109 protein-coding genes, 1 other RNA gene and 1 pseudogene (2 of these 111 cut by a window edge) are annotated in these 112,597 nt (G+C 58.2%); 66 read left to right on the top strand and 45 right to left on the bottom strand.

Translation table 11 applies throughout. The features are described 5' to 3' along the window. Positions 1-244 carry the 5' portion of a hypothetical protein gene (locus OQ460_RS24070; RefSeq protein ID WP_410019766.1) on the bottom strand. Its footprint begins 239 nt before the window's first position, so the window shows 244 of its 483 coding nt (coding positions 1-244); the start codon lies at positions 242-244; its stop codon lies off the left edge, out of view. Between the two features lie 716 nt (positions 245-960). Between OQ460_RS24070 and OQ460_RS24065 the strand changes: the two genes are divergently transcribed. Next, the gene (locus tag OQ460_RS24065) at positions 961-1,311 is read left to right on the top strand and encodes a helix-turn-helix domain-containing protein (protein WP_122762125.1); all 351 of its coding nucleotides are present in this window, start codon (positions 961-963) and stop codon (positions 1,309-1,311) included. 550 nt (positions 1,312-1,861) lie between these two features. Here OQ460_RS24065 and OQ460_RS24060 read toward each other — a convergent pair. The 5 genes and pseudogenes from OQ460_RS24060 to OQ460_RS24040 all read right to left on the bottom strand — a co-directional run bounded on the left by OQ460_RS24060 (position 1,862) and on the right by OQ460_RS24040 (position 7,011). Next, complete coding sequence (locus tag OQ460_RS24060; protein WP_410019765.1) at positions 1,862-2,563, bottom strand: DarT1-associated NADAR antitoxin family protein; 702 nt, start codon at positions 2,561-2,563, stop codon at positions 1,862-1,864. 2 nt (positions 2,564-2,565) lie between these two features. Continuing rightward, positions 2,566-3,171: a DarT ssDNA thymidine ADP-ribosyltransferase family protein gene (locus OQ460_RS24055; protein WP_410019764.1), complete on the bottom strand. Its 606-nt coding sequence runs from the start codon at positions 3,169-3,171 to the stop codon at positions 2,566-2,568. 196 nt (positions 3,172-3,367) lie between these two features. After that, entirely contained in the window at positions 3,368-5,695 is a 2,328-nt protein-coding gene (locus OQ460_RS24050; protein ID WP_410019763.1) for an AAA family ATPase, read from the bottom strand. 181 nt (positions 5,696-5,876) lie between these two features. Further along, a pseudogene (locus tag OQ460_RS24045) lies at positions 5,877-6,524 on the bottom strand (magnesium chelatase domain-containing protein); the annotation flags it as partial. Between the two features lie 226 nt (positions 6,525-6,750). Then, positions 6,751-7,011 carry an accessory factor UbiK family protein gene (locus tag OQ460_RS24040; RefSeq protein WP_410019762.1) on the bottom strand — a complete coding sequence of 87 codons (261 nt, stop codon included), beginning with the start codon at positions 7,009-7,011 and terminating at the stop codon, positions 6,751-6,753. Positions 7,012-7,431: 420 nt separating this feature from the next. On the opposite strand from OQ460_RS24040, the gene glnK reads away from it, so the two are divergent. From glnK to sutA, 4 genes are all read left to right on the top strand, one after another. Then, positions 7,432-7,770: a P-II family nitrogen regulator gene (gene glnK / locus OQ460_RS24035; protein WP_002555808.1), complete on the top strand. Its 339-nt coding sequence runs from the start codon at positions 7,432-7,434 to the stop codon at positions 7,768-7,770. Between the two features lie 34 nt (positions 7,771-7,804). Beyond that, the gene (locus OQ460_RS24030) at positions 7,805-9,142 is read left to right on the top strand and encodes an ammonium transporter (RefSeq protein WP_410019761.1); all 1,338 of its coding nucleotides are present in this window, start codon (positions 7,805-7,807) and stop codon (positions 9,140-9,142) included. A 210-nt stretch (positions 9,143-9,352) separates the two neighbouring features. Continuing rightward, positions 9,353-9,778 carry a secondary thiamine-phosphate synthase enzyme YjbQ gene (locus OQ460_RS24025; protein ID WP_410019760.1) on the top strand — a complete coding sequence of 142 codons (426 nt, stop codon included), beginning with the start codon at positions 9,353-9,355 and terminating at the stop codon, positions 9,776-9,778. A gap of 103 nt (positions 9,779-9,881) precedes the next feature. Continuing rightward, positions 9,882-10,208, top strand: a complete 327-nt coding sequence (sutA, locus tag OQ460_RS24020; protein WP_410019759.1) for a transcriptional regulator SutA — start codon at positions 9,882-9,884, stop codon at positions 10,206-10,208. 190 nt (positions 10,209-10,398) lie between these two features. Here the strand turns inward: sutA and OQ460_RS24015 are convergent, their stop codons facing one another. The 6 genes from OQ460_RS24015 to lptM are packed head-to-tail and all read right to left on the bottom strand — an operon-like array spanning position 10,399 to position 14,976. After that, on the bottom strand, positions 10,399-11,094 hold the full coding sequence (locus tag OQ460_RS24015; RefSeq protein WP_410019758.1) for an HAD family hydrolase: 696 nt from the start codon (positions 11,092-11,094) through the stop codon (positions 10,399-10,401). Further along, the gene (xerC, locus tag OQ460_RS24010; protein WP_410019757.1) at positions 11,091-11,990 is read right to left on the bottom strand and encodes a tyrosine recombinase XerC; all 900 of its coding nucleotides are present in this window, start codon (positions 11,988-11,990) and stop codon (positions 11,091-11,093) included. Before xerC ends, OQ460_RS24015 begins: the two co-directional genes overlap by 4 nt. A gap of 2 nt (positions 11,991-11,992) precedes the next feature. After that, positions 11,993-12,709 (bottom strand): DUF484 family protein, encoded by a 717-nt coding sequence (locus OQ460_RS24005; protein ID WP_410019756.1) that lies wholly within the window; start codon positions 12,707-12,709, stop codon positions 11,993-11,995. A gap of 13 nt (positions 12,710-12,722) precedes the next feature. Then, positions 12,723-13,553 carry a diaminopimelate epimerase gene (dapF, locus tag OQ460_RS24000; protein ID WP_410019755.1) on the bottom strand — a complete coding sequence of 277 codons (831 nt, stop codon included), beginning with the start codon at positions 13,551-13,553 and terminating at the stop codon, positions 12,723-12,725. 4 nt (positions 13,554-13,557) lie between these two features. After that, positions 13,558-14,805, bottom strand: coding sequence for a diaminopimelate decarboxylase (gene lysA, locus OQ460_RS23995; RefSeq protein ID WP_410019754.1), 1,248 nt, complete (start codon positions 14,803-14,805; stop codon positions 13,558-13,560). A gap of 9 nt (positions 14,806-14,814) precedes the next feature. Next, complete coding sequence (gene lptM, locus OQ460_RS23990) at positions 14,815-14,976, bottom strand: LPS translocon maturation chaperone LptM (protein ID WP_410019753.1); 162 nt, start codon at positions 14,974-14,976, stop codon at positions 14,815-14,817. Positions 14,977-15,216: 240 nt separating this feature from the next. Between lptM and cyaY the strand changes: the two genes are divergently transcribed. The 3 genes from cyaY (at position 15,217) to rnk (ending at position 16,323) form a co-directional block, all read left to right on the top strand. Continuing rightward, the gene (gene cyaY / locus OQ460_RS23985; RefSeq protein WP_410019752.1) at positions 15,217-15,549 is read left to right on the top strand and encodes an iron donor protein CyaY; all 333 of its coding nucleotides are present in this window, start codon (positions 15,217-15,219) and stop codon (positions 15,547-15,549) included. 2 nt (positions 15,550-15,551) lie between these two features. Beyond that, positions 15,552-15,770, top strand: coding sequence for a DUF1289 domain-containing protein (locus OQ460_RS23980; protein WP_410019751.1), 219 nt, complete (start codon positions 15,552-15,554; stop codon positions 15,768-15,770). A 142-nt stretch (positions 15,771-15,912) separates the two neighbouring features. Next, positions 15,913-16,323: a nucleoside diphosphate kinase regulator gene (gene rnk, locus OQ460_RS23975; RefSeq protein WP_410019750.1), complete on the top strand. Its 411-nt coding sequence runs from the start codon at positions 15,913-15,915 to the stop codon at positions 16,321-16,323. Here rnk and OQ460_RS23970 read toward each other — a convergent pair. From OQ460_RS23970 to OQ460_RS23960, 3 genes are all read right to left on the bottom strand, one after another. Then, entirely contained in the window at positions 16,320-19,160 is a 2,841-nt protein-coding gene (locus tag OQ460_RS23970) for a class I adenylate cyclase (protein ID WP_410019749.1), read from the bottom strand. The genes rnk and OQ460_RS23970 overlap by 4 nt on opposite strands. A 167-nt stretch (positions 19,161-19,327) precedes the next feature. Further along, complete coding sequence (locus tag OQ460_RS23965) at positions 19,328-19,582, bottom strand: TIGR02647 family protein (protein WP_410019748.1); 255 nt, start codon at positions 19,580-19,582, stop codon at positions 19,328-19,330. Positions 19,583-19,776: 194 nt separating this feature from the next. Further along, positions 19,777-20,061, bottom strand: coding sequence for a hypothetical protein (locus OQ460_RS23960; RefSeq protein ID WP_410019747.1), 285 nt, complete (start codon positions 20,059-20,061; stop codon positions 19,777-19,779). A 125-nt stretch (positions 20,062-20,186) separates the two neighbouring features. Here OQ460_RS23960 and OQ460_RS23955 point away from each other — a divergent pair, with 125 nt between their 5' ends. After that, positions 20,187-20,846: a glutathione S-transferase family protein gene (locus OQ460_RS23955; RefSeq protein ID WP_410019746.1), complete on the top strand. Its 660-nt coding sequence runs from the start codon at positions 20,187-20,189 to the stop codon at positions 20,844-20,846. Between the two features lie 61 nt (positions 20,847-20,907). Here OQ460_RS23955 and argH read toward each other — a convergent pair whose 3' ends face one another. Then, positions 20,908-22,302, bottom strand: coding sequence for an argininosuccinate lyase (gene argH / locus OQ460_RS23950; protein ID WP_410019745.1), 1,395 nt, complete (start codon positions 22,300-22,302; stop codon positions 20,908-20,910). 548 nt (positions 22,303-22,850) lie between these two features. Between argH and OQ460_RS23945 the strand changes: the two genes are divergently transcribed. The 7 genes from OQ460_RS23945 to rsd all read left to right on the top strand — a co-directional run bounded on the left by OQ460_RS23945 (position 22,851) and on the right by rsd (position 29,241). Continuing rightward, the gene (locus OQ460_RS23945) at positions 22,851-23,597 is read left to right on the top strand and encodes a LytR/AlgR family response regulator transcription factor (RefSeq protein WP_410019744.1); all 747 of its coding nucleotides are present in this window, start codon (positions 22,851-22,853) and stop codon (positions 23,595-23,597) included. A gap of 138 nt (positions 23,598-23,735) precedes the next feature. After that, complete coding sequence (gene hemC, locus OQ460_RS23940) at positions 23,736-24,677, top strand: hydroxymethylbilane synthase (protein WP_410019743.1); 942 nt, start codon at positions 23,736-23,738, stop codon at positions 24,675-24,677. Beyond that, entirely contained in the window at positions 24,674-25,441 is a 768-nt protein-coding gene (locus OQ460_RS23935) for a uroporphyrinogen-III synthase (protein WP_410019742.1), read from the top strand. Before hemC ends, OQ460_RS23935 begins: the two co-directional genes overlap by 4 nt. Before the next feature lie 19 nt (positions 25,442-25,460). Beyond that, positions 25,461-26,573, top strand: a complete 1,113-nt coding sequence (locus OQ460_RS23930) for a uroporphyrinogen-III C-methyltransferase (protein ID WP_410019741.1) — start codon at positions 25,461-25,463, stop codon at positions 26,571-26,573. Between the two features lie 5 nt (positions 26,574-26,578). Continuing rightward, the gene (locus OQ460_RS23925) at positions 26,579-27,820 is read left to right on the top strand and encodes a heme biosynthesis protein HemY (protein WP_410019740.1); all 1,242 of its coding nucleotides are present in this window, start codon (positions 26,579-26,581) and stop codon (positions 27,818-27,820) included. Between the two features lie 236 nt (positions 27,821-28,056). Then, positions 28,057-28,578, top strand: coding sequence for a disulfide bond formation protein B (locus tag OQ460_RS23920; RefSeq protein ID WP_410019739.1), 522 nt, complete (start codon positions 28,057-28,059; stop codon positions 28,576-28,578). 204 nt (positions 28,579-28,782) lie between these two features. Continuing rightward, positions 28,783-29,241, top strand: a complete 459-nt coding sequence (gene rsd / locus OQ460_RS23915) for a sigma D regulator (RefSeq protein WP_410019738.1) — start codon at positions 28,783-28,785, stop codon at positions 29,239-29,241. Between the two features lie 52 nt (positions 29,242-29,293). Here the strand turns inward: rsd and OQ460_RS23910 are convergent, their stop codons facing one another. Next, entirely contained in the window at positions 29,294-29,959 is a 666-nt protein-coding gene (locus OQ460_RS23910; protein WP_410019737.1) for an FKBP-type peptidyl-prolyl cis-trans isomerase, read from the bottom strand. A gap of 192 nt (positions 29,960-30,151) precedes the next feature. Between OQ460_RS23910 and OQ460_RS23905 the strand changes: the two genes are divergently transcribed. Next, the gene (locus OQ460_RS23905) at positions 30,152-31,297 is read left to right on the top strand and encodes an AlgP family protein (RefSeq protein ID WP_410019736.1); all 1,146 of its coding nucleotides are present in this window, start codon (positions 30,152-30,154) and stop codon (positions 31,295-31,297) included. Here the strand turns inward: OQ460_RS23905 and OQ460_RS23900 are convergent. Continuing rightward, a complete protein-coding gene (locus OQ460_RS23900; protein ID WP_410019735.1) occupies positions 31,294-31,758 on the bottom strand; it encodes a TIGR02444 family protein in 465 nt (154 codons plus the stop codon). The two genes, OQ460_RS23905 and OQ460_RS23900, sit on opposite strands and share 4 nt — an antisense overlap. 50 nt (positions 31,759-31,808) lie before the next feature. Between OQ460_RS23900 and OQ460_RS23895 the strand changes: the two genes are divergently transcribed. From OQ460_RS23895 to OQ460_RS23880, 4 genes are all read left to right on the top strand, one after another. Then, complete coding sequence (locus OQ460_RS23895) at positions 31,809-33,719, top strand: ATP-binding cassette domain-containing protein (RefSeq protein WP_410019734.1); 1,911 nt, start codon at positions 31,809-31,811, stop codon at positions 33,717-33,719. Further along, positions 33,719-34,291 (top strand): mechanosensitive ion channel domain-containing protein, encoded by a 573-nt coding sequence (locus tag OQ460_RS23890; protein ID WP_410019733.1) that lies wholly within the window; start codon positions 33,719-33,721, stop codon positions 34,289-34,291. Before OQ460_RS23895 ends, OQ460_RS23890 begins: the two co-directional genes overlap by 1 nt. Positions 34,292-34,380: 89 nt before the next feature. After that, complete coding sequence (locus OQ460_RS23885) at positions 34,381-35,013, top strand: LysE family transporter (protein WP_410019732.1); 633 nt, start codon at positions 34,381-34,383, stop codon at positions 35,011-35,013. A gap of 188 nt (positions 35,014-35,201) precedes the next feature. Beyond that, positions 35,202-37,100 carry an FTR1 family protein gene (locus OQ460_RS23880; protein WP_410019731.1) on the top strand — a complete coding sequence of 633 codons (1,899 nt, stop codon included), beginning with the start codon at positions 35,202-35,204 and terminating at the stop codon, positions 37,098-37,100. A gap of 146 nt (positions 37,101-37,246) precedes the next feature. Here OQ460_RS23880 and elbB read toward each other — a convergent pair whose 3' ends face one another. Then, a complete protein-coding gene (gene elbB, locus OQ460_RS23875) occupies positions 37,247-37,912 on the bottom strand; it encodes an isoprenoid biosynthesis glyoxalase ElbB (protein WP_410019730.1) in 666 nt (221 codons plus the stop codon). A 115-nt stretch (positions 37,913-38,027) separates the two neighbouring features. On the opposite strand from elbB, the gene OQ460_RS23870 reads away from it, so the two are divergent. After that, on the top strand, positions 38,028-39,263 hold the full coding sequence (locus OQ460_RS23870; RefSeq protein WP_410019729.1) for a sterol desaturase family protein: 1,236 nt from the start codon (positions 38,028-38,030) through the stop codon (positions 39,261-39,263). On the opposite strand, the gene OQ460_RS23865 is transcribed toward OQ460_RS23870, so the two are convergent. Continuing rightward, positions 39,214-39,873, bottom strand: a complete 660-nt coding sequence (locus tag OQ460_RS23865) for a DedA family protein (RefSeq protein ID WP_410019728.1) — start codon at positions 39,871-39,873, stop codon at positions 39,214-39,216. The genes OQ460_RS23870 and OQ460_RS23865 overlap by 50 nt on opposite strands. Positions 39,874-40,091: 218 nt before the next feature. Between OQ460_RS23865 and hemB the strand changes: the two genes are divergently transcribed. The 3 genes from hemB (at position 40,092) to OQ460_RS23850 (ending at position 43,793) form a co-directional block, all read left to right on the top strand. After that, positions 40,092-41,105, top strand: coding sequence for a porphobilinogen synthase (gene hemB / locus OQ460_RS23860; RefSeq protein ID WP_410019727.1), 1,014 nt, complete (start codon positions 40,092-40,094; stop codon positions 41,103-41,105). Positions 41,106-41,123: 18 nt separating this feature from the next. Beyond that, a complete protein-coding gene (ppk1, locus tag OQ460_RS23855; RefSeq protein WP_410019726.1) occupies positions 41,124-43,346 on the top strand; it encodes a polyphosphate kinase 1 in 2,223 nt (740 codons plus the stop codon). Between the two features lie 279 nt (positions 43,347-43,625). Beyond that, the gene (locus OQ460_RS23850) at positions 43,626-43,793 is read left to right on the top strand and encodes a hypothetical protein (RefSeq protein ID WP_410019725.1); all 168 of its coding nucleotides are present in this window, start codon (positions 43,626-43,628) and stop codon (positions 43,791-43,793) included. 49 nt (positions 43,794-43,842) lie between these two features. Here OQ460_RS23850 and ppx read toward each other — a convergent pair whose 3' ends face one another. Next, entirely contained in the window at positions 43,843-45,345 is a 1,503-nt protein-coding gene (gene ppx, locus OQ460_RS23845; protein WP_410019724.1) for an exopolyphosphatase, read from the bottom strand. Between the two features lie 477 nt (positions 45,346-45,822). On the opposite strand from ppx, the gene OQ460_RS23840 reads away from it, so the two are divergent. From OQ460_RS23840 to OQ460_RS23825, 4 genes are all read left to right on the top strand, one after another. After that, the gene (locus OQ460_RS23840) at positions 45,823-46,479 is read left to right on the top strand and encodes a DUF1120 domain-containing protein (protein WP_410019723.1); all 657 of its coding nucleotides are present in this window, start codon (positions 45,823-45,825) and stop codon (positions 46,477-46,479) included. A gap of 113 nt (positions 46,480-46,592) precedes the next feature. Further along, the gene (locus OQ460_RS23835) at positions 46,593-47,309 is read left to right on the top strand and encodes a fimbria/pilus chaperone family protein (RefSeq protein ID WP_410019722.1); all 717 of its coding nucleotides are present in this window, start codon (positions 46,593-46,595) and stop codon (positions 47,307-47,309) included. Positions 47,310-47,315: 6 nt separating this feature from the next. After that, positions 47,316-49,835 (top strand): fimbria/pilus outer membrane usher protein, encoded by a 2,520-nt coding sequence (locus OQ460_RS23830; protein ID WP_410019721.1) that lies wholly within the window; start codon positions 47,316-47,318, stop codon positions 49,833-49,835. Between the two features lie 61 nt (positions 49,836-49,896). Next, complete coding sequence (locus OQ460_RS23825; protein ID WP_410019720.1) at positions 49,897-50,370, top strand: hypothetical protein; 474 nt, start codon at positions 49,897-49,899, stop codon at positions 50,368-50,370. Positions 50,371-50,374: 4 nt separating this feature from the next. Here OQ460_RS23825 and OQ460_RS23820 read toward each other — a convergent pair whose 3' ends face one another. Genes OQ460_RS23820 through OQ460_RS23805 form a run of 4 tightly spaced genes read right to left on the bottom strand, consistent with a single transcriptional unit; the run spans position 50,375 to position 53,221 of the window. Continuing rightward, on the bottom strand, positions 50,375-51,112 hold the full coding sequence (locus OQ460_RS23820) for an amino acid ABC transporter ATP-binding protein (RefSeq protein WP_410019719.1): 738 nt from the start codon (positions 51,110-51,112) through the stop codon (positions 50,375-50,377). Next, positions 51,099-51,749 carry an amino acid ABC transporter permease gene (locus OQ460_RS23815; protein WP_410019718.1) on the bottom strand — a complete coding sequence of 217 codons (651 nt, stop codon included), beginning with the start codon at positions 51,747-51,749 and terminating at the stop codon, positions 51,099-51,101. The genes OQ460_RS23820 and OQ460_RS23815 overlap by 14 nt, the downstream gene beginning before the upstream one ends. Beyond that, positions 51,746-52,414, bottom strand: coding sequence for an amino acid ABC transporter permease (locus tag OQ460_RS23810; RefSeq protein ID WP_410019717.1), 669 nt, complete (start codon positions 52,412-52,414; stop codon positions 51,746-51,748). The genes OQ460_RS23815 and OQ460_RS23810 overlap by 4 nt, the downstream gene beginning before the upstream one ends. A 21-nt stretch (positions 52,415-52,435) precedes the next feature. Next, on the bottom strand, positions 52,436-53,221 hold the full coding sequence (locus OQ460_RS23805; protein ID WP_410019716.1) for a transporter substrate-binding domain-containing protein: 786 nt from the start codon (positions 53,219-53,221) through the stop codon (positions 52,436-52,438). Positions 53,222-53,476: 255 nt separating this feature from the next. Here OQ460_RS23805 and OQ460_RS23800 point away from each other — a divergent pair, with 255 nt between their 5' ends. The 6 genes from OQ460_RS23800 (at position 53,477) to OQ460_RS23775 (ending at position 60,788) form a co-directional block, all read left to right on the top strand. After that, positions 53,477-54,178, top strand: coding sequence for a FadR/GntR family transcriptional regulator (locus tag OQ460_RS23800; protein WP_410019715.1), 702 nt, complete (start codon positions 53,477-53,479; stop codon positions 54,176-54,178). Between the two features lie 120 nt (positions 54,179-54,298). After that, positions 54,299-54,628 carry a thioredoxin TrxA gene (gene trxA, locus OQ460_RS23795; protein ID WP_410019714.1) on the top strand — a complete coding sequence of 110 codons (330 nt, stop codon included), beginning with the start codon at positions 54,299-54,301 and terminating at the stop codon, positions 54,626-54,628. Between the two features lie 234 nt (positions 54,629-54,862). Continuing rightward, positions 54,863-56,122: a transcription termination factor Rho gene (gene rho / locus OQ460_RS23790; protein WP_003176825.1), complete on the top strand. Its 1,260-nt coding sequence runs from the start codon at positions 54,863-54,865 to the stop codon at positions 56,120-56,122. Positions 56,123-56,280: 158 nt separating this feature from the next. Further along, positions 56,281-58,263, top strand: coding sequence for an acyltransferase family protein (locus OQ460_RS23785; protein WP_410019713.1), 1,983 nt, complete (start codon positions 56,281-56,283; stop codon positions 58,261-58,263). Between the two features lie 90 nt (positions 58,264-58,353). After that, complete coding sequence (ubiD, locus tag OQ460_RS23780) at positions 58,354-59,820, top strand: 4-hydroxy-3-polyprenylbenzoate decarboxylase (protein ID WP_410019712.1); 1,467 nt, start codon at positions 58,354-58,356, stop codon at positions 59,818-59,820. Then, positions 59,820-60,788 (top strand): CDP-6-deoxy-delta-3,4-glucoseen reductase, encoded by a 969-nt coding sequence (locus tag OQ460_RS23775; protein ID WP_410019711.1) that lies wholly within the window; start codon positions 59,820-59,822, stop codon positions 60,786-60,788. The genes ubiD and OQ460_RS23775 overlap by 1 nt, the downstream gene beginning before the upstream one ends. Positions 60,789-60,802: 14 nt before the next feature. Here OQ460_RS23775 and OQ460_RS23770 read toward each other — a convergent pair whose 3' ends face one another. Continuing rightward, positions 60,803-61,276, bottom strand: a complete 474-nt coding sequence (locus OQ460_RS23770; protein WP_410019710.1) for a sn-glycerol-3-phosphate transporter — start codon at positions 61,274-61,276, stop codon at positions 60,803-60,805. Between the two features lie 230 nt (positions 61,277-61,506). Between OQ460_RS23770 and OQ460_RS23765 the strand changes: the two genes are divergently transcribed. Continuing rightward, positions 61,507-62,157, top strand: a complete 651-nt coding sequence (locus OQ460_RS23765) for a gamma-glutamylcyclotransferase (RefSeq protein WP_410019709.1) — start codon at positions 61,507-61,509, stop codon at positions 62,155-62,157. Here the strand turns inward: OQ460_RS23765 and glpT are convergent. Further along, the gene (gene glpT / locus OQ460_RS23760; RefSeq protein ID WP_410019708.1) at positions 62,154-63,491 is read right to left on the bottom strand and encodes a glycerol-3-phosphate transporter; all 1,338 of its coding nucleotides are present in this window, start codon (positions 63,489-63,491) and stop codon (positions 62,154-62,156) included. The two genes, OQ460_RS23765 and glpT, sit on opposite strands and share 4 nt — an antisense overlap. A gap of 233 nt (positions 63,492-63,724) precedes the next feature. Then, a complete protein-coding gene (locus tag OQ460_RS23755; protein WP_410019707.1) occupies positions 63,725-64,702 on the bottom strand; it encodes an NADPH:quinone oxidoreductase family protein in 978 nt (325 codons plus the stop codon). Positions 64,703-64,852: 150 nt separating this feature from the next. On the opposite strand from OQ460_RS23755, the gene OQ460_RS23750 reads away from it, so the two are divergent. After that, positions 64,853-65,260: a flagellar basal body-associated protein FliL gene (locus tag OQ460_RS23750; RefSeq protein WP_410019706.1), complete on the top strand. Its 408-nt coding sequence runs from the start codon at positions 64,853-64,855 to the stop codon at positions 65,258-65,260. Here OQ460_RS23750 and OQ460_RS23745 read toward each other — a convergent pair. Further along, positions 65,250-67,262: an acyltransferase family protein gene (locus OQ460_RS23745; RefSeq protein ID WP_410019705.1), complete on the bottom strand. Its 2,013-nt coding sequence runs from the start codon at positions 67,260-67,262 to the stop codon at positions 65,250-65,252. The genes OQ460_RS23750 and OQ460_RS23745 overlap by 11 nt on opposite strands. A gap of 192 nt (positions 67,263-67,454) precedes the next feature. Next, positions 67,455-67,904 (bottom strand): EVE domain-containing protein, encoded by a 450-nt coding sequence (locus OQ460_RS23740; protein ID WP_410019704.1) that lies wholly within the window; start codon positions 67,902-67,904, stop codon positions 67,455-67,457. Positions 67,905-68,098: 194 nt separating this feature from the next. On the opposite strand from OQ460_RS23740, the gene OQ460_RS23735 reads away from it, so the two are divergent. Beyond that, positions 68,099-68,248 (top strand): hypothetical protein, encoded by a 150-nt coding sequence (locus OQ460_RS23735; RefSeq protein WP_410019703.1) that lies wholly within the window; start codon positions 68,099-68,101, stop codon positions 68,246-68,248. On the opposite strand, the gene OQ460_RS23730 is transcribed toward OQ460_RS23735, so the two are convergent. The 4 genes from OQ460_RS23730 to OQ460_RS23715 form a co-directional block, all read right to left on the bottom strand. Beyond that, positions 68,245-68,886: a 5-formyltetrahydrofolate cyclo-ligase gene (locus OQ460_RS23730; protein WP_410019702.1), complete on the bottom strand. Its 642-nt coding sequence runs from the start codon at positions 68,884-68,886 to the stop codon at positions 68,245-68,247. The genes OQ460_RS23735 and OQ460_RS23730 overlap by 4 nt on opposite strands. A 65-nt stretch (positions 68,887-68,951) precedes the next feature. Continuing rightward, positions 68,952-69,130, bottom strand: a non-coding RNA gene (gene ssrS / locus OQ460_RS23725) — 6S RNA. 30 nt (positions 69,131-69,160) lie between these two features. Next, positions 69,161-69,478, bottom strand: a complete 318-nt coding sequence (locus tag OQ460_RS23720; RefSeq protein ID WP_215519435.1) for a cell division protein ZapA — start codon at positions 69,476-69,478, stop codon at positions 69,161-69,163. After that, a complete protein-coding gene (locus OQ460_RS23715) occupies positions 69,475-69,684 on the bottom strand; it encodes a TIGR02449 family protein (protein WP_003213954.1) in 210 nt (69 codons plus the stop codon). Before OQ460_RS23715 ends, OQ460_RS23720 begins: the two co-directional genes overlap by 4 nt. A 137-nt stretch (positions 69,685-69,821) precedes the next feature. Here OQ460_RS23715 and OQ460_RS23710 point away from each other — a divergent pair, with 137 nt between their 5' ends. The 9 genes from OQ460_RS23710 (at position 69,822) to gcvH (ending at position 79,209) form a co-directional block, all read left to right on the top strand. Beyond that, on the top strand, positions 69,822-70,379 hold the full coding sequence (locus OQ460_RS23710; protein WP_410019701.1) for a YecA family protein: 558 nt from the start codon (positions 69,822-69,824) through the stop codon (positions 70,377-70,379). 21 nt (positions 70,380-70,400) lie between these two features. Further along, a complete protein-coding gene (gene pepP, locus OQ460_RS23705; RefSeq protein ID WP_410019700.1) occupies positions 70,401-71,723 on the top strand; it encodes a Xaa-Pro aminopeptidase in 1,323 nt (440 codons plus the stop codon). Beyond that, the gene (ubiH, locus tag OQ460_RS23700; RefSeq protein ID WP_410019699.1) at positions 71,720-72,907 is read left to right on the top strand and encodes a 2-octaprenyl-6-methoxyphenyl hydroxylase; all 1,188 of its coding nucleotides are present in this window, start codon (positions 71,720-71,722) and stop codon (positions 72,905-72,907) included. The genes pepP and ubiH overlap by 4 nt, the downstream gene beginning before the upstream one ends. After that, a complete protein-coding gene (locus tag OQ460_RS23695; protein ID WP_410019698.1) occupies positions 72,900-73,385 on the top strand; it encodes a DUF4442 domain-containing protein in 486 nt (161 codons plus the stop codon). The genes ubiH and OQ460_RS23695 overlap by 8 nt, the downstream gene beginning before the upstream one ends. 9 nt (positions 73,386-73,394) lie before the next feature. After that, positions 73,395-74,612, top strand: coding sequence for a 2-octaprenyl-3-methyl-6-methoxy-1,4-benzoquinol hydroxylase (locus tag OQ460_RS23690; protein ID WP_410022092.1), 1,218 nt, complete (start codon positions 73,395-73,397; stop codon positions 74,610-74,612). 136 nt (positions 74,613-74,748) lie between these two features. Beyond that, positions 74,749-75,753, top strand: a complete 1,005-nt coding sequence (locus OQ460_RS23685; protein WP_410019697.1) for an extracellular solute-binding protein — start codon at positions 74,749-74,751, stop codon at positions 75,751-75,753. 165 nt (positions 75,754-75,918) lie between these two features. Beyond that, positions 75,919-77,535 (top strand): ABC transporter permease, encoded by a 1,617-nt coding sequence (locus OQ460_RS23680; RefSeq protein WP_410019696.1) that lies wholly within the window; start codon positions 75,919-75,921, stop codon positions 77,533-77,535. Positions 77,536-77,691: 156 nt separating this feature from the next. Continuing rightward, complete coding sequence (gene gcvT, locus OQ460_RS23675; RefSeq protein WP_410019695.1) at positions 77,692-78,774, top strand: glycine cleavage system aminomethyltransferase GcvT; 1,083 nt, start codon at positions 77,692-77,694, stop codon at positions 78,772-78,774. Positions 78,775-78,825: 51 nt separating this feature from the next. Further along, positions 78,826-79,209, top strand: coding sequence for a glycine cleavage system protein GcvH (gene gcvH, locus OQ460_RS23670; protein WP_410019694.1), 384 nt, complete (start codon positions 78,826-78,828; stop codon positions 79,207-79,209). 111 nt (positions 79,210-79,320) lie between these two features. Here the strand turns inward: gcvH and OQ460_RS23665 are convergent, their stop codons facing one another. The 6 genes from OQ460_RS23665 to OQ460_RS23640 all read right to left on the bottom strand — a co-directional run bounded on the left by OQ460_RS23665 (position 79,321) and on the right by OQ460_RS23640 (position 85,737). Next, positions 79,321-80,466: a DegT/DnrJ/EryC1/StrS family aminotransferase gene (locus OQ460_RS23665; protein ID WP_410019693.1), complete on the bottom strand. Its 1,146-nt coding sequence runs from the start codon at positions 80,464-80,466 to the stop codon at positions 79,321-79,323. 164 nt (positions 80,467-80,630) lie between these two features. After that, the gene (locus tag OQ460_RS23660; protein ID WP_410019692.1) at positions 80,631-80,948 is read right to left on the bottom strand and encodes a DUF2388 domain-containing protein; all 318 of its coding nucleotides are present in this window, start codon (positions 80,946-80,948) and stop codon (positions 80,631-80,633) included. Positions 80,949-81,017: 69 nt separating this feature from the next. Continuing rightward, entirely contained in the window at positions 81,018-81,464 is a 447-nt protein-coding gene (locus tag OQ460_RS23655; RefSeq protein WP_410019691.1) for an NfeD family protein, read from the bottom strand. A gap of 10 nt (positions 81,465-81,474) precedes the next feature. Further along, positions 81,475-82,395, bottom strand: a complete 921-nt coding sequence (locus OQ460_RS23650; RefSeq protein ID WP_410019690.1) for an SPFH domain-containing protein — start codon at positions 82,393-82,395, stop codon at positions 81,475-81,477. Positions 82,396-82,482: 87 nt separating this feature from the next. Then, the gene (locus OQ460_RS23645; RefSeq protein ID WP_410019689.1) at positions 82,483-84,237 is read right to left on the bottom strand and encodes a GspE/PulE family protein; all 1,755 of its coding nucleotides are present in this window, start codon (positions 84,235-84,237) and stop codon (positions 82,483-82,485) included. 132 nt (positions 84,238-84,369) lie between these two features. Next, positions 84,370-85,737 (bottom strand): inorganic triphosphatase, encoded by a 1,368-nt coding sequence (locus OQ460_RS23640; RefSeq protein ID WP_410019688.1) that lies wholly within the window; start codon positions 85,735-85,737, stop codon positions 84,370-84,372. Between the two features lie 159 nt (positions 85,738-85,896). Between OQ460_RS23640 and argE the strand changes: the two genes are divergently transcribed. The 10 genes from argE to OQ460_RS23590 all read left to right on the top strand — a co-directional run bounded on the left by argE (position 85,897) and on the right by OQ460_RS23590 (position 96,024). Then, positions 85,897-87,045, top strand: a complete 1,149-nt coding sequence (gene argE / locus OQ460_RS23635; protein WP_410019687.1) for an acetylornithine deacetylase — start codon at positions 85,897-85,899, stop codon at positions 87,043-87,045. A gap of 135 nt (positions 87,046-87,180) precedes the next feature. Next, positions 87,181-88,479 carry an amino-acid N-acetyltransferase gene (gene argA, locus OQ460_RS23630; RefSeq protein ID WP_410019686.1) on the top strand — a complete coding sequence of 433 codons (1,299 nt, stop codon included), beginning with the start codon at positions 87,181-87,183 and terminating at the stop codon, positions 88,477-88,479. 618 nt (positions 88,480-89,097) lie between these two features. Next, positions 89,098-90,423 carry an OprD family outer membrane porin gene (locus tag OQ460_RS23625; RefSeq protein ID WP_410019685.1) on the top strand — a complete coding sequence of 442 codons (1,326 nt, stop codon included), beginning with the start codon at positions 89,098-89,100 and terminating at the stop codon, positions 90,421-90,423. Between the two features lie 156 nt (positions 90,424-90,579). Then, a complete protein-coding gene (locus tag OQ460_RS23620; protein ID WP_410019684.1) occupies positions 90,580-91,218 on the top strand; it encodes a peroxiredoxin in 639 nt (212 codons plus the stop codon). A 58-nt stretch (positions 91,219-91,276) separates the two neighbouring features. Then, the gene (gene ssuE / locus OQ460_RS23615; RefSeq protein ID WP_410019683.1) at positions 91,277-91,870 is read left to right on the top strand and encodes an NADPH-dependent FMN reductase; all 594 of its coding nucleotides are present in this window, start codon (positions 91,277-91,279) and stop codon (positions 91,868-91,870) included. Positions 91,871-91,960: 90 nt separating this feature from the next. Then, positions 91,961-92,929: a sulfonate ABC transporter substrate-binding protein gene (locus tag OQ460_RS23610; protein ID WP_410019682.1), complete on the top strand. Its 969-nt coding sequence runs from the start codon at positions 91,961-91,963 to the stop codon at positions 92,927-92,929. Positions 92,930-92,954: 25 nt separating this feature from the next. Continuing rightward, entirely contained in the window at positions 92,955-94,103 is a 1,149-nt protein-coding gene (gene ssuD, locus OQ460_RS23605) for an FMNH2-dependent alkanesulfonate monooxygenase (protein WP_410019681.1), read from the top strand. Between the two features lie 7 nt (positions 94,104-94,110). Then, entirely contained in the window at positions 94,111-94,899 is a 789-nt protein-coding gene (gene ssuC, locus OQ460_RS23600) for an aliphatic sulfonate ABC transporter permease SsuC (RefSeq protein ID WP_410019680.1), read from the top strand. Continuing rightward, positions 94,896-95,702, top strand: a complete 807-nt coding sequence (ssuB, locus tag OQ460_RS23595) for an aliphatic sulfonates ABC transporter ATP-binding protein (RefSeq protein WP_410019679.1) — start codon at positions 94,896-94,898, stop codon at positions 95,700-95,702. The genes ssuC and ssuB overlap by 4 nt, the downstream gene beginning before the upstream one ends. 106 nt (positions 95,703-95,808) lie before the next feature. Beyond that, positions 95,809-96,024 carry a TOBE domain-containing protein gene (locus OQ460_RS23590; protein ID WP_003213899.1) on the top strand — a complete coding sequence of 72 codons (216 nt, stop codon included), beginning with the start codon at positions 95,809-95,811 and terminating at the stop codon, positions 96,022-96,024. Between the two features lie 115 nt (positions 96,025-96,139). Here the strand turns inward: OQ460_RS23590 and OQ460_RS23585 are convergent, their stop codons facing one another. Beyond that, positions 96,140-96,781, bottom strand: coding sequence for a TetR/AcrR family transcriptional regulator (locus OQ460_RS23585; RefSeq protein WP_410019678.1), 642 nt, complete (start codon positions 96,779-96,781; stop codon positions 96,140-96,142). Between the two features lie 154 nt (positions 96,782-96,935). Further along, positions 96,936-98,312, bottom strand: coding sequence for a glutamine synthetase family protein (locus OQ460_RS23580; protein WP_053258553.1), 1,377 nt, complete (start codon positions 98,310-98,312; stop codon positions 96,936-96,938). Positions 98,313-98,909: 597 nt separating this feature from the next. On the opposite strand from OQ460_RS23580, the gene OQ460_RS23575 reads away from it, so the two are divergent. The 7 genes from OQ460_RS23575 to OQ460_RS23545 all read left to right on the top strand — a co-directional run bounded on the left by OQ460_RS23575 (position 98,910) and on the right by OQ460_RS23545 (position 107,280). Then, positions 98,910-100,268: a glutamine synthetase family protein gene (locus OQ460_RS23575; protein WP_410019677.1), complete on the top strand. Its 1,359-nt coding sequence runs from the start codon at positions 98,910-98,912 to the stop codon at positions 100,266-100,268. A gap of 58 nt (positions 100,269-100,326) precedes the next feature. After that, on the top strand, positions 100,327-101,691 hold the full coding sequence (locus tag OQ460_RS23570) for an aspartate aminotransferase family protein (RefSeq protein WP_410019676.1): 1,365 nt from the start codon (positions 100,327-100,329) through the stop codon (positions 101,689-101,691). 212 nt (positions 101,692-101,903) lie between these two features. Then, complete coding sequence (locus OQ460_RS23565; protein ID WP_410022091.1) at positions 101,904-103,001, top strand: polyamine ABC transporter substrate-binding protein; 1,098 nt, start codon at positions 101,904-101,906, stop codon at positions 102,999-103,001. Between the two features lie 179 nt (positions 103,002-103,180). Further along, positions 103,181-104,275 carry a polyamine ABC transporter substrate-binding protein gene (locus OQ460_RS23560; RefSeq protein WP_410019675.1) on the top strand — a complete coding sequence of 365 codons (1,095 nt, stop codon included), beginning with the start codon at positions 103,181-103,183 and terminating at the stop codon, positions 104,273-104,275. A 64-nt stretch (positions 104,276-104,339) separates the two neighbouring features. Then, positions 104,340-105,482 carry an ABC transporter ATP-binding protein gene (locus OQ460_RS23555; protein WP_410019674.1) on the top strand — a complete coding sequence of 381 codons (1,143 nt, stop codon included), beginning with the start codon at positions 104,340-104,342 and terminating at the stop codon, positions 105,480-105,482. Beyond that, positions 105,479-106,399: an ABC transporter permease subunit gene (locus OQ460_RS23550; protein ID WP_410019673.1), complete on the top strand. Its 921-nt coding sequence runs from the start codon at positions 105,479-105,481 to the stop codon at positions 106,397-106,399. The genes OQ460_RS23555 and OQ460_RS23550 overlap by 4 nt, the downstream gene beginning before the upstream one ends. Further along, positions 106,396-107,280 carry an ABC transporter permease subunit gene (locus tag OQ460_RS23545; RefSeq protein WP_410019672.1) on the top strand — a complete coding sequence of 295 codons (885 nt, stop codon included), beginning with the start codon at positions 106,396-106,398 and terminating at the stop codon, positions 107,278-107,280. The genes OQ460_RS23550 and OQ460_RS23545 overlap by 4 nt, the downstream gene beginning before the upstream one ends. Before the next feature lie 122 nt (positions 107,281-107,402). Here the strand turns inward: OQ460_RS23545 and OQ460_RS23540 are convergent, their stop codons facing one another. Next, positions 107,403-109,787, bottom strand: a complete 2,385-nt coding sequence (locus OQ460_RS23540; protein WP_410019671.1) for a penicillin acylase family protein — start codon at positions 109,785-109,787, stop codon at positions 107,403-107,405. Between the two features lie 30 nt (positions 109,788-109,817). Then, entirely contained in the window at positions 109,818-110,393 is a 576-nt protein-coding gene (locus tag OQ460_RS23535) for a DUF6436 domain-containing protein (protein ID WP_410019670.1), read from the bottom strand. Positions 110,394-110,502: 109 nt separating this feature from the next. Here OQ460_RS23535 and OQ460_RS23530 point away from each other — a divergent pair, with 109 nt between their 5' ends. Next, positions 110,503-111,444, top strand: coding sequence for an alpha/beta hydrolase (locus tag OQ460_RS23530; protein ID WP_410019669.1), 942 nt, complete (start codon positions 110,503-110,505; stop codon positions 111,442-111,444). A 28-nt stretch (positions 111,445-111,472) separates the two neighbouring features. On the opposite strand, the gene OQ460_RS23525 is transcribed toward OQ460_RS23530, so the two are convergent. Then, on the bottom strand, positions 111,473-112,225 hold the full coding sequence (locus OQ460_RS23525) for a DUF2059 domain-containing protein (protein ID WP_410019668.1): 753 nt from the start codon (positions 112,223-112,225) through the stop codon (positions 111,473-111,475). A gap of 131 nt (positions 112,226-112,356) precedes the next feature. Here OQ460_RS23525 and OQ460_RS23520 point away from each other — a divergent pair, with 131 nt between their 5' ends. After that, positions 112,357-112,597, top strand: the beginning of a protein-coding gene (locus OQ460_RS23520; RefSeq protein WP_410022090.1) for a 2OG-Fe(II) oxygenase. The gene runs 392 nt beyond the window's last position; the window shows 241 of its 633 coding nt (coding positions 1-241); it begins with the start codon at positions 112,357-112,359; the stop codon falls past the right edge of the window.

Genomic DNA, 112,597 nt, shown 5'->3' with positions numbered 1-112,597 from the left:
CTTTTGCAGGGATGGCTTTCTGCATTGCGTATGAAAAATACTCTTTATTTCCGTAAAGCTCCTTTTTCCTTTCAATAATGAACCAGCATTTGCCACTGATATTTTGTTTTTCACAGCCTTCGTACACCCAAAAGCCCGCAAATCGGCCGAAGTCTAGATTGACCTCAGCTTGGGTTATTTCAGCTTTTGCTGAGGTAGCGAGCAGTAAGCAGCTCAGAACCATAGAATTGGCAATTATTTTCATCACTGCTACCTGTCAATGATCAAGATTGAATAAATTTTTGGTTGTCAGGTTTTCTATGTTGTGTGATTTATTTGAGTCTCATGTAAAGGATTAATAACAGAGTTGTTATTACGCTTACCAAGAAAAATAGCGTTCGGAACGTTTTTGGGATCCTTTGTACGAGTATCTCTAGTAGTAGAATAGGGATGAATAGAGCAAAAACCCCTATGAACCGCCACCAATGATGGTTGTATCCTAATATGCATAGCGCTAAGAACCATATTATGCTTAGTGCATATGTAATAAAGGATATATCGTTCTCATCTAGCAGATCGACAGCATTCCAAGGGTTGGAAATTTTTCCGTACTGCCTTTTCCGTTCAGCTAATCGCAGGTTTGCAGCAAATGCCTCAGAATAAGTATCGTGAGAGCTGCCGTCTTCACTTATATATTTTCCATTGATCAGTAGAGGAATGTTTGACACTGGATATTATCTCTATCGTTGGTCCAGTTGCCGCACTGTTAGGCCGCTATTCACTGCCGAGTTGCGCTAATACGCTACCCATGCGAGACAATAACCGATACCTACGCCTGCGGTGTTTGGCGGCAAGGGACGCTCGATCCCTTTGGCGATTAACTATACTGAATATGTCTATATTAGATCAATGGCTATACGAAAAATGATCTTCTTGACGTGACTCTAAGGTGCAAGTATCTGATTTTTATCAGGCTTTGCTATGACTCAAACAGCCGTAAAGGCGCTTGGAAAGCGTATCAAAGCTCTTCGCTTGGATAGGAAGCAGACTCAAGCCGGTCTCGCAGAGGCGTTAGGTTGTGAACCTATGACCGTTAGCCGCTACGAACGGGGAAGCTATGCGCCTAGCATCGAGGCACTAGAGCAAATCGCAGAGGCGCTAGGGTGCACTGTGGAGGCATTTTTCGCTTCGCCTCCCTCACCTCATGTAATGCAAGGATGCGATGATCTTCGACATGCGCTTTGCGATATCGCATATCACACCGCTGATGCTGCGCTGCTCAAAGAAATTGTAGAGAGCGCTCAGACAATTTTATCACGTAGTAATAGTTAGCCTTTCTTTGCGCTTGGTTGATCAATCTTCCAGTGGTCGAAAACTTTCCAGCCTCATGGCTATCTCAGATGCTTTTCAAATAAAATTTGACATATCTAATTTGTATGTAATATTTATAAGTAATAAGGTCTAAGTTGATTACTTGGATTTGCAAGGCTGTAGGTATCCCTTGCTGGTGACGTATCTGGTTGTGACTAGTTGGTACGAATCTTATTAAAACAAGCTGGGAAACGGGGGTTCTTTCTTACTCAGCGACTCGCAGGCCACGTGAAAACGTGTTGGACAGAGTGAAAGACAGTAGCGAATCATACTGTAAGTGTCCAAAGTCATAGCGTAGATTTAACGACTATGACGATAGCAAATGCTATCCAAGGCCTACCCTAGAGCTTGAGTAAAGTTTTTTTGCTTGAGGTCTAGGGTAGGCAAACTATGGATAGCATCCCTCTGGGAGCTGGCGTAGCCAGCTTTGTAGAAAGCTTTTAAAAGCTTTTAGTTATTCATATATAGATATAATATATAACTAAGATGAAAAAAATTCCAAGCCAAAATTTTATAAAAGCCTTCCGTTGTTCGCGATGTTGTCGTATGCGCCATCTATCTTGTAGCTGTTTATGATCTCTGTATAGCTCGACGGAGATTTCAAGGCTTCTTCAAGTAGACCTTTTTTTGATAGTGAGACGTAGAGTGCTGCTGAATATGCTTGGCAATTAATAGAGCGTTCATGGTTAAACTCTATATCCGTAAAGCATTCGTATTGAAGTATGCTGTCAGCAATAGTCTCGTTATTGCTAAGGGCGTTTATATATAGCCAGTCATAAAATAAAGTTTTCGGTTCAAGCGGCCAGATTTTTTGATAAAATCTAAATTCGCTAAGACGGCCGCTACTTTTTAAGCGCTCGTCTTTTTTGGCTTCTCTGGACGTTTTATCCAAAATATCAACAAATGGGCCGCCATGTTCGAAAACTTTACTTGCCTGAAATGCACATTCGACACTGAACTTTCGATTATATTTCTTTGTTTCAATCATTAGATTGAATGCGCTAGCTTTTACACCTACGTCAGTGAGCGACTTAGAGGATATCTCTAATATATTTTCAATGTTCAGTGTCTTTGAGATGTTTTGGTGCAGAGAAGTGATGCTTCTCTGCTTCTGTGCAACTGAAAACCCCGGGAACCAGTCAAAAGTTACAAAGGTGGTTTTGACGAGATATTCGGAATCCGTCACCGATATAAATGCGGGTCTTTCAGCCATAGTTACCTCGGATAGAAATACGATGCTCGAATTTTCCATGGAAACTGAGGAAAAGTTCTATTCATTGCCTGTAGTGCAACCAGATCTTTGATCTTATTTTGAGATGTAAAGTTCAAGTCAATAATGTAGTTTGGCGGGATTATACCAGAAACCATGACTTCCGCTTGAACGTCAGTAGTATCGTAACTGTTCAGTTGTAATTGTTTTCTGATCTCCTCTCCCGCGAATAACTTTTCAAGCGCTACGGCGCCTCGTAACTCGTGATCGGGCGTGTCTTTTATGTATCTTGTAGCAGCGTTTGTCTCAGTGAACAAGCAATCGAGTTCCCACATAATGTTTGGGCTTAACCTAATTACAGCCCAGTCATCTGCCGGATAGTTCAATCTCATAGGGTAAAACATTTTGTAATTTGGGAAGCTAATAGATAGGCAAGTCCTATCTTCACGATCATCAAATCTATGGTCATCGTTATGTAAAAACTGAATGCGATTGTTTTGCAGTGTGGAGCGTGGAATTATTCCATTCGTAAGGATGCTGGTTAGATTAGATACTCGGGTAAAATGGATTAAATGTTCTATTTGCCGCATTTGAGCCACTTTCTGAACCATAAAACTTTCCTTGTTGTATAAATGTGTCCAAGTTTCTACCAGCTTCGGAATCGAGTTTCCTAGGTCTCAACTTAATCCCGCCGAAGAGGAATGTCCATAGGCCACTACCAAGGTCTTATAAAAAATGGGTCCAATGCTAGCTTTAAAGAAGCAAATTAAACCAGCCCGTCACTAAAGAAATGGCAGGCTGATCTCGTCAAACCACCGCAGGTTTAGGTGGGGCGACAACCTCCACCATTTCGTTGTAGTGAACTAAATCAATTTCTTCAATCCATTTAAATATGTCTTCAATTACGCTATGGCTTTCCCCCGCCAAGTTTTCAGCCGACTCCTCGTTGATTTCAATTACGTCGCTGTGAGAGTACTTATTAATAAAGCGATAAATTTTTTCTTTTGTTTCGGCCGTAGTTACCGTGCAGTTCTTTAATCCGCTTTCCAATAGGGCGTTGACGTCTGAACGCCCTTTAGGAAATTTAAAAGTGAAAAACGACTCTACTAATTTTCTGGATAGGTTCGCTGTTAAAAAAGCTTCGTCTCTATCAAGGGTCTTGCGCTCTTTATACAGATATAATTTCGAAAAAATGTAATGGTACTCTGAGTTGTAGTCCGTCAAAGAAGAGTCAGCATTCATTAGTAGGGACTCTCTTGGCAGCGCTGCTGTAGTGTCAATTCTGAAAAAGAATGCTACCGGCGGCTTGGCCGGTGTTTTTTTACTTCTATTTTTATTAGTCCCGTTGAACCAGTCTCGAACCAGTTTGTAGTACGTAAAGTTGTGAGTGAGCACAAAAAGCTGCTTAGCATCGATACATCTGGTTTTTAGAAATGAGTATGCGTGGAACAGATGATTTGAGTCAAAGCTTGATACCGGATCATCCACTACGACAATCGTATCTTGTATTCGATTGTTATTTTCCTCCAGCTTAGTTATGAAGTATATAAATGCGATTGCAGTTTTTTCACCCTCGCTGAGATTGCCGTCATGCGTGCCAACATTGTTTCTTATTATCTCGTAACCTTTTCGAGCGCTGTTAAATTTTAAGCACAGTTCGCTACGGCCTATGAATTTATGCAGAGAGTCATTGAACTTGTCCGCACCTATTGTTTCGTTTGATAGAGATGCTTCGATGGTCTTTATTTCTTGCTTGGCTTTTTTTATTGTCTCATCTAAAGCGTTGAGTTCCGCTGTTTTGGTTTCGATAGTCTTTGCTTTACTTCCGAAGCCAAATGCTTTGATTTCACTTGCTGCGTAGTGAAGCTCTAACGCTTCCTTGCTTTTTTTTGTTTCTTTTCCAAAATTGTCGGTTTTATTATCATGTTGTTCGGTGATGTTTTGGACTTCAGTTAGAGTGCTATTGAATGCATCAATTGAAGTCGCAGCTATCTCTTCAATGTTGATTTCGACGTCAAAAGGATTCTCTATTTTTTTATCTAAAGCGATTTGCCACTTTTTGATTTGCTCATTGATTTCGTTCACCGCCGCAGAATTGCGTTGAGCCGCCGCATTTAGAGCCGTGGAGAACTCTTTATATAGTGTCTCTGGGGATGGCAGTATAGGTTGAGTGATGCTTTGATTAATAAGCCACTCGTGGGCTTTGGCTAACCTAGATTGGAAGTTTTTAAATTCTTCACTGAAGTGGCTTTCTATTTCCTTAGCTCTTTGTTCCGATACTTGGTTTCCACAAAACTCACAGCAGCTTGAATTGTGCCGGTGATGTATCTCTATACCATCCTGCACCCATTTCTGAATATCGCTGTTCTGACTTAACCTTTCCAAGGTTTTGCTAACTGCTGTAGTTTTTAGCAAGTCTCTTAGCCTAGTGGAAGCTTGTTTGTAATACTCGTTGTCAAGAACGGTTTTGACGAATCGTATAGCCGGAAGCTGTGCCGATTTAGCTGAGTTGGTAAGCTCAACTATCTTGTCTTTTTGTAATATAGAAGTCGGGTCGTCAATTTTTTCTTTATTTCGACCTATGAAACCCTCTAGTTTTCGCTTGTCATAATTTAAGTAGTAGCTATCACTCGTATCAATTGACTGTAATCCAGTCTTAACATGCCTTGCACTATCCGTCATGAATTTAGCTTGGTCAGTGACAAGTCGGCCGAGCGAAGTATTTTCAATAGTGTATTTTGCGTCTTTTTCTTTTACCTGCTTCTTAAGCTCTTCAAGTTTTTTAATTTCGTCTATCTTTTCTTTAGCCACTAGCAGTATGCTTTTAACGGAGCTGTTCCAATCTATGTTGTCTTGCACAAATTTCTGATTGAAAACTTGAATATTAAGGTTGCTGGTAGCTAGATTTTTTTCTGTTACTGTCGACCCAGCATCTGTTGTAATAGTGAACTCTGAGCCTGTAAAGCTCGGATTAGTAGTCCGCTTTTCAAGGGAGGAGAAAAGACCTGAAAGTGTTGATTTTCCTGTGCCATTCCAACCATATACAAGATTGTACCGCCCGAAGTTCTGGGTCGCCTTGTTATTATAGTTTTTGAATATCCCGAAGTTTTTGAGTTTTTGAATGTTACTTATCATTGCTGCGCTCCGTGCTGACAATTGCATTTTTTATATGTCGGTTGATACCCAGCCAGCATTATTTTGTAGTAGTGGCAGGATGATGGTAGACCAGAACGGAGGATTGCGTATTCACACGTGGCTTGAGCGCCACGATTAGTCCCCCGCCTTGACGAAAATATGAGGTCCAATGCTAGCTTTAAAGAAGCAGGTTGTGGGCGCCCGCCGCCGCAATCAACAGAGCCCTTTTTGCCGCCAGTTGGCCCTGGACTTCGCTGAGGTCGGGGTAGGGCTTGTTCAAGTACAGCAAACCGTCGGACTTGAAGGGTTCAATCGGCACTTGCCCATTCAGGTGCGCCACCACCTGCAGCAGGTGGTCTGCTGCAATTACCTTCAGGCCGGAAGCGAGGCATGCTTCCTCGGTATTGGCCCGAGGCACGATCAAGGTACGTCCCGCCTTGCGTGCCGCCAGGGCCGCGGGCAACACACCTTTTACCGCCCGTACTTCACCAGACAGGGCCAACTCACCGAGACATTCCACGTCATCGAGCATCAGCGCCGGCACCTGCATGCTGGCGGCCAGGATCCCCAGTGCAATGGCCAAATCAAAACGCCCGCCGTCCTTGGGCAGGTCGGCGGGCGCGAGATTGAGGGTGATCCGGCGAGCAGGGTATTGCAGCGCGCAGTTGAGAATGGCACTGCGCACCCGGTCCTTGCTTTCCTTGACCGCTGCTTCTGGCAACCCCACCAGCGTCAGAGACGGCAAGCCGTTGGCCATATGCACCTCGACGGTGACTGCGGGGGCTTCGACGCCAATCTGGGCACGGCTGTGGACGATGGCAAGAGACATGCTCGTTCCTTGAATTAGAGGGCCGCGTCCTGCGGTTTTTCAAGGGTAGACGAGAGAAAGGCGAGCGAAGTGCCGAGGTTTTACAGAACGTATCCCCAACTGAACGCAGAGCCAGTGTGGGAGCTGGCTTGCCAGCGATAGCAATCCGCCGGATATCTATTTCTTGTCTGACACACCGCTATCGCAGGCAAGCCAGCTCCCACATTTTGATATGAGTCGTATCAGGTTATTCCTGGGCAGGGCTCAACCGTGCTTCCAACTCCGCCACCTTCGTCTCCAGGCTCTCCAGCCGCGCACGGGTGCGGGCCAGGACCACCATTTGGCTATCGAACTCTTCCCGGCTTACCAGATCGAGCTTGCTGAAGCCGCTTTGCAACAGCGCCTTGAACTGGCTTTCGATTTCATTGCGGGGCAGTGGAGTGTCGCCGCTGAACAGGCGAGAGGCGTGGCCACTCAGGGCGTCGAGGAGGTCTTTGGGCGCGAGCATGGGAGATATTCCGGAAAACTGTTGGGCGCCAGTGTAACACGCAGCGTCCAGAGCCTTTTCACCGCCGCAGTCGCACGCTTTTCGCGCACAGGCCAGGGCTGTGACGCACTGTTTTTGTGCGTATCGGCATCGCCGCCACGCACCTTCATCCGGCATATGTGAGCAACGGATTGATTTCTATGATTTTTACGGAGCTGGCAAGGTTTCTGCTTAGACGATCATGACCCATGCACTGATGCAGTCGCTGTGACGAATGCAGTGCACTGACGGATCAGGGTACATGTTTCGTCCCCAGCGGTTAGCTGGCGTCGCAATGGCAATTGCCGAGGCGACGATGCGTTACAAAGCCAGGCACTGCGCTTAGACTTGAGACGGGTTTGTTTTCCTGGGGCAAGTCCACCAATTCGGGAGAGAGTTTTCATGAAGCTAGTCACTGCCATCATCAAGCCGTTCAAGTTGGACGATGTACGCGAGTCACTGTCCGAGATCGGCGTGCAGGGCATTACCGTCACTGAAGTCAAGGGCTTCGGTCGGCAGAAGGGTCATACCGAGCTGTATCGCGGCGCGGAATACGTAGTCGATTTCCTGCCGAAGGTGAAGATTGATGTCGCCATTGACGACAAGGATCTTGATCGGGTCATCGAGGCGATAACCAAGGCAGCCAACACCGGCAAGATCGGCGACGGCAAGATATTCGTGGTCAATCTGGAACAGGCTATTCGCATCCGTACCGGCGAAACCGATACCGACGCAATCTAAGCCGCCAAACCCCAACGCCCCAGGAGAAAACAATATGACTCTGCGTAAATTCGCAGGGCTAGGAGCCCTGTTGTCCATCGTAATGCCCAGCCTGGCCATGGCGGCAGACGAAGTGGCGGCTCCAGTCCTCAATTCCGGCGATACCGCCTGGATGCTGACAGCCACCGCGCTGGTGCTGTTCATGACTATTCCTGGCCTGGCGCTGTTCTACGGCGGCATGGTCCGTTCCAAAAATATCCTTTCCGTGATGATGCAGTGCTTCGCCATTACCGGCTTGATCAGCATTCTGTGGGTCGTCTATGGCTACAGTATCGCGTTCGACACCACGGGCATGGAGCAGGGCGTCGTCAATTTCAACTCGTTCTTCGGTGGCATGGGCAAGGCGTTCCTGGCGGGCGTGACCCCATCGAGCATCACCGGGCCTGCGGCACTGTTTCCGGAAGCGGTGTTCATCACCTTCCAGATGACCTTCGCGATCATTACTCCGGCGCTGATTGTCGGTGCGTTCGCTGAGCGCATGAAATTCTCTGCCATGCTGATCTTCATGGCTATCTGGTTCACCCTGGTTTATGCGCCAATCGCACACATGGTCTGGAGCGGCAACGGCGGCCTGATGTGGGACTGGGGCGTGCTGGACTTCGCTGGCGGCACCGTGGTGCATATCAACGCCGGTGTGGCTGGCCTGGTGGCGTGCATCGTGCTCGGCAAGCGCAAAGGCTACCCGACCACCCCGATGGCACCGCATAACCTGGGTTACACCCTGATCGGCGCGGCCATGCTGTGGATCGGCTGGTTTGGCTTCAACGCAGGCTCCGCTGCAGCGGCCAACGGCACGGCCGGGATGGCGATGCTGGTGACTCAAATCGCCACCGCTGCGGCTGCACTGGGCTGGATGTTTGCCGAGTGGCTCACCCACGGCAAGCCGAGCGCACTGGGCATCGCCTCGGGCGTGGTTGCCGGCCTGGTGGCGATTACTCCGGCGGCCGGTACGGTGGGCCCGATGGGTGCCATTGTGATTGGCCTGGCGTCGGGCGTGATCTGCTTCTTCTGCGCCACCAGCCTCAAGCGCAAGCTGGGCTACGACGACTCCCTGGATGCCTTCGGTGTACACGGTGTCGGCGGTATTGTCGGCGCTATCCTGACCGGCGTGTTTGCTGCACCGATCCTGGGCGGCTTCGGCACGGTGACCGACATCGCGGCACAGGTCTGGATCCAGGCCAAGGGCGTTGGGTTTACCGTGATCTACACGGGGATCGTCACCTATGTGATCCTCAAAGTGTTGGACATGGTGATCGGCCTGCGTGTGACCGAAGAGGAAGAGGCGGTTGGCCTCGATCTGGCGGAGCACAACGAGCGCGGTTACAACTTGTAAATACGCGTAAAAAAAATGCCCGGTTCGCCGGGCTTTTTTTTGTCTGGCGTTTGTCAGTCACCAGAGGTTGTGAGACTTTTTATTCAAGTTTGTGACGGGATCCACAAGGCACATTTCACTGTGCGAATGTCTTACAGGCATGTAGGCGTATTCGGCACTTTGTTTTTTCCCAGAGCGCGCTAGAATGCGCGCCGATGGGCGGAGAACTGTATGTGGCAACAGACGTTGATTACCCTGCGGGCAAAGCCCCGAGGCTTTCATCTGGTAACGGACGAGCTGCTCGCGAGCTTGCCTGAAGTGAAGGCTTGTCGAGTCGGCCTGCTGCATCTGTGGCTTCAGCACACCTCGGCTTCGTTGACGATCAACGAGAATGCCGACCCGGCAGTTCGCCGAGACTTCGAGCGTTTTTTCAATGCGCTGGTGCCGCAAGGTATGGCGGGATATGAACACAACGACGAAGGTCCGGATGATCTGCCGGCGCACTTCAAGGGCAGCCTGTTGGGCTGCCAGCTGAGTTTGCCGATCAAGTCCGGCCGCTTGGCAATAGGAACATGGCAAGGCGTTTATCTGGGCGAGCACCGTGATCATGGCGGTGCCCGTAAAGTCCTCGCCACCTTGCACGGTGATGGGGCATAAGCCACTGGTTATCCGGTGGACGTTGATTTTTTTCCGGCGGCCTTCGACAGATGGCGAAGCTGGGCTATAACTAATCTGCTTTTCGCAAGTCATGAGGTAGAACATGAGCGACGATGATCTGGAAAACGACGAACTCGAAGTAGGTGACGAAGACGACACCGAAGAGGGGCTTGAGGCGGCTGCCGAAGACGTGGCAGATGACGACGGTGGCGATGATGCGCCGGCTCCGGCTGCCAAGGGCAAGGCCAAGGCTGCAGTTTCTGTAGATGAACTGCCAAGCGTTGAAGCCAAGAACAAAGAGCGCGATGCGCTGGCCCGGGCGATGGAAGAATTCCTCGCCAAAGGCGGCAAGGTGGTCGAAGTCGAGGCCAACGTAGTGGCTGATCCGCCGAAGAAGCCGGATAACAAGTACGGCAGCCGCCCTATCTAAGGCCGCTGACGTGTTTGCTGAAAAAGCCCGCCGTCGCTGCGGGCTTTTTCATGCCTGCAAGTCGCCGCATATCAATGTGGGAGTTGGGCTTGTGTGGGAGCGGTGTGTCGGTCGGCACATGTGAGGCTGATCCACCGCTATCGCGAGCAAGCCCGCTCTCACATTTTGATTTTCAGTGTTGCTGCAACCGTTACTTCCAGTTGTTGAGCAGCGCTGGCAGCTCAGCCAGGCTGAGAATCTGTGCATCCGGGAGCTTGTCCCCTTCCCACTCCTTGCCCATCGGGTTGAACCACACTGCGCGAAGCCCGGCCTGCTGCGCACCGGCAATGTCATCGCCAGGGTGATCGCCAACGTGCACTGCCGCGCTGGCGTCTACGCCCCCGCGTTGGAGGGCTTCCTGAAACAATCGAGTATCCGGCTTGGCGATGCCGATATCTTCGGCGCGCAGGGCGAAGTGGAAGTAATTCGCCAGGCCAACGCGCTGCACATCCGCGTTGCCGTTGGTGATCACCCCCAACAGGAAATGCTGGCGCAGCGTTAGCAGCATCGGCTCGGCTTCAGGAAATATGGTGAGCTGATGGCGTGCATGTATGAATGCCTCGAAACACACGTCAGCCATTTCTGTAGCTTCAGGCTGAGGGTAGCCGGCTTCTTCAAAGGCGTGCCTCAGTACCTGGTGGCGCAAGAGACTGATGCGATTCTTGAGTTCGGGATGGTGCTGCAGCACTTGCTGGCGCAGGCTGGCGAAATGTTCCAGCGGCAAGTCGCCGACCTTGGAGGCGTTTATCGCCAGCCACTCGCGCATCGAGGCCTCGGCGTTGATGATGACGGGCACGTTGTCCCAAAGGGTGTCGTCCAAGTCGAACGTGATCAGCTTGATGCTCATGAGTCCCCGCCTTTTATACGTTTGGCCCGTGGATGGGCGCTGTCGTACACCGTCGCCAAGTGCTGGAAATCCAGGTGGGTGTAGATCTGGGTGGTCTTGATATCAGAGTGGCCGAGCAACTCCTGCACGGCGCGCAAGTCTTGTGAAGATTCCAGCATGTGGCTGGCAAAGGAGTGTCGAAGCATGTGCGGATGCAGGTTTTGCCCCAGCTCGCGCTCGCCGGCAGCCTTGACCCGCAACTGGATGGCTCGTGGCCCGAGGCGCCGGCCTTGCTGGCTGACAAACACAGCGTCATCCAGCGGATTGCTCATGGCCCGCAGTGGCAACCACACCTGCAAGGCTTCCCGAGCCTTTTTGCCAACCGGCAACACACGAGTCTTGCTGCCTTTGCCATGTACCTGCACCAGGCCATCCGCCAAGTCCAGTTGATCGAGGTTGAGGCTGGTCAGCTCCGAAAGGCGCAGGCCCGAGGAATAGAACAGTTCAAGGATCGCCTGGTCCCGATGGGCGAGGAAGTCTTCCTCGACCGCCCCATCGAGCAGTTGCAGGGTGCGGTCGGCGTCCAGGGTCTTGGGCAGGCGGCGCTCGCCCTTGGGCGGTGCCAGGCCGTTGGCCGGATCGTGATCGCACAGACCTTCGCGATTGAGGTAGTTATACAGGCCGCGCACCGCTGACAGCAGGCGGGCCAGACTGCGCGAGGACTGGCCCTGCTGGTGCAGGCGCGCGATCAGGCTGCGCAGGCTCTGGATATCGAGGGCCTTCCAGCTGCTGATCTGTTGTTTTTCGCAAAACGCCAGGACCTTGTTCAAGTCCCGTCGGTAGGCTTCCAGCGTATGGGCAGACACCTGGCGCTCGCTGCGCAGGTGAGCGCAGTAGGCGTCCAGTTGTCGCTCCATGGCTAGCGCACCGCGCGCATGGCGCTGGTGAAACGCGGCAGGACCCGGCCCAGTACTTCGGCGATGTAGGTCAGGAACAGCGTACCCACCGAGCTTTTATAGTGCTGGGGGTCACGGCTGGCGATGGCCAGTACGCCGTGCAACCCCTGGTGGCTGAGGGCGACCACGGCGGTGGAGCCGATCTGCTGGCGCTGTTCTTCGCCAAACAGGAAGTCCAACTCGTGCTCGCGCAAGGTGCCGCTGATGGTCTTGCCTTCCGACAGCAACCCGCCGATTGCGGTTTGCGCGTCGCTGCCCGTGACCCAGCGACCTACCGACATCGGGGTGTCGTTGAACAGGATCAGGCTGACAAATGGCACCTGGAAGTCCTGGCGCAGACTGTCTTCGACGGCGATGACTACCTCTTCCAGGCTGTTGGCGTCCATCAGGGTCAGGACCAGGCGTCGGGTCTTGTCGAACAGACGGTCGTTATCGCGGGCCACATCCATCAACTGCGAGAGCCGATGACGCATTTCGATATTGCGCTCGCGCAGAATCTTCATCTGCCGTTCCACCAGCGACACGGTGTCCCCACGCTGGTGCGGAATACGCAGGGCCGGCAACAGCTCTTCATGCTCGACGAAGAAATCCGCATTAGCCTCCAGGTAAGCGGCCACGGCCGCTGCTTCCAGACTCTCGCTAGGTGAATGTTTGGCGGGTACCCGGGGCTTATCGGTCATTGGATTGGCTCTCTCATAGACGCACCTGTCCTTCGTATACACGTGTGGCCGGACCAGTCATCTTCACCGGCTGGCCAGGGCCTGCCCATTCGATGGACAAGCGTCCGCCGGGCAAGTCGATCAACAGTGGTGAATCCATCCAGCCCTGGCTGATCGCGGCCACGGCTGCGGCGCAGGCGCCGGTACCGCAGGCCTGGGTCTCCCCCGCGCCACGTTCCCAGACGCGCAATTGCGCGCGTGAACGGTCGATGACTTGCAGGAAACCGACGTTGACCCGTGCCGGAAAGCGCGGATGATGCTCGATCTTCGGCCCCAATTCATGCACCGGCGCATTGTTGATGTCATGGACCCGCAGCACGGCATGGGGGTTGCCCATGGATACGGCGGCCAGTTCGACAACCTTGCCGTCGACGTCCAGCGAATAACTCAAGGCCTGCTCATCAGCCTGGAACGGGATATCCGCCGGCACCAGCCGCGGCGCGCCCATGTCGACACTGATCTGCCCGTCGTTGCGGATGTCCAGCTCGATGATGCCGCTTTTGGTCTCGACACGAATCTGCCGTTTGGCGGTCAGGCGCTTGTCCAGGACAAAGCGTGCAAAACAGCGAGCACCGTTGCCGCACTGTTCTACTTCGGAGCCATCGGAGTTGAAGATCCGATAACGGAAATCCACCTCCGGATTGCTCGGCGCCTCGACAATCAGCAGTTGATCGAAGCCAATGCCGGTGTGGCGGTCGCCCCACAGCTTGGCGTGCTTGGGCAGGATATGCGCGTGCTGGCTGACCAGGTCGAGGACCATGAAATCATTGCCCAGCCCGTGCATCTTGGTAAAACGCAGCAGCATGGTCTTACTCCGGCAGCAGGCTTTCGCCAGCAAACAACTCGGCTACCGTCTCGCGGCGACGCACTTCAAACGCTTGATCACCGTCCACCAGCACTTCAGCGGTACGTCCGCGGGTGTTGTAGTTGGAGCTCATGACAAACCCGTAGGCGCCGGCCGAATGCACAGCCAGCAGATCACCTTCTTCCAGGGCCAATTCACGTTCCTTGGCCAAAAAGTCGCCGGTTTCACAGATCGGGCCGACGATGTCATAGGCTCGGGCTTCGCTATCGCGTGGACGCACTGCTGTGACATTCATCCAGGCCTGGTACAGCGCTGGACGGATCAGGTCGTTCATCGCCGCGTCGACGATGGCGAAATCCTTGTGCTCGGTGTGCTTGAGGTACTCGACCCGGGTCAACAGCACGCCGGCATTGGCGACGATATAGCGGCCAGGTTCGAACATCAGCGTCAGGTCTCGGCCTTCGCAGCGCTCGCGCACGGCCTTGATGTAGTCGGCCGCCAGCGGCGGCTCTTCATCGCGATAACGCACCCCGACACCGCCACCCAGGTCGATATGGTGCAGGTAGATCCCGCATTCGCCAAGGCGGTCGATCAGTGCCAGCAGGCGGTCGAGGGCATCAAGGAAGGGAGGCAGGGTGGTCAGTTGCGAGCCGATATGGCAGTCCACGCCAAGCACTTCCAGGTTCGGCAGTTGGGCGGCGCGGATGTACACGTCCTCGGCGTCGGCGATGGCGATGCCGAACTTGTTTTCTTTGAGACCGGTGGAAATGTACGGGTGGGTACCGGCGTCGACGTCGGGGTTGACGCGCAGGGAGATCGGCGCGCGAACACCCATCTCGGCGGCCACCACTTGCAGGCGCTCCAGCTCGTCGGTGGATTCGACATTGAAGCAATGCACGCCGACTTCCAGGGCGCGACGCATGTCTTCGCGGCTTTTGCCGACGCCCGAGAACACGATTTTGTCAGCCTGGCCGCCAGCGGCCAGTACACGCTCAAGCTCTCCGCGGGACACGATGTCGAAACCGGCGCCCAGACGCGCCAGGACATTGAGTACGCCCAGATTGGAGTTGGCCTTGACCGCGTAGCACACCAGATGCGGTGTACCGTTCAGTGCATCGGCGTAGGCACGGTACTGCGCCTCGATGTGGGCACGGGAGTACACATAGGTCGGGGTGCCGAAGCGCTCGGCAATCGCGGACAACGCCACGCCTTCCGCGAACAGCTCGCCGTCCCGGTAGTTAAAAGCGTCCATGATGTTCCCTTAATTTGTGTCGTGCTTGTGCGCTTTGGATTGCGACGATTGCGCCTGTTCGTTCGGGTCTTGGCTGTCATCGGGCAGGTACAGCGGGCCTTTTTGACCACAGGCACTGACGAGGCAAGCGACCGCGACGAGCGCAGCAAGGGAAGAGATCAGGCGCTTCATGGCTAAATCCTTGAATATGCATTAATTGCGCCCGAGTATACCGACCACCCACGGGCTTGCCTATGCGCCGGGGCACCCGTCCGGCGGGGCTTTGCCGAGATAGTCGTGATTGCGACTACAGCAATCACGGATATTTCATACGGCTACCGAGGGTGAAATCGGTATTCTTTGCAATCATCATGGCTCGTCCGTATCGTGCGGCGCTCGAGCGTGAGTAGACACTTTTTTGAGGTTCCCACCATGAGTTTGACCGAAGCCCGCTTTCACGACCTGGTCGATGCGACCCAGCAAGCGCTGGAAGATATTTTCGACGAGAGTGGCCTGGATGTTGATCTGGAGAGTTCTGCAGGCGTGCTGACCGTCAAGTTCGAGAACGGCAGCCAACTGATCTTCAGTCGCCAGGAACCGTTGCGCCAGCTGTGGTTGGCCGCACGTTCCGGTGGTTTTCACTTTGACTATGACGAAGAAGAAAAACGCTGGTCGCACGACACCAGCGATGAACTTTTGAGTGAAATGCTCGTGCGCATCACTCTGGAACAAGCCGGCGTCGAGCTGGACTTCGACGAGATCTGATCGTGACCCAACCCGTTTCCCCCCGCCCGCCCAAGCCGCTGTTCAGTAATGTCAGCCCGGCGGTGCCGTCACCTTGTATCAGTTTGTGTCGGCTGGATGAGCAAAAAGTCTGCCTCGGCTGTTTCCGCCATGTGGAAGACATCCGGGAATGGCGATCTGCTGATGACCAGCGGCGCCGAGTGATCGTTGCCCGGGCCGAACAGCGCAAGGCTGGCGCCTGACCTTCAGGTCAGCCCATCTTGTTTATTTATTGTGCTGTGGTAGTGTCCGGGTACACCTCAACTCATCGAGGTCCGTGAGAACCCCGCCGTTTCCTGGCGGGGTTTTGCTTTTTTGTGCAGAAAAAAGGAGTCTGCCTGAATCATGACCGCACCTTCCATCATCCTCACCCGCCTTGACGTACAGCGTCTGGAGCAACTGATCGACCGCTTGGGCGACGAGTTTCCTGGTGTCGAAGCGTTGCAAGCCGAACTCGATCGCGCCGAAGACGTGGTTGGCCACGATGAAGTCCCGACGAGTGTCGTGACCATGAACTCCAGCGTGCATTGCCGTGAGCAAGGCAGCGGCAAGGACTATCACCTGACCCTGGTCTACCCCAAGCACGCCAACGCCGATGAAGGAAAAATCTCGATCCTGGCGCCGGTAGGCAGCGCCTTGCTGGGCCTGCAAGTCGGCCAACATATCGATTGGCCGGCTCCAGGCGGCAAGACCCTCAAGCTTGAGCTGCTCAGCGTTGAAGGGCAGCCCACAGACGGCGGCGCATTCCCGCTCTAAAGCTGCTCCAGCGCAGCATTTAGCGCCTGCTCCAGGTCTGCCTTGTAGCGCAGGTACAGATTGCTGGGGCTCTGAACATCGCCAAGCAGGCCGGACAGGTCCAGGTCGGTGATGTAGCAACGGTAGCGCTCGGTTTCCCGGCGCTGCCCGACGATGTCCCGGGCCACCACTGCAAACAATTGATCACCGAACTCCAGTTCGCAAAACTCCCGTTGGTTGCAGTACAGGGTAATGCCTACCTGGCCCGGTGCGCCTTTTCCGGTAATCGCTTGTACCTCGTAAAAGGGTTCATTCGCCGGCGTTTGCGGCGCAGGGCGCGGTTCTACCTGGCGTGCGCGGCCACTGCCTGACGGTAATAGCTGGTAGTACATGATCTGCACTCCAGCCAACGGCTGTTGCGGGTCCAGTGGTGAAAATGCCTCACGGCGATAGATGACGGCTTGCAGGAAGCGCTGCAAGGGCGCCAGCAGACTCTGCTCGTCGTGGAACGGCTGGCGCTGTTGCCAGAGTGCATTGAATTCGTCCAGCACATACAGCTGGGCAAAACCTTCATTGATGCGATAGAAAACCTGCACACAATCCGGCTGCCCCATGGGCAACAACAGCGCCAGGTCGTGGTCTTCCAGCGCCATTGCGTCCAAGTACAGTGGGCTGTAGCTGGCGAGCTCCTCACTGAGGTAATCGACCAGCGCCTGTTGGCTGGCCAATGGCACATGGTTGGCTTGGCCGGGCGACAACTCCATCACGTGATAATGCTGCTGCACCTGAATCAGGTAGCGATGGTTGAGGCGGCTGGACAGCAGGTTTTGCGCGGTGTCGAAAATCTCTTCCACCCGCTGTGCAATGAATTGCGCACGGTTGTGGCAGAAACAGCGCACGCGCAACCGGGGCAGGTGGTCGCCCGGCAGTTGATTGAGGTAGTCGCGTAAGCAGTCGAGCAAGGCGTGAGGCCCGTCGTAGCGGCTGACCATCACCTCGTTCCAGCTATTGAGGGTGACTTGATCCAGGGTCAGGACCAGGTTTTCGCGGACGCCGGCGTAACTCAGCGAGTCGGTGCGCTCGGTGGTCATCAGGATATTCAGGTCGCGATGATGCTTGAGTGGATCGACCCCGACGTTGACCAGCAACAGCACTTCTTCGGGTATCGCCGTTTGCAGCAGCCGAACCTCCTCGACACTGGTCAAGGGCAGGACAACGGTCTGTTGCAGGCTGCCCAGCAGGTTAAACAGTTCGAATTCGGTCAGGTCACTGGCACCAGGGTGCAAGGCCAGGCGGGTGCTGCTGTCGATGACGCCATTGCGATGGCACCACGTGAGCATCTCCAATAAGTCACGGCTGCGCTTGATCGGCGCGAAGTGCTCCCACTCCAGAGCGGTCAGGCTGCCGTTATACAGACCCCAGTGATGCTGGCCAGGCTCCTTACGGTTGGGTGTGTGGACCAGCGTGAGGGTGTCTTCGGCCAAGTCCGGGGCAATCCCTGGGTTGATGAACTCGACCTTGCCGGCCTTGCGTTCGAACGCTGCGTAAAGACGCCGACCCAGTACGTTGAGGTCTCGTTTATTGATCAGGCTGACAGTCTGTTCATTGCGGGCGAACTGGGTCAGGAAGCGATAGCTGTAATTGAGTTCATTGACCAGGGCCCGGCGTTCAGAGGCGACCTGACGGACTTTCCACTGGCTGCGGCTATCGAGTAGTGCCAATTGCCGTTGATCCCAGCCCCACTCAGTTGCCAGTCGTTCCAGCAACGAGCGTTGCCAGCCCGGTGTGCGCTGGCCGGCGCTGAGTTTGCGATTGACCTTCAGGTACAGGCTGCGCCGGACCAGTTCAAGGCGCTCCGGCTCGTCGCGGCCCAGCAGATACTCTTCGATGCGACGATAGACCACGATGTACGGGTCCAGCTCATCCAAGTCCACCCGATTGGCGAATACCGCACGCTTGAAGCGCAGGCTCAGGCACTGCACGTTGGGATGTTCGCTGGCGTAGACCTCAGTCAGCAAAAGCTTGAGCACGGATTTATACGGTGACTCGATGCCCTTGAACAACTGCCACAGGCCGGCGCCGATGAACTCTCCGGGTGGAATGCTGGCCAGGTGCCCGAGGTCGAGGGTTTCGTCCTCGCGAATGAAGCGTTTGGAAATCAATGCGTGGGTAAATTCGGTGTAACGGGTTTCTTCGTAGACAGGCACCAGCCACCAGATAGGTGTGCGACCTGCCAGCCAGATCGCGGTGCGATAGAACTCGTCCAGCAACAGGTAATGCTGGGTGGTGCCGCAATCATCGGAGCTGAGCCGGGTGTCTCGATCACCCAGGATAAAGCGGTTCGGTTCGATCAGGAACAAATGTACTTCCGCGCCCATGGTCAGCGCCCAGGCTTGCAGGAGCTGGCATTTCTTGCGCAGTTCGGCCAGTTCACCCTCGCCCAGGTCCCCGGCATGGCACACCCATACGTCCATATCACTTTGATCGGCCTGGGCCAGCGTACCGAGGCTGCCCATCAGGAACAGGCCGTGGATGGGCCGTGGCGAATTCCCGTGACGGGGCTTGTAGGAAAATGAACGAGCCAGGCGCTGAGCTTCGACCAGCGCCTGGGCATCCGGATCAAAGTTCGACAGGCCTGCTGGCGTACTGCCCGAGACATAGCCTGGCAACATCGGGTGATTTACGTGGAAAAACAGCGGCAGCAGCGTCAGTACGCTTTGTTGGCGCGGTGTCAGGCCCTCAACGGCCCGGGCCATGCGACCTGCGTTAAGCGTCAGGAAGCGCGCGCGAAGTTGGGCCAGTACCTTGCGGTCAATGCCTTCGTCCAGGTCGGGGCGGATTTCGTGGGTGCTGGTCATGTCGAACTCGGCGGCTCGCGAAGCCCGGCGTGGGCGGCCGTGTAGGAGTTTACAGACAGAAGCGTAGGAGGTTTAAGTCGATTTTGTTTTTGGCGTCAGGATTTCATCGAAGGCGCAGGTATGCCCGCGGAATCCGTAAAAGAGGATCCCGTGGGCGATATGGGGTATCAGGCGGCTTCTTTGGTGTTGGCGGTGGTCAGGATCGTCAGTAATGTTTGGGCTTGTTCTGCCGCATCCCGACCCAGGCTGGTCAGGTAGCCACCATCTGGCTGGTCGATCAGTTTTTTCTCGAACAGGCGCTTTGCGGCTGCAATGGCAGTGGGAGCAGCGGTCTGATGGACTTTCAGGCCTTCCTGGGAACTGCCCAGGTTGAAAAGTGCAAGGATTTCCAGTTCGGCAACCAACTCGGGGGTATACGACATAAGGACTCCGGACGTTCTAGGAATTGTTAGACGCTTGCAGCCATAAGGTGAACGCAGTTGAGCGAACTGTCCAGTGTGTAACGGCGAGCTTGCCTGCAAAGAGCATTAACGTTGACGCGGAGCAGTTTGATTAATGCTGTGTGCCCCGGTTTTTGCGACAAGAACGGGCGTTGGCGCGTTCCTGCCGGTACAGGTCACTGCTTTTCTGGCGGCAACTCGGGCAGCGCTCGCAGAGCGGTTTCATACCACTGGGTGTCGAATGCTCGATCCTCGTCCAGCATTGCATCGATTTCAAAGGCAAGTACATGGGCCATCAAATTGAGGATGTCTTCGCGCTCATAGCCCACCAGGGTCAACTTGTTGAATATGGCCTTGGCGGCAGGTGGGTTGTCGCTTTCGATCTGGTTTTCGATGGCTTGGATCAGGGTGGATTCGGCGAACTCTTCTTCGTCGTTATCGATATCGGTTGGCTCGCTCATGGGCAGGCTCCTCAAGGAAAGTGTTTCAGTCTACCGCCATTCAGCCATGTGATGCTGCTGGTCAAGCAATGCATCACGTTCTATAAACAACCCCAGCCAACCCCGCACGGCCTGGAGGCTTTGTCATGCTTAAGCTCTACGGATTCTCGGTAAGTAACTACTACAACATGGTCAAGCTGGCGCTTCTGGAAAAAGGCGTGCCTTTTGAAGAGGTGCCGTTTTACGCCGGGCAAACTGCCGAGGCCCTGGCGGTGAGCCCGCGCGGCAAGGTACCGGTGCTGAAGGTCGAACAAGGCTTTATCAACGAAACCAGCGTGATTCTCGAGTACATCGAACAGACACAACCGCGCCCGGCGCTGATGCCAGATAATGCGTTCCAGCGTGCCCAAGTGTTGGCGTTGTGCAGGGAAATCGAGTTGTACATCGAGCTGCCGGCCCGCAGCTGCTATGCCGAGGCGTTCTTTGGCATGTCGGTCCCGGAGGCGATCAAGGACAAGGCCAAGGCCGAGTTGTTGCTGGGGATTGCTTCGTTGGGGCGGCACGGCAAGTTTGCGCCGTATGTGGCCGGGGAGAGCTTCACAATTGCCGATTTGTACTTCCTGTACAGCGTGGACCTGGCGTGCGCGGTCGGTGGGAAGCTGTTTGGCCTGGATCTGCTGGCAGAATTGCCGAAGGCCAAGGCCCTGCTCAAAACATTGCAGGAAATGCCCAGCGCTCAGCGAGTGGCGGCGGACAAAGACGCGGCGATGCCAACCTTCATGGCGATGATCGCGGCGAAGAAATAATCCCGAACGCCTCAGATCACAAAATGTGGAAGCGGGCTTGCTCCCACATTTTGGCGAGTGGTCAGCGGCTGGCGAGCAACGCCTGGCCGCGAACGACAGCGGTCTTGACCTGTGCCGGTGCGGTCCCGCCGATGTGATTCCGGGCGTTCACCGAGCCTTCCAGGGTCAGCACCGCAAACACGTCCTGTTCGATCTGGTCACTGAACTGACGCAGTTCTTCCAGGCTCATTTCTGCCAGGTCCTTGCCGGTGTCCACGCCGTATTTCACCGCATGGCCGACGATTTCGTGGCAATCGCGGAACGGCAGGCCGCGGCGTACCAGGTAGTCTGCCAGGTCAGTGGCAGTGGAAAACCCGCGCAAGGCTGCCTCACGCATGATCGCGTGCTTGGGCTTGATCGCCGGAATCATGTCGGCAAAGGCCCGCAGGGAGTCGCGTAGCGTATCGGCGGCGTCAAACAGCGGTTCCTTGTCTTCCTGGTTATCCTTGTTGTAGGCCAGGGGTTGGCCTTTCATCAAAGTCAGCAGGCCCATCAACGCGCCAAACACGCGACCGCTCTTGCCGCGTACCAGCTCGGGAACGTCAGGGTTTTTCTTTTGCGGCATGATCGAGCTACCGGTGCAGAAGCGATCTGGCAGGTCGATAAACTGGAATTGCGCGCTGGTCCACAGCACCAGTTCTTCGGAGAAGCGTGACAGGTGCATCATCGCAATGCTGGCGGCAGCGCAGAATTCGATGGCGAAGTCACGGTCCGAAACACCATCCAGCGAGTTACCGCCCACGGCATCGAAGCCCAGCAATTGCGCAGTGTATTCACGATCGATCGGGTAGGTGGTACCGGCCAGCGCGGCGCTGCCAAGTGGCATGCGGTTGGCGCGCTTGCGGCAGTCCACCAGGCGCTCGTAGTCGCGACTGAGCATTTCGAACCAGGCCAGCATATGGTGCCCGAAGGTCACGGGCTGCGCGGTTTGCAAGTGGGTGAAGCCGGGCATGATGGTGTCCGACTCGCGCTCGGCCTGCTCCAGAAGGCCTTTTTGCAGGCGGGTGATCTCAGCCAGGATCAGGTCGATTTCGTCGCGCAACCACAGGCGGATATCGGTGGCCACCTGGTCATTACGGCTACGACCGGTGTGCAGCTTCTTGCCGGTCACGCCAATGCGATCAGTCAGGCGTGCCTCGATGTTCATGTGCACGTCTTCAAGATCAACGCGCCAGTCAAAGGTGCCGGCTTCGATTTCGCCACGGATGGTGGTCAGGCCGTCAATGATGCTGTCGCGCTCGGCGTCGGTCAGCACGCCGACCTTGGCCAGCATGGTGGCGTGGGCGATGGAGCCCATGATGTCGTGGCGATAGAGGCGCTGGTCGAAGTTGACGGAGGCGGTGAAGCGCGCGACGAAGGCGTCGACGGGTTCACTGAAGCGGCCGCCCCAGGACTGGTTGGTCTTGTCGGTGCTCATGGATTCGCTCGTGATCTGCTGGAAGAGGACATGAAAGTGTGCCGCCGATAATAACAGGGTTGTCCCTGGAGGCGTTGATACGGCGTATTGCCATTTTTATTTGGTTGCGAAGTGGCAAAGTGCCTTGCCGTCCAGCTCGTCCAGGACGAGACTGGAGGCAAGTGCGTGATGGGTTTAACGTGGCCGGTTTATGAGGTAAACAAGGAGGACTTATTGAAACGATATTTTACGATTGAGCAATATCGTCTTCATGAGCGTCTACAGTTGGACTGACAGAAGGTTCAATGACATCAATGTCAGGCAATGAAGTCGAACTCCAGGCGAATCATTAGAAGGGGGGTGTTCGTATTGTGTATCAGCAAACCCTACGACGATGCTGCTCTGCATCGGATTTTGGGCGGTATCGAACAGGTCCGGATAAATATTGCTGCCGCTCTCGGGGCACTTTTTACCGCTCACGCTAGTCTTAGCGTGGATCGCCGTGACGGAAGTCACCGCACCTGTCTACGCTATCCTTGTGCGAGACTCACGCAGGAATCCAGCGCAATATGAATGTCCTGATCGTTGATGACGAATCCCAAGCCCGCGAGCGACTGAGCCGTATGGTCAGCGAACTCGAGGGATACAATGTTCTTGAGCCGAGCGCCTCCAATGGCGACGAAGCATTGGCCCTGATTGACAGCCTGAAGCCGGATGTGGTGTTGCTTGATATCCGCATGCCTGGCCTTGATGGCCTGCAAGTGGCCGCCCGCTTGAGCGAGCGTGAATCTGCGCCTGAGTTGGTGCTGTGTGCCACGCAGGATGAATTTCCCTTGGAAGCTCTGGATGCCAGTGGCGTCAGCTTTCTGCTCAAGCCTGTGAGCGCCGATGCCTTGCTCAAGGCCCTCAAAGCTGCCGAACGTCCCAACCGTGTTCAGCTTGCAGCGCTGACGCAACCAGCGGCGCAAAGTGGCAATGGCCCGCGCAGTCATATCAGTGCCCGGACTCGCAAGGGCATCGAGCTGATCCCGGTGGGCCAGGTGATCTACTTTATTGCCGATCACAAGTACGTGACCTTGCGCCATGAGACGGGTGAAGTATTGCTTGATGAACCGCTCAAGGCTCTGGAAGACGAGTTTGGCGAGCGCTTCGTGCGTATCCACCGCAATGCGCTGGTCGCCCGTGAGCGTATCGAACGTCTGCAGCGCACGCCACTGGGGCACTTTCAGTTGTTTCTCAAAGGGTTGAACGGCGATGCGCTGATTGTCAGCCGGCGCCATGTAGCCGGCGTACGCAAGATGATGCAGCAGCTTTAAATCGGGCGCTGGCGCAGCGTACATTTCCGGGGTCGCGGTGCGATGAGGCCAGGGAGGCCCCGCACTTGCTGATTCAAATCAAGGCGAATCTTCCTGAGCTGTTATTATCTGCCGTATCTATTCAGTACGGATTGATCCATGTCCTCTCGCGAAATCCGCATCGCCACCCGTAAAAGCGCCTTGGCCTTGTGGCAGGCCGAATACGTCAAGGCCCGTCTTGAACAAGCCCATCCAGGCCTTGAAGTGACCCTGGTGCCCATGGTCAGTCGCGGCGACAAGCTGCTTGACTCACCGCTGTCGAAAATCGGCGGCAAGGGGTTGTTCGTCAAGGAGCTGGAAACCGCGCTGTTGGAGAATGAAGCCGATATCGCCGTGCACTCGATGAAAGACGTGCCGATGGACTTCCCTGAAGGCCTGGGCCTGTTCTGCATCTGCGAGCGTGAAGATCCACGCGATGCCTTTGTATCCAATACCTATGCCTCCCTTGCTGAATTGCCGCTGGGCAGTATCGTCGGCACTTCGAGCCTGCGTCGCCAGGCGCAGTTGCTGACTCGTCGTCCTGACCTGCAGATCCGCTTTCTGCGAGGCAACGTCAACACGCGTCTGGCCAAGCTGGATGCCGGCGAGTATGACGCGATTATCTTGGCAGCGGCCGGGCTGATCCGCCTGGGCTTCGAAGACCGTATTACCTCGGCCATCAGTGTTGAGGACAGCTTGCCAGCGGGCGGTCAGGGCGCTGTAGGCATTGAGTGCCGCACCGGTGACAGCGAAATCCAGGCACTGCTCAAACCCCTTGATCACCACGACACCAAAGTACGGGTCACTGCCGAGCGTGCGCTGAACAAGCACCTCAACGGTGGTTGCCAGGTGCCGATCGCTTGTTACGCCGTGCTCGAAGGTGAAAACCTTTGGCTGCGCGGCCTGGTGGGTGATCCTGATGGCGGCCTGTTGCTGGCTGCGGACATTCGTGGTCCGCAGAGCGAAGCCTCACGCCTGGGAATCCAGGTCGCCGAAAAGCTGCTGAAAAAGGGCGCCGGTGCCATCCTGGATAAAGTCTACGGTGAGGCCGGCCCGCAGTGACCGGTTGGCGTTTGCTGCTGACGCGGCCTGCCGAAGAGTCGGCGGCCCTGGCGGCGACGTTGTCCGAGAATGATATCTTCAGCAGCAGCTTGCCTTTGCTGCAAACCGACCCCTTGCCCGTTGGCGCCAACCATGAGGCGGTTTTTCGTCGCCTGGATTGCTATTGTGCGGTGATCGTCGTGAGCAAGCCGGCTGCACGCCTGGCCTTGCAGCTGCTGGATCAATTCTGGACGCAACCGCCGGCCGTGCCCTGGTTCAGTGTGGGGGCTGCGACGGCTCGGGTATTGGAGGGTCACGGTCTGGACGTCAGTTATCCCGAGCACGGTGATGACAGTGAAGCCTTGCTTGATTCACCCCGGCTGCGCGAGGCTATGGTTGCAGCGTCGCCGCGCGTGCTGATCCTGCGCGGCGAGGGCGGGCGAGAGCTGCTGGCTGAGCGTTTACGTGATCAAGGTGCTAGTGTCGATTATCTGGAGTTGTATCGCCGTTTTCTTCCGGCCTACGACGCAGGCATGCTCACACAGCGTATTGATGTGGAACGCTTGAACGGCCTGGTGGTCAGCAGTGGGCAGGGTTTTTTACATCTGCAGGCCCTGGCAGGTGCCAATTGGCCACGGGTAGCACAGTTGCCGCTGTTCGTGCCCAGCCCGCGAGTTGCCGAAATGGCACGCGCTGCGGGTGCAGTAAAAGTTGTGGATTGTCGTGGCGCCAGTGCCGCGGCTTTGCTAGTGGCGTTACGGAGCCAGCCCGTTCCCACTCTCTAATAACGCAAAGGATGGAAACGTGAGCGAAACAGCCTTGCCTAAAGATGAAGCTCAACCCGCGCTCGATGCGCCTGTTGAGACCCCGGTAACTGCGCCTCGCCGTGGCAACGGTTTGGCAGCTTTTGCCTTGTTGCTCGGTGCCGCAGGCTTAGCAGCGGGCGGTTGGGGGATCTGGCAGGTCCGCGCCCTGCAATCGACTAGCCAGCAGCAGTTGGGGCAGGTGCAAACCCTGGATGAGCAAACCCAGGGCCTCAAGCAGGCTCAGCAGCAGTTGGCTGCGCGGCTGGCCCAGCTGCCTGGCGCGGATGAGCTGGAAGAGCGCCGCCGGCTGGTTGCGCAGCTACAGGGTGATCAGCAGCGCCTGAACCAGCGCCTGGAAACCGTCCTGGGCGCCAGCCGCAAGGACTGGCGCCTGGCTGAGGCCGAGCACCTGCTGCGCCTGGCCAGCCTGCGTTTATCGGCGTTGCAAGATATCAACAGCGCGCAGGCGCTGGTCCAGGGCGCGGATGAAATCCTTCGCGAGCAGAGCGACCCTGGCTCGTACGCGGCCCGTGAGCAGTTGGCCAAGAGTCTTGCGGCGTTGCGCAGTATCGAGCAGCCAGATCGTACGGGACTGTTCCTGCAGTTGGCTGCGCTACGTGACCAAGTGGTGCAGCTGGCGGCTGTTTCTCCGCAGTATCAGCTTCAGGAAGCCCCGCAGGGTCGTCCGAGTACCGACACTGACAGTCGCTGGAGCCAATGGTGGGAGCAGATTTCCCGATACTTCCGTATTGACTTCAATCCTGATGACAATATCCGTCCATTGCTTGCCGGCCAAGGCTTGAACCAGGTGCGCCTGTCCCTGAGCCTGGCGCTGGAACAGGCGCAATGGGCCGCACTCAATGGTGAGGCGGCGGTGTATACCCGCTCCTTGAGCGAAGCCCGTAGCGTCCTGCAAGACAGTTTCAATCAGGACAACCCGCAAAGCCAGGCGATGCTGGCGCGTCTCGCCGAGCTTGAGCCCAAGGCGGTCTCCGTGGTCACGCCGGATCTGGCGGCGAGCCTGTCTGCGGTGCAGGCCTACCTTGAACGTCGCCATTTGTCTGCCGATGAAGCCAAGGCTTCGGCTGGCAAGCCGGCGACCGAGGAGTAAAGTCGATGAAGCGTTTCTATGTGGTCCTGGTGCTGGCGATTGCGATCGCTCTGGCACTGGCTGTGGGCATTTCGAAGCACACGGGCTATGTGCTGATTACCTATCCCCATGTGCTGCATTACGAGTCCGGGCTATGGTCGACGCTGGTGGCATTGTTCGTCGTGGGCCTGGCGATCTACCTGCTTCGAGTGCTGCTGAGCCTGGTGACGACCTCCGGTGGAGTAGTTAATCCCTGGTCGCGACGCAATCGCAGCCGCCGGGTTCAGGTGGCGATCGAACAAGGGCAGATGGACCTCGCGGAAGGACGCTGGGCCAGTGCCGAGCGTCATTTACACCGTGCCGCAGAAGCCGAGCGCCAGCCATTGCTGTACTACTTAGGCGCGGCGCGGGCGGCCAATGAGCTGGGTCGCTACGAAGAGTCGGACAGTTTGCTGGAGCGTGCTCTGGAGCGTCAGCCCCAGGCCGAGCTAGCTGTGGCGTTGAGTCATGCGCAATTGCAGGTGGATCGTGGAGACACTGAGGCGGCCCTGATCACCCTCAACGCCATGCATGAGCGCCACCCGCACAATGTCCAGGTGCTGCGCCAGTTGCAGCGGTTACACCAGCAGCGTGGTGACTGGTCGTCGGTGATTCGATTGTTGCCGGAGTTGCGCAAGGATAAAGTGTTGCCGCCTTCAGAGCTGGCGGACCTGGAGCGCCGGGCCTGGGGCGAGAACCTTACCCTGGCGGCCCAACGTGAGGAGCAGGGCGAGGCAGGCCTGCAATCCCTGGAGCGGGCCTGGCAGCAATTGACTTCTGCCCAGCGCCAAGAGCCGCAACTGGTGTTGGCTTACGCTGAACAGCTGCGTCAACTGGGTGCCGAGGCCCAGGCTGAAGAAGCGTTGCGCGGCGCCATTAAGCGCGGGTATGACAGTCACTTGATCAGGCTTTATGGGTTACTGCGCGGCAGTGATCCGGTGCGGCAGTTGAAGTTTGCCGAAGGTTGGCTCAAGGATCATCCGGGCGATGCAAGCTTGTTGCTGACGTTAGGTCGGCTTTGCCTGCAAAACAGTTTATGGGGCAAGGCGCGAGACTATCTCGAAAGTAGCCTGCAAGTGCAGCGTAACCCTGAGGCCTGTGCCGAGCTCGCACGGCTGCTTGCACAGTTAGGTGATACCGGGCGCAGCAATCAGCTGTTCCAGGAAGGCCTTGGCCTGTTGGACAGCCGTCTATTGGCTTCATCGCTGCCGGTGCCAGCCCAGGTTTGAAGTAGGAGGTATTGTGGGGCCGGCTCGGAAGTCTCTGACAGCCAGCCCTTTAAAACCGTCATCTGCGCAGGATTTAAGGGGGGCAAGGTAGAGTCTTACATCGCACTGGATGAAGTTACCTTGCCGCTGACGGGATATCCCTACGTTCTCGCGGAATTGTCTGCTCCACCGCGTATTGAAAGGGGTAAGGCCTTTCCTCTACCGTAACTACCTATCTCTTGCGTTGCGGATAAACAATGTCTTTGGTTCCCTCACGCTCCTTGTTCTTCCTGGCATTTATGGCCGGTGCGCTGACACTGAGCGCGTCTTTTTACCTGGAATACGGGGCGCTTCTGCGTCCTTGCTTCCTTTGCCTGATTCAGCGCAGTTTGTTGGCTGCCTTTACGTTGATCAATCTGGTGGCGACCATTCACGGTCCCAAGCGCTCGGGCGTCTATCTGTATTGGTCGGCGAGCATGGGATGTGCGCTGCTGGGGGCCGCCACTGCGGTGCGTCAGGTCTTGTTGCAAAACATCCCGCCCGAGCAGTTGCCCAACTGCTGGCCCAGCCTGCAATACATGATCGAACATCTGTCGCCGTGGCAAGCGTTGCAACTGGCCTTCAAGGGCACCGTCGACTGCGCGGAAATCAATTGGACCCTGTTCGATTTGAGCATTCCTGAATGGAGTCTGCTGTTCTTCATGGCGATGCTGATGTTAGGGGCAACACAGTTCTCACGGTTGTGGTTTGGTCAGGGCTTTCGATTGGCGAGGCACTGATTGGGTGTGCTGGGCCGTAGGATGGGATTAAACACTTGTATGAACTTTCTGTCCTGCGTACCTTGAAGCCATAGTCATGCGGGCATAATCTGGCCCGCACACGTTATTGAAACAGTTTGTTCGCTGCGGCTTTGTCCGGTGCCGCTTTTATCCTCGAAGCGTTGCGCGGGCAAACAACGGCACCGCCCATAAGGGAAGATCATCATGCTGGAAAGTTGTCAGAATGCTCAGGAACGCTGGGGTGGGGTGCACAAGCTGATCGACAGCTGGTTGAAGGCACGTCACGAACTGGTTCGGGCCTTTGATGCACTCGGCGCCAAGCCCGAGGCATTGGCTGAGAATCGCAAGCCGCTGCAAGAATTCTGCGAAGTGTTGGTGGACTACGTGTCTGCCGGTCATTTCGGCGTCTACGAGCAACTGACCAAGGAGGCGGAAGCCTTTGACGATCAACGTGGTCTGGACTTGGCTGAAACCCTCTATCCGCGTATCGATGTCATCACCGAAAAGCTGCTGGCGTTCACTGACCTGTGTGATGCCGGAAACTGTGTCGCAGAAAAGTTCAAGGAATTGGGCGCGCTGCTCCACGAGCGGTTCGAGTTGGAAGACTGCCTGATCGAGGTATTGCACAACGCCCACAAGGCAGAGTCTGCAACCCAGGCTTGATCCTCAATGGCGAGATACAAACGGTGCGCAGTGCGCGCCGTTTTTCGTTGGGTCAGGGGCGAGCATCGAGCAACTCGATCTCGAATACCAGGGGCGTATAAGGTGCAATCAGTTCGCCGGCCCCGTCCGCGCCATAGGCTTGTGCCGATGGAATCACCAGGCGCCATTTTGCGCCCACCGGCATCTGTTGCAGCGCGCTCCGCCAGCCGCTGATCACACTGTCCAGGCGAAACCATTGCGGTTGAGTGCTCTGGTCGAAAATCGTCCCATCGGGCAATCGCCCTACATACTTCACGCGAACCTGATCGTTGGCTTGGGATTTTTTTCCGCAGCCTGGCGCAAGCGCGGTCAGCAAGATGCCGTCGGTTAATTCGCGTACGCCAATCCGATTTTTTTCTGCGGACAAAAACTGCTGCTCGGCAGCGAGGGCTTTTTCGCTCTCTGGCATCTGTGCGCCTGTGGTGGCCAAGGCTTCATGCTGAGCGAGGATTTGCTCGATGCGCGCGTCATCCAGGATTAGCGGCTTGCCTTGGTAGGCTTGTTTGAGGCCCTCGAGCAAAGCTTGGATCTGTAGGTCTGGAACTTCCATACGCAAGCGCTCGCCGAGACTGGCACCCAAGCTGTAGGCCAGGTCATGGCTGTTCTTGGATGGAGATTGTTCGCTCGCGTCAGCCGCTGGAAGGGACAGAATCAGGATGAAAAAAAGGTAGCGCGACATGGGTATTCTCCAGCCGAAAGTGCGGTGGATTATGCCAGTGTGAATGAGCAAAAACCGAAGCGCTCGTTTGTTATATCGCTAAGAATTTTTGTGCTGTGCAACGCAACGCATTCGATACTGTCAACATGCCCTAGCGGCGGTAAGAGCAGAGGGCTAGTATGAGCCGCACCCACGTCAGCCAGGAGGTAAACCATGTCGGCCAAACAGAAGCCTGTAAATACCCCATTGCACTTGCTCCAACAACTCTCGGGCAGCCTGCTCGAACATTTGGAAAGCGCTTGCTCCCAAGCCCTGGCTGATGCAGAGAAGTTGCTCGCCAAGCTGGAAAAGCAACGCGGCAAGGCTCAAGAAAAACTGCATAAATCGCGTACTAAACTGCAAGACGCAGCGAGCGCCGGTAAATCCAAGGCACAAGCCAAAGCCAAAGGTGCAGTGAAAGAACTTGAGGAATTGCTCGACGCCCTCAAGGATCGTCAGTCCGAAACCCGCACTTATATTCTGCAGCTCAAGCGCGATGCTCAAGAGAGCCTGAAACTGGCTCAGGGCGTTGGTCGTGTGAAAGAAGCGGTGGCTAAGGCGCTGAGCACTCGTACTCCGGCTAAAGCCGTTCCAGTAAAAGCTGCCGCGAAACCTGCAGCCAAGCCAGCGGCTAAAACTGCTGCTGCGAAACCTGCGGCCAAGCCTGCAGCTAGAACTGCTGCTGCAAAAACTGCGGCCAAGCCAGCGGCTAAAACTGCTGCTGCGAAACCTGCGGCCAAGCCTGCAGCTAGAACTGCTGCTGCGAAACCTGCAGCCAAGCCAGCGGCTAAAGCTGCTGCCGCGAAACCTGCGGCCAAGCCTGCAGCTAGAACTGCTGCTGCAAAACCTGCAGCCAAGCCAGCGGCTAAAACTGCTGCTGCAAAACCTGCGGCCAAGCCTGCAGCTAGAACTGCTGCTGCAAAACCTGCAGCCAAGCCAGCGGCTAAAACTGCTGTTGCAAAACCTGCAACCAAGCCAGCGGCTAAAACTGCTGCTGCAAAACCTGCGGCCAAGCCAGCGGCTAAAACTGCTGCTGCAAAACCTGCGGCCAAGCCAGCGGTAAAACCTGCTGGTGCAAAGCCTGCGGCCAAGCCAGCGGCTAAAACTGCTGCTGCAAAACCTGCGGCCAAGCCAGCGGTAAAACCTGCTGCTGCAAAGCCAGTAGCCAAGCCAGCCGCTGCCAAACCTGCCGCAAAGCCGGCACCTGCCAAGCCGGCTACCACGCCAGCACCTGCCGCTACCCCGGCAGCATCCACCGCTCCAACCGCACCGGCTACCAGTGCTGCGGCACCAAGCACGGTCCCAACCAGCGCTTCCTAAGTGCTGATGGCCGCGACGCGCAGTTGATGCAGCGTGTCGCGGTCGAGGTTGGCGGCTTCTGCCGCCAGTTCTTCAAGCCAGAGTCCATGCCTGGCCACTTGCTCTTTCGGCCATGCCAGCGCTTGTGCTTGCAAGCGATACAGCAACTGCCGTTCGGCCTCTAGCTCCAGAGACTTGACCCGTTCACGCAATGCCCCCAGCTCGGTATCGTGCTGCGCCGTGGCGCGCCATTGTCTACGTAGCTGGCGCAAGGGGTCGATCACGTCTGCCTGCCAGGGCTGCGCAATCTGCTTGAGCGCCTGCAAGCGCATTGCATCAGCAGCGATGCCACGTTGTTCCAGCCACAAGCCACAGAGCAACAGACATACATCGGCCCCTTGCGTCTGCAGGCGCAGGCATGTGTCTTCTACACCCGGACGGGCGTAAGTCGAGAGGGCAAAGCTCCACAGGTCAGCGCACATATTCCTACCCAAGCCAGAGGCCAACGAAGCTGGTAGACTCCGCCGCCATTATGATCCGACTTCAAAGCCTAACATTACAGCGTGGCCCGCAACGTCTTCTTGAAGACGCCGAGCTGACCCTGCACGCCGGTCACAAAGCCGGCCTGATCGGTGCCAACGGCGCCGGCAAATCCACGCTGTTCGCCCTGTTGCTGGGTGAGCTGACCCCGGACTCGGGGGATTGCTTGCTGCCCGCCGACTGGCGCATTGCCCATATGCGCCAGGAGATCGACACCCTGGACCGCATCGCGATCGACTACGTGCTCGATGGCGACCTGCGCCTGCGCCAGGTGCAACACGACCTGGCCGAGGCCGAGAAAGCCCAGGACGGCGCCGCCCAGGCGCGCCTGCATTCGGAGCTGGACAGCGCCGACGGTTACACGGCTGATGCCCGGGCCCGAAAAATGCTGGCCGGTCTCGGGTTCACCAACGAGCAGATGGATCGCCCGGTCGCCGATTTTTCGGGTGGCTGGCGCATGCGCCTGAACCTGGCCCAGGCGCTGATGTGCCCCTCGGATCTATTGTTGCTCGATGAACCGACCAACCACTTGGACCTTGATGCGATCCTGTGGCTGGAAGACTTCCTGAAAAGTTACCCTGGCACCCTGTTGCTGATTTCCCACGACCGGGACTTCCTCGACGCGGTGGTCGATAACATCGCCCACGTCGAACAAAAGAAGATCACCCTCTATCGCGGTGGCTACACCGCGTTTGAGCGTGCCCGTGCAGAGCGCTTGGCCCAGCAACAGCAAGCGTTCGAGAAGCAGCAGGCGCAACGTGCGCACATGGAAAGCTACATCGCCCGATTCAAGGCCCAGGCCACCAAGGCCCGCCAGGCCCAAAGCCGTATCAAGGCCCTGGAACGCATGGAAGAGCTGTCGGCTGCCCATGTCGATTCGCCGTTCGATTTTGTGTTCCGTGAGTCGGTGAAAATCTCCAGTCCGTTGCTCGACCTCTCTGATGCGCGCCTGGGTTACGGCGACAAGACCGTCCTGGAAAAGGTCAAGCTGCAGCTCACGCCAGGCGCGCGGATCGGTTTGCTCGGCCCCAATGGTGCGGGCAAGTCGACCTTGATCAAAAACCTGTCCGGCGAACTGCAACCCCTGGCCGGGCGCCTGACCCGTGGCGAGAACCTGGTGGTGGGCTATTTCGCCCAGCATCAGTTGGATTCTCTCGATTCCAAGGCCAGCCCACTCCTGCATTTGCAACGTCTGGCGCCGACCGAGCGCGAACAGACCCTGCGCGATTTTCTCGGTGGGTTCGACTTCCGTGGCGCGCGCATTGATGAGCCGGTGCTGAACTTCTCCGGCGGCGAGAAAGCCCGCCTGGCCCTGGCGCTGATTGCCTGGGAGCGGCCCAACCTGTTGCTTCTCGACGAACCCACCAACCACCTGGACCTGGAGATGCGCCTGGCGCTGACCATGGCCCTGCAGGAGTTCAGCGGGGCAGTGCTGGTGGTGTCTCACGACCGGCACTTGCTCAAGAGCACCACCGATAATTTCCTGCTGGTGGCCGATGGCAAAGTCGAAGAGTTCGACGGTGACCTGGACGACTATGCCCGGTGGCTGACGGACTATCGTCTGCGTAACGCGCCGGCCAGCAACACGCCGGTCAACCCGGACAAGACTGACAAGAAAGCCCAGCGCCAGGCCGCAGCCGCCTTGCGTCAGCAACTGGCGCCGCACAAGCGCGAAGCCGACAAGCTGGAAGCCGAGCTGGGCAAGGTCCATGAGCGGTTGGTCAAAATTGAAGCCAGCCTGGGCGACAGTGCCGTGTACGAAGCGGCGCGCAAAGATGAGCTGCGCGACTTGCTGGCCGAGCAGGCCAAGCTCAAGGTTCGCGAAGCGCAACTGGAGGAGAGCTGGATGGAAGCCCTCGAGCTGCTGGAAAGCCTGCAAGCGGAGTTGGAGGCGCTGTCCTGATGGATTCCCTGCAATTGCCCTTGCCGGCACACTGGGTCGAGCCAGTGTGGATCGGCGTGCAAATCCTGCTGATCCTGCTGGCCGGTTACCTGACCCAGCGCTTCGTCGCCAAAGGCCTGACTCGCCTGGGCGAGCGCTACCCGTTCCCGCCGCAACTGCTGATGCCGCTGCGCGGTGGCTTGCGCTGGCTGATCATGGGCAGTGCACTGATTTTTGTGCTCGGACGCCTGGGCGTTTCGGCCACGGTGTTATGGACCGCGTTATCGGGCTTTGTCGCCGTGGCGGCCGTGGCGTTCTTTGCCATGTGGTCGGTGCTGTCCAACCTGCTTTGCGCGATTCTGATCTTTACCGTAGGGCCGTTTCGCCTGGGGGATCTGGTCGAGTTGGTGGACACTGTCGACAAACCCGGCGTCAAAGGTCGTGTGGTTGCGATCAACTTGCTCTACACCACGCTGATCGAAGTGGAAGAAGCGGGTACCGACAGCGCCATGGTGCAAGTGCCTAATAGCATGTTTTTCCAGCGCTCGGTCCGGCGCTGGCCAGGCACCCATGTATTTCCGGGTGACCGTTGATATTCACATCTTGTAAAAAAATATAGCCAGCCTTCTGTCGGCAGAGTTAGCTTAAGGCACAACAGCAAATTCTCCCGTTGAGGTGTGTAATGGCGCTCGAAACATGGCTGGCCTTTTTTGCGGCCAGCTGGATCATCAGTCTCTCTCCTGGCGCGGGCGCTATTGCCTCGATGTCCAGCGGCCTGCAATACGGCTTTCTGCGCGGTTACTGGAATGCCCTGGGCCTGCAACTGGGCCTGGCGATGCAGATTGCGGTGGTAGCCGGTGGTCTGGGGGCGGTTCTGGCGGCGTCTTCCACGGCGTTCTACGTGATCAAATGGTTCGGTGTGGCCTATCTGGTGTACCTGGCCGTCAAGCAATGGCGTGCGTTGCCAGCAGACTTGACCGATGACGCCGCCGTGCGCCCCATTGGCAAACCGCTGGCGATGATGTTCCGTGGTTTTCTGGTAAACGCCAGCAATCCCAAGGCGCTGGTGTTCATGCTGGCGGTGCTGCCGCAATTCGTGAACCCGCAGGCGCCGCTGCTGATCCAGTATGTGATCCTGGGCGCGACGATGATTTGTGTCGATATGATTGTCATGGCGGGCTATACGGGCCTGGCTTCAAAAGTATTGCGCCTGTTGCGCACGCCGAAACAGCAGAAGCGTGTGAACCGTACGTTTGCAGGGTTATTTGTCGGTGCAGCGGCGTTCCTGGCCAGTTTGCATCGCGCAACAGTGTGACTGCGTTTCCCCTGAAAGCCTTGGGTTTTGTCTCTTCCGGCAAGGTCGACGCGCCATCGACCTTGCCGCTGGCCAATGATTGATCGAAAAAACTCCCGCCATTTCACCCCGCAAACCACTAACGCCTTGAGTCAAACCTATTAACACTCGACAATGTGTTACTTCTTGTTTCCATTTGAGAGCCATTCATGACTGCCCCCTCGCGTTTTTTAGCCTGGCTGCTGCTGCCGGCGTTGGTGTCGTGCAGCTTCAATCTACTGGCGGCCACTGCCGAAGGTGCGCCCCAGGCTTTGCATTTGCTGGACTATATCGGAGCTGACTATCCATCGACGGTAGAGGCGGGCAAGGTTATCGACGAGCCTGAATACCTTGAGCAGGTGGAGTTTCTGGGGGTTTTACAGGGGCTGGTGGCGCAGTTGCCGGAGAAACCCGAACGCGCCGGGTTGGTAGAAGGCGTCGACCAACTGTTGACGGCCGTGAGTGCTCATGAAGATGGTGCTGCGGTCGCTCGTCAGGCGCGCCAGCTGGGCGCCAAGCTGGCAGTGGCTTATGAAGTCAGCCAGGCACCGGTCATCACGCCGGATCCGACGCGGGGTGCGCCGCTTTACGCCCAGCATTGTTCGGTGTGCCACGGCGAGATCGGGGCCGGCGACGGTCCGGCTGGGGTTGGTCTGGTGCCGCCACCGGCCAATCTGCGCGATACCGCGCGGTTGGATCGCTTGAGCCTCTACGGGATCTACAACACCCTGGGTCTGGGTGTTGAAGGCACTGACATGCCATCTTTCGCCGATCAATTGGATGACCGCCAGCGTTGGGACCTGGCGACCTACATTGCAGGATTTACGGCTGACCCGGCGGCGGCAAACAGCGAAAAAACCTTCAACCTGGCCGATCTGGCGCGCCAGACGCCCGAGGAAGTGCTGGCTGCCGATGGCCCGGACGCGGCCCGGGTCTTTCGTGCGCAGCGGGCACAGCCGCCGCAGGTCCAGCGTGGCCCGGCGCAGTTGCTCGATTACACCGCGACGACCCTGGACAAAAGCCTGGCAGCCTTTCGCAACGGTGAGCACGAGCAGGCCTACGACCTTTCGGTCGCGGCCTATCTTGAAGGCTTCGAACTGGTTGAAAGCTCACTGGACAACGTCGACGCAAACGTGCGCAAGGACACCGAAAAGGCCCTGATGGCCTATCGGCAGTCGTTGCAGGACGGATTGCCGATCGAGCAGGTCCAGCAGCGTCTGGATGTAGCCAAGGGCAAGCTTACCGAGGCTGCCGGCTTGCTGGGTGGCGATGGCTTGAGTTGGTCGTTGAGCTACATCTCCGGCCTGTTGATTCTATTGCGCGAAGGCCTGGAAGCGATTCTGGTGCTGGCGGCGATCCTCGCATTCCTGCGTAACACCGGGCAGCAATCGGCGGTGCGCAGCGTCAACGTTGGCTGGGCCCTGGCACTGGTGGCCGGACTGGCGACCTGGGCGCTGGCGGCGTATGTGATTGATGTGAGCGGCGCCCAGCGTGAGTTGCTGGAAGGCTGCACGGCGCTGTTTGCCAGCGTCATGGTGCTATGGCTTGGCGTTTGGATGCATGACCGACGCCATGCGGCGGCCTGGCAGGACTACATCAAGAGCAGCCTGGTGGGCGGCGGCGGACGTTTCGGTTTTGCCGTGCTGGCGTTTTTCTCGGTGTACCGCGAGTTGTTTGAAGTAATCCTGTTCTACGAAACCCTGTGGCTGCAGGCAGGTCCTGCCGGGCATAATGCGGTTCTGGCGGGCGGCGCCACGGCGCTTGTGCTGCTGATGGGCCTGGCATGGATCATCCTGAGGGGGTCGGCGAAGTTACCGCTGGCGCTGTTCTTTGGCATCAATGCGGCGCTGTTGTGTGCCTTGTCGGTGGTATTCGCCGGGCATGGCGTCAAGGCGCTGCAGGAGGCCGGCATCTTCGGTACACGACCAGTGGCGTTCTTTGAATTCGACTGGCTGGGCATTCACGCCGACGCCTATTCGTTAAGCGCCCAGGCGGTGGCGATCATCGCGATCGTGGTGTTGTACAGCCGCAGTCGAATGGCCGAGAAGCGCCGGTTAGCGGCGTCTTGAACACACCTTGATCAAAATGTGGGAGCGGGCTTGCTCGCGATAGCGGTAGACCAGTCACCAGATTTATCGGCTGATCCACTGCCATCACGAGCAAGCCCGCTCCCACACAAACCCGCCCACATTGGTTTGTGAGCAGGCAAAGATGCTTAGTCGTTTTCGTGGGTCAGCTCTAATACCCGGTCCACCAGTTTGTTGATCCCGGACGCCACTTCGCTGATGTTCCCGGCCAGCATATAGGCTGGGGTGCTGACCAGTCTGCGAGCCTTGTCCTCGATGATATCCTCGACTGCGCAGTCCTCATGGGTGGCGCCCATTTTTGTCAGGGCTTGCGCGGTGTCGGTGTCATTGCCGATGGTGCATGTCACGCCGGGGCCGTAGATCTTTGCTGCCAGCGCCGGCGAGATGCAGATCAGCCCCACGGGCTTGCGCGCTTCGGCAAAGGCTTCAGTCAGCGCCAATACATCCGGATTCACGCTGCACCCCGCACCTTCGACAGCAAAGTTCGACAGGTTTTTTGCGGCACCAAAACCACCCGGCACGATCAGCGCGTCGAAGTCTTCTACGCTGGCCTCGCGAATATCTTTGACCTGGCCCCGGGCGATGCGCGCCGACTCCACCAGCACGTTGCGCGACTCGGGCATCTCTTCGCCCGTGAGGTGATTGATCACGTGCATCTGCGCAATATCGGGGGCAAAGCACTGGACCTGAGCGCCGCGCTGATCCAGGCGCAGCAACGTGATCACGCTTTCATGGATTTCTGCGCCGTCGTACACGCCACAGCCGGAAAGGATCACTGCAATCTTTTTGCTCATGGGCATTTCTCCTGATGTATGGCGTTAAATGTCTACTTATTTGTCACTCATTGCCAATGGGATATCTCGCAAGTACACCTAATCTTGATCTAACAATAATTGACCGGACTTGCCCATGGACTTCGTCCCTTACGCGGTACCGTTTTTCATTGCCTTGATTGTGGTCGAGCTGCTGGCTGACCGTTGGCGCGGCGAGCGCAACTATCGGGTGGCAGACGCCATCAACAGCCTGAGCACCGGCGTGCTTTCCACCACCACCGGCCTGCTGACCAAAGGGGTGGGGCTGTTGACCTACGCATTCGCCCTTGAGCACCTGGCTTTGCTCGAGCTCTCGACCCAGAGCATCTGGACCTGGGTCTTCGCCTTCGTCTTCTACGACTTCTGCTACTACTGGCTGCACCGCTGCGGTCACGAACGCAACATTCTGTGGGCCGCGCATTCTGTGCATCACCAAAGCGAGGACTACAACCTCACCACAGCTTTGCGCCAGACCAGTACGGGCTTCCTGTTGAGTTGGATCTTTTACCTGCCTCTGGCTGTGCTTGGCGTGCCGTTGCTGGTGTTTATCAGTGTGGCGTCCCTCAACTTGCTCTACCAATTCTGGGTCCATACCCGCCATGTGCCCAAGCTGGGCTGGTTCGAATGGTTCTTCGTCACGCCTTCCAATCACCGGGCCCACCATGCACAGAACGCTCTCTACATGGATCGCAACTACGGCGGAGTGTTCATTATTTGGGACCGGCTGTTTGGTTCTTTCCAGGAAGAAGACGAAAACGAACCAGTGATTTTTGGCGTGACCACACCGCTGGCGAGTTGGAACCCGCTGTGGGCCAACCTGCAGTTTTATGCGCAGTTATTGAGCGATGCCCGGCGAACCGAGCGCTGGTGGGACAAGCTGCGTATCTGGTTTATGCGCACGGGCTGGCGTCCGGCGGACGTAAAGGCCAAATACCCGTTGGCCAAGCCGGACCTGAGCCAGTTCCGCAAGTTTGAAATACCGCTGGATACTCGCCAGCAGGTTTACATTGCCTTGCAGTTTGCCGTCTATGTGGGCTTTGGCAGCTACTTGATGAATGCCGGTGAGGGCATGTCGACTGCGGCCCTGGTGCTGGGCTGGAGTGTAATGGCGCTGGGGTTGTTTACCCTGGGCGTGGCCTTAGAGAACCGGCCGTGGGCGTTGAAGGCCGAACTGCTGCGCCTGGCACTGAACGTACCGGTGGTGTGGCTGGCGCCGCTGGTCGGGTTGTGGCCAGCCAGCGCGCTGGGCTGGTTGGGGCTGGCCAGTTACAGCATGCTGAGCCTTATCGGTCTCTATTGTTGTCGGGCGCGGGTTGCGCGGCTGGCGTCGTAGGTTCGCTCGGTAGCTCTTGCTCCAGGCGGGCCTTCTCCACAGCGCAGGCTTGCCGAGCCAGGCGCGCGTTCTTGATGCGGCGCCGCAGCCACAAGCCCAGGCCCAGCACCAGCAGGGCACCCAATACCCACAGCTCGTATTTCTTGACGCTGCCCAGCAGGCCTTCGAGTACGGCTCCGAAATGGTACGCCGCTGCCCCCAATGCCGCAGCCCATATGGCTGCGCCGATGCCATTGAGCAGCAGGTAACGTCCCGGTGGGTAGCCCGACAGGCCGATCGCTACTGGCATGACCGTGCGTAAGCCATAGACAAAACGGAAGCTCAGTACCCAGATGTCCGGATGCCGGCGGATGTGCTCCAGCGCGCGGTCCCCCAGCAGTTGCCAGCGGGGTTTGCGCGCCAGCAATTTGCGTCCGTGCTTGCGCCCCAGGAAGTACCACAGTTGGTCGCCGGCGTAGCTGCCGCAGAACGCAACCACGACCACAAGGTTGATATCCATGTATCCACGGAACGCCAGGAAGCCTGCGAGGACCAGGATGGTTTCGCCTTCGAAGAACGTGCCCACGAGGAGCGCAAAGTAGCCAAAGTCATTCAGAAATTGTTGGAGCATTGTCTGGGTGCTGGCGAAATGAACGCGCAGCCTACGCCTTCGTGGACATTCATGAAAGTATCGAGATGTGTCGTGAAGTGAACTTTTCCTACAGAAACCGTGCGCGCGACTACAGGTCGCGCGCCAGTCGCATGAGTAAGCACAACTGTAATTCCTTCGTCATAATGACCGCTTATAACTGTCACGCTCGCCCGTCACCCCGGGCTCAGGAGTCTGCCGTGAGCTTTACCCCCGCCCATCGTCTGTTTCCCGCTACTCGCCTGCGCCGCAACCGTCGTGATGATTTTTCTCGCCGCCTGGTTCGTGAAAACGTACTGACGGTCGACGATCTGATCCTGCCGGTATTTGTGCTGGACGGTGAGAACCGCCGGGAAGCGGTGGCTTCCATGCCGGGTGTCGAGCGACTGAGCATTGATCTGCTGCTCGAAGAGGCTGCGCATTGGGTTGAGTTGGGGATTCCGGCCCTGGCGGTGTTCCCGGTGACGCCGGTAGAGCTCAAGTCGCTGGACGCCGCACAGGCCTGGAACCCTGAAGGCATTGCCCAGCGCGCCACCCGCGCCCTGCGCGAGCGATTCCCGCAGTTGGGGGTGATTACCGACGTGGCGCTGGACCCATTCACTACCCATGGGCAGGATGGCATTCTGGATGCAGACGGTTATGTGCAGAACGACATCACCGTCGACGCATTGGTCAAGCAAGCCTTGTCCCATGCGGCTGCGGGCGCCCAGGTAGTTGCTCCATCGGACATGATGGACGGTCGCGTCCAGGCGATCCGTGAAGCGCTTGAACTGGCCGGTCATGTCAACGTCCGCATCATGGCCTACTCGGCCAAGTATGCCAGTACCTACTACGGCCCGTTCCGCGAGGCGGTCGGCTCGGCGTCGAACCTGGGCAAGGCCAACAAGGCCTCGTACCAGATGGACCCGGCCAACAGCCACGAGGCCTTGCACGAAGTGGCGGCGGACCTGGCAGAAGGCGCCGACATGGTCATGGTCAAGCCCGGCATGCCCTATCTGGACATCCTTTATCGGGTCAAAGATGAATTCAAGGTGCCGACCTTTGTCTATCAGGTCAGTGGTGAGTACGCCATGCACATGGCTGCGATTCAAAATGGCTGGTTGAGTGAAGGGGTCATTCTTGAGTCCCTCGTGGCCTTTAAACGTGCGGGTGCCGATGGCATCCTGACTTACTTTGCCGTCCGTGCCGCCCAATTGCTTAGAGAGCAACACTAGCCCTCACAGGAACACTCCATGAATACCGAAGGACTCACAGAAGTGGCTGTAAAAGATGCGCTCCCGGTGGTTGAACACGTCACCGAAACCCCGCCGGAACTGGAGCCTGAGCAGTCTGCGGTGATCGCTGAACCGGCGGTCGCGGCACCGGCTATCGTGATCCCGAACCTGGATGACAGTAGCCTTTATATCCATCGTGAACTGTCGCAACTGCAATTCAACATCCGCGTGCTGGAACAGGCACTGGATGAGTCCTATCCGCTGTTGGAGCGGCTGAAGTTCCTGCTGATCTTCTCCAGCAACCTGGATGAGTTCTTTGAAATCCGTGTCGCCGGCCTCAAGAAGCAGATCACCTTCGCCCGTGAGCAGGCCGGTGCCGACGGCCTGCAGCCGCACCAGGCCCTGGCGCGCATCAGCGAGCTGGTACATGGTCATGTAGATCGCCAATACGCCATCCTCAACGACATCCTGTTGCCGGAACTGGAAAAGCATCAGGTCCGCTTCATCCGCCGCCGCAACTGGACCGTCAAGATCAAGACCTGGGTACGTCGTTATTTCCGTGACGAGATCGCGCCGATCATCACCCCGATTGGCCTGGACCCGACGCACCCGTTTCCGTTGCTGGTGAACAAGAGCCTGAACTTCATCGTCGAGCTGGAAGGTATCGACGCCTTCGGTCGTGACTCGGGGCTGGCGATCATCCCCGCGCCGCGCCTGTTGCCACGGGTGATCAAGGTACCGGAAGAGGTCGGGGGGACTGGCGATAACTATGTATTCCTGTCGTCGATGATCCATGCCCACGCCGATGATTTGTTCCAGGGTATGAAGGTCAAGGGTTGCTACCAGTTCCGCCTGACCCGTAACGCCGATCTGGCGGTGGACACCGAAGACGTCGAAGACTTGGCTCGCGCCCTGCGCGGCGAGCTGTTCTCGCGTCGCTACGGTGATGCGGTGCGTCTGGAGGTGGCAGATACCTGTCCGAAACATCTTTCGGACTACCTGCTCAAACAGTTCAACCTGTCCGAGACCGAGTTGTATCAGGTCAATGGCCCGGTGAACCTGACGCGCCTGTTCAGCATCACTGGCCTGGACAGCCATCCGGAGCTGCAATACACGCCGTTCACCCCGCAGATCCCGAAACTGCTGCAAAACAGCGAGAACATTTTCAGTGTGGTCAGCAAGCAGGATATCTTGCTGCTGCACCCCTTCGAGTCGTTCACACCGGTAGTCGACCTGCTGCGCCAGGCTGCCAAGGACCCTCACGTCCTGGCCGTGCGCCAGACCCTGTACCGCAGCGGCGCCAACTCGGAAATCGTCGATGCCCTGGTGGATGCGGCGCGCAACGGCAAGGAAGTCACCGCGGTGATCGAACTGCGCGCGCGTTTTGACGAAGAGTCCAACCTGCAATTGGCCAGCCGCCTGCAAGCGGCCGGTGCGGTGGTGATCTACGGCGTGGTGGGCTTCAAGACCCACGCCAAGATGATGTTGATCCTGCGCCGTGAGGCCGGGGAGATTGTGCGTTACGCGCACTTGGGTACCGGCAACTACCACGCTGGCAACGCCAAGCTCTATACCGACTACAGCTTGCTGACTTCTGATGATGCGCTGTGTGAAGACGTGGGCAAACTGTTCAGCCAGTTGATCGGCATGGGCAAGACCTTGCGCATGAAGAAGCTACTGCATGCGCCGTTCACCCTGAAAAAGGGCATGCTCGACATGATTGCCCGGGAAACCCAGTTCGCGATCGACGGCAAGCCGGCGCACATCATTGCCAAGTTCAACTCGCTGACCGATCCGAAGATCATTCGCGCACTGTACAAGGCCAGCCAGTCCGGCGTGCGTATCGACCTGGTGGTGCGTGGCATGTGCTGCCTGCGGCCGGGAATTGCCGGGGTCTCGCACAATATTCACGTGCGCTCGATCATCGGCCGTTTCCTGGAGCACACGCGGGTGTTCTACTTCCTTAACGGTGGCGAGGAGCAGATGTTCTTGTCCAGCGCCGACTGGATGGAGCGCAACCTCGACAAGCGCGTGGAGACCTGCTTCCCGGTGGAAGGCAAGAAACTGATCATGCGGGTCAAGAAAGAGCTGGAAAGCTATCTCACCGATAACACCCACAGCTGGAGCCTGCAGTCGGATGGCCGCTACGTGCGCAACACGCCAACCGGCAACCAGAACCCGCGAAGTGCACAGGCGACGTTGCTGGAGCGCCTGGGTCTGCCGCTGCTCAGCGTGCGCTGAAGCCTGGCCCTGTGGAAGCAGATACGTCTGCTTCCACTGTCGCCACCTAGCCTACATCCGCAACGGAGTTGTCAGGCAAGGCAACCAGATCTTCCAGCTGGGGCACCCATGAAGCTCCTTCCTAGACTGAACTGACGCCGGGTTATTAACCAATAGCCTTCACGTGTCAGTTGAGGAGTTCTCTATGTTTGGAGCTGGTGTGGGAACCGCTGGGCTTTTCGGAGCATTAGCTTCTTTGCCGCAGGGGCAGGCTTCCCGAGTATCTCGGTGCCATCGGGTATGGATAATGAAGGTATGCCAACCGCGCTCGTCTTTGCTGGCACGCAGAATAGCGAGGCGACGCTGCTGTCGGTCGCGCATGGCTATGAGCAGGCTTCACATGCCATCAGGGAACCGGCATTTGCCTTCGGGGCGCCATTCTCGCCTGCCACACCACTGAACGCTTGAGCCCAATGCCAGGCGCCGCACTTGCTGCGGCGCCTGGCAGAGAGCCATCTCAGCGCACGTTCAGGCTGAATCCGACCCGAGTCAGCCACTCCGCCTCCTGGGCGAAGTCGGCTTGGGTCAGTTGGTTTTCGTCCAGCCAGCCGTCGGGGAATACCACATCCAGGCTGTCGCCATCGGCACGCAGGCTCACCTGTGGCATTTGCTGGGTACCACGGATGTGATGGAACAGAATCGCAAAACGCAGCAACGCGCACAGGCGAATCAGCTTGATTCCGTCGGCACCGAACTCTGCAAACTTGTCCTTGGGGATGTTGCGGCGATGACCGCGTACCAGCAGTGCGAGCATCTGCTGGTCTTCCCGGGAGAAGCCTGCCAGGTCAGAGTGCTCGATCAAGTACGCGCCGTGCTTGTGGTAATGGTAATGGGCGATATCCAGGCCCACCTCATGGACTTTGGCTGCCCAGCCCAACAGTTCACGCCAGACCCCGTCTTCCAGGTCCCAATCCTCTGCCACCTGATCGAAAGCATGCAAGGCCTTGCGCTCGACTCGCGCCGCTTGCTCCAGGTCGACATGGTAGCGCTCCATCAATGAGCCCAGGGTGCGCTCACGCACGTCTTCGTGATGATGGCGCCCCAGCAGGTCATAGAGCACGCCTTCACGCAGGGCTCCATCGCAGTGGTCCATACGCTGTAGCTCAAGGGCGTCGAAAATGGCTTCAAGGATGGCCAGGCCTGCCGGGAAGATCGTCCGGCGGTCAGGTTTGATCCCGTCGAAGTCGATTTTCTCCGCATCCCCGAGCTTGAACAGCTTGCGCTTGAGCCACGCCAGGCCTTCAGCGTTGACCTCGCCAGTGCCGTGGCCGCCGGCCTTCAGGGCCAGGCCAATGGCGCGAATGGTACCGGATGAGCCGATGGCTTCATCCCAGGTCAGGCGGTGCAGGGCGTGTTCGATACTCATGATCTCCAACCGCGCTGCGGTGTACGCCTGGGCGTAGCGGGCCGGGGTGATCTTGCCATCCTTGAAGTAACGCTGGGTGTAGCTGACGCAGCCCATTTGCAGGCTTTCGCGCAACAGGGGTTCGAAGCGTTGGCCGATGATGAACTCGGTACTGCCGCCGCCGATATCCGCTACCAGACGTTTTCCGGGAGTGTCGGCCAGGGTGTGAGACACGCCCAGGTAGATCAGGCGTGCTTCTTCACGCCCGGAAATGACTTCCACCGGATGGCCGAGGATTTCCTCGGCGCGGTGGATGAATTCGCCACGGTTACGCGCTTCGCGCAGCGCGTTGGTTCCGACAATTCGCACGGCGCCCAGGGGCATGCCATTGATCAATTGGGAAAAACGCTTGAGGCAATCAAGCCCGCGCTGCATGGATTCTTCGTTGAGCTGACGCTCATCGTCGATCCCGGCAGCCAGTTGTACCTTTTCACCGAGCCGCTCAAGGATGCGAATTTCACCGTTCTGGGCCTTGGCCACGACCATGTGAAAACTGTTGGAGCCCAGGTCGATGGCGGCGATCAGGGACAGATTCTTGGCTTGGGATTGCGGCATGGGTAGGTGATCTCGGTCGATAACCTCGCCATCGTGCCACGATCAAACGCTGACGCCAACGCGTAGTGCGCAGGGGAATTCTCCTAGAGGGGGTTGGGATGGCGGTTTGTAGGAAATGTAGGGCGTTTCCATCGGTTCTTGGTGATTAGTCCGTAATGTCTGTGAGAAACAGTAAAATTTCAAAAATTAGAAACTTCTCTTGATTTAACCTACATCGGGATAACAGTTATACCCAATGATAATTGAGTTGGTACTACTCTTTAAACGGGTTAAGGCGACAGTGGTTTTTTATCGATCCGACAATAATCAGGGTTTAATCTTATTCTTTTGCAGGGTGTATGCGAGAGAGACTGTCACTGGCAATATTGCCTTGGTGTTATTTATTTACAGCTCATTAGCCAAGGATGGAGGATGTTGGGTATGCAATTGCCCGAGTGAAGATAAAGACACCTGATAACTTCTAGTGATAGGTTTGACATGAAAAAAGTATCTGGTTTGGTTATGGGTGTTGTTTGTTTGGCTGCAAGTGTGGTGGTGCATGCCGATACGAGTGGGTCGGGAAACTTGAGGGTTATTGGTACTATCACGCCTGCTTCATGCACAGTCAGTATCAGCACCGGCGTCATTGACTATGGTCAGATCAGTGCATCCACCATATTGCCCAATGCGTTCAACCCCCTGCACGAGAAAACACTGCCCCTGACCGTAAATTGCGGCACTACAGCAACGCAGATGGCACTGTCGGTGACTGATACGCAGGCGGGCAGTACCGTGCCGGGCATCCTGGGAACGGGCTACACCGAATCCCAGAACTTTGGCCTGGGGGCCCAGAACGGTCGACATACTGGTGGCTATTCGGTCAGGCTTTCGAACCTGACCAGTGGCGGGGCCAGCCTGCATCCGCTTAAAAGGTCAAGCTCTGGCGCAGCCTGGACCTATAGCTCCAATGGTCGGGTCGACAAGTTCCCGTACCAACACTCCTGGAGCCGTACTACCAGCCCGGTTCCAGCCCTGGTCAATACCGTCAGCGGTACTATCTACGTGAGGGCCGTTATCAACAAGGGTAGCGCCTTGGACCTGAGCAAGGATGTTCCCTTGAATGGGCTTGCTACCTTAGTCGTTACTCGTATCTAAGCATGTAATAAAACCAGCACTGTAGTCGTAACTAACTGTTGCGGCTACAGTGCTGGCTGTTTGTAGTCATGTATGTATTGGTAGTCGCTATATTATTGCATGGGTAGAACTTGATGAATTTTCTTTTCAATACGGTCGCCGCTTTGCTGGGTGGCGCAAGTCTTTCTCTGTTTTTAGGTGGGGAAGTACTGGTCGATGGTATGGAGCCTGAAACATCTGTCGTAATTCTTTATGAAGAAAACGGCGAAGCAACCATTAATGTCAAGAACACCGATGCCGGTCCTGCGTTATTACATTCGGTCATTCAAAACCTTGCGGAAGACCCGGAACCACTATTGATTGTTACGCCGCCGATTGCGCGCGTGGAGCCTGGTGAAACACAACTAGTACGTTTTATCGCAACTCTCAAGGAACCGCTCAAGACCCAGCGCCTGAAACGGGTCACCTTTGAAGGTATCCCCCAGGCGCGTGCCGAGGGACGTGCGACCATTGGTATCACCATTCGCCAGGACTTGCCGCTGATCCTGCATCCCAAGGGCCTGCCGCGGCTTGAAGAGCCCTGGAAGTTGCTGAAATGGAAACTGCAAGGCAATCGCCTGACCGTTCATAACGACAGTGCCTACGTGGTACGGCTGGGGTTGCAAGTGCAACTGCTACCCGCAAAAAGCCAGGCAATACTGCCACGGACCTATGTCCTGCCAGGCGAAACGCTGTCGACCACTGTCGAGCGGGGTGTGGTGGGGATCAATGCCATTGAGATTCAACCGGCGACGGTCTACGGCTATTCGGCTGCCCTCTACCAGGCTCCCGTCGTTATCGAGGCGGGTTGATCAGTTATGAAAAGTCTGCCCAAAGCCGGCTGCCTGAATCAGCCCGCTTCGATCCTTCCTGCTTCGACTTCCTTGTCGTGTGGTTCAACAATCTTCATCGGGCTTGCGACGCTGTGCAGCCTTCCTGCCCACGGTCTGGAGTTGGGGGAAGGCTTTGATCTCGCCGTTCTTTCCGCGAATGGCATTGACCCCAAGGTTGCCCATTATTTTCGCAGTGCGGCGCGTTTTCGCGAGGGCGTCCATGTGGTCGGGCTGCGGGTCAACGGTAACCCACTGGGATTGGTGGAGGCGCGTTTCGACTATGAGGGGCAGCTGTGTTTCACCTCGAAATTACTGGAAAAGGCCGGGCTGCGCGTTCCGTCTGCGGTCATTCGCCAAGGCATTGCGCCAGATCAAGCGTGCCACGACTTTGTCGGTGAATATCCGGCGACGATTGTCCGGCTGAGTCCTGGCAGCGATGAGGTCACGCTGGTGGTGCCTACCCAGTCGATGCGCGAGCTTGAATGGGGGGCGGGCAGCGCCTCCCAAGGTGGCATGGCGGCCTTGTTCAACTACGATGTGCAGGGTTTCGAGGATCGCTTCGACAGTGGCTCTTCGCGCTCCGTTTCCGCCTATACCGAGGCGGGATTCAACCTGGGGAACTGGATTGTGCGCAGTCGCCAGTTCTATATTTCCGACAATGGCAAGGCCAGCAGCGAGCATGTGAACGCCTACGCCCAGCGCGATTTTCCAGGGCTTCGCTCGACCTTCCAGGTGGGTCAGATCTCCAGCAACAGCCCGGTGTTCGGCGGGCTCCAGCTCTCCGGCCTGCAGATGTTTCCTGATGGGCAGTCGCGCGCCTCGGGCGGCAGCGCTGTGGTGGTCGAAGGCCTGGCCCGCAGCGCGTCCAGGGTAGAAGTGCGCCAGTCAGGGGTGTTGATCCATACCACCCTGGTGCCGGAAGGCCCTTTTTCCCTGAGCGGGTTCTCGCTGCTCAATGGCACCAGCGATCTGGACGTAAACGTGATCGGCACTCGTGGCGGCGGGCACAGTTTCAGGGTGCCGGCGGCGTCCTTTGGCGCAGGTGTGCCGGTGGTGCCGGGTTACTTCTTTTCCATGGGCAAGGTGCGGGGGGCGACGCTCGATGACCAGGAGCCGCCGGTGGTGGCGATGGCCAGTGGTACCTGGGGTCTTGGGCGAAGTTCGTCCTTGGGCTTTGGCCTGTTGAGCACCGAGGAGTACCAGGCTGCGGGCGGGACATTGAGCAGCGTGTTTTTCCAGCGGATGACGGTGGGTGGGCGCCAAAATCTGTCGCGCGATGACTTGGGGAATGTCAGCGGGGTTCGCAGCTCTATCTCATTGAGTGGTCCGCTATCTACCCGCCTGGAGGCGAATCTCAGCGCTACGCGCCAGACGCGTGGCTATCGCGAGGTTACGGAAGCTGGGCTGTCAAGCGGTCGCGACGACCTGGACGCGCGCTTGAAGAACCAATACACCCTGGGCCTGAGCTGGGCTGACCCGTTCCTTGGGGGCTTCTCCATCAGCTACTCGCGCAGCGCGCAATTTGACGGGCAATCGGCCGAACACGTATTTGCCTCATGGGACCGCGAGTTCAGCGGCACCCAAGTGTCGTTGATCGCTGACTCGCGGGTGGGGGGCTCTCGACCGCGAAAAGAGCGAAATACTCGGCGCGACGAGCGCAATGCCCCCTCCGAAACAGGGCTATCGCTGCGGTTGCAGGTCTCTATACCGTTTGGAGGGGACCGTCGTGTCACGTCCTATGCCAGCCGTCGCGGGGACGAGTTGGAGTTTGGCACCGCGTTCAGTGACCGGGTGAATGACTATGTGAATTATGAGGTGGGTGTGGCTCGGGAGCAGACAAGTGGTGATCAGTCGGTTCAAGCCTGGGTGAATGCCGTGCCGCGCTATGCTCAGGTTGGGCTGGGCATGCGGCGGGACTCCTTCAGCACCAACTACACCGGGCAACTGCAGGGCGGTGTGGTGGCCCATGAGCGTGGCTTGACGTTCTCGCCCTATGCCGTCCAGGACACCTTTGGCATCGTCTCGGTGGGCGACGTTGGCTCGGTCAAGGTCGCAACCCCCCAGGGTCCGGTATGGACTGATTACTGGGGCCAGGCGGTGATCGCCGGCCTCCCGGCCTACCTCAACAGCAATGTTGAGGTGCAAACCCATTCTCTGCCCAAGCGTATCGATCTGAAAAACGGCACCAAGGCGCTCACCGCTGGCCGTGGATCCTTCAATACCGTTGATTTCGAGGTGGTGAAGGTACGCCGCCTGTTGCTTGAAGTGCGCGACGAGCAAGGACGGCCGTTGCCTCAAGGGGCCTCGGTATTCGGCTCGGGCAATGCCTTCCTGACCAGTGTGGTGGGCGAGGGCATGGTGTTCCTGAGCAATCTGGACGAGCCGCAAACCTTGAGCGTCTTCCTGCCGGATTCAACATCCTGTGTACTGCAACTGAACCCTGAGCCGGAAACCGATGACGACAAACTCTACGAAACCAGTTCGGCAGTCTGCCGTGCGCAATAAATTCCTAAGCAGAATTCGCCCTGGCGTTGTTATAGGCGGCGTGTTGCTGTGGGCGGGGCTGATGTCGGATGAAGCCCTGGCGGGAAATTGCCGTTTGTCCTTGAGCCAGCCCAGGGTCGATTACGGTTTGATCCGCAGCGCCGAAGTGGTCGACAGGCAATTGATCTTGGGCAAACGCACGCTGCAACTGAGCATTGTCTGTGCCGAGGCGGCGCCCATGAGCCTGCGTTTCACCGGGGTATCCGCCGGGACGAAGGGCTTTCGGTTTGGCCGCCAAGGCTATTTCACCCTGAGTTTGCAACACCCTCAGGTTGATGGGCTGGCGGTGGAGTTGCGTGTATCGGGGGAGCCGGCAAGTGGGCAGTTGCTGCCAGGCCAGACGCTGGTTGCACGCGCAGGCGGCGCGCCAATGCAGGGGCACCGCTTTACCGCGCTGGTCAATATCGAGACCTTTGTGCCTGTGCTCGGGCTTGCGGTGCGTGACGAAACGACTCTGGAGGGGCAGGGCAGCTTCGAATGGGTGCCTGGCGCCTGAAACCTCAGCCCGACTGTTCCACCGAGCCAATAAAGTTGGCCAGTTCTGCAGTGCGCGGTTGGGCAAACAGGGTTTTCGGGTCGCCCACTTCATGCACCTTGCCCTGATGCATGAACACCAATTTGTCGCCTACTTCCCGGGCAAAACGCATCTCGTGGGTCACCATGATCAGGGTCATACCGTCCTTGGCCAACTGGCGGACCACGCTGAGCACCTCATTGACCAGCTCCGGGTCCAGCGCCGAGGTGATTTCGTCGCACAGCAATACCCTGGGTGACATCGCCAATGCGCGAGCAATGGCTACCCGTTGCTGTTGTCCGCCTGACAGGCGATCAGGAAATGCGTCGAATTTTTCCCCCAGCCCGACCCTCTCCAGCATTTGCCGCGCCAGTTGCGCCGCCTTGGCCTTGTGGACTTTTTGTACGACTTGGGGCGCAAGCATGACGTTCTCGCCCACTGTCAGATGAGGAAACAGATTGAACTGCTGAAATACCATGCCGACTTTTTGTCGCAGGCTGCGCAGGTCGGCGCGGGCGGCGTCGAGGTACTCACCGTCGACTTCAATCACCCCGTCGTTGATCGACTCCAGGCCATTGAGGGTACGTAGCAGAGTGGATTTCCCCGAGCCGCTGCGGCCGATGATCGCGACTACCTGGCCCTCTTCGACGGTCAGGTCGATGCCCTTGAGCACATGGTGATCGCCGTAATACTTATGCAGCGCGGATATTCTAAGCAGAGGCATGCAGTCTCCTTTCCAGGTAGCGGGCACTGAGTGACAAGGGGTAGCAGAGCAGGAAGTAACCGAGTGCAACCAGGCCATAGACCATGAAGGGTTCAAAGGTGGCGTTGGCAAGCATTGCACCGGTCTTGGTCAGCTCGGTGAAGCCGATGATCGAGGTTACGGCGGTGCCCTTGACCACCTGCACCGAAAATCCCACGGTGGGCGCCACGGCGATACGCAGGGCCTGGGGCAAAATTACGTGGCGCAGTTGTTCATAAGGGCTGAGGGCCAGGCTGGCCGAGGCTTCCCATTGTCCGTGGGCGATGGACTCGACGCAGCCACGCCAGATTTCAGCCAGGTAGGCGCTAGTAAACAAAGTCAGGGCAATCGCGGCCGCCAGCCAGGGCGAAATGTCGATCCCCAACAACGCAACGCCAAAGAATACGAGGAACAATTGCATCAACAACGGGGTGCCCTGAAACAGCTCGATATAAGTGCGCGCGACATTTCGCGGTAAAGAAAGGGTGCTGATACGCATGGCCATCACCAGCAAGCCGATCAGGCCACCACCAATGAATGCCACGACTGATAACAACAAGGTCCAGTGCAGACCGGTGAGCAGGTTGCGCACGATATCCCAGAAGGAGAAATCACTCATTGGCTGTTCCTCGCCACATAACGGCGGCCGATCCAGTTGAGCAACTGGCGGATCATCAACGCCATGCACAAATACACCAGGGTAGTCAGGGCGTAGGTTTCAAAGGCGCGAAAATTGCGCGACTGGATGAAGTTGGCAGCAAAGCTCAACTCTTCAGTCGCAATCTGCGAGCAGACGGCCGAGCCGAGCATCACGATGATGATCTGGCTGCTCAGGGCCGGCCAGACCTTGCCCAGTGCCGGTAGCAGCACCACGTGGCGGAATGCCTCGAAACGGTTCATCGCCAGGGCCGCCGCGGCTTCCAGTTGCCCGCGCGGAATCGCCTGGATGCCGGCGCGGATGATTTCCGTGGAGTAAGCGCCCAGGTTGATCACCATCGCCAACACTGCCGCCTGCCACTCGGAAATCTGCAGGCCGAGAGACGGCAAGCCGAAGAAAATAAAAAACAACTGCACCAGGAACGGCGTGTTGCGGATTAACTCGACATACACCCCGAAGATCCAGCAGAGCGGCTGGATTTTCCAGGCCCTTGCAACCGCGCCGACGATGCCCAGGGCGACGCCCAGCACCGCACCGATGGCCGTCAGTTCCAGGGTAAACAGTGCGCCACGCAACAGCAGGTCGGTATTGGCCAGGACGGGCACAAAATCGAATTGATAGGCCATGGATCAGCTCCGTTGCCGTGCTCAGAGGTCTGCAGGCAGCGGCTGCTTGAGCCACAGTTGCGCGTTCTTTTCCAGGCTGCCGTCGGCCTTGGCCGTGACCAGGATCTGATTGACCTTGTCCAGCAGCGCCGACTCGTTCTTGTTCACGCCGACATACACCGGTGAGTCCTTGAGCTTCACCTTCAGTGCCGGAACGCGTTTGGGGTTGCGCTCACTGATCGCCACCATCACCACGTTTCCGCTGGCGATCAGGTCAACCTGACCTGCGAGGTAGGCGGCGATGGTCGAGTTGTTGTCTTCGAAACGTTTGATCGTGGCTTCCTTGGGGGCGACGGCCGTCAACTCGATGTCTTCGATGGCGCCACGGGTCACGCTGATGGTTTTGCCCTTGAGATCGTCAAGGGTGGTAATAGCCGCGTCAGGTGGGCCGAACACCGCGAGATAGAAAGGTGCGTAAGCTCTGGAGAAGTCGATGACCTTTTCCCGCTCCGGATTTTTGCCCAGACTGGAAATCACCAGGTCGACCTTGCCGGTGGTCAGGAATGGAATGCGGTTGGTGCTATTGACTGGAGTCAGCTCAAGCTTGACCTTGAGCTGGTCGGCCAGCAGCTTTGCGGTGTCGATGTCCAGTCCACGTGGTTGCATGTCCGGCCCCACTGAACCGAATGGAGGGAAATCCTGGGGGACGGCGACTTTGAGGGTGCCACGGGCAACGATATCGTCCAGGGCATTGGCTTGGGCGGGAGCCTGGGTCAGCATCAGGCTGGCAAACAGGGCAGTGAGCAAGGCGCTGCAACGCATGGTCATGACAACTCTCCGAAAAGGGCGAAGGGGATTTCTGATCTGGGTTAGTGCATAGCCCATGCCATCAACGTTTGAATTGCTTGCGAGGCCGATTTTTGTTGAGTTGTGGCGGTCTTACTGGTCTGAACAGTCGTTGCCCTTTCCGCACTCTTTTCGAGCGTTGGCAAAACCTTGCGAGCCCCTTTGGGGCGTGACTTGCCGGCGTGTGCGAATAGCTTTACAACTAGCCGCACCGTTGACTGGAACCATGAGTTTTCTATGAATTCCATTGCCCAAGCCGTACCGGAAGCGGCGCTGCAAGCCATCCGCAAACTGATCAAGGACCAGGGCTTCGGCCCAGGCGATGTGCTGCCTTCGCAACGTGACCTGGCATTGCAGTTGGGGGTGAGTCGCGCCTCTTTGCGTGAGGCGTTGTCGTCCCTGAGTGCGTTGGGGCTGGTCAATGTGCAACCGGGCAAAGGGGTGTTTGTGCAGGAGCCGCCAGCGGTGGGGGCCGCGGGCCTGATATGGCCATTTACCGCGCAGGCTTCGCCGCTGGATATTTTCCAGTTGCGCTATGCGCTGGAAGGCTTTGCGGCAGGGTTGGCGGCAGTGATGTTGACCACGGATGACCTGGATGAGCTCGAAGACAATGTCGACGCGATGCGTCGGGAGCTCAAGGCGGGTGATTTTGAAGGCGCCGCCCGGCTGGACTTTGCTTTTCATCAGCGTATTTTGTTGGCGAGCGGCAATCAGGCGATGCTGAACATTCTCAGTGCCAGTGCCGAGGTGTTCCTGGAGAGTCAGAAGCTACCGTTCATCCGGCCGGAACGGGCTATGGAAACATGGCATGAGCATCGCAAGATCCTTCGCACCCTTGCACGTCGCGCCAGTGCCGCGGCACAGAAAGCCATGCAGGAGCACGTACGTAATGCCGCCTTGCGCACCGGTATCGCTTTTGTCACGCCGGCGACGTCCTGACCGAGTCATAACCAAACACATGGAGCGCGATAGCAAGAGTCAATCAGCTGCGGCTTCCTGAACGTGGGAAGGGCGGCTATGATGGGCAACGTTTTTTTTGCTTACAACCCGGAGACATCCATGAGCAACGAACTTATCAAGCACGTCACCGACGCGAACTTTGATGCCGAAGTCCTCAAGGCTGAAGGCCCGGTGCTGGTGGACTACTGGGCTGAGTGGTGTGGTCCTTGCAAAATGATCGCTCCGGTCCTGGACGAGATTGCTACCACTTACGAAGGCAAATTGACCATTGCCAAGCTGAACATCGACGAAAACCAGGAAACCCCGGCCAAGCATGGCGTGCGTGGTATTCCGACCCTGATGCTGTTCAAGGACGGCAATGTCGAAGCGACCAAGGTCGGGGCGCTGTCGAAGTCGCAACTGGCTGCATTTCTCGACGCCAACATCTAAGCGTCGCCAAAAAAGCCTCGCGAATCGCGGGGCTTTTTCGTGAAACAGGGCTAGACGCTCTGAAAACCAAGTGGTACATTCGGCCCCGCACTGGTTTCTCCACTGCCCCCTGCAAGCCGTCGCCGACGCATTCCTTTTCGATTAGTACGCGATCCTGTCGCCTTCTCTGCGGCGCGGCCTCATTAAGCCAAAAGCTTAATTTCCCCCCTCCATAAATGATTACGTCATTCCTATATGAATCTGACTGAACTCAAGCAAAAGCCGATTACCGACCTGCTCCAACTGGCCGAAGAAATGGGCATAGAAAATATGGCCCGTTCGCGCAAGCAGGACGTGATTTTCTCCCTGCTCAAAAAGCACGCGAAAAGCGGCGAGGAAATCTCCGGTGATGGCGTGCTGGAGATTCTCCAGGACGGCTTCGGCTTCCTCCGCTCTGCAGACGCCTCCTATCTCGCGGGCCCAGACGATATCTACGTCTCGCCGAGCCAGATCCGTCGCTTCAACTTGCGCACCGGTGACACCATCGTTGGCAAGATCCGACCGCCAAAGGAAGGCGAGCGTTATTTCGCCCTGCTCAAGGTCGACACGATCAACTTCGATCGTCCCGAGAACGCGAAAAACAAGATTCTCTTCGAGAACCTGACGCCGTTGTTCCCGACCGTGCGCATGAAGATGGAGGCCGGTAACGGCTCCACTGAAGACTTGACCGGTCGTGTAATCGACCTGTGCGCCCCGATCGGCAAGGGCCAGCGTGGCCTGATCGTCGCTCCGCCGAAAGCCGGCAAGACCATCATGCTGCAGAACATCGCAGCCAACATTGCCCGCAATAACCCTGAAGTTCATCTGATCGTGCTGCTGATCGATGAGCGTCCGGAAGAAGTGACCGAAATGCAGCGCACCGTGCGCGGCGAAGTGGTTGCCTCGACATTCGATGAGCCGCCAACCCGCCACGTGCAGGTTGCCGAAATGGTCATCGAAAAGGCCAAGCGTCTGGTCGAGCACAAGAAAGACGTGGTGATCCTGCTGGACTCCATCACGCGTCTGGCTCGTGCCTACAACACCGTGATCCCGAGCTCCGGCAAGGTCTTGACCGGTGGTGTCGATGCTCACGCCCTGGAGAAACCGAAACGTTTCTTTGGTGCTGCGCGCAACATCGAAGAGGGCGGCTCGCTGACCATCATTGCTACCGCGCTGGTTGAAACCGGCTCGAAGATGGATGAAGTGATCTACGAAGAGTTCAAGGGTACCGGTAACATGGAGCTGCCTTTGGACCGTCGTATCGCTGAAAAGCGTGTGTTCCCGGCCATCAATATCAACCGTTCCGGCACTCGCCGCGAAGAGTTGCTGACTGCCGACGACGAACTGCAGCGTATGTGGATCCTGCGCAAACTGTTGCACCCGATGGATGAAGTAGCCGCCATCGAGTTCCTGATCGACAAGCTGAAAACCACCAAAACCAACGACGAGTTCTTCTTGTCGATGAAGCGCAAGTAACACCGCTTTATAGGTCGAAAAATGGCGCCCCGCGAGAGGCGCCATTTTTTTTGTGTCGGAAATGGGAGGTTTTCCAGCTGAACTTGTCAGTTCAGATACGTTAAGGTAGGCCCCCGGCTACGCTTGCCTACTTCCCGCTCCTACAGACAATAAGATTTATGACCACACTTGCTTATCGAAGGGATATCGACGGCCTGCGCGCAGTTGCTGTGATCGCTGTAGTCCTGTTCCATTTTGGGGTTCCCGGTTTTACTGGTGGCTTTGTCGGCGTCGACGTGTTTTTCGTGATCTCCGGCTTCCTGATTACCTCCATCATCTGGCGCGAGCGTCAGGCCAAGCGCTTCAGCTTTGTGGATTTCTGGGCGCGTCGTGCTCGCCGTATCCTGCCTGCGCTGTTTGTGATGATCGCGGCCACGCTGGCGGTGGGCTGGTTTCTGCTGGCGCCCAAGGACTATGAGGAACTGGGCCGCTCGGCTCGTTACCAGGTGCTGTTCACCTCCAACCTGCTGTTTATGCGCCAGGATGGATACTTTGATGTGGCTTCGGACCTCAAGCCGTTGCTGCATACATGGTCGCTGGCGGTAGAAGAGCAGTTTTATATTTTCTTCCCGTTGCTGCTGACCGTGTTGTCCGCCCGCCTTAAATATTGGCGCACGGCGCTGTTCGGGGTGTTGCTGGTATCGTTCGGCCTCAGTGTCTGGGCCGTGGCCAATCATCCGGAAAAAGCTTTTTTCCTGCTGCCGATGCGGGCCTGGGAGTTACTGGCTGGCGCTATGCTGGCGGTCATGCCCCGGAGCGAGTGGCGTGCTTCGCCTGCGCTGGCCCAAGGGGTCAGCCTGGCGTCCATGGGGCTGATCCTGGTGGCCGTGTTCGGTTTTGATCCTAAAACGCCATTCCCTGGTGTCGCCGCATTGTTGCCGGTGCTGGGCGTGGTTGGTTTGATCTGGGCCAACGGGCATCAGCAGACATGGATGGGGCGCTTGCTGAGCACCCGGGTCTTGGTAGGCCTGGGGTTGATATCCTATTCCTGGTACCTGTGGCATTGGCCGGTGTTCGTGTTTGGCACCTACGCCAGTGTTGAGGCCCTTGGGCCGTGGGAGCTGGCCGGGTTGATGCTGCTGACGCTGGTGCTGGGTTACTTGTCCTGGTGGCTGGTGGAAAGCCCGTTCCGCGAGAAACGTCTGCTGCCGGGGCGCAAAGCGATATTGGCCGCTGCGGGGCTCGGTATCCTTTGTATTGGCCTGGCTGGCCAAGCCTTGCGCTGGACGGATGGTTTGCCTTGGCGATTGCCCGAGCAGGCCCTGCGTTATGCCCAGGCTAAGGAGTGGAGCCCGGAATTGCTGGCCTGCCTGGCCGAAAAAGACACGCCCGATGACCGGTTGTTTTGCCACTTTGGCCCTAAAAGTAGCTCCGTGTCTGCGCTGGTATGGGGTGATAGCCACGCGACAGCGTTGATCCCGGCGTTGGAGAAGGGCGCCAAAGAGCACGATATCAGTCTGGTTCAGGGCAGCTTTGCCGGTTGTGTGCCGATTGATGGCCTGGAGAATATTCCCCGCTGTGCGCAATTCAACCAGCGCGTGGAAAAAGCCCTGGCTCAACAGTCGTTCAGCGACGTGGCGCTGGTTGCGCGCTGGAGCCTGTATCTCTATGGACAGATGTCCGGCGACACCGAGCACGCTATCAAGGACCCCGCTACGGGTCTTTACGTGCGGGCCACCGCCGAGCGCCGATTCGCTGAAGGGTTGCGCCAGCGTATTGCCGGGCTGCGTGCTGCCGGCCATCGGGTGTGGCTGGTCAAAGAGGTGCCCCTGCAGGAGTTCATTGTGCCGTACCGGCTGAGCCGGCTGGCGATGTTGCATCGACCCGTGGAGGGCCAGGGCTTGCTGTTCGCACATCACCTCAAGCGCCAGCAATTCATCAGCCAGCTGTTCAACGAGATCGCCAGCGCCGATCCCGGAGTCAACGTGTTGGATCCTGCCCCCCAGCTATGCGATTCCGATGGGTTGTGCCGGGTCGAACTCAATGGCCGTGCGTTGTACACCGACGATAACCACATCTCTGACATCGGTGCGCTGCACATCGAGCAGTTCCTGGAGCCCTTGTTCCAGTCGTTGCAATCGCGGGGGCTGACGGCCAATTAAGTCTGTGTGGTGCTCAATTGCACCGCGATAAGCTGCCAGCCGCCCTCAGAGCAGGTAGGATGTACGCCTATTTTACGGGTGGCATGGTTAATGAAATTCAAGGATCTTCGGGATTTCGTGCAGCAACTTGAGCAGCGCGGAGAGTTGAAACGTATCCAGGTGCCGATTTCGCCGGTCCTGGAAATGACTGAGATTTGCGACCGTACCTTGCGCAACAAGGGCCCGGCGCTGCTGTTCGAAAAACCTACAGGCTTTGATATCCCAGTGCTGGGCAACCTGTTCGGGACCCCCGAACGTGTCGCCTTTGGCATGGGGGCCGAGTCGGTCAGCGAGTTGCGCGAGATCGGCAAGTTGCTTGCCTTCCTCAAGGAGCCCGAGCCACCCAAGGGCCTGAAAGACGCCTGGTCGAAGCTGCCGATCTTCCGCAAGATCATTGCCATGGCCCCCAAAGTGGTCAAGGACGCGGTGTGTCAGGAAGTGGTCATCGAAGGCGATGACGTCGACCTGGCAATGCTTCCGGTGCAGACCTGCTGGCCCGGCGACGTCGGCCCGCTGATTACATGGGGCCTGACCGTTACCAAGGGGCCGAATAAGGAGCGCCAGAACCTCGGCATCTATCGCCAGCAAGTGATTGGCCGCAACAAGGTCATTATGCGTTGGTTGAGCCACCGTGGCGGCGCGCTGGATTACCGCGAGTGGTGCGAAAAGCATCCTGGCACCCCCTTTCCTGTCTCTGTGGCACTGGGTGCAGACCCGGCTACTATCCTTGGCGCGGTCACGCCGGTGCCCGACAGCCTTTCCGAATACGCCTTTGCCGGTCTGTTGCGCGGTAACCGTACCGAGTTGGTGAAATGCCGTGGCAACGACCTGCAGGTGCCGGCCACCGCTGAAATCATCCTTGAAGGTGTGATTCATCCGGGCGAGATGGCTGACGAAGGTCCCTACGGCGATCACACCGGCTACTACAACGAAGTCGACAGCTTCCCGGTGTTCACTGTCGAGCGCATCACCCACCGCATCAAGCCGATCTACCACAGTACCTACACCGGTCGTCCGCCAGATGAGCCGGCGATCCTCGGTGTGGCGCTCAATGAGGTGTTCGTGCCGATCCTGCAGAAGCAGTTCCCGGAGATCACCGACTTCTACCTGCCACCCGAAGGCTGCTCGTACCGCATGGCCATCGTGACCATGAAGAAGTCGTATCCGGGCCACGCCAAGCGCGTCATGCTGGGTGTCTGGTCGTTTTTGCGACAGTTCATGTACACCAAGTTCGTTATTGTCACTGACGACGATATCAATGCCCGGGACTGGAACGACGTGATCTGGGCCATCACCACGCGCATGGACCCCAAGCGCGATACGGTGATGATCGACAACACGCCGATCGACTACCTCGATTTCGCCTCGCCGGTATCGGGGCTGGGGTCGAAGATGGGCCTGGACGCCACTCATAAATGGCCGGGTGAAACTACGCGGGAGTGGGGTCGGGTGATCGTCAAGGATGAAGCGGTGACTGCCCGAATCGATGCGCTCTGGAATGAATTAGGAATAGATTGATGCGTGTAACCCTGCAGCCTTCCGGTGCGGTACTCGACTTGCAGCCCGGTGAGCGGATTCTCGATGGCGCACGGCGCCTGGGTTACGAATGCCCACAGGCCTGTCGCAATGGCGTGTGCCACGTGTGTGCGGCCCTGCTGGTGGAGGGCCGGGTAGAGCAGTCCGGTGAGGTGCGTGATCATGGCGAGTTCTATACCTGCATTGCCGAGCCGCTGGAAGATTGCATCGTCCTGTGGGATAGCGTGCTGGCGCCGGGGGAGTTGCCGATGCGCGCACTCGCGTGTCAGTTGAGCGAGTGCATCGACATCGGCGGCGATGTCTGGCGTGTTCGCTTGCGTGCGCCAGCTGGTAAGGCTGTGCGCTACCACGCTGGCCAATACTTGATGATCGAGCGCGACAATGGCGAGAAATCCGCATTCTCCCTGGCCTCGGCGCCCCATACCGGGCGTGAACTGGAACTGCACGTCCTGGCGCGCGAAGACAGTGCCCGCAACTTGATCGAACAGCTGCAACGCAACCAGATGGCCCGGGTCGAGTTGCCGTTTGGCGATACGCACTTGGCCGAGCTGCCCGACGGGCCGTTGGTGTTGATCGCAGCCGGCACCGGCATGGCGCAGATGCATAGCCTGATCGAGCATTGCCGGGCTAGTGGTTTCAAGCATCCCGTCCACCTGTACTGGGGTGTGCGTCGCCCGGAAGACTTCTACCAGATCGAGCATTGGGAGCAGTGGCAGCAATTACCCAACCTGTTCCTGCACAAAGTGGTCAGCGATCTTTGCGGTTGGGAAGGGCGCTGTGGCCTATTGCACGAAGCTGTGTGCGAAGACATCGGCGACCTCAAGAACCTGCACGTCTATGCCAGCGGTTCTCCGGCGATGATCTACGGTACTCTGGATGCGCTGGTGAATGCCGGGATGGACGCGCACCAGATGCGTGCCGATGTATTCGCCTACGCGCCAAGGCCTTGATGGGGTGCGGTTTATCAGAACCGCGCGCCGGTCGTCACCATTGCAGCATTGAATCCCAATAACACCAGCTCCGCGGCCACCGGGCCATAGTAAGTCCCGACTGACGGAATGATCACCGGCGCGACGCCATAACGGTTCAGGGGGATCTTGTCGCGGTACTTGCCGCGATAACCCTGGATCGCCCCGCCGGTCAGCTTCAGGTATACCGGGTAGGCACTCATGTCGAAACGTTTGCCGGCATAAGCGTAATACGAACGCTGGCGGAACGAGTTGCGAAACGTGGCGCCGCCATACACCCGCCCCGATGCTTCATTGCGTTCCAGGCCGATCAGGTCTTGATGATTATTGTGTTCAGGGTCTGGGGCAAAGTGCCGGGTGTACGCGCTGGTCTGGGCGTACCAGAAGCTTTTGTCGACCGTGACGGGGTCGGCTGCCAAGGCAGTGGCGGCCTGCGCCAATAGCAGCAGGCCTGAAAGACGGTATTTCATGGTGCGACCTCGATAGTCGGTTACGGCTAAGTGGGTCGTGACATCCGCCTATTTTGACGGCTCCAGACCCGCATAGGCTGAACGGGCGCTGAAGGCATCGGGATTTGCGCGGTCATTCCTGATAAGCGCATCGCTTGTGCACTTTTCCACCGTACGGTTACAGAGCTGCACTGTGTTGCGGTACAGTCGCTTGCATCTGGTAATACAACGGGAGTCGAACGTCATTCGCCATGACCGCCATTGAATCCGAATGTTTGAACAGGGTTTACCCTCCGCAGCTCGATCTGGGGCCGCAGCTGACTCACGCACAGTTGATGAGCTCCATGCAGGCCACCATGGGTCTGCACAAAGGCGGGCCGGTTTGGCTATTTGCATACGGTTCATTGATCTGGCGTCCCGAGTGCTCGGCTACAGAGCGCGTGCGCGGGCGAGTCCATGGTTATCATCGGGGCCTGTACCTATGGTCTCACGAGCACAGAGGAACGCCGGAGTTGCCTGGATTGGTATTTGGCCTGGATCGCGGCGGCTCATGCAGCGGCTTTGCTTACCGCCTGCCGGAAGAGCAACTGGAAGCTTCGCTTTACGCTTTGTGGCAACGCGAAATGCCTTATCCCTCATACCGTCCGCACTGGCTCAGTTGCCGTCTTGAAGATGGCAGCCAGGTACAAGCGTTGGGATTTGTTCTGGAGCGACACCTGCCCAGCTATGCTGGCAATTTGCCGGATAGCGTGCTGAACCAGGTGTTCGCGAGCGCTTGCGGGCGTTACGGTACTACGCGCGATTATGTCGAGCAGACCGTAAACGCCCTGCGCAGCCACGCCATGCCAGACAAGAATCTGGAGGCGCGGCTCAAGCGGTGTTTCAGTGGTGCAGCCGATTAGCGGGAGGCGCTGACGGCATTGGTGTGCCACAGGGTTGGGATCAGGAACGCAATCGCCAACAGGCACGCGCCGATCAATAGCACAAAGCCGCCATCCCAGCCGAAATGGTCCACGGTATAGCCCATGGCCGCACTGGCCGCGACCGACCCACCGAGGTAGCCGAACAGGCCGGTAAAGCCAGCCGCTGTACCTGCGGCTTTTTTCGGTGCCAGTTCCAGCGCTTGCAGGCCGATGAGCATCACCGGGCCGTAGATCAAAAAGCCGATCGAGACCAGCGCGATCATGTCGACCACCGGATTGCCGGGCGGGTTAAGCCAGTAAACCAGGGTCGCAACCGTCACCAGGGCCATGAACACAATGCCGGTCAGGCCGCGGTTGCCACGGAAAATCTTGTCTGACATCCAGCCGCACAGCAATGTGCCTGGAATGCCTGCCCACTCGTAGAAGAAGTACGCCCAGGACGATTTGTCGACGGTGAAATGCTTGGCTTCCTTGAGGTAGGTCGGCGCCCAGTCCAGTACGCCGTAGCGCAGCAGGTAAACGAAGACGTTCGCAAGGGCGATGTACCAGAGCATTTTGTTGCGCAGCACGTACTTGACGAAAATTTCCTTGGCGCTGAATTCTTCTTCGTGGCTGGCGTCGTAGCCTTGCGGGTAGTCATTCTTGTATTGCTCGATGGGCGGCAGGCCCACCGATTGCGGGGTGTCGCGCATGGTGATGAAGGCAAAGGCGGCCACTAGCAGGGCCACGGTGGCCGGAACGTAGAATGCCGCGTGCCAGTCGTTGAACAGGGCCATGCCCAGCAGAAACAGCGGGCCGATCAAGCCGCCGCCGACGTTATGCGCCACGTTCCATACCGACACCACGCCGCCGCGCTCTTTCTGCGACCACCAGTGAACCATGGTGCGTCCACTTGGCGGCCAGCCCATGCCTTGCGCCCAGCCGTTGATGAACAACAAAATGAACATCATGGTCACGCTGGAGGTGGCCCAAGGTGCGAAACCGAAAATGAACATCACCCCGGCGGACACCAGTAAGCCAAAGGGCAGGAAATAACGTGGATTGGAGCGGTCGGACACCAGGCCCATGAGGAACTTGGACAGCCCGTAGGAAATCGCGATCGCTGACATTGCCAGGCCCAGCTGACCGCGGGTGTAGCCCTCGTCGATCAGGTATGGCATGGCCAGGGAGAAGTTTTTGCGCAGCAGGTAGTAGCCAGCGTAACCGATGAAAATACCCGCGAAGATCTGCCAGCGCAGGCGTCGGTAGGTACTGTCTATTTTTTCTTCAGGCAAGGCAGCCTGGTGTGCGGCAGGACGAAAGAAAGCAAACATTCAAGAGCTCCAAATTTCTTGTTTTGACTGCGGATGCGAATGTTACAGTTTCGTTACCGAAAATAGCATCGCCTCTTATCTGGGAGCGCAGGAAATTTGAACCATTGGATGTTCTTTTTTGAACATGTCGCTAATAGACAAGTCCTGGTCGTAATGAGCCTTTGATAACACCGAAGATCAAAAAAAGTGGGAGCGGGCTTGCCCGCTCCCACATTGACTGCATTTCGAATTATTTAGCGCACTTGTACGACGACCTTGCCTACGGCCTTGCGCTGCCCCAGGTCATTGATCGCCTGGGCGGCGTTCTCAAGCGGGTACACCTGGGAAACCAGCGGCTTGAGTTTGCCCTCGGTATACCAACTGAATAGCTGCGAGAAATTCGCCGCATTGTCCTGCGGCTGACGTTGGGCAAACGAACCCCAGAACACCCCGACCACTGCCGCACCTTTAAGCAGCGCCAGGTTCACCGGCAATTGCGGAATACGCCCGCTGGCAAACCCGACCACCAGCAGGCGGCCGTTCCAGGCAATGGAGCGAATGGCCTGGTCAAACAGATCACCACCCACCGGGTCGTAGATCACATCGACACCTTTGCCGTCGGTCAGTCGCTTGATTTCATCCTTGAGGCTGGCCTCGCTGTAGTTGATCAGCTCATCGGCACCCGCTGCGTTGGCCACGACGAGTTTTTCGTTGCTGCTGGCCGCTGCGATTACCCGGGCTCCCATGGCCTTGCCGATTTCCACGGCGGCAAGGCCCACGCCACCGGATGCACCCAATACCAGCAACGTTTCTCCAGGAGCCAGATGAGCACGTTGCTTGAGGGCATGCATGGATGTGCCATAGGTCATGCTGAAAGCGGCTGCGGTGTTAAAATCCATGCTTGGCGGGATCGGCAGGACGTTATAGCCCGGCACCGCGACTTGTTCGGCAAAACTGCCCCAGCCGGTCAGCGCCATGACCCGGTCACCGATCTTCAGGTGGTCGACCTTTTCCCCTACCTTGCTGATCACGCCTGCCGCTTCGCCGCCTGGCGAAAACGGGAAAGGGGGCTTGAACTGGTACTTGCCTTCGATAATCAGCGTGTCCGGAAAATTCACCCCGGCGGCATGTACCTCCAGCAGGATTTCGTTTTTCTTGAGTTCCGGGCCGGCGACCTCTTCCAGTACCAGGGTTTCGGCGGGGCCGAAGGCTTTGCACAGCACAGCTTTCATCGGACTCTTCCTTTTGGCGTATTGGCCGATAAGTGTAGGTGGGTAAGTAAGCGGGTCAACGAGCATGGCCTGGCCTGATAAGTCGCCATAAGCTTGTGCCCAGCTTTGCTAGCGTTATGCTACTGAGCAACTGATATAGAGGAATGAATTGTGAAAGCGCGGATCCTGTTGATGCTGGCCCTGACGCTGCCGATGGCAGCCCATGCCGAAGAAACCAAGGAAGGCGAGGCGCCGAAGGTCAGCTACATCAGCCTGACTCCGCCCTTCGTTGGCAACTATGCCCTGGATGGAGGCCCTAAACTGCGGGTCTACAAAGCTGATGTCGCCCTTCGGGTGACAGGTGAGGAGGCTGCCAAAGCGGTCAAGGCCAATGACCCGTTGATTCGGAATCAATTGGTAGCGCTGTTTACCCAGCAGACTGCCGAGACCATGAGCAGTGTCGAAGGCAAGGAAAGGCTGCGTCAAGAAGCCTTGAAGCAGACCCAGCAAGTGATGAATGACGAGACGGGAAAGCCGGTGGTTGAAGACCTGTTGTTCAATAACCTGATCATTCAGTAGTGGTCTGTCGCGGTGCGGGCGTGTTGCGCCAGATCGTCAGCAGTGTTTGGGTCAGTGAGGGTTCCAGGACACGGTTGCCGTGGCCGCTGAGATGGTTTGAGTCAAAAAACAGTGGCGCACCACTGCTGTCGTAGGCCGAGCAGACCGGACCGGGGCAGAGCAGTGGCATTGGGTCCCAAACGTTAAGGTCCGGATGTTCACGCGACAACTCGTCCAAAAGGCTCATCTGTGCAGCGCGCAGTCGCTCAAGCTGCGCACGCTCGATGCGCAAGCCTGGCGCACACACCGGGTTCATCCGGTTGAACCAGTCCGAGCAACGATTGGCTGGCGCCTTGAATATAGGTTTTGGTGCATCAATCAGAACCTGTGCTCCGATGGCCTTCAGCCTCCCCAGAACGGCTTGTGCGGATGTCCGGGCAGCCTGGATATTTTCGGCACTGAGCTCAGCCATTGCCTCGCTGAATGCGGCATCGGCGCCGCTGTTCCAGTTGCGACCGGCAAGTTCCGGCATCCGCAGCGAGGCGAGAAACACGATATCTCCCGGTTTGGCCCGCGCTTCAATGTCCCGCAGGTCGGTTTCCCTGGCCTCGGCGCATCGAGCGGGGTCGGCGGCGATGAGACTGACGACCCCGCAGCCCCCGCGCTCATACTCCACGATGGTGACACCCAGTTTGATCGAGACGATTTTCAGCAGGGTACGGTAGGCCGCGGTATGGGAATCGCCAACGACAAAGAGCTGGCGCCCCTCCAGTCGTGGATCCTCGATGGGCTCGATTTCCTCCCTGGGATAATGCTTGTAGGCATACCAGGTATAGGTGTCGCTTGTCTGGCTGAGCGAAAGGCGCTCGGGGTTATTGGAGACCCACGTCGCTCCCCACCAGAGCAGCCCGATGGCACCAAATCCGCAGAAGCACGCAACCCAGGCCCGGCGCTGCAGTGCCGTTCTGCCCATGCGCACAGGCGTTTCTATCCAGTGGTAGGACGCGGCGGCGAGGGCAAAAACCAGGAAAGGGTAGATCAACTGTACAGCAAGCAACTCCAACCCCGTGGTCCAGCGCAGGAACACAGCGACAGGCCAATGCCAGAGGTAAAGAGAATAGGACAGCCGGCCCACGTAGGTTGCCAACCCCGACTGCAACAAGCGTTGCGCGAGCGGTGGTGAATTGTCTTGCAGTACCAGCGCCGCGATCAGCAGCAGCGTACCGAGAACTGTTGCCAACGCCCAAGGGAAGGGGAATTGAGTGCGTTGGGCGAATAGAAAACCTGCCAGTACCAGCGTAAAGCCGCTTGCCAGCATCAAGGGCCCGATGCGTTTCCAGGCCGCTGAAAAGTGTCGGGTACCAATGAGCTGGAACAACAGCGCGCCAGCGGCCAGTTCCCAGAATCGACTTGGGAGCAGGTAGAACGCCGAAAGCGGCTCGGCGTAGGTTTGCCAGGCGCTGATCACCAGCGATGCGAATGCCAGCAGCGGCAGAACGGCCCGTACCATCAGGCTGTGCTGACGGTAGCGAAGCCACAGAAAGTAAATGGCCGGAAAGATAATGTAGAACTGTTCTTCGACGCCCAATGACCAGGTATGCAGGTACGGATTGAGTTCGGCACCTGGAGAAAAGTAAGTGTCGGTGTTCCAGGCCAGCACGATGTTGCTCAAGCCAAAGAACGCGGCCAGTCCGGTGCGATTGATCAGCTCGCTGAGCCAGAACTGCGGCATGAACATCGCCGAGACAATGAAGCTGACACACAAGACAACCAGCAGTGCAGGCAAAATACGCAGCAAGCGGCGGCGATAAAAGTCTGCCAGATAGGCACCCAAACCCAAATCGCTGCGCGCGCTCAGGGACTGGCTGATCACATACCCGGAAATCACGAAGAACATGTCGACCCCGGTGAAGCCGCCGGGCAGCATTCCCAGAATGTCGAAATGAAAAATGATCACGCTGATAACGGCGATGGCGCGCAAACCATCGATCGCTGGAACGTAGGCAGAGTTTGTTCGATGCACGGGGCCTGTCCTAGTGGTGCTCGCCGGTGGTCGCGACAAAAGGCCGCGCATCAGGAAGTGAGCCATTCTGCCTAGGTTGGCAGCGAAGGACGACTGACCATTCGGATAGGTGTATGTGTGATTATTACCCGGTCATGCTGGTTGGCTTGGCGCACAAGGGCCCCTGATATGTAGGAGCGAGCAAGCTCGCTCCTACGCCAGGGCACAGATGGCGGCCCATTGTTCGGCGCTCACCGGCATGACCGACAGCCGACTGCCTTTTTGTACCAGGGGCAGCTCGGCCAGGGCGGTTTGTTGTTTCAGGTAACCGAGCCCGAGAACCTTGGGAAAGGTTTCTACGTGGGCCACAGTGATTGCGCTCCACGGATTTTTCCCGGGTGTGGCCTTGGCATCAAAGTAATGGCTCTCGGGCTCCAGTGCAGTCGGGTCCGGGAAGGCTGCCTCGATAATTTTTCCCACGCCAGCGATTCCCGGCTCCGGGCAGCTGGAGTGATAGAAGAAGAACTCATCGCCCACGGCCATCGTCCGCAGAAAATTGCGGGCCTGATAGTTACGCACGCCGTCCCAGCGCGCTTCGCCAAGCTGCTCCAGACCCTTGATGGACAGTTCATCAGGCTCGGATTTCATCAGCCAATAAGCCATGTTTTTGCTCCTCAAATGGGAAGTGGGCAAGTTGTCCGGCAATTTCATGACAAACCGACGGTCGGTTGACGTCAAGGTTTGCGTGTTGGTCCACGTTAACGCAGAATGCCGGGATTTTAAGCTTGGTACAGCTGGAACGGACTAATTTGGAACGTTGCTGTCATCGTGCGTGATATGCCTGAGGGGGGCAATCGATGAAACGCAAACCGGATCTACTATGGATATTGGTTGTTTTGTTTGGTCTGGGCGTCGTGACCACCGGTTATGCACAAAGCTTGTGGTCGAACAAGACCGAAGCGCCGATTGAGCTTGCACAGCAGCAACCACAACTCTTCAAGCGTTAATGCGATTTCAGCGTCGTTGATTCCAGCGGCGTCTCTTGTGCGACATACCATTGCTTGTTCGTGACCGTACCTTGCAGCGGCACATCCCAACTCGCTTGCGTCAACTGTCCGACCTTCTGGCATTCATGGGCCAGGCCTAACAGTGTCGGTTTGCGCCAGGTTTTTCGCCGCGACAGATAGGACAGGCTGCGGTCGTAAAAACCGCCGCCCATGCCCAGTCGTCCACCCGCATCATCGAAGCCCACCAGCGGCAACAGCACCAGATCCAATGCCCAGGCTTGGCGTTGTCGGCTGGCGCTGATGCGTGGTTCAAGAATACCGAAACGATTGGGGCTCAGTTTTTCCCCCGCGCGTACTCGTTGAAACACCATTTTGGTGCGCGGCCAGGCGCTGAGCACCGGCAGGTAAGTGGCTTTGCCACGACGCTGCGCGGCACGCAGCAACAAGCGCGGATCGATTTCACCATCGGTCGGTAGATACAGGGAAATGTGTTTGGCCCGGCGAAACAGCGGGTGCTGTGCCAGTTGCCGATACAGGCCGTGAGCGGCCTGGCGCTGCTCGCCTGGCGTCAGGTCACGGCGGGCTTTGCGCAACATGCGTCGAAGTTGCGGGCGGGAAAGCGGCGCAGGTTCGGTCATGGGGGTCGGCTTTATTCAGGTGATAAAACAATGCCAGTCATAAGACTGGCATTGAATTGGGAATCAGGCTCCCCGACAGAACCGCTGTCGACTTAGCCCTTGAACCCGAAAGTTCAAGGTGGAAGAAGCAGTAGGCTTTAAGGCTTTCCGTCTAGCGGACATGCACACCAGCCCAACGTGCAACTTCCAGGGTAGTGCGAATCGGCTCAGGGACATCGCCGACTGGCAAGTACGCCAGGGAGTAGAGCGAGTATACCCGAAACAGACGCTGCAATCAGCCCTTGGGTTGCTCCTGATCGTTGGAAAGTGCCAGATCAACGCGCTCCAGCAGGTCTCGTACCTGCTCGCGCGTCGAGCCGCTGGCCTGTACGTCAGGGCGTTCCTGCTTGTGCAGCAAATCGTGGGTAATGTTCAGTGCCGCCATCACGGCGATGCGATCGGCGCCAATGACTTTGCCGCTGCTGCGGATTTCGCGCATCTTGCCATCCAGGTAGCGGGCGGCGCTCACCAGATTGCTGCGTTCTTCCTGGGGGCAGATGATCGAATATTCTTTGTCGAGAATCTGCACGGTGACGCTATTGCTTGAACTCATGAGTCTTGCTCCAGGGCCTTCAGGCGCGAAATCATCGATTCGACCTTACGCCGGGCGATTTCGTTTTTTTCAATGAGGTGAGCGCGTTCCTCGCGCCAGGTCTTTTCCTGAGCTAATAAGAGTCCATTTTGACTCTTTAGTTGCTCGACCCGGTTAATTAGCAATTCGAGTCTGGCCATCAGCGCTTGCAAGTCGGTGTCTTCCATTGGGTTCCACTGGATTTGTCTGATGAATGGCAACTGCAGGGTAAACGATCTGACGCCCTCGATAGTCTGGTGCGTCTGCCGGTGCTAGGATACATCGCTTCATTCTAGACATTGCGCCGCCTGGCGCCTAGCTCACCATGCCTATTCAGAATTCCCCGTACGATGCTTTTTCCAAACTGCTGAGCACCAGCGGTCATCCTTGTTCGCCTGCAGAGCTGCACGGCGTGCTGCTGGGCCGCAGTTGCACCGGGGTCGGCTTTGACGCCGACAACTGGTTGGCTGATGTTGCCGAGCTGCTGGAAACCGAGCCGCAAGAGAATGTGCGCAACGCCTTGATCGGCCTGCAAGAAATGGTCAAGGGCGAGTTGACCGGTGATGACGTCACCGTTGTCCTGCTGCTACCCAGCGATGATGCACCTTTGGCCGAACGCGCTGCTGCGCTGGGCCAATGGTGCCAAGGATTTCTCCACGGCTTTGGCGTAAACGCCGGTGGCCTGGAGCTGAGCACTGAAGCTCAGGAAGTGTTGCAAGACCTTGCAGCCATTTCCCAGGTACAAGATGCCCTCGAAGAGTCCGAAGACGGCGAAAGCGACTATATGGAAGTGATGGAATACCTGCGCGTCGCGCCGCTGCTGCTATTCACCGAGACCAAGAAGCCCGCTGAGCCGGCTGCACCCAAGCCTTCGCTGCACTGAAATAAGGAAGCCCGTCTGCCCATGATCCATATCCCCAAAGCGGAATACACCCGCCGCCGCAAGGCGCTCATGGCGCAGATGGAACCCAACAGCATTGCAATCCTGCCGGCCGCCGCCGTGGCGATCCGCAACCGCGACGTCGAGCATGTCTATCGCCAGGACAGCGACTTCCAGTACCTGAGCGGCTTTCCCGAGCCAGAAGCCGTCATCGTGCTGATGCCGGGTCGTGCCCATGGCGAATATGTGTTGTTCTGCCGGGAACGTAACGCCGAACGTGAACTATGGGACGGCGTGCGTGCGGGTACCGAAGGCGCTATTCGTGAATATGGCGCTGACGATGCGTTTCCGATTACCGATATCGATGACATTCTTCCGGGCCTGATCGAAGGCCGCGACCGAGTGTATTCGGCCATGGGCAGCAATGCCGAATTCGACCGGCACCTGATGGAGTGGATCAATGTGATCCGTTCCAAGGCTCACCTGGGCGCCCAGCCGCCGAACGAATTTGTTGCCCTGGATCATCTGCTGCACGACATGCGCCTGTATAAATCTGCCGCAGAAGTGAAAGTGATGCGCGAGGCCGCACGGATTTCCTGCGCCGCCCATGTGCGGGCAATGCAAGCCAGCCGTGCCGGATTGCACGAGTTCAGCCTGGAGGCCGAACTTGATTACGAGTTTCGCAGGGGCGGGGCAAAGATGCCGGCGTATGGCTCCATCGTCGCGGCGGGGCGTAACGCCTGCATCCTGCATTACCAACAGAATGACGCCGTGCTCAAGGACGGTGAGCTGGTGCTGATCGATGCCGGTTGCGAAATCGATTGTTATGCCAGTGACATCACTCGCACCTGGCCGGTCAACGGCAAGTTTTCGCCGGAACAGAAAGCAATCTACGAAATAGTGCTGGCGTCCCAGGAAGCTGCTTTTGCCGAGATCGCGCCGAACAAGCACTGGAACCAGGCTCATGAGGCCACGGTCCAGGTAATAACCGCAGGCTTGGTGAGACTTGGATTGCTGCAGGGTGACGTCGGCGAGTTGATTGCCAGCGAAGCCTACAAGGCTTTTTACATGCACCGTGCCGGGCATTGGCTGGGCATGGATGTGCATGATGTGGGTGAATACAAGGTCGGCGGTGAGTGGCGGGTGCTGGAAGTCGGCATGGCCCTGACCGTGGAGCCGGGAATCTACATTGCCCCGGACAACCGGAACGTGGCAAAGAAATGGCGTGGCATAGGCGTGCGCATCGAGGACGACGTGGTGGTGACCAGACAGGGCTGTGAGATTCTGACCGGCGGTGCACCCAAGACCGTCGCTGCGATTGAAGCGTTGATGGCGGTCCCCCGATGAGCCGGGTCAATCTGGCCATTATCGGCGGCGGCCTGGTCGGCGCCAGCCTGGCACTGGCGTTGCAGGCCGGGGCCAAGGCCCTGGGTTGGAAGATCGTGTTGATCGAACCTTTTGCTCCCGGCGACAGCTACCAGCCAAGCTACGATGCCCGCTCGTCGGCGTTGTCGTTCGGTGCCCGGCAGATCTACCAGCGCCTTGGCGTATGGCAGGACATCTCCCGGCGCGCCGAGCCGATCAAGCAAATCCATGTCTCGGACCGAGGACGTTTCTCCACCGCGCGGCTATTGGCGATGGAAGAAGGCGTTCCCGCCCTGGGTTATGTGGTGGAAAACGCCTGGCTCGGGCAATGTCTGTGGCAGGGCCTGGACAAGGACGTGATCAGTTGGCGCTGCCCGGCCGAAGTCATCGGCATGGAGCCTTTGGCTGATGGTTATCGCCTGACCCTCAACGATGAAACCGTCCTGGAGTGCGACCTTGCGGTGCTGGCCGATGGCGGCCGTTCCGGGTTGCGTGAGCAGTTGGGGATCAGGGTCAGGCGGCGTCCTTACAATCAGAGCGCCTTGATCGCCAATATCACCCCCAGCGAAGCGCATAACGGCGAGGCGTTCGAGCGCTTTACCGATGATGGCCCGATGGCTTTGTTGCCTCTGCCGGATAACCGTTGTGCGCTGGTCTGGACCCGTGTCGGTATGGACGCCCAGCGCCTGGCAGCGCTTGATGAGCGCAGTTTTCTCAGTGAGTTGCAGGGTGTGTTCGGCTATCGCCTTGGCACCCTGAAGCAGGTCGGTGCCCGCCATTTGTATCCGTTGACCCTGGTGGAGGCCGAAGAGCAGGTGCGCTCTCACCTGGTGATACTGGGCAATGCCGCCCACAGCCTGCATCCGATTGCCGGGCAGGGCTTCAACCTGTCGCTGCGCGACGCCTACGCTCTGGCCGAGGCTTTGCTGGCCGGGCCGACGGTGCCGGGCGACCTGGCGACATTGCAGGCATACCGCGAGCGCCAGCGGCTGGACCAAAAATTGACCGTAGGCTTCTCCGATCAGGTCACTCGCTTGTTTGGCAGCGGCCAGCCGCTGGTCGCCATGGGCCGTAACCTGGGCCTGCTAGGCCTGGACTTGCTACCGCCGGCTAAACGGTGGTTCGCTCGTCAGGCCATGGGCCTGGGCACGCGTCCTGATGCGTAAATGGTTGATCGAGCGGTTGGGCAAGGCGCGGCTGCTGCGCTGGGTCATGACCCTTTATCCGCCTTATCTCGGCGCAGGTGTCCGGGTGTTGTACATCAGTGACGACTTTCGCCAGGTCAAGGTGCGCATGGGGCTTGGTTGGTACAACCGTAATTATGTCGGTACGCAGTTTGGTGGCAGCCTGTACTCGATGGTCGACCCGTTCTTCATGCTGATGCTGATGGAAAACCTGGGGCGTGACTACATCGTCTGGGACAAGGCAGCGGCTATCGACTTCATCTCGCCGGGCAAAGGTCCGGTGTTTGCCGAATTTTCCATCGATCAAGCCTTGCTCGATGAGGTGCGTCGGCAGACCGAGGGCGGCGAGAAATATTTGCCCCAACTCAAGGTCCAGATTCATGACGGTTCCGGCACATTGGTGGCGCGAGTCGACAAAACCCTTTACGTGCGGCGCAAGTCGCCAGTGAAACAGGCTTAACACATGGATATGCGCGCAGATGTGCTGATTGTCGGGGCCGGAATGGTCGGAAGCGCCCTGGCTCTGGCGTTGCAAGGCAGTGGCCTGCAAGTGCTGCTGCTCGATGGCAGCCCGCTGGACGTCAAGCCGTTCGACGCTACTGCGCCTTTCGAGCCGCGGGTGAGCGCCCTGTCGGCCGCCAGCCAGCGCATCCTCGAACGGCTGGGTGCCTGGGACGGCATTGCCAGCCGTCGTGCCAGCCCATACAGCGAGATGCAGGTGTGGGATGGCAGTGGCACCGGGCAGATCCACTTTTCGGCCGCCAGCGTGCATGCCGAGGTGCTGGGGCATATCGTCGAGAATCGCGTGGTCCAGGACGCCCTGCTCGAACGTCTGCATGACTGCGACCTGGGCCTGCTCGCCAATGCGCGCCTGGAGCAAATGCGTCGCTCCGGCGATGACTGGTTGCTGACGCTGGCGGATGGCCGTACTTTGCGGGCGCCGCTGGTGATCGCAGCCGATGGCGCCAACTCAGCGGTGCGGCGCCTGACCGGTACCGCCACTCGTGAGTGGGATTACCTGCACCATGCCATCGTGACCAGTGTGCGCAGCAGCCAGCCACATCAGCGTACGGCCTGGCAGCGCTTTACCGATCAGGGGCCACTGGCGTTCCTGCCGCTCTCACGCGACGGCCAGGACGATTGGTGCTCCATCGTCTGGTCAATCACGCCGAGTGAATCCGAACGCCTGATGGCGCTGGACGACGACAGCTTCTGCCAAGAACTGGAGCGTGCCTTCGAAGGACGCCTGGGCACGGTGCTCAGCGCCGATCCACGCCTGTGTGTGCCGTTGCGCCAACGTCATGCTAAACGCTATGTGGCCGAAGGCCTGGCGTTGATCGGCGATGCCGCGCATGTCATCCATCCATTGGCGGGGCAGGGCGTCAACCTGGGCTTTCTGGATGCGGCGGTACTGGCGCAGGTGCTGTTGCAAGCGTCAGAGCGCGGCGAGCGGCTGGCGGATACGAAGGTGCTCAGCCGCTATGAGCGTCGACGCATGCCGCATAACCTGGCGCTGATGGCTGCGATGGAGGGGTTCGAGCGACTGTTCCAGGCTGATCAGTTGCCGCTGCGCTGGTTACGCAACGCAGGGTTGAAAGTGGTCGACCGGATGCCCGAAGCCAAGGCGCTGTTTGTGCATCAGGCGTTGGGGTTGACCGGAGATTTACCGGAATTGGCCAAGGTTTGAGAGTACCGAAGGCTATTTGCCGCAGGGTAAGTGTTAATTGTGCAACATCTGGTAACGCCTCAACCGAGTGTTCGGTTGAGATGCTAAATGTGAGTCCTTATCATTTGCACTCCTTCGATTACGAGAGACCGCACCCATGTTGGCACCCAAGCGCCTCCTGACTGCCCTGGCACTCACCCTTATCGGCAGCACCACCGTCCATGCGGCTGACGAAGTGGTGGTCTATTCCTCTCGTATCGACGAGCTGATCAAGCCGGTGTTCGACGCCTATACCCAGAAAACCGGCGTGCAGGTGAAGTTCATCACCGACAAGGAAGCGCCACTGATGCAGCGCATCAAGGCCGAAGGCGAGAACGCCACCGCCGACCTGCTGCTGACCGTTGATGCCGGCAACCTTTGGCAAGCCGAGCAGATGGGCATCCTGCAACCATTCACCTCCAAGGTGATCGACGCCAACATCCCTCTGCAATACCGTTCCTCAAACCATGCCTGGACCGGTTTGAGCCTGCGGGCGCGGACCATCGCCTATTCCACCGCGCGGGTAAAGCCGGGCGAGCTCACTACCTACGAAGCCCTTGCTGACAAGCAATGGGAAGGCCGCCTGTGCCTGCGTACCTCGAAAAAGGTCTACAACCAGTCGCTGACTGCCACCCTGATCGAAACCCATGGCGCGGCCAAGACGGAAGAAATCATCAAGGGCTGGGTCAACAACCTGTCCACTGATGTGTTCTCCGATGATACCGCCCTGCTGGAAGCCATCAACGCCGGGCAGTGTGATGTCGGCATCGTCAACACTTACTACTATGGCCGCCTGCACAAGCAGAAGCCGGACCTGGGCGTGAAGCTGTTCTGGCCCAACCAGGGCGACCGTGGCGTACACATCAACCTTTCGGGCATTGGCCTGACCAAGCATGCACCGCATCCGCAAGCCGCCAAGGCCTTGGTGGAATGGATGACTACACCTGAAGCGCAGAAGATCTTCGCTGATGTGAACCAGGAGTTCCCGGCCAACCCGGCGGTGCAGCCGTCGACCGAAGTGGCTGCCTGGGGCAAGTTCGTTGCGGACACGCTGCCGGTGGAAGTCGCAGGCAAACGCCAGGCCGAAGCAATTCGCCTGATGGATCGTGCCGGCTGGAACTGAGTACAATTTGTAAGTCGCAGCAAAGCTGATGTGGGAGCGGGCTTGCTTGCGATAGCGGAGTGTCAGTCGATGTATCTTTGACTGGTATACCGTTATCGCGAGCAAGCCCGCTCCCACACTGTTTTGTGTATGTCTCAAAATCACCTATTTCCTGAGAATGTGCTCTTGGCCCACCCCGCCCAACGCCGTTGGTACCTGCCGGTCTTCAGCGTCGCCGCCCTGGTACTGCTGCCGCTGAGCGTCCTGCTGCTGTCCTGGCAAAGCATCGACGTGCAAATCTGGTCCCATCTATGGGAAACCCAGATGCCGCGCCTGCTGGGCAATACCCTGACGCTGGTGCTGGGCGTCGGCGTGGGTGTGACTTTGCTGGGCGTCAGCCTGGCCTGGCTGACCAGCCTCTGCGAATTCCCGGGGCGACGTTGGCTGGATTGGGCGCTGATGCTGCCGTTTGCCATTCCCGCCTATGTGCTGGCATTTGTCTTTGTCGGCCTGCTGGACTTTGCAGGCCCGGTGCAAACGCTGTTGCGTGAATGGTTCGGCAGCGGCCTGCGTTTGCCGCGCGTGCGTTCCACCAGCGGCGTGATTATCGTGCTGGTGTTGGTGTTTTACCCCTATGTCTATCTGCTGGCTCGCACGGCGTTCCTTTCCCAGGGCAAAGGGTTGATGGAGGCGGCACGAGTGTTGGGCCAGTCGCCATGGCAGGCCTTCTGGCGCGTAGCCTTGCCCATGGCGCGGCCGGCCATCGGTGCGGGCGTGGCATTGGCATTGATGGAGACGCTGGCGGACTTCGGGGCAGTATCGGTGTTCAATTTCGATACCTTTACCACCGCGATCTACAAGACCTGGTACGGCTTTTTCAGTCTTTCCAGCGCGACGCAACTGGCGAGCCTGTTGCTGTTGGTGGTGATGCTGGTGCTGTACGGCGAGCGCCGTGCCCGAGGCGCCAGTCGACCGAGCAACGAGCGACCGCGTGGCAAGGCGCTCTATCACCTGCGCGGGCTCAAGGCCGCCGCGGCCAGTGGCTGGTGCGGACTGGTGTTTGCCTGCGCGTTTGTTATCCCCATGGTGCAATTGGTGGCCTGGTTCTGGCAGCGCGGTCGGTTCGACCTCGATGAGCGATACGCCGGGCTGATCGTCCACACGTTGTATCTGGGGGGGATGGCGGCATTGATTACCGTCAGTGTCGCGATGGTTCTGGCGTTCGCCAATCGCTTGGCCCCGACCCGGGCGATTCGCTCCGGGATCAGCCTGGGTAACCTGGGTTACGCATTGCCGGGCTCGGTGCTGGCAGTATCGATCATGCTGGCGTTCAGTTATCTGGACCGTGAACTGGTCATTCCACTCTCCAGTTGGTTGGGCGGTGCTGGCAAGCCCTTGCTGTTGGGCAGCCTGTCGGCGTTGGTACTGGCTTATCTTGTGCGATTCATGGCCGTGGCCTATGGCCCATTGGAAAGTAGCCTGGCGCGAATTCGCCCGTCCTTGCCGGAAGCTGCGCGCAGTCTGGGGGTGAGCGGACCACGACTGTTTTGCAAGGTGTATCTGCCGCTGTTGCTGCCAGGCACCTTGAGCGCGGCGCTGCTGGTGTTCGTCGACGTGCTCAAGGAAATGCCGGCTACCTTGCTGATGCGCCCGTTTGGCTGGGACACGCTGGCGGTACGCATCTTTGAAATGACCAGCGAAGGAGAATGGGCGAGGGCTTCGTTGCCGGCGCTGACACTGGTGTTGGTAGGGCTGTTACCGGTTATCGGGCTGATTCGACGCTCGGCGCGACGAATCGGTTAGGTGTCAGTCCTACGGCTTGAGGCTACAATGCGCGGCATTCGGTGCGGTCCATCTTCCAGATCGGATGGCTGAGCGTGGTTACAGAGCTTGTATTACAAGGCATGTAGCCCGAACGGTACCCGTCCGCACCTTCGCCAAGCCCGGAAGGAGAAACCCATGGGACAGCGCACGCCTCTGTATGACCTGCATCTCGCCCTAGGCGCGAAAATGGTCGATTTTGGCGGTTGGGATATGCCTTTGCATTACGGCTCGCAGGTCGAGGAGCACCATCAGGTGCGACGTGACTGCGGGGTGTTTGATGTGTCCCACATGACCGTGATCGATGTCACAGGCCTCCAGGCCAAGGAATGGCTCCAGCATTTGCTGGCCAACGACGTTGATCGTCTGCACCGCTGCGGCCGCGCGTTGTACAGCGCCATGCTCAACGAACAGGGCGGGGTGGTGGACGATATGATCGTCTACCGCATCGAAGACGGGTACCGGCTGGTCGTCAACGCCGCTACCCGCGACCAGGACCTTGCCTGGATGCAGGCGCAACTCGGTAGCTATCTGGTGCAACTCCACGAGCGGTCCGAACTGGCCATGCTCGCTATTCAGGGCCCGCATGCCCGGCAAAAGATCGCTGAATTGGTGACCCAAGCCCGCGCTACCTTGATTCATCAGCTCAAACCCTTTGAAGGCCACGCTGACGGCGACTGGTTTATCGCTCGCACGGGCTACACCGGCGAGGATGGTCTGGAAATTGTCCTGCCTGCGAGCCAGGCCCCGGCATTCTTCAACGATCTGGTCGGGGCTGGCATCTCGCCGATCGGCCTTGGCGCACGTGACACCCTGCGTCTTGAGGCTGGGATGAACCTCTACGGTCAGGATATTCATCAGAAAGTGTCACCACTCGCCGCCAACATGGGCTGGAGCATTGCCTGGGAACCTGCAAGCCGTGACTTCATTGGTCGTGCTGCCCTGGAAGCCGAGCGGGCGGCGGGTGTGAGGCTCAAGCTGGTAGGTCTGGTACTGGAAGAACGTGGAGTTTTACGTGCTCATCAAGTGGTTCGTATCGCCAATGTTGGCGAAGGAGAGATCACCAGTGGTAGTTTCTCTCCTACGCTGAGCAAATCCATTGCCCTGGCGCGTGTACCGATGGCGACTGCCGACCGCGCCGAGGTGGAAATCCGCGGTAAATGGTACCCGGTGCGAGTGGTCAAGCCGACCTTCGTGCGCCATGGCAAAACCTTGATCTAACCTTTTTGGCAGGCCAATGGCCGCTGACATTTCTTTTTGAGGACACAGACTATGAGCGATATCCCTGCCGAACTGCGTTTTGCCGAAAGCCACGAGTGGGCACGTCTGGAAACCGACGGTACCGTGACTGTCGGTATCTCCGATTATGCTCAGGAAGCGCTGGGCGACGTGGTGTACGTTGAGTTGACCGAAGTCGGCACCGCGTTTGGCGCAGCCGATCAGGCTGGGGTGGTTGAGTCAGTAAAGGCCGCTTCGGATATCTACTCACCGATTGCTGGCGAAGTAGTCGCAGTCAATAACGCCTTGACCGACAACCCTGAGTTGCTGAACTCCGACCCTTATGGCGCCTGGATCTTCAAGCTCAAGCCAAGCAACCTGGCTGACCTAGACAAACTGCTGGATGCCGCCGGCTACAGAGCCGCCATCGGCGCGTAAACGCAAATCCCACTGGGAGCGGGCTTGCTCGCGATTGCGCTGTGTCAGCCAATACATCCGGCGACTGACCCGCCGCAATCGCGAGCAAGCCCGCTCCCACACTGAACTGTATCAACCATGGGTTTTCAGTACCGCTTTGACCGTCGCTACAACCCGTTCCACATCCCCCTTGGTCATTGCCGTGAAAATTGGCAGCGACACAATCAAGCGCCCGACTTTTTCCGCCACCTTGAACATGCCTTCCGTGAATCCCTGCTCCCGATACAGGCTCAGCAGATGGATGGGAGGGTAGTGATAGCCAATGCCTACGCCGTGGGCCTGCATCTGTTCCATGAACGTGGCGCGTGCGGGCAGGTCGTCCTGACGCTCAGGCAGCACCAGTTGGAACAGGTGCCAGTTGCTGTTTTCAAAATCTGCCGGCGGTAATTGCGCGCCGTAGGTTTGCTCAAAGCCACTACCAAAGCACTTGAAGTAATGACGAGCCAGTTCGCGGCGATGGGCCGTGACCTCCTCGATATGGGCAAACTGCCCCAAACCAATGGCTGCAGCGATATCGGTCATATTGAACTTGCCGCCCAGTACGTCCACATCCAGGCCGTCGAAGCCACTGCGCGTCACGCCTTGCAGGCGGTATTTTTCCGCAAGCCGTGCTTCATCGCAGTTATTCAATACCAGGCAACCACCTTCGGAGCAGGTGATGTTCTTGTTGGCCTGGAAGCTGAACGACACCAGGTCGCCGGTGGCGCCAATACGCTGGCCGTTCCAGCTGGCCCCCAGCGCTTGGGCGGCATCCTCCACGATACGTAAACCGTACTTGTCGGCCAGTGTGTAGAGCTTCGGCATATCCAGCGGCAGCCCAGCCAGGTAGACCGGAATAATTGCCTTGGTACGTGGCGTGATCGCAGCTTCAACTTGAGCGAGGTCAATATTGCGAGTGACCGGATCGATGTCGGCAAATACCACAGTGGCGCCTACCTCAAGAATCACGTTGGCTGTTGCCACCCAGGAAACAGGCGTGGTGATGACCTCATCACCAGGCCCTACACCGGCAATGCGCAGGGCAATTTCCATGGTGCAAGTGCCAGAGTTGAAGGTGCGTACTGGCCTGCCGCCGAAATATTCCGACAATTGCGCTTCAAACGCCTGCACCTTCGGCCCGCTGGTTATCCAGCCAGAGCGCAACACATCACCGACCGCCGCAATCGTGGCTTCATCGATGGTGGGTTTGGAAAAAGGTAGAAAGGGCAATTGGCTCATGACGAGAAAGGCATCCGTTTCAAAAGGACCAGGGTTGAAAGCTGCTTTTACCCCGGCATGTTTACACGGAGTGACTGAATATAGCCTGTCGTCTGTGAACGCGCTGTCGACTGACAGGCGAAAAAAAGCCGCTATATTAAAAGCGGCTTTTTCATCCAGCGGTGTTACTCGGCAGCGATGGCGTTTTTGGCCAGGATAGCGTTGGCCAGTTCCATATCCGTGGCTTTCAGGCCTGGGTTGTCTGCGCGTACTTTCTGCATCGCAGCTTCCAGGTAAGGGCCCCGGATGCTGCCGTCGCTGGCGACGAAACTGCCAGCATCGTCCTGGGCGGCGACTACCAGCTTGTGGTCCTTGAACGTCAAGTACGTCGAGCCAGTGGTGGCGCCAGACGAGATGACATTACGCCAGAAGCTGTCGGCCATTGCCGAACCGACGGGAAGGGACAGCACGGCAAGGGTAGCGACAGCATATTTAAGACGCATGATGGGTGACTCCGACTAGGTTATCTGAACGGTTTGATTGTAAATAACCCAGCCTAGTTCCGTGACTGACTAAACAGTTTCGATCTGTAAAGTCACGCCGTCCTGGCCAACCACCCGCACTTGGGCCCCTCTGGGTGCATCCGGGCCGGTGACCATCCAGACACCGTCGCCCACCTTGATTTTGCCTCGGCCGTCGACAATCGCCTCATGTACTACAAAAGTGCGGCCAAGCAGCTGCGATCCACGCATGTTAAGCCCCGGCTGGTCACTGACCTTGGCGGCGCTGCGCTGGCGTTTCCACCAATACACCGCCGTCAGGATCGACAGCACGGCAAACAGCAGTAGTTGCAGTTCCAGCCCCAGCCCCGGGATCAGGAACTTGAGCACGCCCACGGCGGCGGCCGCGATCCCCATCCACAACAGGTAACCGCCGGTCCCGAAGACCTCAAGGATCAACAGGACCGTGCCCAGCGCCAGCCAATCCCAAAACGACAGGTGTTGCAAGAACTCCCACATGACGCTTGCCTCAGGCTTTCTTGTTGTCGAACGTGGCCTTGACGATTTCGCCGATGCCGCCCACCGCGCCGATGACCTGACTGGCTTCCAGCGGCATCAGGATCACTTTGCTGTTATTGGCCGAGGCGAGTTTGCCCAAGGCATCGATGTATTTCTGGGCGACAAAGTAGTTAACCGCCTGCACGTTACCCGAGGCGATAGCCTCCGATACCACCTGCGTCGCCCGGGCTTCGGCTTCGGCCTGACGCTCGCGGGCCTCTGACTCCAGGAACGCCGCCTGGCGACTACCTTCAGCTTCAAGAATCTGCGCTTGTTTTTTGCCTTCCGCGGTCAAGATTGCCGATGCCCGCAGGCCTTCGGCTTCGAGGATCTGTGCACGCTTGATCCGCTCGGCTTTCATCTGTCCGGACATGGCTGCCATCAGGTCCGCAGGCGGGCTGATGTCCTTTATCTCGATACGGGTGATCTTGATGCCCCACGGCGCGGTGGCTTCGTCGACGGTGCGCAGCAGTTTTTCGTTGATTCCATCCCGTTGGCTGAGCATGGCGTCCAGCTCCATGGAGCCGAGCACCGTACGGATGTTGGTCTGCAGCAGGTTGCGGATGGCGTGTTCCAGGTTATTCACCTCATAGGCGGCCTGGGCCGTGTTGACTACCTGGAAGAAACACACCGCGTCGATCTGCACCGTGGCGTTGTCGGCGGTGATGACCTCCTGGGGCGGAATATCCAGCACGCTTTCCATCACGTTGATCTTGCGACCGATACGATCCATCACGGGGATAATGATGTTCAGGCCGGGCTTGAGGGTGTTGGTGTAGCGACCGAAGCGCTCGACGGTCCACTGGTAGCCCTGCGGAACAACTTTGAAACCCATGAAGAGGATGGCAATGGCCAAGCCTACGAAGAGGAGAAGAACGGTACCGATCTGCATAACGATTCCTTGTCTGGTTGAGGGAGCTGACACCGGTTTTGTTGAGTGTAACGGGCTTGTCAAAGATAAGAACGTTTTACTCGTTCATCAATAAAGCGCAGGTGTCACCCGCATCACTTCTTCCAGGCTTGTCAGTCCGGCTTCCACTTTGCGCACGCCTGCAAACCTCAGGCTGTGCATGCCGTCCTTGATTGCTTCACGACGCAGGGCCTGAATGTCTGTTTCGGCGCTGATCAAAGCCTTGGCGCCGTCGCTCATCAGCATGATCTCGTAGACGCCGGCGCGCCCGTGATAGCCGCTTTCCCGACACTCCACGCAGCCGTTGGCACTGAAGACCTGCGTGGGCAATGGAATCGGCCAAGGCTGTGTCACGCTTCGCCAATCGTCATCGTTTATTGACGCGGGCCTTTTGCAATGAGGGCACAGCAATCGCACCAGGCGCTGGGCCATCACGCCGAGTAGCGTTGTCTTGATCAGGTAATGGGGGATACCCAACTCCAACAGGCGGCTGATGGCGCTGGGGGCGTCGTTGGTGTGCAGGGTCGATAGCACAAGGTGACCCGTCAGCGCCGCCTGGATAGCTATTTCGGCAGTTTCAAGGTCGCGGATTTCACCGATCATGATGATGTCCGGGTCTTGGCGCATGAGTGCGCGTACGCCACTGGCAAAGGTCAGGTCTATGTTGTGCTGGACCTGCATCTGGTTGAACGCCGGTTCCACCATCTCGATCGGGTCCTCCACCGTACACAGATTGACCTCGCGGGTGGCCAATTGCCTGAGGGTGGTGTAGAGCGTGCTGGTCTTGCCCGAGCCGGTGGGGCCGGTGACCAGGATGATGCCGTTGGCTTGGCCGGTCATATGTTGCCAGCGCTGCAGATCTGCGGGTGAGAGACCCAGTTGCTGGAAGTCCTTGAGCAATACCTGAGGGTCGAAGATCCGCATCACCAGTTTTTCGCCGCAGGCAGTGGGCAACGTCGACAGGCGTAGTTCCACCTCGTCGCCGGCGGGGCTTTTGGTCTTGACCCGTCCGTCCTGGGGTTTGCGTTTTTCGGCCACATTCATCCGTCCGAGGCTTTTCAGGCGGCTGACCACGGCTGTCGTCACCTGGGGCGGAAACTGATACACGTCGTGGAGCAATCCATCGATACGAAAGCGCACGCGGCCCCGATCACGCCCGGGTTCGATGTGTATATCGCTGGCGCGTTGGCCAAATGCGTATTGCAGTAACCAGTCGACGATGTTGACGATATGCGCGTCATTGGCGTCGGGCTCCTGATCCATGGTGCCGAGGCTCAGCAGGTGTTCTGCATTGCTTGCGGTGAGGTGTTTTTGATCGGCACCACTGACCGATCTGGCCAGTCTGTAAAACTCCAGGGTACAGCGCCGGATCGTCTCGGGATTGGCCACGACGCGCCTGATACGGCGTTTCAATACATGGGCCAGACCGGCTTCCCAACTGCACAGGTAAGGCTCGGCGCTGGCGACCGTCACGCTATCGGCATCGAGGGCGACGGCAAGGATGTGATGACGCTGGGCGAACGCGCAAGACATCAACGGCACCACGGTGGCGACGTCGATTTTCAACGGATCGATACGCAAATAAGGTTGGCCGGCATGGCTTGCCAGCCATTGCGTCAGGGTTTCCAAAGACAGGCTTTGACCGGGTCGGGAGGGAGCGGGCAGGGCCTGATTGGCGAGCCGTTCCAGCGGGTGCTGGCTGCTGGCGGGCAGACTCAGCAATCGCTCGGCGATCGCGTCGTCGATCAGCGCGCAAGCTTTCAGGGCGGGCAGCAAAGACTCAAGGGTCAACCGGCGATCCTGATAGTCTGGCACAACGGGCATGGTGGGCGTCCTGGGCGGTCTGAGGTAGCTCCAAAGGCTAGTCGTCTCTTGGCTGCCGCCGCCCAGAATGGTATTGCAGGTTCTTACCAGGCCATCTGCCACCACAGATAGCCCGATGATATCGCCGGGGGGTTACAGGCGCAGCAATGTCTTCCACGCCCGGTTCTGATACACCGCAATCACCTGATGCATACGTGCATCCAGCGACTCATCGGTGATCGGTTGGTTGGCCAGGGCCGCCAACTTGTTCAGCTCGCCGTACAAACGGTCAAGCTCCGGAATCTCCAGCAGATGGCGAGCATGGTGCAACCAGGCTTGCAGGCGTTCGATGCGCGGCAGCTGTTCAGCCAGGTCTTCCGGCTGTTGCTGGTAGCGCGGCAGGCGCAGGGCGACGGCTTCGTCGGCCAGCAGGCGTGGCAGCCAGTTGGCGATCTGGGCGGCGCCCTGGCGGTTGCCGCGTACATTGCGGTCCAGCGTCCAAGTACGGGCCAGCAGCCAGCGCGAGGTGTTGAGCGAGAATAGGCCCCAGCGCACGTCGCCCAACTCTTCGATGAACTGCTCTGGTGCGGCCTTGCGCACGTCTTCATCTTCATCGCCGGCTTGAACCAGCGGACGCCAGTCTTCCAGCAGGGCATCCAGGGCGCTGCGAAGTTCGCTGGTGGATTGGCGCGGTGCGGCCTGACCAAGGCTGCCGATCAGGGCGCGCAGTTCGGCAAGGTTCTCGACCCAGTCCTGCAGCAGGCGCCAGTGGCCGTTGAAGCGATACTGTTCGGCCAGGCGCTGGCTGCTGCCCAGCAAATGCCAGGTCAGCGCCGCGAAGACGTCGTCCAGGGGCATTTCCGGGGCCAGCGTCGAGGCGGGCAGGCTCAGGGAGTAGCTGTTGGCGTCGAACAGGCGGTAGCCGCGCTCGGCCTTACTGATGTCACACGGCATCAGTGCCAGGGTCTGCGCCAGCTCGGCCGCCAGTTCCAGCAGCGCGGCGGGCTCGCCCTCGCGCAGTTCCAGTTCCAACTCGCAGATTTCTTCCTTCTGCTTGCCAGCGATGACATGACCCAGGTCCAGCGCGGCCTCAATCACCACCTTGGCCTTGCCACGGCCCCAGGCAATCTCGGCGCGCTCCCGGACGAAATCCGTGGTGAAAATCGGCTTGAGGGTCTTTTTGTCCAGTTCGGCCAGTTGCTCGGGCCAGCATTCGCCGTCGAGTTTCTTTAGATCGAGCTTGGCTTTTGGCAGCTTCCAGTCGTATTCATTGCGTTCCGACAGGCCGGCAATGCTTTGACCGCGGGTCTTGAGGGTCTGGATCACTTCGTCGCCGTCACGGCGCAGGCGCAGGGCCACTTTGGCCTGGGCCAGGTCGCGCTCCGGAGTATCGAAGTACTGGTTCATCAACTCACGGCGTTCCCAGCCACTTTTGTTGCGTTTTTTCAGTAACGGGTGCTCACGTAGCGCGGCGAGAGTCTCGCGGCTGACGCGGAGCTTGATTTCGGTTTCTTTCTGCATGGCCGGAAAATCCAGGATCGGGAGCGCAGCCGGGTAAATGTGTGGCTGCCAAGGCCGTGCAGTGTACAGGACTGAGCCCGGCAACGCGCCGCAACGGTTTATTGTGCAGCGCAGATGGTTCTATAGTGAGTTCCACCTGTGGAAGCCGAGAGACCGCGCATGCCTTTACCGTCGATGAAACAACAGTTTGCCGCGCTGATTGCCGCACCGTCGGTCAGTTGTACGCAGGCCTCGCTCGATCAGACTAACCGCCCGGTCATCGACTTGCTCGCCACTTGGCTGGGCGATTTGGGTTTTGCCTGCGACATCCAGCAGGTCAGCCCCGGCAAGTTCAACCTGCTGGCCAGTTTCGGTACAGGTCCGGGCGGCCTGGTACTGGCTGGGCACAGCGACACCGTGCCCTACGACGAAGCGCTGTGGCAGACCGATCCTTTGAAACTGACGGAAGTAGACGGCCGCTGGGTAGGACTGGGCAGTTGTGACATGAAAGGCTTTTTCGCCCTGGCCATCGAAGCGGTATTGCCGCTATTGGACCAGCCGTTCAAACAACCGCTGTTGATCCTCGCCACCTGCGATGAAGAAAGCTCCATGGCCGGCGCTCGTGCCTTGGCGCAAGCCGGCCGTCCTCTGGGTCGTGCGGCGGTGATTGGCGAGCCGACCGGTCTCAAGCCCATCCGCCTGCACAAGGGGGTGATGATGGAGCGCATCGATATTCTGGGGCAGAGCGGCCACTCTTCCGATCCGAGCCTGGGTCATAGCGCCCTTGAAGCGATGCATGACGCCATGGGCGAGCTGCGTGGCCTGCGCCTGGCCTGGCAACGGGAGTATCGCAACGCACAATTCAGCGTGCCCCAACCGACTTTGAATTTTGGCTGCATCCACGGCGGGGACAATCCCAACCGCATTTGTGGTCAATGCTCGCTTGAGTTCGACCTGCGGCCGCTGCCTGGCATGGACCCCGAAGTATTGCGTGCCGCAATCCGGCAGAAGCTGGGGCCTGTGGCCGAGCGGCATCAGGTGAAGATCGACTACGCGCCGCTGTTCCCTGAAGTCCCGCCCTTCGAACAGTCTGAAGACGTCGAACTGGTGCGTGTGGCGGAGCATTTGACCGGTCATCGCGCCGAAGCAGTAGCGTTTGGCACCGAAGCGCCTTATCTTCAGCGCCTTGGTTGCGAGACCCTGGTGCTCGGCCCTGGTGATATCGCCTGTGCTCATCAGCCAGGTGAGTACCTTGAAATGTCACGCTTGGCGCCTACAGTGCGTCTATTGCGGGAGTTGATTGAACATTACTGCCTCAAGCCTGCATAAATTAATTTCACCACACCCCGTACATAGAAGGAGAGCGAGCGTGTCGCCAAGCCTGTTCCGACGATAACCATCAGCCCGCTGTGCGTTTAACGATCCATCCTTTTTTGGCTGCTTTTTATTACAGGCCCAGGTTTTATGCCCGAATACGTCAATTGGCTTCGTCACGCTTCGCCTTACATCAATGCTCATCGCGACTGCACATTTGTGGTCATGCTGCCGGGTGACGGTGTAGAGCATCCGAACTTCGGCAACATCGTCCACGACCTGGTATTGCTCCACAGCCTGGGCGTGCGGCTGGTACTGGTTCACGGTTCGCGCCCGCAGATCGAAACCCGCCTCGCGGCTCGCGGCCTGACTCCGCATTATCACGAAGGGATGCGCATCACTGATGCCGCGACCCTGGAGTGTGTGATCGATGCCGTTGGCCATCTGCGCATTGCCATCGAGGCGCGCTTGTCCATGGACATGGCCTCATCGCCGATGCAGGGTTCACGCCTGCGTGTCGCCAGTGGCAACCTGGTGACCGCGCGGCCTATCGGCGTGCTGGATGGCATTGACTATCACCACACCGGCGAAGTGCGTCGGGTCGACCGCAAAGGTATCAATCGCCTGCTGGACGAGCGCTCCATCGTATTGCTGTCGCCGTTGGGTTATTCGCCGACCGGTGAGATTTTCAACTTGGCCTGCGAGGACGTCGCCACACGTGCGGCGATTGATCTGGGGGCGGATAAGTTACTGCTGTTTGGTGCAGATCTTGGCTTGATCGACGAAAATGGCCGGCTTGTACGTGAATTGCGTCCACAGCAAGTACCGGCGCACCTGCAGCGCCTGGGCAGCAACTACCAGGGCGAATTGCTGGATGCCGCTGCCCAGGCGTGTCGTGGTGGCGTGGGGCGCAGTCATATCGTCAGCTATGTTGAAGATGGTGCCTTGCTGACCGAGTTGTTCACTCGGGACGGCGGCGGCACGCTGGTGGCCCAGGAGCAATTCGAACTGGTGCGCGAAGCCGCGATTGAAGATGTCGGCGGCTTGTTGGACCTGATCAGCCCGCTGGAAGAGCAGGGCATTCTGGTGCGCCGCTCGCGGGAAGTGCTGGAGCGGGAAATCGAGCAGTTCAGCGTGGTGGAGCGCGAAGGCATGATCATCGCGTGTGCGGCGCTGTACCAGATTGCCGAGTCAGACGCGGGTGAGCTGGCATGCCTGGCGGTCAATCCGGAGTATCGCCATGGTGGCCGGGGTGATGAGTTGCTCGAGCGTATTGAAACCCGCGCCCGCGCCCAGGGCCTGAGAACCCTGTTCGTGCTGACGACACGCACCGCCCACTGGTTCCGCGAGCGGGGGTTTGTGCCCAGCAGCGTGGATCGCCTGCCGGCGGCCAGGGCGTCGTTGTACAACTTTCAGCGTAATTCGAAAATCTTCGAAAAGGCTCTGTAAGCACCTGCCTCCTGCCGGGACGAGTTCGCTCGTCCCAGTGTCTTGCTCTTCGCGCCGCTTCAGGTGGGGTGCGTCACTATGGCGCCCATTGCGGCGCCAAAAGCTTCAGAAAACTTGATCTGAGCCGATATCTCGACTGCCACACCCGGTAAATTTGCCGTCAAAGGGCAGGCCATTGTGTCGCGCAAAAAATATTCAGGAGCGATACAAAAACTGTAACAAATTGACGAGAGGATGCGCGTTTGGCCATCATGGCGTCGCGTTTTTGATCGTGAGTGACGTATGCACTTATGCGATCACACTAAGCGATCTAAAAACCTGATCAGAAATACCTTTTGGAAATGAGTGCTTTTGAGCGTCGGCACGTACGGACCGATCGCTTTAACCTGTGGCTTATTTCTGAACCGTATAAAAAATGATGAAATAATTCTTTTTGGGTTTATGGAAATCTCATTACCCTGCATGGGCCAAATTAATTGCGATTAGACGAAGGTCGTAGGCCTATAGGTTGCGATTGACTTGTCAGTCACGATCTGGCGCTAATCGCGCATCTGTGGATCGAGGGCGTCAGACCCTGGACCAAAGAACTACAAAAACTAGAAACGAGAGGAGCGATACATGAAGAAGTCCACATTGGCGTTCGCCATTGCAGCTGGGGTTTTGGCTCAGCAAGCTGGCGCTGCTGGTTTTATTGAAGACAGCAAGGCATCCGTCAGCTCTCGGACCCTGTATTTTGATAATGACCAGCGTGACGGGGGCGCTGATCAGCGCGAAACGGCCACCGGCCTGAAGTTCAACTACCAATCTGGTTTCACCCAGGGCACGGTAGGCTTTGGTATCGATGCCCAGGCATTGGTCGGTATTCATCTGGATGGTGGCCGTGGCCATCACCCTAACAGCAACTCCTTTGTTCCAAGCGACACTGACGGTTCGGCCGTAAGCAGCTGGAGCAGCGCGAGTGCCAATGTCAAGGCTCGCTTCTCCAAGACCGAGGCACACCTGGGTGGCGCCCTGGCACCGAACCTGCCGATCCTGATCGCAAGCGATGGTCGCCTGCTGCCGCAGACCTTTGAAGGTGGCACCATCACCTCCAAAGAAATCGACAACGTGACCTTCAATGCCGGTCAACTTGAGCATGCCACTGGCCGTGCCTCAAGCAACAGCACTGGCCTGTCGGTCAACGGCGCGACCCAGGAAAGCAACAAGTTCCGCTTTGGCGGCGCTGACTGGAAAGTCACCAAAGACCTAACGCTGCAGTACTACTACGCCAACCTGGAAGACTTCTATAAGCAACACTTCCTGGGCCTGGTTCACGTCTATCCGATCACCGAAGGCCAGTCGTTCAAAACCGACCTGCGCTACTTCGACAGCAGCTCCGACGGAAAGAACGGTCAGGCTGGCTATCAGTTCAACAACAACGGCGGTTACGCCAAAGACGCAGGCGAGGTCAATAACAAGACCTGGAGCGCCATGTTCACCTACACCTTGGGTGGCAGTGCTTTCCTGCTGGGTCACCAGCGTGTGAACGATGATGGTGGTTTTGTCTGGGTGAACCAGGGCAGTGTTGTCGACAGCAATGGTCGCAACGAAGGCGCCGGCGGCTCGAGCTTCTACCTGTTCACCGACAGCATGGTTAACTCCTTCGTGCGTGCAGGTGAAAACACCACCTTCGGCCAGTACTCTTATGACTTCGCTGCACTGGGCGTTCCTGGCCTGAAAACCTCGATTGCCTACCTGCGCGGTGACAACATCAAAGCCAAGAACGGCGGCGGCGACCAGTCCGAGTGGGAACGCGATATGCGTGTTGACTACACCATTCAGCAAGGCGCGCTCAAAGGCTTTGGTACCACGTTGCGTCATGGCGTCTATCGTGGCAACGGCACCGGTATTCAAGACCAGGATCAAACTCGCCTGATCTTCAACTACACCTACAGCTTCCTGTAAGTCCCGTTGATGAAAAAACCTCGCGCTGCTGCGAGGTTTTTTTTGCCTCAATTTCTATATTCCTTAATGATCTAGATAAATCGATATTTATTCTTTTTAAATTGTTTTCGCCACAGGCACAGTAGGCTCCATAAGCACCTCATCAGGAGCCACACCATGAGCCTCAGACTGGGCGATATCGCCCCCGACTTCGAACAGGATTCCAGCGCCGGCACGATTCGTTTTCACGAGTGGTTGGGCGATAGCTGGGGCGTGCTGTTTTCCCATCCGGCGGATTTCACACCGGTCTGCACCACCGAACTGGGTTTCACCGCCAAGCTCAAGGACGAATTTGCCCAACGTGGCGTGAAGGCTATCGCGTTGTCGGTTGACCCGGTGGACTCCCACCACAAGTGGATCAAGGATATCAACGAGACTCAGGGTACTGTCGTCAACTTCCCGATCCTGGCCGATGCCGACCGTAAGGTCTCTGACCTGTACGACCTGATCCACCCGAACGCCAATGACACCCTCACCGTGCGTTCGCTGTTCGTGATCGACCCGAACAAGAAGATTCGCCTGACCATTACCTATCCGGCCAGCACGGGTCGCAACTTCCACGAAATCCTGCGGGTCATCGATTCGCTGCAACTGACCGATAACTACAAAGTCGCCACGCCGGCCAACTGGCAGGATGGTGATGAAGTAGTGATCGTGCCGTCGCTCAAGGATGAAGAAGAGCTCAAGCAGCGCTTCCCCAAGGGCTATCGAGCGGTGAAACCGTATCTGCGTCTTACCCCTCAACCCAATCGTTAAAGCTCAAGCCGCCATCGCTACGCGCGAACCGCTGACACGTGCTCAAGGAATTCCCTACATGCTGGTTGTAACACTAGGTGGCAGCCCCAGCCAACGCTCCCGCTCCGGGGTGCTGCTGGATCATTCCCGACGCTGGTTGCAGCAGCAAGGCGTAGAAGTGGTGAGCTATCAGGTGCGGGACTTCCTGGCCGAGGACTTGCTGCACGCGCGCTTCGACAGCCCGAAAGTCGTCGATCTGTTGCAACAAGTGGCCAATGCCGACGGTTTGGTGATTGCCACGCCGGTGTACAAAGCCTCGTTTTCCGGGGCGTTGAAAACCTTGCTCGACCTGTTGCCTGAGCGAGCCCTGGCCCACAAGGTCGTGTTGCCGATGGCCACGGGCGGCAGCATCGCTCATATGCTGGCAGTGGATTACGCCTTGAAGCCAGTGCTGTCGGCCCTTAAGGCCCAGGAACTGCTCCACGGGATCTTTGCCGAAGACAGCCAGATTGCTTACGGCGAAGGCAGTGCCCAGGCGCGATTGGAGCCGGTCCTGGAGCAACGCTTGAGCGAAGCCCTGGAGCAGCTCTATAGCGCCATGGCCCGACGTCCGAAACCCATTGATCCGCAGATATTAAATGATCGTTTGTTGAGTGCTCGCTGGAGCATTTAAGCCACCCCGATTCAGTAACACTCACCTTACTCAGCCGCCAACGGCCAAGCAGGTGCAGCCAAAACCCTCATCGCATATATGGAGAGCGCCATGCGCACTGTCATCTTGCGTCGTGGCCTGGTCGCACTATTTGCTGCGGCTGTGTCCTTCGGCGTTATCGTTCAAGCCCAGGCAGCCGAAACCCTGCGTATCGGTTATCAGAAATACGGCACTTTGGTACTGCTCAAGGCCAAGGGCACGCTGGAGAAGCGCCTGGCCGATCAGGACGTTCAAGTGAAATGGACCGAATTCCCCGGCGGTCCCCAGTTGCTGGAGGGCCTGAATGTCGGTTCCATCGACTTTGGTGTAACCGGCGAAACTCCACCGGTATTCGCCCAGGCCGCCGGCGCCGACCTGCTGTACGTCGCTTATGAGCCGCCTGCACCTACCAGTGAGGCGATCCTGGTGCCCAAGGACTCGCCGATCAAGTCGGTGCAGGACCTCAAGGGCAAGAAAGTCGTCCTCAACAAAGGCTCCAACGTGCATTACCTGCTAGTGCGCGCCCTGGAAGATGCCGGCCTGAAATACGGCGATGTACAGACAGTGTTCCTGCCGCCCGCCGATGCCCGGGCCGCGTTCGAGCGTGGCAGTGTCGACGCCTGGGTGATCTGGGACCCGTACCAGGCAGCGGCCGAGCAGCAACTGCAGGCCCGCACCCTGCGTGACGGTACCGGTATTGCCGATAACCATCAGTTCTATCTGGCCACCAGGCCTTACGCCCAAAAACATCCCGAAGTGATCAAGGCGCTGGTGGAAGAAGTGCGAGCGGTAGGCGATTGGGCCAAGGCCAACCCGCAAGAGGTCACCGCCCAGGTTGCCCCGCTGCTGGGCCTGCCAGTGGATGTCACCCTGACGTCGATGAAGCGCCAGGGCTTGGGTGCGTTGTACCTGACCCCGCAAGTGATCGCGGCACAGCAGAAAATCGCCGACAGCTTCCACCAACTCAAATTGATCCCCAAGCCCTTGAGCATCAAGGACGTGATCTGGACGCCGCCTGCCTCCGTTGCCAACGCGCAGTAATTCGACTTTTTCAGGAGACAACTCCATGAGCCTCAATATTTTCTGGTTCCTGCCTACCCATGGTGACGGCCATTACCTGGGCACCGCCGAAGGCGCGCGCGCCGTCGATCACGGCTATCTGCAACAAGTGGCCCAGGCGGCGGACCGTCTTGGTTTTGGCGGAGTATTGATTCCCACCGGGCGTTCTTGCGAAGACTCGTGGCTGGTGGCCGCATCGCTGATCCCGGTGACCCAGCGCTTGAAGTTTCTCGTCGCCTTGCGCCCAGGGATCATTTCTCCAACGGTGGCTGCGCGCCAGGCCGCAACCCTGGATCGCCTGTCCGGTGGGCGGGCGCTGTTCAATCTGGTGACCGGTGGTGATCCGGAAGAGCTGGCCGGTGACGGTTTGTTTCTCAGTCATGAAGAACGCTATCAGGCGTCAGTGGAATTCACCCGTATCTGGCGTCGGGTGCTGGAAGGCGAAACCGTGGATTACGATGGCCAGCACATCAGTGTCAAAGGCGCCAAGCTGCTCTATCCACCGCGCCAGCAACCGCGTCCACCCCTGTACTTTGGCGGCTCGTCCGAGGCGGCCCAGGACCTGGCGGCCGAACAAGTGGAAATGCTCCTCACCTGGGGCGAACCACCGGCAGCCGTAGCGCAGAAGATCGAGCAGGTAAGGGCCAAGGCCACGAAGCTGGGGCGCACCGTGCGCTTTGGCATACGCCTGCATGTCATCGTGCGCGAAACCAATGATGAAGCCTGGAAAGCGGCTGACAAACTGATCTCCCACCTGGATGACGACACCATTGCCCGCGCCCAGGCTTCACTGGCGCGCTTTGACTCGGTCGGCCAGCAACGCATGGCTGCCTTGCATGGCGGCAGTCGCGACAACCTGGAAGTCAGTCCGAACCTGTGGGCCGGCGTTGGCCTGGTGCGCGGCGGGGCGGGCACCGCCCTGGTCGGCGATGGGCCGACAGTAGCGGCGCGGGTCAAGGAATATGCAGACCTGGGTATCGATACTTTCATCTTCTCCGGTTATCCACATTTGGAGGAGTCATATCGGGTGGCTGAGCTGCTCTTCCCACACTTGGATGTCGAACGTCCAGAATTGTCGAAAAGCGGTGGTTACGTCAGCCCGTTTGGCGAGATGGTAGCCAACGACATCCTTCCCAAAGCTGCGGCACAGAGCTGAGGTCTGGATGAGTATTCAACGCGTTTCTCATCGACTGGTGCCGTGGGCCTTGCCGTTGCTGTTATTGGCGGTCTGGCAGTTATCGGTGTCGGTGGGTTGGCTGTCGACACGGATTTTGCCAGCGCCTGGTGCGGTGATCGAGGCGGCAATCAACCTCGTGCGCAGCGGCGAAATATGGACACACTTGGCCATCAGTGGCTGGCGTGCCGGGCTGGGTTTTGTCATCGGCGGCGGCATCGGCCTGGTGCTGGGGTTTATCACCGGCCTGTCGAAGTGGGGCGAGCGTTTGTTGGACAGTTCGGTGCAGATGATCCGTAACGTGCCGCATCTGGCGCTGATTCCCTTGGTCATCCTGTGGTTCGGCATCGATGAAACGGCAAAGGTATTCCTGGTCGCGCTCGGCACGTTGTTTCCGATCTACCTCAACACTTACCACGGTATCCGTAACGTCGATCCGGCACTGGTGGAAATGGCCCGCAGCTACGGCCTGTCCGGGTTCAGCCTGTTTCGCCAGGTGATCCTGCCGGGTGCCTTGCCATCGATTCTGGTGGGCGTACGTTTTGCCCTGGGCTTTATGTGGTTGACGCTGATCGTGGCGGAAACCATCTCTGCCAGTTCCGGTATTGGCTACCTGGCGATGAATGCCCGTGAGTTCCTGCAAACCGATGTCGTGGTGCTGGCGATTGTGCTGTACGCCGTCCTCGGCAAGCTCGCGGACCTGGCGGCGCGGGGCCTGGAGCGGGTGTGGCTGCGCTGGCATCCGGCGTATCAAGTCAGTAAGGGAGGTGCGGCATGACGGCTCAACAACCACCGCGCCTGCTGCGAGGCATCCCGCTGGCGGTGCGCCAGTTGCGCAAATCGTTCGGCACGCGGGAAGTGCTCAAGGGCATTGACCTGCATATTCCGGCAGGCCAGTTCGTTGCGGTGGTCGGTCGCAGTGGCTGTGGCAAGAGCACCTTGTTGCGCTTGCTGGCCGGCCTGGATAACGCCAGCGGCGGCGAGCTGCTGGCCGGCTCTGCGGCGCTGCATGAAGCGGTTGAAGACACGCGGCTGATGTTTCAGGAGGCACGTTTGCTGCCGTGGAAAAAGATCATCGATAACGTTGGCCTGGGACTCAAGGGCAATTGGCGGCCTCAGGCACTGGACGCCTTGGAGGCGGTCGGCCTGGCCGAGCGTGCCGATGAATGGCCTACCGCCCTGTCCGGCGGACAAAAGCAGCGCGTTGCCCTGGCGCGTGCGCTGATTCATCAACCGCGTTTGTTACTGCTGGACGAACCCTTGGGTGCGCTGGATGCCCTGACCCGGATCGAGATGCAGCAACTGATTGAAAACCTGTGGCGCAAGCATGGCTTCACCGTGCTGCTGGTGACCCACGACGTCAGCGAAGCCGTTGCTATCGCCGACCGAGTGATCCTGATCGAAGACGGCGAAGTCGGCCTCGACTTGCACATCGACCTGCCGCGCCCACGGGTTCGTGGCTCTCACCGCCTTGCGGCCCTGGAAACCGAAGTACTTAACCGTGTGTTGTCGTTGCCTGGCATCGCACCAGAGCCGGAACCTGTTTCACCACTGCCCACGCAATTGCGTTGGGCGCAGTAAAGCTGCTGCAAGCTTCGAGCTACAAGCAGCAAGAGAAAGCAGGATGTTTTTACTTGCAGCTTGTAGCTAGCAACTTGCAACTCATTTCGACCCAAGGAGAAATCTTATGACTATTAAAGCCATCAACGTGCGTAACCAGTTCAAAGGCACCATCAAGGAAATCGTCGAAGGCGATGTGTTGTCGGAAATCGACGTGCAAACCGCATCCGGCATCGTCACTTCAGTAATCACCACCCGCTCGGTGAAAGAGCTGGAGCTGGTGATTGGCAGTGAAGTGATTGCGTTTGTTAAGTCCACTGAGGTATCGATCGCGAAGCTGTGATCGTCTCCAGGCCTCATCGCGAGCAAGCCCGCCCCCACACTTCTGGATCTATTCACCGTTCAAAATGTGGGAGCGGGCTTGCTCGCGATAGCGGTCGAACCAGACACCACATTACTCAGCGCGCAGTTGCTCGCTTAGGCAAAAACACCGGCAAATAAAGCCCCATATACGCATCGAACACCCGCATCCCTTCTTCTGCCATGCGCGGCGTGATCTGCCCGTGTTGATGCACCGAGCGCGCATACACGCGGTCGCTCAACTCCAGCGCCAGGGCAAACACATCGACATCGGACGGCAATGTCGGTATTTCAAAATGGCGGTTGAATACGGCCAGCATCAAATCACCCAATTCCAGATCATGCTGGCGGTCTGCCTGGGTCACTTCGGTAAGGCCATGCTGGGCAAGGATCAACTGGCGGGCGGCGGCATCCTTGCTGTAGATGGTCAGCATGCGCAGCTCGACCACGCGAGAAAGGTCGTGCCAGTGCTGGATTTTGTCGTGGTCGATGGGCGCTTGCAGGGCTGCGCGGAAGGCTGCGTGGACGTCGGCGGTCAGTGCTTCCAGCAAGGCCGGTACGCTGGCGAAAAAGTGATACACCGATGACGGTGGAATCTGCGCGCGTTCAGCCACGCTATAGATCGACAAGCTGCCCACGCCTTCGGCGGCCAGCAAGGTGCGGGCGGCGTCGAGTATCGCGTCGATCCGGGCCTGGCTGCGGGCACGGGGTTTGCGAGGGGCGGTGGGGCGGGTTGTCATTGAAGTCTCCTACAAGGCAGCAGGCATTGTATGAGCAGGAGTCTGTGTTGTCTGCCAGGGTCTCATCGGGAGCAAGCTCGGTTTCCCGGAATAAACCCATAAAAAAACGCCGCAGGTTTTTGGCCTGCGGCGTTCCTTTTGGTGCAGCAACCGCTTACACGGTATGCAGGTACCAGTTGTATTCAAGGTCGGAGATGGAGTGTTCGAACTCCTCCAGCTCGCTTTCCTTGCAGGCGACGAAGATATCGATGTACTTCGGATCGATGTACTTGGCCATCACCTCGCTGTCGTCCAGCTCGCGCAATGCGTCGCGCAGGTTGTTCGGCAGGCTTTGTTCGTTCTGCTCGTAGCTGTTGCCTTCCACCGGTGCTCCGGGTTCGATCTTGTTGGTCAGACCGTGGTGCACGCCCGCCAGGACCGAAGCCATCAGCAGGTAAGGGTTGGCGTCGGCGCCGGCCACGCGGTGTTCGATACGTACGGCGTCGGAGGAACCGGTCGGTACACGAATCGCCACGGTGCGGTTATCCAGGCCCCAGCACGGCGAGTTCGGTACGTAGAACTGCGCGCCGAACCGACGGTAGGAGTTGACGTTGGGGCACAGGAACGCCATTTGGGCGGGTAGGGTCTCCAGCACACCGCCGATTGCGTGACGCAATGCGGCGTTCTGCTCGGGATCCTCGCTGGCAAAGATGTTCTTGCCTTCCTTGTCCAGGATCGAAATATGCACGTGCAAACCGTTGCCTGCCTGGCCCGGATAAGGCTTGGCCATGAAGGTGGTGTCCATCTCATGGTCGTAGGCAATGTTCTTGATCAGGCGCTTGAGCAGTACTGCGTAGTCGCAGGCCTTGATCGGGTCGGCCACGTGGTGCAGGTTCACTTCGAACTGCGCCGGGGCACTTTCCTTGACGATGGCGTCGGCCGGGATGCCTTGCTCCTTGGCACCTTCCAGGATGTCCTGGAGGCAGTCGACGTATTCGTCCAGGTCATCGATCAGGTAGACCTGTGTCGAGTGCGGGCGTTTGCCGGAGATCGGCGAGCGGGGCGGTTGAGGGCGGCCGTTCACGTTCTCCTGGTCGATCAGGTAGAACTCAAGCTCGAAGGCGGCGCAGATGGTCAGACCGAGGTCGTCAAATTTGCTTACAACCTGGCGGAGCACTTCGCGCGGATCGGCGAAGAAGGGTTCACCTTCAAGTTCGTGCATGGTCATCAGCAGTTGCGCGGTAGGGCGCTTTTGCCAAGGTTCATTGCACAGGGTGTCGGGGATTGGATAACAGATTCGGTCAGCATCACCGATGTCCAGGCCCAGACCGGTGCTTTCCACCGTCGAGCCATTGATATCCAGGGCAAATAATGAGGCAGGCAAGTTAATGCCCTTCTCGTAAACCTTGTGGAGGCTGGTGCGTTCGATGCGCTTGCCGCGCACCACACCATTCATATCCGCAATTAGAAGGTCTACGTACAGAACCTCAGGATGATCCTTAAGGAACGCGTTCGCTTCGTTAAGCTGAACGGCACGCGGGGGTACCGACATGATGCAACACCTTTGTTGTTAAAAATATCAATCATTGATCTTTTCTGGTTTCAGTCAACCCGAACGGCATGCCGAAGTCAAGCGAGGCATTTTTTGCCCTGAAAAAGCGCCACGAAGCCTTTTTTGGGGCTTTTTGGGGCGGTTTTTTGGGTTTGAAGCGCTTAGGAGTCGCAGGCTAAAGCGGGCCGTATTGTATTTTTTACGGGGGTGTTGTGTAAAAAAATGAACAAGGCTAAGCTCGATTCAAACCCATAACAGCAATAATACCGGGGTGCTTCATGTTTCACCTGCCGCCACTCGGCGTCTCTGCCTGCTTCAGCCAGGCTTTGTCCGCAGTCCGTGCGTTTCGCGTGAATGCTCACGCACCGGTCAATATTCTTGACGCTCGGTCCGACCTCTTCTTTGCCATCTCGTCCGCCACCGACCGGTACTCATCCACCGTGCCGATCATGATTGTGCACAAGTTTGGCGTGAGGAATGCAACGCTTCGGCAAATGGCAGGTAAGCTCCTACCCTGATTGAACAAACGACGCGGATGCTGCGTCAACCAACGCCTGACCTTTAATGGATGTCAGGAAACCCAGCCCAGAGGCATTTATGAGTAACAACCTCGACCAGCTCACCGATTGGTTGAAAGACCACAAGATCACAGAAGTCGAATGCATGATTGGCGACCTCACCGGTATCACCCGGGGCAAGATCTCGCCGACCAACAAGTTCATCGCCGAAAAAGGTATGCGCCTGCCCGAGAGCGTGCTGCTGCAGACCGTGACTGGTGACTATGTCGAAGACGACATCTATTACGAACTGCTCGACCCGGCCGACATCGACATGATCTGCCGTCCGGACCAGAACGCGGTATTCCTCGTGCCCTGGGCCATCGAGCCCACCGCCCAGGTGATCCACGATACCTACGACAAGCAAGGCAACCCGATCGAGCTGTCGCCGCGCAACGTACTCAAGAAAGTCCTCCAGCTTTATGCCGACAAAGGCTGGCAGCCCATCGTGGCGCCGGAGATGGAGTTCTACCTGACCAAGCGCTGCGAAGACCCGGACTTTCCGCTGCAGCCGCCGATAGGTCGTTCCGGTCGCCCGGAAACCGGTCGCCAATCCTTCTCTATAGAAGCGGCCAACGAATTCGATCCGTTGTTCGAAGACGTCTATGACTGGTGCGAGTTGCAAGAGCTGGACCTGGACACGCTGATCCACGAGGACGGCACGGCGCAGATGGAAATCAACTTCCGTCACGGCGACGCCCTGTCCCTGGCCGACCAGATCCTGGTGTTCAAGCGCACCATGCGCGAAGCCGCGCTCAAGCACAACGTGGCCGCTACCTTCATGGCCAAGCCGATGACGGGTGAGCCTGGCAGCGCCATGCACCTGCACCAGAGCATCATTGATATTGCCACTGGCAAGAACGTTTTCTCCAATGAGGACGGTTCCAAGAGCGAACTGTTCCTGCACCACATTGGCGGCCTGCAGAAGTTCATCCCCGAGCTGTTGCCGCTGTTCGCCCCCAACGTCAACTCGTTCCGCCGCTTCCTGCCGGACACTTCGGCGCCGGTGAACGTGGAGTGGGGTGAAGAGAACCGCACCGTTGGTTTGCGAGTACCGGATGCCGGCCCACAGAACCGCCGGGTGGAAAACCGCCTGCCGGGTGCCGACGCCAACCCGTACCTGGCGATCGCTGCCAGCTTGCTGTGCGGCTATATCGGTATGGTCGAAGGCATCAGTCCGAGCGCGCCGGTGGTAGGACGCGGTTACGAGCGTCGCAATCTGCGCTTGCCGTTGACCATTGAGGACGCTCTGGAGCGTATGGAAAACAGCAAGACCATCGAGAAATACCTGGGTCACAAATTCATCACAGGCTACGTCGCGGTCAAGCGGGCCGAGCATGAAAACTTCAAGCGCGTGATCAGTTCGTGGGAGCGGGAATTCCTGCTCTTCGCCGTCTGATGCGCCGGGCGCGCTGGCCAGACAGCGCGCCCTTCACTGAAAAGTCTAGGAGATTGGTATGTCCAGCAACAACCCGCAAACCCGTGAATGGCAAGCCCTGAGCAACGATCACCACCTGGCGCCGTTCAGCGACTTCAAGCAGTTGAAAGAGAAAGGCCCGCGCATCATCACCAGCGCCAAGGGCGTTTACTTGTGGGACAGTGAAGGCAACAAGATTCTCGACGGCATGGCCGGCCTGTGGTGCGTGGCGATCGGTTACGGTCGCGATGAACTGGCCGATGCCGCTGCCAAACAAATGAAAGAGCTGCCTTACTACAACCTGTTTTTCCAGACCGCCCACCCGCCGGTACTGGAGCTGGCCAAGGCTATCGCCGACATCGCGCCTGCCGGCATGAACCACGTGTTCTTCACCGGCTCCGGCTCCGAAGGCAACGACACCATGTTGCGCATGGTCCGCCACTATTGGGCGATCAAGGGCCAGCCAAACAAGAAAACCATCATCAGCCGCAAGAATGGCTACCACGGCTCCACCGTGGCCGGCGCCAGCCTGGGCGGCATGACTTACATGCATGAGCAAGGCGATTTGCCGATCCCCGGCATTGTCCACATTGCCCAGCCGTACTGGTTCGGCGAAGGCGGCGACATGAGCCCGGAAGAGTTCGGCATCTGGGCTGCCAACCAGTTGGAAGAAAAGATTCTGGAAGTGGGCGTCGACAACGTCGGGGCCTTTATTGCCGAGCCGATCCAGGGCGCCGGCGGGGTGATCGTACCGCCAGCCAGCTACTGGCCGCGCGTCAAGGAGATCCTCGCCAAGTACGACATCCTGTTTGTCGCCGATGAAGTGATCTGTGGTTTCGGTCGTACCGGTGAGTGGTTCGGTAGCGATTTCTACGACCTCAAGCCGGACATGATGACCATCGCCAAGGGCCTGACCTCGGGCTACATCCCGATGGGCGGCCTGATCGTGCGCGACGAAGTGGTAGCCGTGCTCAACGAAGGCGGCGATTTCAACCATGGCTTTACCTACTCCGGCCATCCGGTGGCTGCTGCGGTCGCCCTGGAAAACATCCGTATCATGCGCGATGAAAAAATTGTCAGCCGGGTTCATGAGGAAACGGCACCGTATTTGCAAAAGCGTCTACGTGAATTGGCAGATCACCCGCTGGTGGGTGAAGTGCGCGGTGTCGGCATGTTGGGTGCCATCGAGCTGGTGCAGGACAAGGCGACGCGCAAGCGTTATGAAGACAGGGGCGTGGGCATGATCTGCCGTACCTTCTGCTTCGAGAATGGCCTGATCATGCGCGCCGTGGGCGACACCATGATCATTTCGCCGCCGCTGGTGATCACCAAGGCTGAAATTGACGAACTGGTGACCAAGGCTCGCCACTGCCTGGACCTGACTTTGGCGGCATTGCAAGGCTAAGTGCTAGGCTCAGGGCGGAGCGGCCAGCAGGCTTTTCGTCCGGGTGGTTATAAAAGAATGGGGCTTTGGTTGAAAGCCGGCCCCTGAACTTGCCAGACTGTCGTCCTGTTTTGTTGCCCTCTTGGGCCACCAAAACATGCAACTCTTTATAGACAAGAATGCTGTGGCCCAAAAAAGAAAAATTGGAGCATGACCGAATGAAGGCATTAGGTTTGAAGAACGCTGGCAAGACCCTCCTGGCTTTGTCCATGATGGGCGTGATGGCGGGCACCGCCCAGGCCGCCGACAAAGTGCTGCACGTCTATAACTGGTCCGATTACATCGCACCGGACACCATCGCCAACTTTGAAAAAGAGTCTGGCATCAAAGTGGTGTACGACGTCTTTGACAGCAACGAAACCCTGGAAGCCAAGTTGCTGGCTGGCAAGTCCGGCTACGACATCGTGGTTCCGTCGAACAACTTCCTCGCCAAGCAGATCAAGGCGGGTGTTTACCAGGAACTGGACAAGTCCAAGCTTGCGAACTGGAAGAACCTCGATACCGACCTGCTCAAGGCCGTTGGCGATGCCAGCGACAAGGGCAACCTGCATGCATTCCCCTACATGTGGGGCACCATCGGCATTGGCTACAACCCGGACAAGGTCAAGGCTGCGCTGGGCGTCGACAAGATTGACTCCTGGGATGTGCTGTTCAAGCCCGAGAATATCGCCAAGCTCAAAAGCTGTGGCGTGAGCTTCCTCGATTCGCCAACCGAAATGATTCCGGCCGCCCTGCATTACCTGGGTTACCCGACCGACAGCCAGGACAAGAAACAACTGGCTGAAGCCGAAGCGCTGTTTCTCAAGATTCGTCCGTCGGTGGGCTACTTCCACTCCTCCAAGTACATCTCGGACCTGGCCAACGGCAACATCTGCGTAGCCGTGGGTTATTCGGGCGACCTGGAGCAATCCAAGTCCCGCGCGGCCGAAGCCGGTGGCAAGGTCAAAGTCGCCTACAGCATTCCCAAGGAAGGTGCAGGCAGCTTCTACGACATGGTCGCTATCCCCAAGGATGCCGAGAACCTCGACGCCGCCTACCAGTTCATGAACTACCTGATGCAGCCTGAAGTCATGGCTCAAATCACCAACAGCGTACGTTTCCCGAACGGTAACAAGGCAGCCACTGCGCTGGTGAGCAAGGACATTTCGGGCGATCCGAGCATCTATCCATCGGATGAGGTGAAGGCCAAACTGTACGCAATCAGCGATCTGCCGGCCGCTACCCAGCGGGTGCTGACCCGCAGCTGGACCAAGATCAAATCGGGCAAATAAGCCATGAAACCTGTGGGGGCGAGCCTGTGTGGGAGCGGGCTTGCTCGCTCCCACACAGGCTCGCTCCCACAAATTAAATGACAGAAAGTTTTGCCGGATCGGTTTATCGAGGGTAAGTTGCGCGCCGGTTTTGTTGCCGGGTAACAACTTCAGGCCCAACTATTTCAGAGGACCTCCACTTGCCAATTTCTTTATTTCGCAAAGCCTTGCTGGTTGGCGCGGGTCTCACGTTGGCGGTCAGCGTGCAGGCGGCTTCCACCGTGCATGTTTATAACTGGTCGGACTATATCGGTCCCGACACCCTGGCCAACTTTGAGAAGGCCACCGGGATCAAGCCGGTGTATGACGTGTTCGACTCCAACGAAACCCTGGAAGGCAAGCTGTTGGCCGGTCGCACAGGCTATGACGTGGTCGTGCCGTCCAACCACTTCCTCGGCAAGCAGATCAAGGCGGGCGCGTTCCAGAAAGTCGATAAATCGCTGCTGAGCAATTACGCCAATCTCGATCCTGCGCTGCTCAAGCGCCTGGAAAAGAACGATCCGGGCAACCAGTACGCCGTGCCTTATCTGTGGGGCACCAACGGTATTGGTTACAACGTTGACAAGGTCAAGCAAGTACTGGGTGTCGACAAGATCGATTCCTGGGCCATGTTGTTCGAGCCGGAAAACATGAAGAAGCTGGCCAGCTGTGGTGTGTCCTTCATGGACTCCGCCGATGAAATGTTGCCCGCAGTACTTAACTACATGGGTCTGGATCCCAACAGCACCAACCCGGCCGATTACAAGAAAGCCGAAGAAAAACTCCTGCAAGTACGGCCCTACGTGACCTACTTCCATTCTTCCAAATACATCTCGGACCTGGCCAACGGCAACATCTGCGTAGCCGCCGGTTTTTCCGGAGATGTATTCCAGGCCAAGGCTCGTGCAAGCGAGGCGGGCAAGGGCGTGAACATCGCCTACGTGATTCCCAAGGAAGGCGGCAACCTCTGGTTCGACGTGTTGGCGATCCCCAAGGATTCCACGAACGTCGAGCAAGCCCACGCCTTCATCAACTATTTGCTGCAACCTGAAGTGATCGCTCAGGTCAGTGATTACGTCGGTTATGCCAACCCTAACCCTGGGGCGGACAAACTGATGGAGCAATCGATACGCACCGACGAAGCGGTTTACCCACCGCAGGCGGTTCTCGACCGGACTTTTGTCAATGTCGAGCTACCCCCGAAAGTGCAACGTTTGATGACCCGTAGCTGGACCAAGGTCAAGACGGGCAAGTAAAGCTCAAACTATCCAAAGCTCGCCCGTATTGGGCGACTTGCAAATTCTGTTGGGAGTTTCGTAAATGGCAGTTGCCTCCGGCGCCTATAAGAAAGCCCTCGAGGGCGATCAGACACCGAAAAAGGTGTTGGTCAAAATCGACCGGGTCACGAAGAAGTTCGACGAGACGATTGCCGTGGACGACGTGTCCCTGGAAATCAAGAAGGGCGAAATTTTCGCCTTGCTCGGCGGTTCGGGTTCGGGCAAGTCCACCTTGCTGCGCATGCTCGCAGGTTTCGAGCGCCCGACCGAAGGGCGGATTTTCCTCGACGGTGTCGACATTACCGACATGCCGCCTTACGAACGCCCGATCAACATGATGTTCCAGTCCTACGCCTTGTTCCCGCACATGACCGTGGCGCAGAACATCGCCTTCGGCCTGCAGCAGGACAAGATCCCCAAGGCGGAAGTCGAAGCGCGCGTGGCCGAGATGCTCAAGCTGGTACAGATGAGCCAGTACGCCAAGCGCAAGCCCCATCAACTGTCCGGTGGCCAGCGCCAACGGGTAGCCCTGGCGCGCTCCCTGGCCAAGCGTCCGAAACTGCTGCTGCTCGACGAGCCAATGGGCGCGCTGGACAAGAAACTGCGTTCGCAAATGCAGCTTGAATTGGTCGAGATCATCGAGCGCGTCGGCGTGACCTGCGTAATGGTGACTCACGATCAGGAAGAGGCCATGACCATGGCCGAACGCATCGCGATCATGCACCTGGGTTGGATCGCGCAAATCGGCAGCCCGATCGATATCTACGAAACCCCGACCAGCCGCCTGGTGTGCGAGTTCATCGGCAACGTCAATATTTTCGAAACCCAGGTGGTGGACGACGCCGAAGGCCATGCGGTGCTCCAGTGTGCTGACCTGGATCGCAACATCTACGTAGGCCATGGTATTGCCACAGCGGTAGAAGATAAGTCGGTGACCTACGCGATTCGCCCGGAAAAGTTGTTGGTCACCACCCAAATGCCAACCTGCGAGCACAACTGGTCCAGCGGCAAGGTCCACGACATTGCCTATCTGGGCGGTCACTCGGTGTTCTACGTCGAGCTGCCGAGCGGCAAGCTGGTGCAGTCCTTCGTGGCCAACGCCGAACGCCGTGGCCAGCGGCCAACCTGGGGTGACCAGGTTTACGTCTGGTGGGAAGACGACAGCGGCGTGGTACTGCGCTCATGAACATGAGGAAACTCAAGCGGCGCTTGCACCGCATAATCCCCAGTGGCAAGCAGGTGGTCATCGGAATCCCATTCCTGTGGCTGTTTCTGTTCTTCGCGCTACCGTTTTTCATTGTCCTGAAAATCAGTTTTGCCGAAGCTGACGTGGCGATCCCGCCGTACACCGAGATCTACACCTACGTTGAGCAAAAGCTGCAACTGGTGCTGAACCTGGCCAACTACAGCCTGCTGGCGGGTGATGAGCTGTACATCGCAGCCTATCTGGGCTCGCTGAAGATGGCGTTCTTCAGCACGCTGCTGTGCCTGCTGATCGGCTACCCGATGGCCTACGGTATCGCCACTGCGCGCAAGGAAATGCAAACCGTACTGGTGCTGTTGATCATGATGCCGACCTGGACGGCGATCCTGATCCGTGTGTATGCGTGGATGGGCATTCTCAGCAACAACGGCCTGCTCAACGGCTTCCTGATGTCCATGGGGCTGATCAACGAGCCGTTGCAGATCCTCAATACCAATATCGCGGTGTATATCGGCGTGGTCTATTCCTACTTGCCGTTCATGATCCTGCCGCTGTATGCCAACCTGGTCAAACATGACCAGAGCTTGCTGGAAGCCGCGTCCGACCTGGGTTCGAGCACCTTCAACAGTTTCTGGAAAATCACCGTGCCATTGTCCAAGAACGGCATCATCGCCGGCTGCATGCTGGTGTTCATCCCGGTGGTCGGTGAGTTCGTGATCCCGGAACTGCTGGGCGGCCCGGAAACCCTGATGATCGGTAAAGTGTTGTGGCAAGAATTCTTCAACAATCGTGACTGGCCGGTGGCCTCTGCGCTGGCGGTAGTGATGCTGGCGATCCTGATCGTGCCCATCATTCTGTTTAACCGCAGCCAAGCCAAAGAGATGGAGGGCAAGGTATGAAGCGCTTCAGTTTCTCCAGCTTCATGCTGGTCGTAGGGCTGCTGTTCATCTACCTGCCGATGCTGATTCTGGTGATCTATTCGTTCAACGAATCAAAGCTGGTGACGGTGTGGGGTGGTTGGTCGATCAAGTGGTACGTGGGCCTGCTGGACAACACCCAGTTGATGGGCTCAGTGGCGCGCTCCCTGGAAATCGCCTGCTACACGGCGGTAGCCGCCGTGGCCTTGGGTACGCTGGCAGCCTTCGTGCTGACGCGTATCAGCCAGTTCAAGGGCCGCACGCTCTTCGGCGGCCTGGTAACCGCGCCGTTGGTGATGCCGGAAGTGATCACCGGTCTGTCGCTGTTGCTGCTGTTCGTGGCCATGGCGCAGATGATCGGCTGGCCCCAGGAGCGAGGCATCGTCACCATCTGGATCGCCCACACCACATTTTGTGCGGCGTATGTGGCGGTGGTGGTGTCGGCGCGCCTGCGTGAGCTGGACCTGTCGATCGAAGAGGCGGCGATGGATCTGGGTGCACGACCATGGAAGGTGTTCTTCCTGATCACCATCCCGATGATCGCACCATCTCTTGCGGCGGGCGGGATGATGTCTTTCGCGTTGTCCCTGGATGACTTGGTACTGGCTAGCTTCGTCTCCGGTCCAGGTTCCACGACCCTGCCGATGGAAGTGTTCTCGGCCGTGCGTCTGGGGGTAAAACCCGAGATCAACGCCGTGGCCAGTCTGATCCTGTTGGCGGTGTCGCTGGTGACCTTCCTGGTGTGGTTCTTCAGCCGCCGTGCCGAAGAGCGCCGCAAGAAAGCGATCCAGCAGGCCATCGAAGAAGCAGCAGCGGATGGTTGGCAACAGCCGGACAAGCGCCGCGCACCTGCGCCGGTCTAATCAGCACAGCTGAAGAAACCGAGTCGAAAATGTGGGAGCGGGCTTGCTCGCGATAGCGGTGTACCAGTCGGCATATTTGTTAACTGGCAGACCGCCATCGCGGGCAAGCCCGCTCCCATATTTTATTGTTGGGGGCGGGCCGGCAACAGCTTGAGGACGCTCTGGGTATTGGCCCGCACTTCCTCTTCATCAAGATACGCCTGCTCATACCCACCCTCGATGTAGGTCTCGGCCTGGTCGGCATAGTGCTTGTCAAACGGCACGCCACTTTGTCCTACCGGGTTGATGGTCAGTGCATGGGCGGCGTCAGCGAAGTCGATCAGGCGTCGGGTCGATGGGCCGTAGGTCACCGGCCACGGCGCCGGGCCGATGGCTGCGGACAGGTTGTTCGGCACTTCATGGGTGCCGGGGGCGGCGAAAGGGCCGACATTGACGATTTGGTCCAGCGGTTTCTGCGAGCCCAGGGGGTGTCCGTGGGTCAAGGTATGCGCCTTGCCCCACTGCCATTGCGCCGGGTCGTCGCCCAAAGTGGTCTTGAGGTGTTTGAGACTGGCCTGCCAGGCGAGCCTGACGCTATCGGCGCGGCTTTCCTTGTGCGGTGTGGCGCGGTTGTCCCACCACGGCGAGTCGGCGGACGCCGCGAGGCGGGGCAGGGCCGCGTCGATCACGCGGGTCGAGAGCAGGGTCTTGAACATCTCGTCGCCCAGTTCGTCGTGCATGGCAACGTCTGCGAGGTCGAACAGCAACTGATTGAATAGCGTGGCACTGACGGATGCCAGCGGGTAATCACCTTTCCAGGCGGCCAGTCGGTCCACCAGTTTCAACTCTGCCGGGTCCTTGACCACCTCACGCAACACCGGCAACAGCGGCGCCAGCAAGCGTGGGCCATAAGCGGTTGTCGTGCCCAGTTGCAGGGCCTGGCTGTTATCCACATCCCACTTCACGCGGTTATCGCTCAATTGTGCATTCAACTGCTGGCCGCGGTCTGCCAGGTTGTAATAGCCGGGAATCTGCATGCCGGTGGGTGACGCCGGCTGGGCGTTGGCCGAGACCACATAGCCGCGTGCCGGATTCTCTTCCTGGGGATTGGCGCTGAATGGATAAAACCCCAGTTTATCGGCCTGGGTCGTACTGCCATCGAGAATGAATCCGGCAGTGGCCCCAGCCGGCCGGACGGGCAGTTGCGCTGCCGCCCACCAGCCGATGTCGCCCTTGGCATTGGCCCACACGATATTGAGCCCCGGTGCATGAACCTTGGCCACCGCCTGCCTGGCCTTGGCCAGGGTGTCGGCGCGGTTGAGCTGGTAGAAACCGTCGAGGATCGGGTTTTCGGTTTCCAGAAACGCCCACCACATGGCAATCGGCGTCTTGCCGGCATTTGCACCGAGCACGTCATTGATGATCGGGCCGTGGGGCGACTGGCGCAGGGTCAGTGTCACCGGTGCCTGGCCCTTGACGGCGATCTGTTGCTCGCTGCTGCTCATGTCCACCCATTGGTCGTGGTACCAGACCTGATTGGGATTATCTGGATTGACCTTTTCGGCGATCAAGTCCAGATCATCGTTCTGGAACATAGTCAGGCTCCAGCCAAAAGCCTTGTTGTGCCCCAGGAACGCGACGGGCACCAGGGCGTTGTGATAGCCGTAGAGTTCAAAGCCCGGCGCGCTTAGCTGCGCTTCGTACCACACCGAGGGCACTGAAAAGCGGATATGCGGATCGCCCGCCAACAGCGGTTTGCCGCTTTTGGTGCGACTGCCACTGATGGCCCAGGCGTTGCTGCCCTCGAACTGCGGCAAGCCATGTTCGGCCAATGCCTGTTCGCTGAGGCGGGCGATGGCGCCAAGGTCTTGCCAGTCACCGCCAGCGAGGCCGAGGTCGCCCTGGGGTTTCCAGTCCAGATCAAACACCTTCAGGTAGTCGCTGCCCAATTGGTCACGTACGTAGGTCAGCAGAGGTTCTGTACGAAACGCGGCGGCAAAGCTGTAGGCCAGGTAGCCGGCTATGCTGATGGTGTCTTCGGCGGTAAATGCGCGCTTGGGGATGCCCAGCACGTCGAACTCCATGGGGCTGGCGTGGCTGTCCTGATATTGGTTGATACCGTCCAGATACGCTTGCAGGGCCTTCCAGTGCGGTGACTGGTGATCCATCTGCGCCACATAGGTCGTGGCCCGGTCGCGAATGCGCAGGCTGCGAAACAGTTTGTCGGTATCCAGCAGCTTGACCCCCAGCACCTCGGCCAGTTCACCCCGGGCCAGACGGCGCATGATTTCCATCTGGAACAGCCGATCCTGGGCGTGTACATAGCCTAGCGCGCGGTACAGGTCGGCTTCGTTCTCGGCGCGGATATGCGGCACGCCCCGATCGTCGTAGCGCACGGTGACCGAGCCTTGCAGGTTGGCCAATTGCACCGTGCCCTGGCGGGTCGGTTGCTTGCTGTAGATGTACCAGCCGGCAGCGAGGGCGATCAGTACCAGCAGGGCGGCGAGAACTGACAAGACGCGCTTCATGAACAATCCTTAGTAAAGAGGGGCGACGGACTACAGATCCTTGGGCCACGAACAATAGCAGCCGACCGCAAGGGTGTGGGTTGCGTTCACCGCGCGCCCGCTGTTGAGCGCTTGCAGGATCGGCTCGATAAAGCTGTTGCTCGAATTACAAGTGAGCCCTTCGCTGTAGGGACCGAAATAGGCTAGCTTGCCGCTGCGATCCCAGATACCCACTGCCGGGCTGGCAGGCACTTGGTCGGCGCCGGGCAAGGCAGTGAGGATCTTCAGCGCGCCGAGGGTCGTGGGTAATTGGCCATGGCTGCCGGTTTTTTGCAGCGCGTAGAATTCCACGCCCAGCGGCGCGTACTGCTCGATCAGTTCACCCAGGTGCTGTTGGTTGGCAACGTTGCACGGGCAGGCCGGGTCCCAGAAATGTACAAGGCGAATGGGGCCGGGGCCGGCGAGCGCGTCGGGCAGTGCGAGCATATCCCCGGAAAACACCGCCGTATGTTGGCTGAATGCCCGCAGGTAGCGGCCCTGGAACCAGTCATACGCGACCCACAGGACAGCACCGCAGATCAAGATGATCAGGCTGGTCAACAGAGCGGTGCGGTAGGGTTTGGGCATTCGGATCTGTCCTCGGCAGTCGCGTAGCTTGCCATGCTTGCCCTGACAGATGAATATCGCAGCTCGATAAAACCTGTTCAGTGCGTTGAGCCTCAGTCTGGAACCTCTTATGCCCGTGACCTTTGACCCCGATCACTTGCGCGAAAGCTTGCGTCCCCTGGTGGATGCGCAAGCGCTTTCAGCCGAGGCCCGGGTCTATCAACGCTTCTATGGCCTGGATCTGGCAGCGCGCAAGGAACCTGTGGCGAGCCGCCTGGGACGGTTTGATGTCGACGGCTTTGCGGTAGTCAGCCAGGTGTGGTGGCCCGCACAACCGGTGGCGACTCTGTTTTTGTTTCACGGTTTCTACGACCACATGGGCCTGTATCGCAGCGTCGTGGAATGGGGCCTGGATCAAGGCTTCGTGGTGATTGCCTGTGACTTGCCGGGGCATGGCTTATCCAGTGGCGCACGGGCCAGCATCGACGATTTCGCGGTCTATCAAGCCGTGATGCAGGGGCTATTCGAGCAAGCCAAGGCGTTGCAACTACCGCAACCCTGGCATCTGTTCGGGCAGAGTACCGGCGGGGCAATTGTGGTGGACCATCTGCTCAACCATGGTGCCAGCAGCCCGGCGCAAGGCCAGGTATTCCTGCTGTCACCGCTGGTTCGCCCGCGTGCCTGGGGTTGGTCACAGCTCAGCTATTACCTGCTCAAACCTTTCGTCAAAGGCATCGCCAGACGTTTCAGCGATAACAGCAATGACCCCGCTTTCCGGCCATTTCTGGAGGCGGACCCATTGCAGCCGCGACAATTGCCGACGGCCTGGGTAGGCGCCCTGGCGCGCTGGATCAAACACATCGAAGCCGCACCGCGCAGCAGTCGGCGACCGGTGATTGTGCAGGGCGAAGAAGACATGACGGTGGATTGGCAGCACAACTTGCAGGTGTTGCGGGGCAAGTTCGATCAGCCGCAAATACTGATGTTGCCCCAAGGGCGGCATCATTTGGCTAACGAGGCGCCGGAAATCCGCCAGGTCTACTTCAAGTTTCTGAGCGACCACCTGGCCTGACAGGCGTTCTGGTGTGTGGCCTGGCTGGTTACTGAGCCAGGCTCGAGGTGCTTTGGCCTACCGCCAACCCTGCGCGAATCGCCGCCAGCGCCGCCTGGTAATACGCCTTGCCTTGGGGCGACTCGGCAAACGTCGCGAACTCTTCCAGCTCCGGATCGGATAGATCCCGGTAGACGTACAGCAGCGTGTTATTCAAGTCATTGCCGATCTGCTGCATCAACCGCTCACGTTGGCCGTTGAGCATACCTTGCGCCTGGCCGCCGCCCAGCAGGCCGGGAATCATCTGGCTAAGGCTGTCGGCGGCCATGCCGGCAATCGCCAGGCTGACTTCTGCCCCGGCTTCACGGGCGGGCAGGGCCTGGGCCAGATGGCCGATGATCAGGCTGCGGGTGGCGTCGGCCTGGATCTGTGGCAGCCCCTGGGCATTTTTCGCCAACTGGTCACGGCGAGTCGCCAGCAATTCGGCGGCGACAATCTTGCGGCCCAGGGGCGACTGGAAAAATTCCAGGGCCGGCCCGGGGTCATCCAGCTTCGCCCGCAATTGCGCTTCGGCCCGCTGATCCATGGCCTGCGGGGAGAAGCGTTTGTTGCTGTTATCCACCAGCGCCTGGTACACCGCAGGCGGCAAACTATTGCGATAACGTTGCTGGGCGGCACTCAAGGCGTCATTAAAATGCGCACGTTGATCTGGCCAGCCGGCGACCTTATACAATTGGTCGTAGCTGTCTGCCCAGGCGGGCAAAGCACAGAACATCAGCAAGGATAAAAACAAACGACGCATATGGACTCCTGTCAGTCGGCCACTATTGTCCGTGTCGGGCGTAGGATTTGTCGAGAAGTCCTATCAGTCACCTGACTAAAGTGTATTTACACGCTCAGCGGCTCTGTCGGATTCATAGGCGTATGGATACTATGCGCGCCATGCAAATACCCTCTGATCACCCGCTGCTGCTACGCATCGTCGACGACCTGGCCGTGAAAGGCTGGTCGCAGCAGAACATCTTCCTGCCAGAGGCTCTGACCCTGGAGTTGGCGGCTGAGTGCCATAAACGTGCGGCCGAAGGTGAATTGGCGCCAGCGGCGGTCGGGCGTGGCACAAGCCAGGAGATTCGCGAGGGTATCCGTGGCGACCATATCCAATGGCTGGAGCCCG

The sequence above is a fragment of the Pseudomonas imrae genome (genome assembly GCF_046352735.2).
Lineage (GTDB): Bacteria > Pseudomonadota > Gammaproteobacteria > Pseudomonadales > Pseudomonadaceae > Aquipseudomonas > Aquipseudomonas imrae.
The sequence above is the reverse complement of the archived record's forward strand: the minus strand, read 5'-3'. Positions and strand labels throughout refer to the sequence as shown.

Coding starts and splice junctions, on each gene's coding strand:
- cyaY (WP_410019752.1), top strand. CDS start 15,217: ATGAGTTTGACCGAAGCCCGCTTTCACGACCTGGTCGATGCGACCCAG.
- ssuD (WP_410019681.1), top strand. CDS start 92,955: ATGAGCCTCAATATTTTCTGGTTCCTGCCTACCCATGGTGACGGCCAT.
- OQ460_RS23590 (WP_003213899.1), top strand. CDS start 95,809: ATGACTATTAAAGCCATCAACGTGCGTAACCAGTTCAAAGGCACCATC.
- OQ460_RS23815 (WP_410019718.1), bottom strand. CDS start 51,749: ATGAGTGATTTCTCCTTCTGGGATATCGTGCGCAACCTGCTCACCGGT.
- OQ460_RS23945 (WP_410019744.1), top strand. CDS start 22,851: ATGAATGTCCTGATCGTTGATGACGAATCCCAAGCCCGCGAGCGACTG.
- OQ460_RS23580 (WP_053258553.1), bottom strand. CDS start 98,312: ATGTCGGTACCCCCGCGTGCCGTTCAGCTTAACGAAGCGAACGCGTTC.
- OQ460_RS23720 (WP_215519435.1), bottom strand. CDS start 69,478: ATGAGTTCAAGCAATAGCGTCACCGTGCAGATTCTCGACAAAGAATAT.
- OQ460_RS23895 (WP_410019734.1), top strand. CDS start 31,809: ATGATCCGACTTCAAAGCCTAACATTACAGCGTGGCCCGCAACGTCTT.
- OQ460_RS23765 (WP_410019709.1), top strand. CDS start 61,507: ATGACCGCCATTGAATCCGAATGTTTGAACAGGGTTTACCCTCCGCAG.
- ppk1 (WP_410019726.1), top strand. CDS start 41,124: ATGAATACCGAAGGACTCACAGAAGTGGCTGTAAAAGATGCGCTCCCG.
- OQ460_RS23800 (WP_410019715.1), top strand. CDS start 53,477: ATGAATTCCATTGCCCAAGCCGTACCGGAAGCGGCGCTGCAAGCCATC.
- OQ460_RS24040 (WP_410019762.1), bottom strand. CDS start 7,011: ATGCTCGCGCCCAAAGACCTCCTCGACGCCCTGAGTGGCCACGCCTCT.
- OQ460_RS23820 (WP_410019719.1), bottom strand. CDS start 51,112: ATGCCTCTGCTTAGAATATCCGCGCTGCATAAGTATTACGGCGATCAC.
- dapF (WP_410019755.1), bottom strand. CDS start 13,553: ATGCTGCTGCGTTTTACCAAGATGCACGGGCTGGGCAATGATTTCATG.
- ubiD (WP_410019712.1), top strand. CDS start 58,354: ATGAAATTCAAGGATCTTCGGGATTTCGTGCAGCAACTTGAGCAGCGC.
- OQ460_RS23555 (WP_410019674.1), top strand. CDS start 104,340: ATGGCAGTTGCCTCCGGCGCCTATAAGAAAGCCCTCGAGGGCGATCAG.
- OQ460_RS23585 (WP_410019678.1), bottom strand. CDS start 96,781: ATGACAACCCGCCCCACCGCCCCTCGCAAACCCCGTGCCCGCAGCCAG.
- OQ460_RS23665 (WP_410019693.1), bottom strand. CDS start 80,466: ATGAGCCAATTGCCCTTTCTACCTTTTTCCAAACCCACCATCGATGAA.
- OQ460_RS23685 (WP_410019697.1), top strand. CDS start 74,749: ATGTTGGCACCCAAGCGCCTCCTGACTGCCCTGGCACTCACCCTTATC.
- OQ460_RS23810 (WP_410019717.1), bottom strand. CDS start 52,414: ATGGCCTATCAATTCGATTTTGTGCCCGTCCTGGCCAATACCGACCTG.
- OQ460_RS23735 (WP_410019703.1), top strand. CDS start 68,099: ATGAAACGCAAACCGGATCTACTATGGATATTGGTTGTTTTGTTTGGT.
- OQ460_RS23625 (WP_410019685.1), top strand. CDS start 89,098: ATGAAGAAGTCCACATTGGCGTTCGCCATTGCAGCTGGGGTTTTGGCT.
- xerC (WP_410019757.1), bottom strand. CDS start 11,990: ATGGAGCGACAACTGGACGCCTACTGCGCTCACCTGCGCAGCGAGCGC.
- OQ460_RS24030 (WP_410019761.1), top strand. CDS start 7,805: ATGACTCTGCGTAAATTCGCAGGGCTAGGAGCCCTGTTGTCCATCGTA.
- OQ460_RS23880 (WP_410019731.1), top strand. CDS start 35,202: ATGACTGCCCCCTCGCGTTTTTTAGCCTGGCTGCTGCTGCCGGCGTTG.
- ubiH (WP_410019699.1), top strand. CDS start 71,720: ATGAGCCGGGTCAATCTGGCCATTATCGGCGGCGGCCTGGTCGGCGCC.
- OQ460_RS23710 (WP_410019701.1), top strand. CDS start 69,822: ATGCCTATTCAGAATTCCCCGTACGATGCTTTTTCCAAACTGCTGAGC.
- argH (WP_410019745.1), bottom strand. CDS start 22,302: ATGAGCACCGACAAGACCAACCAGTCCTGGGGCGGCCGCTTCAGTGAA.
- gcvH (WP_410019694.1), top strand. CDS start 78,826: ATGAGCGATATCCCTGCCGAACTGCGTTTTGCCGAAAGCCACGAGTGG.
- OQ460_RS23730 (WP_410019702.1), bottom strand. CDS start 68,886: ATGACCGAACCTGCGCCGCTTTCCCGCCCGCAACTTCGACGCATGTTG.
- ssuE (WP_410019683.1), top strand. CDS start 91,277: ATGCTGGTTGTAACACTAGGTGGCAGCCCCAGCCAACGCTCCCGCTCC.
- hemC (WP_410019743.1), top strand. CDS start 23,736: ATGTCCTCTCGCGAAATCCGCATCGCCACCCGTAAAAGCGCCTTGGCC.
- OQ460_RS23525 (WP_410019668.1), bottom strand. CDS start 112,225: ATGCGTCGTTTGTTTTTATCCTTGCTGATGTTCTGTGCTTTGCCCGCC.
- OQ460_RS23960 (WP_410019747.1), bottom strand. CDS start 20,061: ATGAGCGAGCCAACCGATATCGATAACGACGAAGAAGAGTTCGCCGAA.
- OQ460_RS23920 (WP_410019739.1), top strand. CDS start 28,057: ATGTCTTTGGTTCCCTCACGCTCCTTGTTCTTCCTGGCATTTATGGCC.
- pepP (WP_410019700.1), top strand. CDS start 70,401: ATGATCCATATCCCCAAAGCGGAATACACCCGCCGCCGCAAGGCGCTC.
- OQ460_RS24015 (WP_410019758.1), bottom strand. CDS start 11,094: ATGAGCATCAAGCTGATCACGTTCGACTTGGACGACACCCTTTGGGAC.
- rnk (WP_410019750.1), top strand. CDS start 15,913: ATGACCGCACCTTCCATCATCCTCACCCGCCTTGACGTACAGCGTCTG.
- OQ460_RS23865 (WP_410019728.1), bottom strand. CDS start 39,873: ATGCTCCAACAATTTCTGAATGACTTTGGCTACTTTGCGCTCCTCGTG.
- OQ460_RS24025 (WP_410019760.1), top strand. CDS start 9,353: ATGTGGCAACAGACGTTGATTACCCTGCGGGCAAAGCCCCGAGGCTTT.
- OQ460_RS23570 (WP_410019676.1), top strand. CDS start 100,327: ATGTCCAGCAACAACCCGCAAACCCGTGAATGGCAAGCCCTGAGCAAC.
- OQ460_RS23775 (WP_410019711.1), top strand. CDS start 59,820: ATGCGTGTAACCCTGCAGCCTTCCGGTGCGGTACTCGACTTGCAGCCC.
- OQ460_RS23715 (WP_003213954.1), bottom strand. CDS start 69,684: ATGGAAGACACCGACTTGCAAGCGCTGATGGCCAGACTCGAATTGCTA.
- sutA (WP_410019759.1), top strand. CDS start 9,882: ATGAGCGACGATGATCTGGAAAACGACGAACTCGAAGTAGGTGACGAA.
- OQ460_RS23660 (WP_410019692.1), bottom strand. CDS start 80,948: ATGCGTCTTAAATATGCTGTCGCTACCCTTGCCGTGCTGTCCCTTCCC.
- OQ460_RS23655 (WP_410019691.1), bottom strand. CDS start 81,464: ATGTGGGAGTTCTTGCAACACCTGTCGTTTTGGGATTGGCTGGCGCTG.
- OQ460_RS23690 (WP_410022092.1), top strand. CDS start 73,395: ATGCGCGCAGATGTGCTGATTGTCGGGGCCGGAATGGTCGGAAGCGCC.
- OQ460_RS23530 (WP_410019669.1), top strand. CDS start 110,503: ATGCCCGTGACCTTTGACCCCGATCACTTGCGCGAAAGCTTGCGTCCC.
- OQ460_RS23890 (WP_410019733.1), top strand. CDS start 33,719: ATGGATTCCCTGCAATTGCCCTTGCCGGCACACTGGGTCGAGCCAGTG.
- OQ460_RS23840 (WP_410019723.1), top strand. CDS start 45,823: ATGAAAAAAGTATCTGGTTTGGTTATGGGTGTTGTTTGTTTGGCTGCA.
- OQ460_RS24005 (WP_410019756.1), bottom strand. CDS start 12,709: ATGACCGATAAGCCCCGGGTACCCGCCAAACATTCACCTAGCGAGAGT.
- OQ460_RS23955 (WP_410019746.1), top strand. CDS start 20,187: ATGCTTAAGCTCTACGGATTCTCGGTAAGTAACTACTACAACATGGTC.
- rho (WP_003176825.1), top strand. CDS start 54,863: ATGAATCTGACTGAACTCAAGCAAAAGCCGATTACCGACCTGCTCCAA.
- OQ460_RS23575 (WP_410019677.1), top strand. CDS start 98,910: ATGAGTAACAACCTCGACCAGCTCACCGATTGGTTGAAAGACCACAAG.
- OQ460_RS23550 (WP_410019673.1), top strand. CDS start 105,479: ATGAACATGAGGAAACTCAAGCGGCGCTTGCACCGCATAATCCCCAGT.
- OQ460_RS23650 (WP_410019690.1), bottom strand. CDS start 82,395: ATGCAGATCGGTACCGTTCTTCTCCTCTTCGTAGGCTTGGCCATTGCC.
- OQ460_RS23925 (WP_410019740.1), top strand. CDS start 26,579: ATGAAGCGTTTCTATGTGGTCCTGGTGCTGGCGATTGCGATCGCTCTG.
- OQ460_RS24065 (WP_122762125.1), top strand. CDS start 961: ATGACTCAAACAGCCGTAAAGGCGCTTGGAAAGCGTATCAAAGCTCTT.
- OQ460_RS23540 (WP_410019671.1), bottom strand. CDS start 109,787: ATGAAGCGCGTCTTGTCAGTTCTCGCCGCCCTGCTGGTACTGATCGCC.
- ssuB (WP_410019679.1), top strand. CDS start 94,896: ATGACGGCTCAACAACCACCGCGCCTGCTGCGAGGCATCCCGCTGGCG.
- OQ460_RS23900 (WP_410019735.1), bottom strand. CDS start 31,758: ATGTGCGCTGACCTGTGGAGCTTTGCCCTCTCGACTTACGCCCGTCCG.
- gcvT (WP_410019695.1), top strand. CDS start 77,692: ATGGGACAGCGCACGCCTCTGTATGACCTGCATCTCGCCCTAGGCGCG.
- OQ460_RS23830 (WP_410019721.1), top strand. CDS start 47,316: ATGAAAAGTCTGCCCAAAGCCGGCTGCCTGAATCAGCCCGCTTCGATC.
- OQ460_RS23965 (WP_410019748.1), bottom strand. CDS start 19,582: ATGTCGTATACCCCCGAGTTGGTTGCCGAACTGGAAATCCTTGCACTT.
- OQ460_RS23535 (WP_410019670.1), bottom strand. CDS start 110,393: ATGCCCAAACCCTACCGCACCGCTCTGTTGACCAGCCTGATCATCTTG.
- OQ460_RS24060 (WP_410019765.1), bottom strand. CDS start 2,563: ATGGCTGAAAGACCCGCATTTATATCGGTGACGGATTCCGAATATCTC.
- OQ460_RS23545 (WP_410019672.1), top strand. CDS start 106,396: ATGAAGCGCTTCAGTTTCTCCAGCTTCATGCTGGTCGTAGGGCTGCTG.
- OQ460_RS23620 (WP_410019684.1), top strand. CDS start 90,580: ATGAGCCTCAGACTGGGCGATATCGCCCCCGACTTCGAACAGGATTCC.
- OQ460_RS23640 (WP_410019688.1), bottom strand. CDS start 85,737: ATGCAGAAAGAAACCGAAATCAAGCTCCGCGTCAGCCGCGAGACTCTC.
- OQ460_RS23825 (WP_410019720.1), top strand. CDS start 49,897: ATGTCGGATGAAGCCCTGGCGGGAAATTGCCGTTTGTCCTTGAGCCAG.
- lptM (WP_410019753.1), bottom strand. CDS start 14,976: ATGAAGCGCCTGATCTCTTCCCTTGCTGCGCTCGTCGCGGTCGCTTGC.
- OQ460_RS23610 (WP_410019682.1), top strand. CDS start 91,961: ATGCGCACTGTCATCTTGCGTCGTGGCCTGGTCGCACTATTTGCTGCG.
- elbB (WP_410019730.1), bottom strand. CDS start 37,912: ATGAGCAAAAAGATTGCAGTGATCCTTTCCGGCTGTGGCGTGTACGAC.
- ppx (WP_410019724.1), bottom strand. CDS start 45,345: ATGCCGCAATCCCAAGCCAAGAATCTGTCCCTGATCGCCGCCATCGAC.
- lysA (WP_410019754.1), bottom strand. CDS start 14,805: ATGGACGCTTTTAACTACCGGGACGGCGAGCTGTTCGCGGAAGGCGTG.
- OQ460_RS23755 (WP_410019707.1), bottom strand. CDS start 64,702: ATGAAAGCTGTGCTGTGCAAAGCCTTCGGCCCCGCCGAAACCCTGGTA.
- argA (WP_410019686.1), top strand. CDS start 87,181: ATGCCCGAATACGTCAATTGGCTTCGTCACGCTTCGCCTTACATCAAT.
- OQ460_RS23870 (WP_410019729.1), top strand. CDS start 38,028: ATGGACTTCGTCCCTTACGCGGTACCGTTTTTCATTGCCTTGATTGTG.
- OQ460_RS23835 (WP_410019722.1), top strand. CDS start 46,593: ATGAATTTTCTTTTCAATACGGTCGCCGCTTTGCTGGGTGGCGCAAGT.
- OQ460_RS23785 (WP_410019713.1), top strand. CDS start 56,281: ATGACCACACTTGCTTATCGAAGGGATATCGACGGCCTGCGCGCAGTT.
- OQ460_RS23770 (WP_410019710.1), bottom strand. CDS start 61,276: ATGAAATACCGTCTTTCAGGCCTGCTGCTATTGGCGCAGGCCGCCACT.
- trxA (WP_410019714.1), top strand. CDS start 54,299: ATGAGCAACGAACTTATCAAGCACGTCACCGACGCGAACTTTGATGCC.
- OQ460_RS24050 (WP_410019763.1), bottom strand. CDS start 5,695: ATGATAAGTAACATTCAAAAACTCAAAAACTTCGGGATATTCAAAAAC.
- OQ460_RS23695 (WP_410019698.1), top strand. CDS start 72,900: ATGCGTAAATGGTTGATCGAGCGGTTGGGCAAGGCGCGGCTGCTGCGC.
- OQ460_RS23885 (WP_410019732.1), top strand. CDS start 34,381: ATGGCGCTCGAAACATGGCTGGCCTTTTTTGCGGCCAGCTGGATCATC.
- OQ460_RS23805 (WP_410019716.1), bottom strand. CDS start 53,221: ATGACCATGCGTTGCAGCGCCTTGCTCACTGCCCTGTTTGCCAGCCTG.
- OQ460_RS23645 (WP_410019689.1), bottom strand. CDS start 84,237: ATGCCCGTTGTGCCAGACTATCAGGATCGCCGGTTGACCCTTGAGTCT.
- OQ460_RS24055 (WP_410019764.1), bottom strand. CDS start 3,171: ATGGTTCAGAAAGTGGCTCAAATGCGGCAAATAGAACATTTAATCCAT.
- rsd (WP_410019738.1), top strand. CDS start 28,783: ATGCTGGAAAGTTGTCAGAATGCTCAGGAACGCTGGGGTGGGGTGCAC.
- ssuC (WP_410019680.1), top strand. CDS start 94,111: ATGAGTATTCAACGCGTTTCTCATCGACTGGTGCCGTGGGCCTTGCCG.
- OQ460_RS23850 (WP_410019725.1), top strand. CDS start 43,626: ATGGATAATGAAGGTATGCCAACCGCGCTCGTCTTTGCTGGCACGCAG.
- OQ460_RS23910 (WP_410019737.1), bottom strand. CDS start 29,959: ATGTCGCGCTACCTTTTTTTCATCCTGATTCTGTCCCTTCCAGCGGCT.
- OQ460_RS23970 (WP_410019749.1), bottom strand. CDS start 19,160: ATGACCAGCACCCACGAAATCCGCCCCGACCTGGACGAAGGCATTGAC.
- OQ460_RS23740 (WP_410019704.1), bottom strand. CDS start 67,904: ATGGCTTATTGGCTGATGAAATCCGAGCCTGATGAACTGTCCATCAAG.
- OQ460_RS23905 (WP_410019736.1), top strand. CDS start 30,152: ATGTCGGCCAAACAGAAGCCTGTAAATACCCCATTGCACTTGCTCCAA.
- glpT (WP_410019708.1), bottom strand. CDS start 63,491: ATGTTTGCTTTCTTTCGTCCTGCCGCACACCAGGCTGCCTTGCCTGAA.
- argE (WP_410019687.1), top strand. CDS start 85,897: ATGCCTTTACCGTCGATGAAACAACAGTTTGCCGCGCTGATTGCCGCA.
- glnK (WP_002555808.1), top strand. CDS start 7,432: ATGAAGCTAGTCACTGCCATCATCAAGCCGTTCAAGTTGGACGATGTA.